The organism is Kineococcus sp. GCM10028916, assembly GCF_042674865.1.
In the GTDB taxonomy this organism is placed as follows: domain Bacteria; phylum Actinomycetota; class Actinomycetes; order Actinomycetales; family Kineococcaceae; genus Kineococcus.
Window position 1 is genome coordinate 56504 of record NZ_JBHTFM010000008.1, and the last position, 115343, is coordinate 171846.

Annotated in this window: 111 protein-coding genes and 2 pseudogenes (2 of these 113 running past the window's edge); 68 read left to right on the forward strand and 45 right to left on the reverse strand. The window is 72.8% G+C overall.

Annotated elements, in window-relative coordinates; all coding sequences use genetic code 11:
- Positions 1-1086, forward strand: the 3' portion of a protein-coding gene (locus ACFQ46_RS09605; protein ID WP_380259293.1) for a magnesium and cobalt transport protein CorA. 45 nt of this gene lie to the left of the window's left edge; the window shows 1086 of its 1131 coding nt (coding positions 46-1131); its start codon lies off the left edge, out of view; its stop codon occupies positions 1084-1086.
- Here the strand turns inward: ACFQ46_RS09605 and ACFQ46_RS09610 are convergent.
- Positions 1064-1879 carry a PrsW family intramembrane metalloprotease gene (locus ACFQ46_RS09610; protein WP_380259294.1) on the reverse strand — a complete coding sequence of 272 codons (816 nt, stop codon included), beginning with the start codon at positions 1877-1879 and terminating at the stop codon, positions 1064-1066. The genes ACFQ46_RS09605 and ACFQ46_RS09610 overlap by 23 nt on opposite strands.
- Before the next feature lie 80 nt (positions 1880-1959).
- On the opposite strand from ACFQ46_RS09610, the gene yidD reads away from it, so the two are divergent.
- The gene (yidD, locus tag ACFQ46_RS09615; RefSeq protein ID WP_380259295.1) at positions 1960-2262 is read left to right on the forward strand and encodes a membrane protein insertion efficiency factor YidD; all 303 of its coding nucleotides are present in this window, start codon (positions 1960-1962) and stop codon (positions 2260-2262) included.
- 19 nt (positions 2263-2281) lie between these two features.
- On the opposite strand, the gene purU is transcribed toward yidD, so the two are convergent.
- Positions 2282-3139: a formyltetrahydrofolate deformylase gene (gene purU / locus ACFQ46_RS09620; protein WP_328294780.1), complete on the reverse strand. Its 858-nt coding sequence runs from the start codon at positions 3137-3139 to the stop codon at positions 2282-2284.
- Between the two features lie 24 nt (positions 3140-3163).
- On the opposite strand from purU, the gene ACFQ46_RS09625 reads away from it, so the two are divergent.
- The 12 genes from ACFQ46_RS09625 (at position 3164) to ACFQ46_RS09680 (ending at position 14623) form a co-directional block, all read left to right on the forward strand.
- Positions 3164-4297: an isochorismate synthase MenF gene (locus ACFQ46_RS09625; protein WP_380259296.1), complete on the forward strand. Its 1134-nt coding sequence runs from the start codon at positions 3164-3166 to the stop codon at positions 4295-4297.
- Positions 4298-4480: 183 nt separating this feature from the next.
- Complete coding sequence (glyA, locus tag ACFQ46_RS09630; RefSeq protein ID WP_380259297.1) at positions 4481-5800, forward strand: serine hydroxymethyltransferase; 1320 nt, start codon at positions 4481-4483, stop codon at positions 5798-5800.
- Positions 5797-6684 (forward strand): bifunctional methylenetetrahydrofolate dehydrogenase/methenyltetrahydrofolate cyclohydrolase, encoded by an 888-nt coding sequence (locus ACFQ46_RS09635; protein WP_380259298.1) that lies wholly within the window; start codon positions 5797-5799, stop codon positions 6682-6684. The genes glyA and ACFQ46_RS09635 overlap by 4 nt, the downstream gene beginning before the upstream one ends.
- 97 nt (positions 6685-6781) lie before the next feature.
- The gene (locus tag ACFQ46_RS09640; RefSeq protein ID WP_380259299.1) at positions 6782-7606 is read left to right on the forward strand and encodes an exodeoxyribonuclease III; all 825 of its coding nucleotides are present in this window, start codon (positions 6782-6784) and stop codon (positions 7604-7606) included.
- A gap of 61 nt (positions 7607-7667) precedes the next feature.
- Positions 7668-8351, forward strand: a complete 684-nt coding sequence (locus ACFQ46_RS09645; protein ID WP_380259300.1) for a GntR family transcriptional regulator — start codon at positions 7668-7670, stop codon at positions 8349-8351.
- Complete coding sequence (locus ACFQ46_RS09650; RefSeq protein WP_380259301.1) at positions 8348-9865, forward strand: MmgE/PrpD family protein; 1518 nt, start codon at positions 8348-8350, stop codon at positions 9863-9865. Before ACFQ46_RS09645 ends, ACFQ46_RS09650 begins: the two co-directional genes overlap by 4 nt.
- Before the next feature lie 9 nt (positions 9866-9874).
- Positions 9875-10786, forward strand: a complete 912-nt coding sequence (gene prpB / locus ACFQ46_RS09655) for a methylisocitrate lyase (RefSeq protein ID WP_380259302.1) — start codon at positions 9875-9877, stop codon at positions 10784-10786.
- A 16-nt stretch (positions 10787-10802) separates the two neighbouring features.
- The gene (locus ACFQ46_RS09660) at positions 10803-11954 is read left to right on the forward strand and encodes a bifunctional 2-methylcitrate synthase/citrate synthase (protein ID WP_380259303.1); all 1152 of its coding nucleotides are present in this window, start codon (positions 10803-10805) and stop codon (positions 11952-11954) included.
- A gap of 106 nt (positions 11955-12060) precedes the next feature.
- Positions 12061-12306 carry a hypothetical protein gene (locus tag ACFQ46_RS09665; RefSeq protein ID WP_380259304.1) on the forward strand — a complete coding sequence of 82 codons (246 nt, stop codon included), beginning with the start codon at positions 12061-12063 and terminating at the stop codon, positions 12304-12306.
- Positions 12303-12908: a heavy metal-binding domain-containing protein gene (locus ACFQ46_RS09670; RefSeq protein WP_380259305.1), complete on the forward strand. Its 606-nt coding sequence runs from the start codon at positions 12303-12305 to the stop codon at positions 12906-12908. The genes ACFQ46_RS09665 and ACFQ46_RS09670 overlap by 4 nt, the downstream gene beginning before the upstream one ends.
- 108 nt (positions 12909-13016) lie before the next feature.
- Positions 13017-13790: a heavy metal-binding domain-containing protein gene (locus tag ACFQ46_RS09675; protein WP_380259472.1), complete on the forward strand. Its 774-nt coding sequence runs from the start codon at positions 13017-13019 to the stop codon at positions 13788-13790.
- Entirely contained in the window at positions 13787-14623 is an 837-nt protein-coding gene (locus tag ACFQ46_RS09680; protein ID WP_380259306.1) for a hypothetical protein, read from the forward strand. The genes ACFQ46_RS09675 and ACFQ46_RS09680 overlap by 4 nt, the downstream gene beginning before the upstream one ends.
- A 16-nt stretch (positions 14624-14639) precedes the next feature.
- Here the strand turns inward: ACFQ46_RS09680 and ACFQ46_RS09685 are convergent, their stop codons facing one another.
- Positions 14640-15953: a dihydrolipoyl dehydrogenase family protein gene (locus ACFQ46_RS09685; protein WP_380259307.1), complete on the reverse strand. Its 1314-nt coding sequence runs from the start codon at positions 15951-15953 to the stop codon at positions 14640-14642.
- An 82-nt stretch (positions 15954-16035) separates the two neighbouring features.
- Here ACFQ46_RS09685 and ACFQ46_RS09690 point away from each other — a divergent pair, with 82 nt between their 5' ends.
- Genes ACFQ46_RS09690 through ACFQ46_RS09705 form a run of 4 tightly spaced genes read left to right on the forward strand, consistent with a single transcriptional unit; the run spans position 16036 to position 19529 of the window.
- Positions 16036-16983, forward strand: coding sequence for an ABC transporter ATP-binding protein (locus ACFQ46_RS09690; protein WP_380259308.1), 948 nt, complete (start codon positions 16036-16038; stop codon positions 16981-16983).
- Positions 16976-17860, forward strand: a complete 885-nt coding sequence (locus tag ACFQ46_RS09695; protein WP_380259309.1) for a hypothetical protein — start codon at positions 16976-16978, stop codon at positions 17858-17860. Before ACFQ46_RS09690 ends, ACFQ46_RS09695 begins: the two co-directional genes overlap by 8 nt.
- On the forward strand, positions 17857-18795 hold the full coding sequence (locus ACFQ46_RS09700) for an ABC transporter ATP-binding protein (RefSeq protein WP_380259310.1): 939 nt from the start codon (positions 17857-17859) through the stop codon (positions 18793-18795). Before ACFQ46_RS09695 ends, ACFQ46_RS09700 begins: the two co-directional genes overlap by 4 nt.
- The gene (locus tag ACFQ46_RS09705) at positions 18792-19529 is read left to right on the forward strand and encodes an ABC transporter permease subunit (RefSeq protein WP_380259311.1); all 738 of its coding nucleotides are present in this window, start codon (positions 18792-18794) and stop codon (positions 19527-19529) included. The genes ACFQ46_RS09700 and ACFQ46_RS09705 overlap by 4 nt, the downstream gene beginning before the upstream one ends.
- A 2-nt stretch (positions 19530-19531) precedes the next feature.
- On the opposite strand, the gene ACFQ46_RS09710 is transcribed toward ACFQ46_RS09705, so the two are convergent.
- On the reverse strand, positions 19532-19996 hold the full coding sequence (locus ACFQ46_RS09710) for a hypothetical protein (RefSeq protein WP_380259312.1): 465 nt from the start codon (positions 19994-19996) through the stop codon (positions 19532-19534).
- A gap of 131 nt (positions 19997-20127) precedes the next feature.
- Between ACFQ46_RS09710 and ACFQ46_RS09715 the strand changes: the two genes are divergently transcribed.
- Together ACFQ46_RS09715 and ACFQ46_RS09720 are read left to right on the forward strand one after the other, a co-directional pair.
- Positions 20128-21309 carry a sensor histidine kinase gene (locus ACFQ46_RS09715; protein WP_380259313.1) on the forward strand — a complete coding sequence of 394 codons (1182 nt, stop codon included), beginning with the start codon at positions 20128-20130 and terminating at the stop codon, positions 21307-21309.
- 25 nt (positions 21310-21334) lie between these two features.
- Positions 21335-21982, forward strand: coding sequence for a response regulator (locus tag ACFQ46_RS09720; protein ID WP_380259314.1), 648 nt, complete (start codon positions 21335-21337; stop codon positions 21980-21982).
- A gap of 2 nt (positions 21983-21984) precedes the next feature.
- Here ACFQ46_RS09720 and ACFQ46_RS09725 read toward each other — a convergent pair whose 3' ends face one another.
- The 5 genes from ACFQ46_RS09725 to ACFQ46_RS09745 all read right to left on the reverse strand — a co-directional run bounded on the left by ACFQ46_RS09725 (position 21985) and on the right by ACFQ46_RS09745 (position 27505).
- Positions 21985-22242, reverse strand: a complete 258-nt coding sequence (locus ACFQ46_RS09725) for a hypothetical protein (RefSeq protein ID WP_380259315.1) — start codon at positions 22240-22242, stop codon at positions 21985-21987.
- A gap of 93 nt (positions 22243-22335) precedes the next feature.
- Entirely contained in the window at positions 22336-23556 is a 1221-nt protein-coding gene (gene galK, locus ACFQ46_RS09730; RefSeq protein ID WP_380259316.1) for a galactokinase, read from the reverse strand.
- On the reverse strand, positions 23553-24653 hold the full coding sequence (galT, locus tag ACFQ46_RS09735; protein WP_380259473.1) for a galactose-1-phosphate uridylyltransferase: 1101 nt from the start codon (positions 24651-24653) through the stop codon (positions 23553-23555). Before galT ends, galK begins: the two co-directional genes overlap by 4 nt.
- A gap of 29 nt (positions 24654-24682) precedes the next feature.
- Complete coding sequence (locus tag ACFQ46_RS09740) at positions 24683-25471, reverse strand: DeoR/GlpR family DNA-binding transcription regulator (protein WP_380259317.1); 789 nt, start codon at positions 25469-25471, stop codon at positions 24683-24685.
- The gene (locus ACFQ46_RS09745; RefSeq protein ID WP_380259318.1) at positions 25472-27505 is read right to left on the reverse strand and encodes a beta-galactosidase; all 2034 of its coding nucleotides are present in this window, start codon (positions 27503-27505) and stop codon (positions 25472-25474) included. It lies immediately after the preceding gene.
- A 136-nt stretch (positions 27506-27641) separates the two neighbouring features.
- On the opposite strand from ACFQ46_RS09745, the gene trpS reads away from it, so the two are divergent.
- The 9 genes from trpS to ACFQ46_RS09790 all read left to right on the forward strand — a co-directional run bounded on the left by trpS (position 27642) and on the right by ACFQ46_RS09790 (position 36608).
- Entirely contained in the window at positions 27642-28655 is a 1014-nt protein-coding gene (trpS, locus tag ACFQ46_RS09750) for a tryptophan--tRNA ligase (protein ID WP_380259474.1), read from the forward strand.
- A 38-nt stretch (positions 28656-28693) separates the two neighbouring features.
- Positions 28694-29206: a 2'-5' RNA ligase family protein gene (locus ACFQ46_RS09755; RefSeq protein ID WP_380259319.1), complete on the forward strand. Its 513-nt coding sequence runs from the start codon at positions 28694-28696 to the stop codon at positions 29204-29206.
- 140 nt (positions 29207-29346) lie between these two features.
- Positions 29347-30432 carry a YihY/virulence factor BrkB family protein gene (locus ACFQ46_RS09760; protein WP_380259320.1) on the forward strand — a complete coding sequence of 362 codons (1086 nt, stop codon included), beginning with the start codon at positions 29347-29349 and terminating at the stop codon, positions 30430-30432.
- 20 nt (positions 30433-30452) lie between these two features.
- Positions 30453-30695, forward strand: coding sequence for an SCO4848 family membrane protein (locus tag ACFQ46_RS09765; RefSeq protein WP_380259321.1), 243 nt, complete (start codon positions 30453-30455; stop codon positions 30693-30695).
- Between the two features lie 14 nt (positions 30696-30709).
- Positions 30710-31726: a LacI family DNA-binding transcriptional regulator gene (locus tag ACFQ46_RS09770; protein ID WP_380259322.1), complete on the forward strand. Its 1017-nt coding sequence runs from the start codon at positions 30710-30712 to the stop codon at positions 31724-31726.
- A gap of 147 nt (positions 31727-31873) precedes the next feature.
- Entirely contained in the window at positions 31874-33181 is a 1308-nt protein-coding gene (locus ACFQ46_RS09775; RefSeq protein ID WP_380259323.1) for an extracellular solute-binding protein, read from the forward strand.
- 63 nt (positions 33182-33244) lie between these two features.
- The gene (locus tag ACFQ46_RS09780; protein WP_380259324.1) at positions 33245-34228 is read left to right on the forward strand and encodes a carbohydrate ABC transporter permease; all 984 of its coding nucleotides are present in this window, start codon (positions 33245-33247) and stop codon (positions 34226-34228) included.
- Positions 34225-35118: a carbohydrate ABC transporter permease gene (locus ACFQ46_RS09785; RefSeq protein ID WP_380259325.1), complete on the forward strand. Its 894-nt coding sequence runs from the start codon at positions 34225-34227 to the stop codon at positions 35116-35118. Before ACFQ46_RS09780 ends, ACFQ46_RS09785 begins: the two co-directional genes overlap by 4 nt.
- A 38-nt stretch (positions 35119-35156) precedes the next feature.
- Entirely contained in the window at positions 35157-36608 is a 1452-nt protein-coding gene (locus ACFQ46_RS09790) for a GH1 family beta-glucosidase (RefSeq protein WP_380259326.1), read from the forward strand.
- A gap of 19 nt (positions 36609-36627) precedes the next feature.
- Here the strand turns inward: ACFQ46_RS09790 and ACFQ46_RS09795 are convergent, their stop codons facing one another.
- Entirely contained in the window at positions 36628-37257 is a 630-nt protein-coding gene (locus ACFQ46_RS09795) for an MBL fold metallo-hydrolase (protein ID WP_380259327.1), read from the reverse strand.
- A gap of 62 nt (positions 37258-37319) precedes the next feature.
- Here ACFQ46_RS09795 and ACFQ46_RS09800 point away from each other — a divergent pair, with 62 nt between their 5' ends.
- The 4 genes from ACFQ46_RS09800 to ACFQ46_RS09815 all read left to right on the forward strand — a co-directional run bounded on the left by ACFQ46_RS09800 (position 37320) and on the right by ACFQ46_RS09815 (position 41556).
- Positions 37320-37775: a MarR family winged helix-turn-helix transcriptional regulator gene (locus tag ACFQ46_RS09800; protein WP_380259328.1), complete on the forward strand. Its 456-nt coding sequence runs from the start codon at positions 37320-37322 to the stop codon at positions 37773-37775.
- Positions 37772-39154 carry an MFS transporter gene (locus ACFQ46_RS09805; RefSeq protein ID WP_380259329.1) on the forward strand — a complete coding sequence of 461 codons (1383 nt, stop codon included), beginning with the start codon at positions 37772-37774 and terminating at the stop codon, positions 39152-39154. Before ACFQ46_RS09800 ends, ACFQ46_RS09805 begins: the two co-directional genes overlap by 4 nt.
- Before the next feature lie 49 nt (positions 39155-39203).
- Complete coding sequence (fdhA, locus tag ACFQ46_RS09810) at positions 39204-40463, forward strand: formaldehyde dehydrogenase, glutathione-independent (RefSeq protein ID WP_380259330.1); 1260 nt, start codon at positions 39204-39206, stop codon at positions 40461-40463.
- A 97-nt stretch (positions 40464-40560) separates the two neighbouring features.
- Positions 40561-41556: a TauD/TfdA family dioxygenase gene (locus ACFQ46_RS09815; protein ID WP_380259331.1), complete on the forward strand. Its 996-nt coding sequence runs from the start codon at positions 40561-40563 to the stop codon at positions 41554-41556.
- A 75-nt stretch (positions 41557-41631) separates the two neighbouring features.
- On the opposite strand, the gene ACFQ46_RS09820 is transcribed toward ACFQ46_RS09815, so the two are convergent.
- The 7 genes and pseudogenes from ACFQ46_RS09820 to sdhC all read right to left on the reverse strand — a co-directional run bounded on the left by ACFQ46_RS09820 (position 41632) and on the right by sdhC (position 48040).
- Positions 41632-42537 carry an NADP-dependent oxidoreductase gene (locus ACFQ46_RS09820; protein ID WP_380259332.1) on the reverse strand — a complete coding sequence of 302 codons (906 nt, stop codon included), beginning with the start codon at positions 42535-42537 and terminating at the stop codon, positions 41632-41634.
- Positions 42538-42622: 85 nt separating this feature from the next.
- Complete coding sequence (locus ACFQ46_RS09825) at positions 42623-44284, reverse strand: AarF/ABC1/UbiB kinase family protein (RefSeq protein ID WP_328294815.1); 1662 nt, start codon at positions 44282-44284, stop codon at positions 42623-42625.
- Positions 44285-44412: 128 nt separating this feature from the next.
- Complete coding sequence (locus tag ACFQ46_RS09830) at positions 44413-45252, reverse strand: succinate dehydrogenase iron-sulfur subunit (RefSeq protein WP_380259333.1); 840 nt, start codon at positions 45250-45252, stop codon at positions 44413-44415.
- Positions 45252-45659 (reverse strand): annotated as a pseudogene (locus tag ACFQ46_RS09835) (succinate dehydrogenase/fumarate reductase flavoprotein subunit); the annotation flags it as partial. The pseudogene ACFQ46_RS09835 and the gene ACFQ46_RS09830, both read right to left, overlap by 1 nt.
- An 83-nt stretch (positions 45660-45742) precedes the next feature.
- Positions 45743-47084, reverse strand: a pseudogene (locus ACFQ46_RS09840) (FAD-binding protein); the annotation flags it as partial.
- Between the two features lie 18 nt (positions 47085-47102).
- Positions 47103-47609 carry a succinate dehydrogenase hydrophobic membrane anchor subunit gene (locus tag ACFQ46_RS09845; protein ID WP_380259334.1) on the reverse strand — a complete coding sequence of 169 codons (507 nt, stop codon included), beginning with the start codon at positions 47607-47609 and terminating at the stop codon, positions 47103-47105.
- Between the two features lie 11 nt (positions 47610-47620).
- Positions 47621-48040, reverse strand: coding sequence for a succinate dehydrogenase, cytochrome b556 subunit (gene sdhC / locus ACFQ46_RS09850; RefSeq protein ID WP_328294820.1), 420 nt, complete (start codon positions 48038-48040; stop codon positions 47621-47623).
- 296 nt (positions 48041-48336) lie between these two features.
- On the opposite strand from sdhC, the gene ACFQ46_RS09855 reads away from it, so the two are divergent.
- The 10 genes from ACFQ46_RS09855 (at position 48337) to ACFQ46_RS09900 (ending at position 58900) form a co-directional block, all read left to right on the forward strand.
- On the forward strand, positions 48337-49521 hold the full coding sequence (locus ACFQ46_RS09855; RefSeq protein WP_380259335.1) for a mannose-1-phosphate guanylyltransferase: 1185 nt from the start codon (positions 48337-48339) through the stop codon (positions 49519-49521).
- Between the two features lie 50 nt (positions 49522-49571).
- Positions 49572-50819, forward strand: coding sequence for an amidohydrolase (locus tag ACFQ46_RS09860; protein WP_380259336.1), 1248 nt, complete (start codon positions 49572-49574; stop codon positions 50817-50819).
- A 143-nt stretch (positions 50820-50962) separates the two neighbouring features.
- Positions 50963-52057 carry a BMP family protein gene (locus ACFQ46_RS09865; protein ID WP_380259337.1) on the forward strand — a complete coding sequence of 365 codons (1095 nt, stop codon included), beginning with the start codon at positions 50963-50965 and terminating at the stop codon, positions 52055-52057.
- 49 nt (positions 52058-52106) lie between these two features.
- Entirely contained in the window at positions 52107-53627 is a 1521-nt protein-coding gene (locus tag ACFQ46_RS09870; RefSeq protein ID WP_380259338.1) for an ABC transporter ATP-binding protein, read from the forward strand.
- Positions 53624-54841, forward strand: a complete 1218-nt coding sequence (locus tag ACFQ46_RS09875; protein WP_380259339.1) for an ABC transporter permease — start codon at positions 53624-53626, stop codon at positions 54839-54841. The genes ACFQ46_RS09870 and ACFQ46_RS09875 overlap by 4 nt, the downstream gene beginning before the upstream one ends.
- Positions 54838-56133, forward strand: a complete 1296-nt coding sequence (locus tag ACFQ46_RS09880; RefSeq protein ID WP_328294826.1) for an ABC transporter permease — start codon at positions 54838-54840, stop codon at positions 56131-56133. Before ACFQ46_RS09875 ends, ACFQ46_RS09880 begins: the two co-directional genes overlap by 4 nt.
- The gene (locus ACFQ46_RS09885) at positions 56130-56540 is read left to right on the forward strand and encodes a cytidine deaminase (protein ID WP_380259340.1); all 411 of its coding nucleotides are present in this window, start codon (positions 56130-56132) and stop codon (positions 56538-56540) included. The genes ACFQ46_RS09880 and ACFQ46_RS09885 overlap by 4 nt, the downstream gene beginning before the upstream one ends.
- Positions 56537-57823 (forward strand): thymidine phosphorylase, encoded by a 1287-nt coding sequence (locus ACFQ46_RS09890; RefSeq protein WP_380259341.1) that lies wholly within the window; start codon positions 56537-56539, stop codon positions 57821-57823. Before ACFQ46_RS09885 ends, ACFQ46_RS09890 begins: the two co-directional genes overlap by 4 nt.
- A 25-nt stretch (positions 57824-57848) precedes the next feature.
- On the forward strand, positions 57849-58157 hold the full coding sequence (locus ACFQ46_RS09895; RefSeq protein WP_380259342.1) for a hypothetical protein: 309 nt from the start codon (positions 57849-57851) through the stop codon (positions 58155-58157).
- A 56-nt stretch (positions 58158-58213) separates the two neighbouring features.
- Entirely contained in the window at positions 58214-58900 is a 687-nt protein-coding gene (locus tag ACFQ46_RS09900) for a YidC/Oxa1 family membrane protein insertase (protein ID WP_380259343.1), read from the forward strand.
- Positions 58901-58910: 10 nt separating this feature from the next.
- Here ACFQ46_RS09900 and ACFQ46_RS09905 read toward each other — a convergent pair whose 3' ends face one another.
- From ACFQ46_RS09905 to ACFQ46_RS09915, 3 genes are read right to left on the reverse strand one after another with little or no spacing between them, the layout of a single operon-like run.
- Entirely contained in the window at positions 58911-59867 is a 957-nt protein-coding gene (locus ACFQ46_RS09905) for a 3,4-dioxygenase subunit beta (protein WP_380259344.1), read from the reverse strand.
- Between the two features lie 43 nt (positions 59868-59910).
- A complete protein-coding gene (locus tag ACFQ46_RS09910; RefSeq protein WP_380259345.1) occupies positions 59911-61293 on the reverse strand; it encodes an MFS transporter in 1383 nt (460 codons plus the stop codon).
- 33 nt (positions 61294-61326) lie between these two features.
- A complete protein-coding gene (locus ACFQ46_RS09915; protein ID WP_380259346.1) occupies positions 61327-62217 on the reverse strand; it encodes a LysR family transcriptional regulator in 891 nt (296 codons plus the stop codon).
- Positions 62218-62289: 72 nt separating this feature from the next.
- Between ACFQ46_RS09915 and ACFQ46_RS09920 the strand changes: the two genes are divergently transcribed.
- Entirely contained in the window at positions 62290-63258 is a 969-nt protein-coding gene (locus ACFQ46_RS09920; protein ID WP_380259347.1) for a DMT family transporter, read from the forward strand.
- Here the strand turns inward: ACFQ46_RS09920 and ACFQ46_RS09925 are convergent.
- Positions 63173-63703: an N-acetyltransferase family protein gene (locus ACFQ46_RS09925; RefSeq protein WP_328294835.1), complete on the reverse strand. Its 531-nt coding sequence runs from the start codon at positions 63701-63703 to the stop codon at positions 63173-63175. The two genes, ACFQ46_RS09920 and ACFQ46_RS09925, sit on opposite strands and share 86 nt — an antisense overlap.
- 39 nt (positions 63704-63742) lie before the next feature.
- Here ACFQ46_RS09925 and ACFQ46_RS09930 point away from each other — a divergent pair, with 39 nt between their 5' ends.
- Together ACFQ46_RS09930 and ACFQ46_RS09935 are read left to right on the forward strand one after the other, a co-directional pair.
- On the forward strand, positions 63743-64309 hold the full coding sequence (locus ACFQ46_RS09930; RefSeq protein ID WP_380259348.1) for a helix-turn-helix domain-containing protein: 567 nt from the start codon (positions 63743-63745) through the stop codon (positions 64307-64309).
- 16 nt (positions 64310-64325) lie between these two features.
- Positions 64326-65435 carry an adenosine deaminase gene (locus ACFQ46_RS09935; protein WP_380259349.1) on the forward strand — a complete coding sequence of 370 codons (1110 nt, stop codon included), beginning with the start codon at positions 64326-64328 and terminating at the stop codon, positions 65433-65435.
- Here the strand turns inward: ACFQ46_RS09935 and ACFQ46_RS09940 are convergent.
- The 3 genes from ACFQ46_RS09940 to ACFQ46_RS09950 are packed head-to-tail and all read right to left on the reverse strand — an operon-like array spanning position 65423 to position 68152.
- Positions 65423-66070 carry a WYL domain-containing protein gene (locus ACFQ46_RS09940; RefSeq protein ID WP_380259350.1) on the reverse strand — a complete coding sequence of 216 codons (648 nt, stop codon included), beginning with the start codon at positions 66068-66070 and terminating at the stop codon, positions 65423-65425. The genes ACFQ46_RS09935 and ACFQ46_RS09940 overlap by 13 nt on opposite strands.
- Before the next feature lie 35 nt (positions 66071-66105).
- A complete protein-coding gene (rsgA, locus tag ACFQ46_RS09945; RefSeq protein WP_380259351.1) occupies positions 66106-67191 on the reverse strand; it encodes a ribosome small subunit-dependent GTPase A in 1086 nt (361 codons plus the stop codon).
- A gap of 55 nt (positions 67192-67246) precedes the next feature.
- Complete coding sequence (locus ACFQ46_RS09950; RefSeq protein WP_380259352.1) at positions 67247-68152, reverse strand: NADP-dependent oxidoreductase; 906 nt, start codon at positions 68150-68152, stop codon at positions 67247-67249.
- 88 nt (positions 68153-68240) lie between these two features.
- On the opposite strand from ACFQ46_RS09950, the gene ACFQ46_RS09955 reads away from it, so the two are divergent.
- Positions 68241-68729, forward strand: coding sequence for a MarR family winged helix-turn-helix transcriptional regulator (locus ACFQ46_RS09955; RefSeq protein WP_380259353.1), 489 nt, complete (start codon positions 68241-68243; stop codon positions 68727-68729).
- A gap of 9 nt (positions 68730-68738) precedes the next feature.
- On the opposite strand, the gene ACFQ46_RS09960 is transcribed toward ACFQ46_RS09955, so the two are convergent.
- The 3 genes from ACFQ46_RS09960 to ACFQ46_RS09970 form a co-directional block, all read right to left on the reverse strand.
- Positions 68739-69290, reverse strand: coding sequence for a CvpA family protein (locus ACFQ46_RS09960; protein ID WP_380259354.1), 552 nt, complete (start codon positions 69288-69290; stop codon positions 68739-68741).
- Between the two features lie 69 nt (positions 69291-69359).
- Positions 69360-69989, reverse strand: coding sequence for a hypothetical protein (locus tag ACFQ46_RS09965; RefSeq protein ID WP_380259355.1), 630 nt, complete (start codon positions 69987-69989; stop codon positions 69360-69362).
- On the reverse strand, positions 69982-71397 hold the full coding sequence (locus tag ACFQ46_RS09970) for an aldehyde dehydrogenase family protein (RefSeq protein ID WP_380259356.1): 1416 nt from the start codon (positions 71395-71397) through the stop codon (positions 69982-69984). The genes ACFQ46_RS09965 and ACFQ46_RS09970 overlap by 8 nt, the downstream gene beginning before the upstream one ends.
- Positions 71398-71477: 80 nt before the next feature.
- On the opposite strand from ACFQ46_RS09970, the gene ACFQ46_RS09975 reads away from it, so the two are divergent.
- Positions 71478-73031: a PHP domain-containing protein gene (locus ACFQ46_RS09975; protein WP_380259357.1), complete on the forward strand. Its 1554-nt coding sequence runs from the start codon at positions 71478-71480 to the stop codon at positions 73029-73031.
- Between the two features lies 1 nt (position 73032).
- Here ACFQ46_RS09975 and ACFQ46_RS09980 read toward each other — a convergent pair whose 3' ends face one another.
- On the reverse strand, positions 73033-73749 hold the full coding sequence (locus ACFQ46_RS09980; protein ID WP_380259358.1) for an SDR family oxidoreductase: 717 nt from the start codon (positions 73747-73749) through the stop codon (positions 73033-73035).
- Positions 73750-73842: 93 nt separating this feature from the next.
- Between ACFQ46_RS09980 and ACFQ46_RS09985 the strand changes: the two genes are divergently transcribed.
- Positions 73843-74691: a LysR family transcriptional regulator gene (locus ACFQ46_RS09985; RefSeq protein WP_380259359.1), complete on the forward strand. Its 849-nt coding sequence runs from the start codon at positions 73843-73845 to the stop codon at positions 74689-74691.
- Positions 74692-74695: 4 nt separating this feature from the next.
- Here ACFQ46_RS09985 and ACFQ46_RS09990 read toward each other — a convergent pair whose 3' ends face one another.
- Genes ACFQ46_RS09990 through ACFQ46_RS10000 form a run of 3 tightly spaced genes read right to left on the reverse strand, consistent with a single transcriptional unit; the run spans position 74696 to position 77327 of the window.
- Positions 74696-74935, reverse strand: a complete 240-nt coding sequence (locus ACFQ46_RS09990) for a helix-turn-helix domain-containing protein (protein ID WP_380259360.1) — start codon at positions 74933-74935, stop codon at positions 74696-74698.
- Positions 74932-75606, reverse strand: a complete 675-nt coding sequence (locus ACFQ46_RS09995; protein ID WP_380259361.1) for a hypothetical protein — start codon at positions 75604-75606, stop codon at positions 74932-74934. Before ACFQ46_RS09995 ends, ACFQ46_RS09990 begins: the two co-directional genes overlap by 4 nt.
- A 32-nt stretch (positions 75607-75638) precedes the next feature.
- A complete protein-coding gene (locus ACFQ46_RS10000; RefSeq protein WP_380259362.1) occupies positions 75639-77327 on the reverse strand; it encodes a phospho-sugar mutase in 1689 nt (562 codons plus the stop codon).
- 38 nt (positions 77328-77365) lie between these two features.
- Here ACFQ46_RS10000 and ACFQ46_RS10005 point away from each other — a divergent pair, with 38 nt between their 5' ends.
- From ACFQ46_RS10005 to ACFQ46_RS10020, 4 genes are read left to right on the forward strand one after another with little or no spacing between them, the layout of a single operon-like run.
- Positions 77366-78376 (forward strand): CobW family GTP-binding protein, encoded by a 1011-nt coding sequence (locus ACFQ46_RS10005; protein WP_380259363.1) that lies wholly within the window; start codon positions 77366-77368, stop codon positions 78374-78376.
- Between the two features lie 46 nt (positions 78377-78422).
- Positions 78423-78971 carry an NUDIX domain-containing protein gene (locus tag ACFQ46_RS10010; protein ID WP_380259364.1) on the forward strand — a complete coding sequence of 183 codons (549 nt, stop codon included), beginning with the start codon at positions 78423-78425 and terminating at the stop codon, positions 78969-78971.
- Positions 78972-78981: 10 nt separating this feature from the next.
- Positions 78982-79983 carry an ATP-binding cassette domain-containing protein gene (locus tag ACFQ46_RS10015; protein ID WP_380259365.1) on the forward strand — a complete coding sequence of 334 codons (1002 nt, stop codon included), beginning with the start codon at positions 78982-78984 and terminating at the stop codon, positions 79981-79983.
- A complete protein-coding gene (locus tag ACFQ46_RS10020) occupies positions 79980-80780 on the forward strand; it encodes an ABC transporter permease (RefSeq protein ID WP_380158144.1) in 801 nt (266 codons plus the stop codon). The genes ACFQ46_RS10015 and ACFQ46_RS10020 overlap by 4 nt, the downstream gene beginning before the upstream one ends.
- 3 nt (positions 80781-80783) lie before the next feature.
- Here the strand turns inward: ACFQ46_RS10020 and ACFQ46_RS10025 are convergent, their stop codons facing one another.
- From ACFQ46_RS10025 to ACFQ46_RS10035, 3 genes are all read right to left on the reverse strand, one after another.
- Entirely contained in the window at positions 80784-81779 is a 996-nt protein-coding gene (locus ACFQ46_RS10025; RefSeq protein WP_380259366.1) for an alpha/beta hydrolase, read from the reverse strand.
- A gap of 97 nt (positions 81780-81876) precedes the next feature.
- A complete protein-coding gene (locus tag ACFQ46_RS10030; protein ID WP_380259367.1) occupies positions 81877-82713 on the reverse strand; it encodes a purine-nucleoside phosphorylase in 837 nt (278 codons plus the stop codon).
- Positions 82714-82729: 16 nt separating this feature from the next.
- On the reverse strand, positions 82730-83182 hold the full coding sequence (locus ACFQ46_RS10035) for a gamma-glutamylcyclotransferase (protein ID WP_328294859.1): 453 nt from the start codon (positions 83180-83182) through the stop codon (positions 82730-82732).
- A 21-nt stretch (positions 83183-83203) separates the two neighbouring features.
- On the opposite strand from ACFQ46_RS10035, the gene ACFQ46_RS10040 reads away from it, so the two are divergent.
- Positions 83204-84652: an NAD(P)H-quinone dehydrogenase gene (locus tag ACFQ46_RS10040; protein ID WP_380259368.1), complete on the forward strand. Its 1449-nt coding sequence runs from the start codon at positions 83204-83206 to the stop codon at positions 84650-84652.
- Between the two features lie 62 nt (positions 84653-84714).
- On the opposite strand, the gene ACFQ46_RS10045 is transcribed toward ACFQ46_RS10040, so the two are convergent.
- From ACFQ46_RS10045 to ACFQ46_RS10060, 4 genes are all read right to left on the reverse strand, one after another.
- A complete protein-coding gene (locus ACFQ46_RS10045; RefSeq protein WP_380259369.1) occupies positions 84715-86622 on the reverse strand; it encodes an acetyl/propionyl/methylcrotonyl-CoA carboxylase subunit alpha in 1908 nt (635 codons plus the stop codon).
- A 61-nt stretch (positions 86623-86683) separates the two neighbouring features.
- Entirely contained in the window at positions 86684-87319 is a 636-nt protein-coding gene (locus tag ACFQ46_RS10050) for a Maf family protein (RefSeq protein ID WP_380259370.1), read from the reverse strand.
- 42 nt (positions 87320-87361) lie between these two features.
- The gene (locus tag ACFQ46_RS10055) at positions 87362-89011 is read right to left on the reverse strand and encodes a DUF885 domain-containing protein (protein ID WP_380259371.1); all 1650 of its coding nucleotides are present in this window, start codon (positions 89009-89011) and stop codon (positions 87362-87364) included.
- 21 nt (positions 89012-89032) lie between these two features.
- Positions 89033-90040: an iron-siderophore ABC transporter substrate-binding protein gene (locus ACFQ46_RS10060; RefSeq protein WP_380259372.1), complete on the reverse strand. Its 1008-nt coding sequence runs from the start codon at positions 90038-90040 to the stop codon at positions 89033-89035.
- 90 nt (positions 90041-90130) lie between these two features.
- Between ACFQ46_RS10060 and ACFQ46_RS10065 the strand changes: the two genes are divergently transcribed.
- Entirely contained in the window at positions 90131-90931 is an 801-nt protein-coding gene (locus ACFQ46_RS10065; protein WP_380259373.1) for a biotin--[acetyl-CoA-carboxylase] ligase, read from the forward strand.
- Here ACFQ46_RS10065 and ACFQ46_RS10070 read toward each other — a convergent pair.
- Both ACFQ46_RS10070 and ACFQ46_RS10075 read right to left on the reverse strand, forming a co-directional pair.
- Positions 90872-91444 carry a GtrA family protein gene (locus tag ACFQ46_RS10070; RefSeq protein WP_328294866.1) on the reverse strand — a complete coding sequence of 191 codons (573 nt, stop codon included), beginning with the start codon at positions 91442-91444 and terminating at the stop codon, positions 90872-90874. The two genes, ACFQ46_RS10065 and ACFQ46_RS10070, sit on opposite strands and share 60 nt — an antisense overlap.
- 108 nt (positions 91445-91552) lie before the next feature.
- Complete coding sequence (locus ACFQ46_RS10075) at positions 91553-91699, reverse strand: hypothetical protein (protein WP_380259374.1); 147 nt, start codon at positions 91697-91699, stop codon at positions 91553-91555.
- Positions 91700-91822: 123 nt separating this feature from the next.
- On the opposite strand from ACFQ46_RS10075, the gene ACFQ46_RS10080 reads away from it, so the two are divergent.
- From ACFQ46_RS10080 to ACFQ46_RS10090, 3 genes are read left to right on the forward strand one after another with little or no spacing between them, the layout of a single operon-like run.
- Positions 91823-93052: a 5-(carboxyamino)imidazole ribonucleotide synthase gene (locus ACFQ46_RS10080; RefSeq protein ID WP_380259375.1), complete on the forward strand. Its 1230-nt coding sequence runs from the start codon at positions 91823-91825 to the stop codon at positions 93050-93052.
- Entirely contained in the window at positions 93049-93570 is a 522-nt protein-coding gene (gene purE, locus ACFQ46_RS10085; protein ID WP_328294869.1) for a 5-(carboxyamino)imidazole ribonucleotide mutase, read from the forward strand. The genes ACFQ46_RS10080 and purE overlap by 4 nt, the downstream gene beginning before the upstream one ends.
- A gap of 58 nt (positions 93571-93628) precedes the next feature.
- The gene (locus ACFQ46_RS10090) at positions 93629-94903 is read left to right on the forward strand and encodes an alpha/beta fold hydrolase (protein ID WP_380259376.1); all 1275 of its coding nucleotides are present in this window, start codon (positions 93629-93631) and stop codon (positions 94901-94903) included.
- Here ACFQ46_RS10090 and ACFQ46_RS10095 read toward each other — a convergent pair.
- A complete protein-coding gene (locus ACFQ46_RS10095) occupies positions 94900-96390 on the reverse strand; it encodes a diguanylate cyclase domain-containing protein (RefSeq protein WP_380259377.1) in 1491 nt (496 codons plus the stop codon). The two genes, ACFQ46_RS10090 and ACFQ46_RS10095, sit on opposite strands and share 4 nt — an antisense overlap.
- A 170-nt stretch (positions 96391-96560) precedes the next feature.
- Between ACFQ46_RS10095 and ACFQ46_RS10100 the strand changes: the two genes are divergently transcribed.
- Positions 96561-98318 carry a S8 family serine peptidase gene (locus tag ACFQ46_RS10100; protein WP_380259378.1) on the forward strand — a complete coding sequence of 586 codons (1758 nt, stop codon included), beginning with the start codon at positions 96561-96563 and terminating at the stop codon, positions 98316-98318.
- 60 nt (positions 98319-98378) lie between these two features.
- On the opposite strand, the gene ACFQ46_RS10105 is transcribed toward ACFQ46_RS10100, so the two are convergent.
- Together ACFQ46_RS10105 and ACFQ46_RS10110 are read right to left on the reverse strand one after the other, a co-directional pair.
- The gene (locus ACFQ46_RS10105) at positions 98379-99590 is read right to left on the reverse strand and encodes an LCP family protein (RefSeq protein ID WP_380259379.1); all 1212 of its coding nucleotides are present in this window, start codon (positions 99588-99590) and stop codon (positions 98379-98381) included.
- Between the two features lie 173 nt (positions 99591-99763).
- On the reverse strand, positions 99764-101092 hold the full coding sequence (locus ACFQ46_RS10110) for a UDP-glucose dehydrogenase family protein (protein ID WP_380259380.1): 1329 nt from the start codon (positions 101090-101092) through the stop codon (positions 99764-99766).
- Positions 101093-101298: 206 nt separating this feature from the next.
- On the opposite strand from ACFQ46_RS10110, the gene ACFQ46_RS10115 reads away from it, so the two are divergent.
- Positions 101299-102360, forward strand: a complete 1062-nt coding sequence (locus ACFQ46_RS10115; protein ID WP_380259381.1) for a cell wall-binding repeat-containing protein — start codon at positions 101299-101301, stop codon at positions 102358-102360.
- A gap of 12 nt (positions 102361-102372) precedes the next feature.
- Here ACFQ46_RS10115 and ACFQ46_RS10120 read toward each other — a convergent pair whose 3' ends face one another.
- Entirely contained in the window at positions 102373-102771 is a 399-nt protein-coding gene (locus ACFQ46_RS10120; protein WP_380259382.1) for a DUF2304 domain-containing protein, read from the reverse strand.
- A 5-nt stretch (positions 102772-102776) separates the two neighbouring features.
- Positions 102777-103502, reverse strand: coding sequence for a glycosyltransferase family 2 protein (locus tag ACFQ46_RS10125; RefSeq protein ID WP_380158116.1), 726 nt, complete (start codon positions 103500-103502; stop codon positions 102777-102779).
- Positions 103503-103561: 59 nt separating this feature from the next.
- On the opposite strand from ACFQ46_RS10125, the gene ACFQ46_RS10130 reads away from it, so the two are divergent.
- The 8 genes from ACFQ46_RS10130 to ACFQ46_RS10165 all read left to right on the forward strand — a co-directional run.
- On the forward strand, positions 103562-105382 hold the full coding sequence (locus ACFQ46_RS10130) for an ABC transporter ATP-binding protein (protein ID WP_380259383.1): 1821 nt from the start codon (positions 103562-103564) through the stop codon (positions 105380-105382).
- Between the two features lie 11 nt (positions 105383-105393).
- Entirely contained in the window at positions 105394-106530 is a 1137-nt protein-coding gene (locus tag ACFQ46_RS10135) for a glycosyltransferase family 4 protein (RefSeq protein ID WP_380259384.1), read from the forward strand.
- Positions 106527-108569: a DUF6541 family protein gene (locus ACFQ46_RS10140; RefSeq protein WP_380259385.1), complete on the forward strand. Its 2043-nt coding sequence runs from the start codon at positions 106527-106529 to the stop codon at positions 108567-108569. Before ACFQ46_RS10135 ends, ACFQ46_RS10140 begins: the two co-directional genes overlap by 4 nt.
- Before the next feature lie 29 nt (positions 108570-108598).
- On the forward strand, positions 108599-110425 hold the full coding sequence (locus ACFQ46_RS10145; RefSeq protein WP_380259386.1) for a glycosyltransferase: 1827 nt from the start codon (positions 108599-108601) through the stop codon (positions 110423-110425).
- Entirely contained in the window at positions 110422-111609 is a 1188-nt protein-coding gene (locus ACFQ46_RS10150) for an acyltransferase family protein (RefSeq protein ID WP_380259387.1), read from the forward strand. Before ACFQ46_RS10145 ends, ACFQ46_RS10150 begins: the two co-directional genes overlap by 4 nt.
- A 115-nt stretch (positions 111610-111724) precedes the next feature.
- On the forward strand, positions 111725-112912 hold the full coding sequence (glf, locus tag ACFQ46_RS10155; RefSeq protein ID WP_380259388.1) for a UDP-galactopyranose mutase: 1188 nt from the start codon (positions 111725-111727) through the stop codon (positions 112910-112912).
- Entirely contained in the window at positions 112909-114921 is a 2013-nt protein-coding gene (locus ACFQ46_RS10160; RefSeq protein WP_380259389.1) for a glycosyltransferase, read from the forward strand. Before glf ends, ACFQ46_RS10160 begins: the two co-directional genes overlap by 4 nt.
- A gap of 2 nt (positions 114922-114923) precedes the next feature.
- Positions 114924-115343: the 5' end (the start) of an ABC transporter permease gene (locus ACFQ46_RS10165; RefSeq protein ID WP_380259390.1), read on the forward strand. Its footprint extends 477 nt past the window's final position; 420 of the gene's 897 nt are visible here — the first part of the coding sequence; the start codon lies at positions 114924-114926; its stop codon lies off the right edge, out of view.

Here is a 115343-nt window from a genome sequence, read left to right on the forward strand (position 1 = left end):
ATGGCCCCTCCCTCACGCAACCTCTCCCTCGACGGGGCGATCCCCGCCAAGGCCGAGACCCGGGGCAGCAGCCTCGTCGACAGCGGCGTCTACCTCCACGGCGAGCGGGTGGCCTCGCCGCGCGACCTCGCCGACACCCTGACCTCGTTGCGCGAGGAGGAGGGGCGCATCGCCTGGATGGGGCTCTACCGCCCCGCCGAGGAGGAGCTGAACACCCTCGCCGCGGAGTTCGACCTGCACGAACTCGCCGTCGAGGACGCCGTCCTGGCCCACCAGCGGCCCAAGCTGGAGCGCTACGGCGCGACGTTGTTCGTCGTGCTGCGCGCCGCCCGTTACCTCGACGAGCGCGAGGAGGTGGAGTTCGGTGAACTGCACCTCTTCATCGGCCGCGACTTCCTCATCACCGTGCGCCACAGCGAGTCCCCGAGCCTGTCCGACGTGCGCCGCCGCATGGAGGCCGACCCGGAACTGCTGGGCCGGGGGACGGAGGCGGTCCTCTACGCGATCCTCGACGCCGTCGTCGACGGCTACGGGCCGGTGCTGCACGGCCTGGAGAACGACATCGACGAGATCGAGACCCAGGTCTTCACGGGCGACCCGACCGTGTCCCGGCGCATCTACGAGCTGTCCCAGGAGGTCTCGGACTTCCAGCGCGCGGTCACCCCGTTGCCGGCGATCCTGGCCGGGCTCAGCGGCGGGTTCCAGAAGTACCGCGTCGACGAGGAGCTGCAGCGCTACCTGCGCGACGTGGCCGACCACGTGACCGTCGCCGTGGAGCGGCTGGAGAACTACCGCAGCCAGTTGCGCGACATCCTCACCGTCAACGCGACCCTCGTCGGACAGCGCCAGAACGAGGAGATGCGCTCGCTCACCGAGGCCAGCTACGCCCAGAGCGAGGAGGTCAAGAAGATCTCCTCGTGGGCGGCGATCCTGTTCGCGCCCAGTCTCGTCGGCGGCGTCTACGGCATGAACTTCACACACATGCCGGAGCTGAACTGGGTCCTCGGCTACCCCTTGGCGCTGCTGCTGATGCTGGCGCTCAGCGTCACCCTCTACACGATCTTCAAGCGGCGCGGCTGGCTGTGAGGCGGTCCCGCGGGGCCCGGTCGACGTGGGCCCGGTGGGTGAGGACCAGCAGCACGGTGACGCTCACCACCACGACGACGACGTGGACGGACAGGGCGCTGGAGTCGTCCCAGACGGTGTGCAGGACGACGGCCGCGAGGTAGGCCCCGACGAACTTCACGAGGGCCCGGCCCCGGTGCGCGGCCGTCGGCACGCGCCACAGCATCGCGACCGTGAGCCCGGTCCAGGCCACGTGCCCGGCGGGGGAGAGCAGGGCCCGCAGCAGCAGGGTGTCCTCGACGGCGGCGAGGTTCCCGGCCCGCAGCAGTTCCTGGAACCCGTACCCCATGGTCTCCAGCGCGGCGAAGCCCATCCCGGAGGCCACGCCCACCACGATCCCGCCGCGGGGGTCGCGCGGGCGGGTCACCAGCAGCACGAGGAGGGGGACGACGAGCTTCGCGGCCTCCTCGATGAAGCCCACCAGGAGCATCGCCCCCGCGCCGAGCTCGCGCTCCGCCCGGTACTCCAGGACCCCTGCCGCCACCGTGCCCACGATGCCGCCGGCGATCGCGGTCGCCGCGACCACTCCACCGCGGACGGGGATGCGACGGCCCCCGCTCTCGGCGAAGACGAGCACCGTCATGGGGACGGTGATCGCGCCGACGAGCAGCAGGGAGGGGAAGTAGTTCAGGTTCCGGGTGCGGACCATGACGTCGAGCAGGACGACGTAGGCCACGACCCCGCCCACGAGGACCCCGAGCCACGCCGCGCGGCGCACTCGGGAGGACGGTGGGGAGGTCGCGGTTCCGCTCACGGACCCAAGGTGCCGCAGGTCGCCGGGAACCGCCTCCCGGTGGACGTGCCGCCCGCGGCGAACCGTCCTAGCGTGGCGCCATGGAGCTGTCGAACGCCCCCCGACGACTCGTCGAGACCGCCATCGGGAGGTACCAGCGCAGCCTGTCGCCGCGCAAGGGCTACTCCTGCGCGCACCGCCTCGCCCACGGCGGCGCCTCCTGCTCGGTGGCCGTGCGCGAGCACGTGCACCGCGACGGGGTGCTGCGCGCGGTCCTGCCGAGCGCGGTCCGCTTCCTCGCCTGCTACCGCGCCGTGGCGCTGCTCGCCCCGATGGAGACCAGCGGCGTCTGCTGCATCGGCCCGATCCCCATCCCCTTCCGCTTCGGCGGCCGGGGGCGCTGACTCGGCGGGCTCCGCAGTCCTAGCGGAAGACCACGGTCCGGTTGCCGTCCATCAGCACGCGGTGCTCGGCGTGCCAGCGCACCGCGCGGGCCAGCGTCCGCGCCTCGACGTCCTGCCCCTGCCGCACCAGCTCGTTCGCGGAGTGGCGGTGGTCGACGCGCTCGATCTCCTGCTCGATGATCGGGCCCTCGTCGAGGTCGGCCGTCACGTAGTGCGCCGTCGCCCCGATGATCTTCACGCCCCGGGCGTGCGCCTGGTGGTACGGCCTGGCGCCCTTGAAGCTCGGCAGGAACGAGTGGTGGATGTTGATGGCCTTGCCGGAGAGGTTGCGGCACAGGTTGTCCGACAGGATCTGCATGTACCGGGCCAGCACGACGAGTTCCACGTCGAGCTCCTCGACCAGCTCCAGCAGCCGCGCCTCGCCCGCCTCCTTCGAGGCCGGGTCGCCCGTGGTGACCGGGACGTGCACGAACGGGATCCCGTAGAACTCCGCCAGCGGGGCCAGGTCGGTGTGGTTGGAGACGACCGCCGCGATCTCGATGGGCAGACCGCCCGAACGGTGGCGGAAGAGCAGGTCGTTGAGGCAGTGGCCCTGCTTGGAGCACATCACCAGCGTGCGCATCGGCTCGTCGGCGGCCGAGAGCTTCCAGGTCAGCCCGAACCGCGCCGCGACCACCTCGAGGTTGGCGCGCAGCGCCTCCTCACCGGCGGCGGCGTCGAAGGCCACCCGCATGTTGAACAGGCCCGTGTCGGGGTCCCCGTACTGCTGGCTCTCGGTGATGTTGGCGTCGAGGGCGACGAGGGCTCCCGTCACGGCGTGGACGATGCCGGGGCGGTCGGGGCAGGACAGGGTCAGGACCCTCGGGCGCGTGCTCACGACACGTGAGCCTAGGCTGCAGACGTGTCAGAACCCGAGGCGGCAGCTCTCGCGGTGCGCGCAGGGGCCACCGTCTTCTCCGGCGAGAAGTCCACCCTGGTCCAGAACGGACCCCGGCCGCTCGTCCCCGGCGTCAGCGGACTGGAACAGCTCCGGCGCACCGTCGCGGCCCTCGAGGGCGCTCCCGCCGGGGTCATCGTCGCCGGCGCCGTCCCCTTCGACCTGCGCACGCCCGGGGCCCTGCGCCTCGGCGTCGGGGAGACGACCCCGGGCCCGCTGCAGCTGCCGCTCACCGGTGGCCGCCGGAAGGTCACCGTCGCGCGCAGCCGTCCCCGTCCCTCACCCTCCGGCTACGCCGACGCCGTGCGGACCGCCCTGGGGCGCATCGCCAGCGGTGAGGTCGACAAGGTCGTCCTGGCCCGGACCCTCGAACTCGAAGCCCTCGACGACTGGTCGGTGCCCGAACTCGTCGCCGAGCTCGTCGCCCGCAACCCCGCCGCCACGACGCTCGCCGTCCCCCTCGACGACCCCGCCGACAGCCAGGCCCGGTGGCTCGTCGGCGCCAGTCCGGAGCTGTTGCTGCGGCGCCGGGGCCCGAGCGTGCTGCTGCGCCCGCTGGCGGGGTCGATCCCGCGCTCCCCGGAACCCGACGAGGACGTGCGTCGGGCCGACGCCCTGATGGTCTCCGACAAGGACCGCCGCGAGCACGCCTTCGTCGTCGACGCCATCGTCGAGGCGCTGACGCCGTTCTGCCGGACCATCACCACCCCCGAGCCGGAGCTCATGGCCACCCCGGCCGTGTGGCACCTCGCGACGCGGATCAGCGCGCTGCTCACCGACACCGCCACCACCTCCGTCGACCTCGTCTCGGCCCTGCACCCCACCCCCGCGGTGGGTGGGTCCCCGCGGGCGGCGGCCATGCGGGTGATCGACGAGGTCGAGGGTCTGGACCGCGGGTGCTACGCCGGGGCCGTCGGCTGGCAGGACGTGCACGGGGACGGCGAGTGGGTCGTCGCCGTGCGCTGCGCCGAGGTCAGCGGGCGTCGGCTGCGGGTCTTCGGCGGCGCCGGGATCGTGCAGGGCTCCGACCCCGACCTCGAGGTCGCGGAGACCGCCGCCAAGATGCGCACCGTCCTCGACTCCGCCATCCCGCGCTGACCCCTCTCCGGGGCCCGGGCAGGGTCCTTCCTGGGCTAACCTGAGCTCGGCCGCGACTGGCGCTGGGTGGGTCACCACCGGGGAGCGGCCACGGGCACCGTCCGAACGGGCGGGTCCCGCCGTTCACGGGGTCGTCCGCCTGGGCCTCGCGTCGCCACCAACGCCGCCGTCCGAGGAGCGAACGTGACCGACGTCCAGCCCACCAACCCGACTTCCACCTCCGGCAGTGGCTCCGGTGTCACCGACCGACCGTTGTCGGAGGTCGACCCCGAGATCGCCGCAGTGCTCGACGCCGAACTCGGCCGTCAGCGCGACACCCTCGAGATGATCGCCAGCGAGAACTTCGCCCCGCGCTCCGTCCTCGAGGCGCAGGGGTCCGTCCTCACCAACAAGTACGCCGAGGGCTACCCCGGCAAGCGCTACTACGGCGGCTGCGAGCACGTCGACGTCGCCGAGGACCTCGCGCGCGACCGCGCCAAGGCCCTCTTCGGCGCCGAGCACGCCAACGTCCAGCCGCACTCCGGCGCCACCGCCAACGCGGCCGCCATGCACGCCTTCATCCGCGGCGGCGACGGCATCCTCGGCCTCGAGCTGGCCCACGGCGGTCACCTCACGCACGGCATGAAGATCAACTTCTCGGGCCGCATGTACGACGTCTCGTCCTACGGGGTGGACCCGACGACGTTCCGCGTCGACATGGACGTCGTGCGCGCCGTCGCGTTGGAGTCGCGTCCCAAGCTCATCATCGCCGGCTGGTCGGCCTACCCCCGCCAGCTCGACTTCGCGGCCTTCCGCTCCATCGCCGACGAGGTCGGCGCCCACCTCATGGTCGACATGGCGCACTTCGCCGGGCTCGTCGCGGCCGGTCTGCATCCCAGCCCCGTCCCGTACGCCGACGTCGTCACCTCCACGGTGCACAAGACCCTCGCCGGGCCCCGCTCGGGCCTGATCCTGACCAAGCAGGAGTTCGCGAAGAAGATCGACTCCGCGGTCTTCCCGGGCCAGCAGGGTGGCCCGCTGATGCACGTCATCGCCGCGAAGGCCGTCGCCTTCAAGGTCGCGGGCTCCGAGGAGTTCGCCGAGCGTCAGCGCCGCACCCTCGAGGGCGCCAAGATCGTCGCCGAGCGCCTCACCGCGGCCGACGCGAAGGAGGCCGGCGTGTCCGTCCTCACCGGCGGCACCGACGTCCACCTCGTGCTCGTCGACCTGCGCGACTCCCAGCTCGACGGCCAGCAGGCCGAGGACCGCCTCCACGAGGTCGGCATCACCGTCAACCGCAACGCGGTGCCCTTCGACCCGCGTCCGCCGATGGTCACCTCCGGCCTGCGGATCGGCACCCCGGCGCTCGCGACCCGCGGTTTCGGGGCGGCGGAGTTCACCGAGGTGGCCGACGTCATCGCGCTCGCGCTCAAGCCGGAGTTCGACGCGGACGCCCTGCGCGCCCGGGTCGCGAAGCTGACCGCGGAGTTCCCGCTGTACCCGTCGAACAAGGGCTTCCTGTGACGGCGACGATCCTCGACGGCAAGGCCGCCGCGGCGGCGGTGAAGGCGGACCTCGCCGAACGCGTCGCCGTGCTGCGCGAGCACGGCATCGTCCCCGGCCTGGGCACGGTCCTGGTCGGCGACGACCCGGGGTCGGCCAGCTACGTCCGCGGCAAGCACCGCGACTGCGCCGAGGTCGGCATCGCCTCGATCCAGGTCCAGCTGCCGGCGACGGCGACGCAGGCCGAGATCGAGTCCGAGATCGCCCAGCTGAACGCGAACCCGGAGTGCACGGGGTTCATCGTCCAGCTGCCGCTGCCGGACGGCATCGACGCGAACCGCGTGCTCGAGATGGTCGACCCGGACAAGGACGCCGACGGGCTGCACCCGACGAACCTCGGCCGACTGGTGCTGCGGGTGCGCGAGGAGATCACCTCCCCGCTGCCGTGCACCCCGCGCGGGGTCATCGATCTGCTGCTGCGCCACGACGTCCCGCTCGACGGGGCCGAGGTCGTCGTCGTGGGTCGCGGGGTCACGGTCGGTCGCCCCATCGGGCTGCTGCTGACCCGTCGCCACCCCAACGCGACGGTCACGTTGTGCCACACCGGGACCAGGGACCTGGCGAGCCACCTGAAGCGGGCCGACGTCATCGTCGCCGCCGCCGGGGTGCCGGGTCTGGTCACGAAGGAGAACGTGAAGCCGGGTGCCGCGGTGCTCGACGTCGGCGTCTCCCGCGTGCTCGACCCCGAGACGGGCAAGAGCAGGCTGACCGGTGACATCGCCCTGGACGTCGCCGAGGTCGCGGGGTTCATGGCCCCCAACCCCGGTGGTGTCGGCCCGATGACCCGGGCGCTGCTGCTGACGAACGTGGTCGAGTCCGCCGAACGCGCCGCCGGCCTCCGCTGACCGCCACTCCTGGGAGTCTTTCCACCCTTCCCGGCCTTCGGAAGGGTGGAAAGCTCCCCAGGAGTTGGTGTCGGAGGGGGCGGGTAGGGTCCGCGGCGTGCCTCGGAAGAAGAAGTCGATCACCGTCGCGACGATCAACGTCAACGGTGTCCGCGCCGCCGTCCGGCGCGGGATGCACCCCTGGCTGGACGTGCGCGACCCCGACGTCGTGCTGCTCCAGGAGGTCCGCGCCCCCGACGAGGAACTGCGCAAGGCCCTGCCGGGCTTCGTGCACGTCGCGCACACCGAGGCGGCCGCGAAGGGGCGGGCCGGGGTGGCGATCGCGTCGAGGGCGGAGTTCTCCGCCGTGCGCATCGGGTTCGCCCACGACCCCCACTTCGAGACCTCCGGCCGCTGGATCGAGGTCGACGTCGACACCGCCGTCGGGCCGATGACCTTCGTCAGCGCCTACGTCCACTCCGGCGAGGTCGGAACCCCGCAGCAGGACGACAAGTACCGCTTCCTCGACGCCATGGACGTCCGCTTCGCCGAACTCGGCCGGATCGCGCAGGAGACCGGCCGCGAGGCCCTCGTCGCGGGTGACCTGAACGTCGGGCACACCGAACGCGACATCAAGAACTGGAAGGGCAACCGGAACAAGGCCGGGTTCCTCGAGGACGAGCGCGCCCACTTCGACCACTGGTTCGACACCCTCGGCTGGGTCGACACCCAGCGCAGCGTCGCCGGTGACGTCGACGGCCCGTACGCCTGGTGGTCCTGGCGCGGGCAGGCCTTCGACAACGACACCGGCTGGCGCATCGACTACCAGCTCGTCACCCCCGGTCTCGCAGTGCGGCTGACCTCCGTCGAGACCGACCGCGCGGCGACCTACGCCGAGCGGTTCTCCGACCACGCCCCGGTCGTCGCCACCTACGGGCCCTGACGCCTGCTTCTGCATGCACTGAGCGCTTGACGACCGTAGATCGGCGGTCCATGGTGCTCGTGTGCATGCACAGCGGCGGGGAGGGACGACGGAGCGGGTCTACGGCCGGCTCCGTCAGGACGTCCTCGACGGGGTCCTGGCGCCGGGGGCGCCGCTCGCCGAGGTGGACCAGAGCGTCCGCCTCGAGGTGTCGCGCACCCCGGTCCGCGAGGCCTTCGCCCGCCTCGTCGCCGACGGTCTCGCGCAGCCCCTGCCGGGTCGCGGTCTCGTCGTGGCCCCTCTCGACCCGGGGGCGGTCGAGCAGCTCTACGACGTGCGCGAGGCCCTGGAGGTCAAGGCCGCGCGGCTCGCGGCCCAGCGCCGGGACGCCGCGGAGTTCGCGGAGTTCGCCCGCGGGTTCGCCCGGGCGCCCGAACTGCTCGGGGCGGGCGAAGCGGGTCTCGACCGCTACTACGAGCTGACGGCCCGCTTCGACGAGGCCATCGACGCCGCCGTCGCGAACCCCTGGTTGCAGCAGGCGCTCGCCGCGGTGCGCACCCACCTGGTGCGCATCCGCCGCCTCGCCCGCCACGACCCGGCGCGGTTGTCGGCCGCGGCCGCCGAGCACCAGCTCATCGCCGAGGCGATCGCCCTCGGGGACGCCGACCTCGCCGCCCACGCCGTGCACGTCCACCTGCACCGCAGCAGGTCCCACTTCAGCTCCGCGCTCCGGCACGGATCCATCGAGGAAGAGGTCAGTGCGTGAAGCAGCACGAGGTCAGGGTCCACCGCAGCGACGAGGACTTCGCCCGCGAGGACGAACTCGCCTGGCAGTTGGCCCGGGTCGCCACCGACCCGGTCGCGGTCGAGGACGACGTGGCCGAGATGGTCGTGAACCGGGTCCTCGACAACGCGGCCGTGTCCGCGGCCTCGCTGCTGCGGGCGCCGGTCGTCGCGGCCCGGTCCCAGGCGCTGGCCCACCCGCCCTCGCGCGGGGGGCGCGGGGCGCTCGTCGTGGGGACCGGTGAGGCCGTGTCCCCGGAGTGGGCGGCCTGGGCCAACGGGGTCGCGGTCCGCGAACTCGACTTCCACGACACGTTCCTCGCCGCGGAGTACTCCCACCCCGGCGACAACGTCCCCGCCCTCGTCGCGGTGGCCCAGCACCTCGGCCTCGACGGGGCGGCCCTGCTGCGGGGGATCGTCACGGGCTACGAGGTGCAGGTGGACCTGGTGCGGGCGATCTCGTTGCACCGCCACAAGATCGACCACGTCGCGCACCTCGGGCCGTCCGTCGCGGCGGGTCTCGGCACGATGCTGGGGTTGTCCCAGGAGGTCGTCCACCAGGCGATCGGTCAGGCGCTGCACACGACGACGGCCACGCGGCAGTCCCGCAAGGGCGCGATCTCGACGTGGAAGGCCCACGCCCCGGCGTTCGCGGGCAAGGTCGCCGTCGAGGCGGTGGACCGCGCGATGCGCGGGCAGACGAGCCCGGCGCCGATCTACGAGGGCGAGGACGGGGTGATCGCCTGGCTGCTGGACGGACCGGACGCGGTCTACGAGGTGCCGCTGCCGGAACCCGGTGAGGCGAAGCGCGCGATCCTCGACACCTACACCAAGGAGCACTCCGCGGAGTACCAGGCGCAGGCGATCATCGACCTCGCCCGCCGGTTGCACCGCGAGCACCCCGAACTGGTCGACCCGGCGAACGTGGTCTCGATGGTGCTGCACACCAGCCACCACACCCACGTCGTCATCGGCTCCGGCGCGAACGACCCGCAGAAGTACGACCCGACGGCCAGCCGGGAGACGCTGGACCACTCGGTGCCCTACATCTTCACCGTCGCCCTGCAGGACGGGACCTGGCACCACGCCGACTCCTACGCCCCCGAGCGGGCCCAGCGCCCGGACACGGTCGCCCTGTGGCGCAAGGTGTCGACGACGGAGGACCCTGCGTGGACCGCCCGCTACCACTCCACCGACCCGGCGGAGAAGGCGTTCGGCGGTCGCCTCGTCGCGACGCTCACCGACGGTTCGACCGTCGTCGCCGAGATCGCCGTCGCCGACGCGCACCCGCTCGGGGCGCACCCCTTCACCTGGGAGCAGTACAGCGCGAAGTTCGCGACCCTGGCCGAGGGGGTCCTCGACCCCTCCGAGGTCGAGCGGGTCACCCGTCTCGTCACCGAACTCCCGGGCCTCGACGCCGCCGGGGTCCGGGCGCTGAACGTCACCGCCCCGGCGAGCTACCTCGCCCGGGTCCCGCTCCCCACCGGTCTGTTCTGAGGAGGCCCCGTGCTGTTCTCCACCACCACCCCCACCGCGAAACGTGCCACGTTCCGGGCGGCGCTCGCCTCGGGTGAGCTCCTCCGCCTGCCGGGGGCGTTCAACCCCCTGTCCGCCCGGCTGATCCAGCGCAAGGGTTTCGAGGGGGTGTACGTGTCCGGGGCCGTGCTCGCCGCGGATCTCGGGTTGCCCGACATCGGGCTCACGACGCTCACCGAGGTCGCGGGCAGGTCCGCGCAGATCGCCCGGGTCACCGACCTCCCCGTCCTCGTCGACGCCGACACCGGTTTCGGCGAACCCCTCAACGTCGCCCGCACCGTCCAGACCATGGAGGACGCCGGGGTCGCCGGGATGCACGTCGAGGACCAGGTGAACCCGAAGCGCTGCGGCCACCTCGAGGGCAAGGCCGTCGTCGACGAGGCGACGGCGTTGCGCCGGATCCGGGCCGCCGTCGACGCCCGGCGCGACCCCGACTTCCTCGTCGTCGCCCGCACCGACGTGCGCGGGGTCGAGGGGATGGACGCGGCCGTGCAGCGGGCGAAGCAGCTCGCGGACGCGGGGGCCGACGCGATCTTCGCCGAGGCCATGGCGGACCTCGCCGAGTTCGAGGCGATCTGCGCGGCCGTCGACGTCCCGATCCTCGCGAACATGACGGAGTTCGGCCGCAGCGACCTCTTCACCCACGAGCAGCTGCGCGACGTCGGCGTGCGGATCGTCATCCACCCGGTCTCGTTGCTGCGCCTGGCGATGGGCACGGCGGACCGGGCCCTCGACGACCTCCTCGCGATCGGTTCGCTGGCGGGACAGGTTCCCGGCATGCAGACCCGGGCCGAGCTGTACGACCTCGTCGACTACGCCGGCTACGGCGACTTCGACTCCGGCGTCTACGACTTCAGTCTCGAAGGCAACCGATCGCGATGACGCGGAGGAACCGACCATGACGACCACACCCGATCCCGATCCCACCCCGCCCGAGATCCACAAGGGGCTCGCCGGTGTCGTCGCCGACACGACCGCGATCTCCAAGGTGAACCCCGCGACGAACTCGTTGCTCTACCGGGGCTACCCCGTCCAGGAACTCGCCGAGCACTGCTCGTTCGAACAGGTCGCCTGGTTGCTGTGGCGCGGTGACCTGCCCGACCGTGAGGAACTCGCGGCCTTCACGGCCTCCGAACGCGCGGGACGGGCCCTGGACGCACGGGTCCGCCGCGTCGTCGACGAACTCCCGCTCGCCGCGCACCCCATGGACGTCCTGCGGACCGCGGTCAGCGTCCTCGGCGCCCTCGACCCGCAGGCCGGGGACTCGGCCCCCGACGTCGAGTTCGCCAAGGCGCAACGGTTGTTCGCGGCGCTGCCGGCCGTCGTCGCCCACGCCCAGCGCCGCACCCGCGGTCTGGAACCCGTCCCGCCGCGCGACGACCTGGGCTACGCGGCGAACTTCCTCTGGATGACGTTCGGCGAGGAACCCGACGCGGGCGTGGTCCGCGCCTTCGAGGTGTCCCTCGTCCTCTACGCCGAGCACTCCTTCAACGCCTCGACGTTCACGGCCCGGGTCGTGACGTCGACGTTGTCCGACCTGCACTCCGCGGTGGTCGCCGCGATCGGCGCGCTCAAGGGTCCGCTGCACGGTGGTGCGAACGAGGCCGTCTGGCAGGTGTTCGAGGAGATCGGCCTGGGCGAGGGTTCCGCCGAGCGGGCCCGGCGGTGGCTGGACGCCGCGCTGGCGCAACGCCGCAAGATCATGGGTTTTGGCCACCGGGTCTACCGGTCCGGGGACTCCCGGGTGCCCAGCATGCACGCCGCGCTGCAGGTGCTGGCGGGGGACATGGGACGCCAGGACGTCCTCGACCTCTACGACGCGCTCGAGGAGGCCATGACCTCGGCGAAGAACATCCTGCCGAACCTGGACTACCCCTCGGGACCGGCCTACCACCTCATGGGTTTCGACACCGCGCTGTTCACGCCGATCTTCGTCGCCGCGCGGGTCGTCGGCTGGACCGCGCACGTGGTGGAGCAACGGGCGGCGAACTCCCTCATCCGGCCGCTCTCCGCCTACGACGGTCCCGCCGAGCGGCACCTGCCGCTCTGACCGCGGGTTTCCTGCGCATCGGCTGGGAGTTCCGCGGAAACGCTTGCCCTCGCCGGGCGCCTGCCTAGGCTGGGTGGATGGTCCTCCGGCCCGGTACGGCGAACACGTGAGTCCTTGGGCGGGTGGCCTGCCCCCGGCGGCCCTGGCCCGCGTCACCCGGCAACGGGCCGGCGGGGCCACCGGCTCGTTCCTCTCCGCACCCGGCGCCGCGGCCGTCGCGGCGGCGGGCCTGGCCCCGGTGGGGGAGGTGTTCGGGTGCCTGGTCATGAACCTCGGCTGGAGCGGGGTTTCTGCGGTGCGTGGGCGACCACCTCCGGTCCCGGGGCCTGGGGGTGGACGAGCCCGGTCGTGACCACCGGCGACCCCGGCGGACTCCGGAACGGCTCGGGCCCCTACGTGCGCGCCGTCGACGCCGCCTGGCACGGGGCGCTGGACCGGATGCTGGCGGAGGCGCGCGCCCTCGGGGCCGACGGTGTCGTGGGGGTCCGCACCACCCGCGCCCACCTCGACGGCACCGCCGTGGAGTTCACCGCACGAGGGACAGCGGTCCGCGAACTCGACCGCACGGCCCCGGGAACGCTCTGGTGCGCCGGACTCAGCGCCGAGGACGTCGCCGCCGCGATGGGGTCGGGCTTCGCCCCCCGGGCGCTGGTGCGGGGCCTCTCGGTCGCCACGAAGCACGAGGACCCGTTGATGGTGCAGCAGCGGAGCAGCTGGAGCGGCAACGAGGTCGACGGGCTGACGGAACTGCTCACCCGCGCCCGCGCCGACGCCCGCCGCGGTCTGACGCCCGTCGGCACGGGAGCGGCCACGTGGTGGTCGACGACGTCCGCCTCGGGACCTTCGAGACCCCGTGCGGCGACGGGAAGGACCTGCACGCCGAGGCTTCCTTCACCGGAACCCTGCTCACCGAGGTGGGATCCCCCGGCGCCGGGCGGGCCCCCGCCGTCCTGACCGTCCTACCCCTGAACCGTTGAGGAGCACCCCGTGAGCACCGGATCCGACGTCCCCCCGCTGGCCGACGTCCACCTGCCCCCCGACGCGCGTGAACGCCTCGAGGGGATGCGCGGTGACCACGGCCGGGCCCTGTTCACCTCCGACCTCAGCGTCAACGAGTTCCTGCTCGTGCGCGAGGCCGGGTTCCGTCCCGTCGGGCTCGTGCTGGGTTCCAGCGTCTACCACGTCGGGCTGCAGGTCGGACGCTGGAGCAAGAACATGGAACTCGACAAGCTCACCCAGGCGATGTACCACGCACGGGAACTCGCGATGACGAGGATGGAGGCCGAGGCCGCGGAACTCGGCGCCGACGGCATCGTCGGGGTGCGCCTGGAGATCGAGTTCAAGGAGTACGGCAACGACCTCGCGGAGTTCCTGGCCATCGGCACCGCCGTCGTCGCCGACGAACCGCCGCCCAGCGGGACCTGGCGCACCGTGCACGGGCTGCCCTTCACCTCCGACCTGTCCGGACAGGACTTCTGGACCCTCGTGCAGGCCGGGTACGCCCCGCTCGGCCTGGTGATGGGTACCTGCGTCTACCACATCGCCCACCGCGGGGTCCTCGCCTCGATGAGCACCGTCGGCAGCAACGTCGAGATCGAGCAGTACACCGAAGCCCTCTACGAAGCCCGTGAGCTCGCGATGAGCCGCATGCAGGCCGAGGCCGAGGCGCTGCAGGCCGAGGGCATCGTCGGCGTCCAGCTCCTGTCGTTGCCGCACCGCTGGGGTGGGCACACCACGGAGTTCTTCGCCATCGGCACCGCGGTCCGCCCGTTGCGTGCGGACCACACCATCGCCAGACCGTCGCTGGTGCTGCCCCTCACGGACGGGCCGCGGTGAGTCCTGCGTTCGCCGCGCCCACGACCCCGGAGGACGCCGCGGAGTTCCTGGAACGCCTGGCCGTCTCCCTGTCCCGGGTGCTGGGGCCCGCAGCCGCGGGCACCCTCGTCGTGCAACGGCACCGCTCGCTGGGCGACCGGGTGGCCGGGCGAGCGGGTGCGGTGCGCTCGCTCCGGCTCACCCTGCCGTCCGCGCTGCTGAGCGTGCAGGTCGGCGGTCCGGGGTTGACGGCGACGGCGCAGCGGGTGGTGCGGGGGGTGACGATCGCGCGCCGCGACGTCCCGGTGGGGGAGTTCCTCGAACTGCTGGCCGCCGGCGTGGCCGACCTCGCGGCGAGCACGGCGGGTGGTTCCGCCGCCGCGGCCCGCGCGCTCGCCGCGCTCGGTCTGGCGCCGGCGGCCGACGCGTTGCTCGTCGACCCTGCGGACGTCACCGGCAGTCTGCGGTCCCTGCCCGCCCGGGCCCGGGGGCTGGTGCCCGACGCGGCGCTCCCGCTGGTCCAGGCTCTCGTGGACCGCCTGCTGGACACCGTGCCGCGCGTCGCGGGCGGGGGTGTCGATCCGGCCCGGCTGGCGGTGCGGAGCGCGGCGGTGGACTACCTGCCGGACACGTTGCGGGCCTTCGCGGTCCTGCCGCGGGAGTGGGCCCGCAGCCACGTCCTGCCGGGTGCGGGAACGGCCGAGCAGCTCCTGCTGGACCAGCTCGGGGTCCTGCTCGAGGCCGTCACCCGCCTGCACGACGCGGCGGTGCTCGAGGACGCCTCCGGCCTGGTGGTCAACGGGTTGTTCCTCACCGACCGCTTCGCCGGGTCCAGCCTCGACCTGCCCGACTGAGCGTCCCCGCGCCGGTTCAGCCCTGCAGTTCCTCCAGCGCCGGGAAGATCGCCTCCGACCAGGTCGGGAACGCCCGGACGTGGTGGGCGAGGAGGTCGACGGTGAGCCGGGCCCGGACGGCGAGGGAGAGTTCCGCACCCCACGAGTCGGCGTCCGGGCCGACGCAGGCCGCCCCCACGAGGACACCGTCGCGGGCGAAGAGCTCGACCCCACCGGTGACCTGGCGGGGGCGGGAGAGTTCGACGAGGGCGGAGCGTTCGACGTCGCGCAGCGGGAACCGGGCCGAACGGACCCCCTCCCCGCCCGAGGTGTCCCCGGTGCAGAACACGGTCGGGTCGGTGTAGACGGCGCGGGGGACCGCGGAGTAGTCCGCGTCGCGCCCGCGGCCGAGCACCTCGCCCACGACCGTGCGGGCCTGGTGGTTCGCGGTGTGCGTGTAGTCCGAGATGCCGGTGACGTCGCCGACGGCGAACAGACCCTCGACGACCGTCCCGGACGCGTCGACCACCCGGCACCGGGCATTCGTGCGCACGTGCCCCGAGTCGCTCAGCCACTCCTCGTCCAGGCCGAGACCCTCGGTGACCGGTGCGCGGCCGGTCGCGACCAGCAGGCGGTCGAACGGGATCAGCGCCCCGGACTCCAGCCGCAGCCGCCAGCCGTCGTGCTGCTCCACCGCGGTGGCCGGGTCGCCGCGGCGCACGTCCACCCCGTCGGCGGCGAGGGCGTCGGCGAGCACGTCACCGACCCACGCCGGTTCGCGCGAGAGCAGGTGCGGTCCGCGCTGCACGAGGGTGACCTCGCTGCCGACCCCGCGGTAGGCCTGCGCGAGTTCGCAGGCGACCGGCCCGCCGCCGAGCACCACGAGGCGCTCGGGCAGGTCCGCCGCGCTCAGCGCCTCCTCGGAGGTCCACGTCGGGGCCCCGGCGAGACCGGGGAGCGGCGGCAGCACGGCGGAACTCCCGGTCGCGACGACGACCACCCCCGCCTCGACCGCGCGGTCGTCCAGCTCGACCCGTCCCGGACCGAGCGAGCGCGCGTACCCCCGCACCACCTCGACGCCGTCGGCCTCCAGTTCCGCCGCCGCGGCGGTGTCGTCCCGTTGGGACGCGGCTTCGTCCCGCACGGCCCGGGCGGCGGTCCACGACAGGGCGGCGCGGGCCGACAGCAGCAGCGACTTCGCCGGGACGCAGGCGACGTAGGGGCAGAAACCGCCGATGAACCCCCCGTCGACCAGGACGACCCGTCGCCCCGCCTGCGCCAGTTGCTGGGCGACCATCTTCCCGCCCGACCCGGAACCGACGACGCAGACGTCCGCTTTGCTGGTGAACACCTCGTGATGGTTCCCGAAGGATTGACGCGCCGCGCGTCGAAGGAGGGACGCACGGCGTGGCTGTGAGTGCTCTGATGGGCGCGTGAGTGATCAGGGTTCACCGGGACTGGAGTGCCTCGACGTCGGCAAGCGGTTCGGCACCGTCCAGGCCCTCGACGGTCTGACGATGTCGCTGACCGCGGGGGCCACCGGGTTGCTGGGCGCCAACGGGGCCGGGAAGTCGACGCTGCTGCGCACCGCCCTCGGGCTGACGCGCCCGGACACGGGGACGGTGCGGGTGCTGGGCCTCGACGCGGTCCGCCAGCGCGACGAGGTCCGCCGCCGGGTGGGGTTCATGCCCGAGCACCCCTGCCTGCCGGCCGACATGTCCGCCCAGGACGTCTGCGTCCAGCTCGCCCGGATGCGGGGTCTGGGTCGTCGGGACGCGGTCCGCCGCACCAGCGAGGTCCTCTTCGCGGTGGGGTTGGAGGAGGAACGCCGTCGTCCGGTCGGTTCGTACTCCCTCGGCATGCAGCAGCGCACGAAACTCGCCCAGGCCCTCGTCCACGGACCCGACCTCGTCCTGCTCGACGAACCCACCTCCGGCCTCGACCCGGCCGGTCGCGAGGAGATGCTCGCCATCGTGCGCCGGTTGTCGCTCGAACTCGGCATCCGGGTCATCGCCAGCTCGCACGTCCTCGACGACATCGAACGGACCTGCGACGAGGTCGTGGTGCTGCGCTCGGGAACCCTGGCCGCGCAACGGCTCGTCGTCGTCGGGCACGACCCGTCGGGCGCGGTGGAACTGCGGGTGAGCGGTGACGTCGGCGCGTTCGCCGCGGCCCTGGAACCCCGGGTCGCGCAGCACGGGGTGCGACTGGCCCCCACCACGACAGGAGACATCGGCATGAGTTCCAGCCCGGACGCGGCCCTGGACCAGGTGCGGGACCTCGCCGCGGAACTCGGGGTGGGCGTGGAACGGCTGGTGCCCGCCTCGCGGGGTCTCGAGGACCTCGTCGTCGACGCGATGGGCGGGGGACCCCGTGGCTGAACCGCGTGCCGTCGTCGACGAGACACCACGTGCCGTCCTGCACGACATCAGGTATTCGCGGTACTCCGGAGCCCTGAAGCCCCGCAGCTCCGCGGTGGGGAGTTTCGTGGCGAGCGGGATCCGCCGTCCGCTCGGGTTGCGGCGCAGTGCGAGTGCGAAGATCTGGCCGTTCCTGCTGCTGGCCGTGGCCTACCTGCCGGCGCTGGCCGTCGTCGCCGTCCCGTTGCTCGTCCCGGCCGTCAACGTGCAGCCCACCGACCTCATCGGCTACCCGCAACTGCTGACGACGAACTCGGTCGTGCTGCTGGCCTTCGTGGCGACGTCGATCCCCTCGATGCTGACCCGCGACCGGCGCGACCGGGTGCTGTCGTTGTACTTCGCCACCGCGTTCTCGTGGTTCGAGTACGTCGTGGGGGTGTTCCTCGCCGCGCTCTTCCTCCTGGTGCTCATCGTGCTGGGACCGATGCTCGTGCTCTTCGTCGGGTCCATCGCCACCGCGGACGCCCCCGGTGCCTGGTTCACCGACCACGTCGCCGACCTGCCCCGGATCGTCGGAGCCGGTCTCCTGGTGGCGTTGTTCCACACCAGCCTGGGGCTGGCCATCGGGTCGCTCACCTCCCGTCGCGTGTTCGCCGTCGGTGGGTACCTCGCGGTGGTGCTCGTCGGTCCCGCGTTGACGGGGGTCGTGGCGACCGTGACCGGCGAGGAGTGGCCGTTCTCGTTGGACCCCTCCAGCGGCCCGATCCGGTTGGCGACCACCTTCATCGGCGGTGGGCTGGGGGACCCGGGCGTCCTGGCCTGGGTCGTCTGGTTCGTCGTCGTGGTCGGTGGGCTGTCCGTCCTCGCCGGCCGCTACGCACGGGGGAGCGACGCGTGAGCGCCATCGAGTTCGACGGGGTCAGCAAGTGGTTCGGCGACACCGTGGCCCTCTCCGACGTCACCGTGCACATCGACGCGGGCGTCACGGGGCTGCTCGGGCACAACGGGGCCGGCAAGTCGACCGCGCTGCAGGTGCTGGCCGGGGGGACCCGGCCGAGCCAGGGGACCGTGCGGGTCCTCGGCCGCGACCCGCACCGTGATCCCGAGGTCCACCGCGGGCTGGGGATCGTCGCCGACGGCGAGGCCACCTGGGCCCACGCCAGCGCCCGCACCCAGGTCGAGTTCCTCGCCCGGCAGCGCGGGGTGGGGAACCCCCGCTCCGCCACGCAGGACGTCCTGCACCGCGTCGGGTTGACCGAGGCCGCGGACCGGCGGGTCGGGGGGTTCTCCAAGGGGATGCGCCAGCGCGTGAAGCTCGCCCAGGCGCTCGTGCACGACCCGCAGGTGCTGCTGCTCGACGAACCGCTGAACGGCCTGGACCCGGCGCAGCGCCGGGCCGACGTCGACCTCCTCGCGGCGCTCGGCGCCGAGGGGCGGACGGTGCTGGTGAGTTCGCACGTCCTCTCCGAGGTCGAACGGATGGCGCACCGCGTGCTGGTCGTCGTCAACGGCCGGCTCGTCGCCGAGGGGGAACCCGCGGGGATCCGGGAACTGCTCGTCGACCGGCCGCGCACGGTCCGCCTCGAGGGGGACCGCGTGCTGGAGCTCGCGGGGATGCTGCTCGCGGCGGGTCTGGTGGAGTCGGTGCGCCGGGAGGGCGCCGGTCGCACCGGGGTCCTCGTCGAGGCGCCGCGGGCGGTGGCGCTGGCCGAGGCGGTACCGCGTCTCGCCCGGGAGTCGGGCACGACGTTGCGTCGGGTCGAAGGGGTCGGAGAGGACCTGGAGAGCGTGTTCGCGCACCTGGTGCGGGCCGCGAGGGGAGCGGGACGATGAACTTCTCGACCAGTCTCTACGGGTTCTCCCTGCGGGGGATCCTCTTCCGCGGCCGGACCGCGGGGTTCGCCTCGCTGCCGCTGGTGGTGGCGGTCGTGGCGTTCGTCGTCATCGGCATCACCAGCGTCCCGTCCCGCTACGGCGTGCAGAACACCTTCACCGGGAACCTGCTCACCGGTCTGGTGGTGCCGATCGTGGCGCTGGTGCTGGCGATCGGTGCCTTCGGCGACGAACGGGACGGGCGCACGCTCCCGCTGCTGCGGGCGATCGCCCGTCCGCGGTGGCAGATCGTCCTGGCCCGGTTCGCGGCCGCGTGGACCTCGACCGTCGTGGTCTGCCTGCCGGCGGTGATCGCCTGCGTCGTGCTGGGGATCTCGGTGAACCAGCCCGTCGGGCGCGTCCTCGGCGGGGTCCTGCTGGCGACGGTCCTGACGTCCGCCGCCTACTGCGGGGTCTTCGTGCTGCTGTCGCTGCTGACCCGGCGCGGGTTGCTCGCGGGGCTGGCCTACGTCGTGCTCTGGGAGACGTTCCTGGCCGGTCTGGCCCCCGCCCTGCGGGGGTTGTCCATCGGGTCCTACGGACGCCGGGTGGCCTCGCTGGCCATCCCCGGTGACGTGCCCCTGGGTACCGTCGCCTCCGGTGGGGTGACGGCCTCGGCGCTGGTGCTGGCGGGGATCGCCGTCGTCGCGGTGGCCCTCGCGGGCTGGCGGTTGCAGAAGATGGACGTCGGCTGACGTCAGCGCAGCGCGAGGGCGGGACGGCCGGTGCGGTGGGCCACGACGGCCGACTCGGCGAGCAGGCTGAGGCCGAGGGCGAAGAGCACCGACCGCCCGACGGTCGTCGAGGTCACCCCGAGGGCCACGGCGCCGGCGTCGACCCCCAGACGGACGACGATCAGCGCGGCCAGCAGACCGAAGCAGGCGGGGCCCCAGCTGGTGAACAGCCGGCCGCCCTGCTCGGAGAGGCGCACGACCGCTCCGCGGGCTGCGCCGAGCCCGAGGGCGAGGACGGCCGTCAGCAGCAGGAACGCGATCCCCGCTGCGTCGAGGGTGGTGCCGCGCAGGAGGAACAGCCCGACGGCGCTGAGGATCAGCGGTCGGCGCAGCGCCTCCTCGGCGACCGGGCGCGGACGGGCCCGCCGGGCGACGACCAGGACGACGACGGCGAGGGACACGAGGACGGTGAGGACCGTGGTGGGCATGTCCTCCACGGTGCTCGGCGGAGACCCGTGACGGATCGGCCCGGGAGTCGAGCCGGGGTGGAGATCCGGGTGGAGACCGGGTGGAGGACGGGCTGACGACGAGTTCCACTGCGGGGCCTAGGGTCGCGGGCATGGCTGGTCTGCGAGCGGTGTGGAGGCGCACCACCGTCCCCCTGCGGACCGTGGAACTCCTGCTCGTCCTGGCTCTGCTCGTGGCGTTCCCGAGCACGGACTGGACCTTCTCGGGCGACGTCGTCACCGCCCTGGTGCTCACCTCGCTGGCGTGGATCGCGTGGATGGTCGTCGAGCCGCTGTCGATGCGCGGCACCACCGGGCTCGCGGGTCGCCAGGCCGTGGTCGTGGCCGTCCTGCTCGCGGTCATCGCGGCCGCGGCGGGCTACGCCGCGGCGCGCACCGAGGCCGGCTGGATCTTCGCGCTGGCCGCCATCGCGGGTCTCGCCGCGGGGCGCGACACCGGGGTGGGCGGCGCGGTCGCGGCGTTCCTGGCCGGGACGGCGGGCATCCAGTTCGGGTTGCTCGCGGGCGGGGGTTTCCCGCTCTCGGCCGTGCTCGGCTACCCGGCCGGTCTGCTGTCGGCGGTCCTCGGCGGGGTGATCCGGGCCGGCCGTCGCGACCAGGAGGAGCAGACCCGGCACCTGCTGCGCACCTCCGAGCAGGCGCGCAGCGAACAGGCCCGGGCGGCGGCGCTGGCCGAGCGGGCCCGCATCGCCCGCGAGGTCCACGACGTCCTCGCGCACTCCCTGGGCGGGCTCGCGATCCAGCTGGAGGTCGCCGACGCCCTGCTCTCCGGGGACCTCGACGCGGCGACCCGGGACGCTGCGCTGCACCGGGTCCGGACCGCGCACCAGCTCGCGACGCGGGGACTGCAGGAGACCCGCGAGGCCGTGCACGCGTTGCGCGTCGACTCCCCGCCGCTGCCGGACTCGCTGGCGACCCTGGCCGCCGGGGCGCGCGAGAACGGCAGCGAGGTGACGCTGGACGTGCAGGGCCGCCCCCGACCGCTGGGGGCGGGGGAGGTGGCTCTGCTGCGGACGGCGCAGGAGGCCCTGGTCAACGCCGCGAAGCACGCGCCGGGGTCCCCGGTGGTGCTGGACCTCGACTACGGCGAGGAGGACACCACGCTGCGCATCACCGATCGCGGTGCGCTGGACCCCGACGCGCGCCGACCGGGCAGCGTCGACGGGGGTTTCGGCCTGGCCGGTCTGCGCGAGCGTCTCGAACTCACCGGCGGGTCGCTGGCCGCGGGACCGCACGAGCGCGGGTGGCGGGTCACGGCCCGGGTGCCGCAGTGAGGCGGATGGTGAGGAGGATGTTCGGGTGAGCTCCCCCCTGCGTGTGGTCGTCGCCGACGACCAGACCATCGTCCGCGACGGCCTCGTCGCCCTGCTGGACCTGATGCCGGACCTCGAGGTCGTGGCGACCGCCTCCGACGGGGCCCAGGCCGTCGAGCGGGCGCGGGAGCACGCCCCCGACGTGGTCCTGATGGACCTCGGGATGCCGAACGTCGACGGGGTCGAGGCGACCCGGCGGATCGTCGCCGCCCAGCCCGACGTGGCCGTCGTCGTGCTGACGACCTACGTCGACGACGCGTCGATCCTCCGTGCGCTGCAGGCGGGGGCGCGCGGCTACCTCACCAAGAGCGCCGGCCGCGCGGACATCGCCCGGGCCCTGCACGCGGCGGCCGCGAACCAGGTCGTGCTGGACGCCGACGTCCAGGCGCGGTTGCTCTCCGCGGCGGGGAACCCGGCCCCGAGCGCGCCGGCGGAACTACCGGACGGGCTGACCGAGCGCGAGGCCGACGTGCTGCGCCTCATCGCCAAGGGGTTGTCCAACCACGACATCGCCCGGGAACTCGTCGTGTCGGTGGCGACGGTCAAGACCCACGTGAACCACCTCTTCGCCAAGACCGGGTCGCGCGACCGCGCGCAGGCCGTCGCCTACGCGCACCGCACCGGGCTGGTCTGAGGTCAGGCCTCCGGCTGCCAGGTCCGGGTGGGGCCTGCGGCGACCTCGTGGACGAACCGCCCGGTGGCCGAGAGGTCGGGGGTCAGGACGAGGCGCCAGGCCGCCGGGTCGACCGGCGCCGAACCGGGGTCGATGCCGTTGGTCAGCAGCCAGTGCCGGGACCGGGCCTGCTCACTCCGCCACGCACGGCGGTTGAGCCACCACGACACCCACAGCACCCCGCCCGCGGCGAGTCCGCTCAGCAGCAACCAGAACAGCACCCGCACAGCTTGGCCGTCGCACCGTCGCCGTGGGTGAACGCGGTGTGAACACCGCCCCGCCCGCGGAAGGAACTCCTTCCGCGGGCCAGGGGGTCAGAGGTCGCGACCGGCGCCTTCGGAGGGGAGCGCGGTGAGGAACCGGGGGGCGCGCAGACCCTGCTCGGCGAACGCGGCGGCCACGGCCTCCGCGACGGCCTGCACGCGCCCGGCCGCGACGAGCGCGATCGCGGACCCGCCGAAACCGCCGCCGGTCATGCGGGCGCCGAGGGCGCCGTGGGCGCGGGCGACGTCGACGGTGAGGTCGAGTTCGCGGCAGGAGACCTCGTAGTCGTCGCGCAGGGAGTCGTGCGACGCGTTCAGCAGGTCACCGATCTCGCCGGCCCGCCCCTCGTGCAGGAGTTCCGCCGTGCGGCGCACCCGGTCGATCTCGGTGACGGCGTGCTTCACCCGGCGGCGCAGCACGTCACCGTCAGGTTCGGAGCCGACGCGCTCGAGCGCGGCGCCCAGCTCGGCGGGGTCGACCTCGCGCAGCGTGGGGACGCCGAGGAGTTCCGCCGCGTGCTCGACGTTGGCGCGGCGCTTGCCGTACTCACCGCCCGCGTGGGAGTGCTCGGCGCGGGTGTCGACGACGAGCAGCGCGAGCCCCGCCCCGGCGAGGTCGAGGGCGACCTGGGAGACGGTGTCGTCGCGGGTGTCGAGCAGGATCGCGCCGCCCTCGTGGCAGCGCAGCGACGCGGCCTGGTCCATCCCGCCGGTGTTCGCGCCGGCCACGACGTTCTCGGCCAGCATGCAGGCGCCGGCCAGTGCGGCCCGTCCCGCGTCGTCCAGCGGGGCCCCGATCAGGTCCCCGAGCGCCACCGCGACGGCGCACTCCAGCGCGGCCGAGGACGACAACCCCGAACCGTAGGGGACGTGGCCGTCGACCAGGGCGTCGAAACCCCCGGTCAGCAGGTCCCCGGCGAACTCCTTCTGCGCCAGCGCCCACGGGACCCCGGCGACGTAGGCCGCCCAGCCCTGCGGGGACCCGGCGCCGACCTCGGCGAGCGGGAGCTCGACGACGGTGTCCTCCTGCCGGGAACGCAGCCGGACGACGCCGTCGGTCCGCGGACGCAGCGCGACGAAGGTGCGGTGCGGCAGGGCCAGCGGCAGGCACAGACCACCGGTGTAGTCGACGTGCTCGCCGATGAGGTTCACCCGGCCCGGGGCGGACCAGACGCCCTCGGGCTCCTCGCCGAAGACGTCGCGGAACTCCTTGGCCAGGGCGGTCGCCGTGCTCGGGCGGTCGGCGGCGTCGAAGAACTCAGGGGTGCTCATCGGGAAACCTCACGGAGTCGGGCCGCCACCTTCTCGGGCGTCGTGTCGTTGATCCAGGCCGCCATCGCCGATTCGGACCCGGCGAGGAACTTCACCTTCGAGGGGCCGCGCAGCACGCTGAAGACCTGCAGGTGCAGGCGCATCTCGTCGCGCCCCTCGCTCGCGGGAGCCTGGTACCAGCCCGCGATGTAGGGCAGCGGGTGGTCGTCGGGGTAGTAGCGGTCGAGCCGACCCAGCAGGTCGAGGTACGCGGCGACCAGGTCGTCGCGTTCCTCCTCGGTCAGGGCCGGGAGGTCGGGGACGTCGCGGTGCGGTGCGAGGTGGACCTCGACGGGCCAGCGGGCCGCGGCGGGGACGTAGGCGGTGAAGTGCTCGGTCTCGAACACGACCCGCGACCCGGCGCGACGTTCGGCGTCGAGGACGTCGCGGAACAGGTTGCCGCCGGTGGCCGCGCGGTGCTCGCGGGCCCGGCGCAGCATGGTCTCCATCTTCGGCGCCAGGTAGGGGTAGCCGTAGATCTGACCGTGCGGGTGCGGCAGCGTGACGCCGATCTCCTCGCCGCGGTTCTCGAAGACGAACACCTGCTCGACGCCCTCGGTCGCGTTGAGGGCCTCGGTGCGGTCGATCCACGCCTCGAGGACCGTGCGCGCCCGGCGCGGGTCGAGGGTGCCGAACGAGCCGTGGGTGTCGGAGCTGAAGCAGACGACCTCGCAGCGTCCGGCCGCCGGACGGGTCGGCCACAGGGCCTCCCCGTCGAGGAACCCGCTCTCGCCGCCGATCCGGTTGGAGAACGACGGGAACCGGTTCTCGAAGGCGACGACGTCGTAGCTGGAGTCGGCGATCTCGGTGGGGAAACCACCGGGCACGGTGGGGGCCAACGGGTCCTGGTCCGGCGGGGGCATGAGGGTGCGGTCGTTGCGGTGGGAGGCCATCGCGATCCAGTCACCCGTCAGGGGGTCGAAACGCACCTGGGAACCGCCGCGCACGGTCTCCTCGGCGGGGGGCAGGGGCCGGTGGTCGACGGCGTCGCGCACCCGTTCCCCCGACAACCACGGTTCGGTGTCGTCGAAGTAGATGAGTTCGCGTCCGTCGGCCATCGTGGTCGACGTCTTGCGGAACGGGTGGCTCACTGGTCCTCCTCCTGGGGGATGCCGGCGATCACGAGTTCGCCGACGAGTTCTGAGATGACGGGACGGGCCGAGGGGTCCAGGGTGTCGTCGGTGACGAGGACGTCGACCGCGGAGAGCGCGGCGAACGACGTCAGACCGACGACCCCCCACTTCGAGGCGTCGGCGACGACCACCACCCGTGCGGCGCAGTCCATCAGCGCCCGGTTGGTGTCGGCCTCGGTCAGGTTCGGGGTGCTCAGGCCGGCCGCGGCGTCGAGGCCGTGCACCCCCAGGAACAGCACGTCGACGTGCAACCCGCGCAGACCCGCGCGGGCGACGGGGCCGACGAGCGCGTCGGAGGGGGTGCGGGTGCCGCCGGACAGGATGACCGTGCGGGAGTGGTCGGCCGGGTCGTGCAGCAGGTCGGCCACCCGCGGGGAGTTCGTCACGACGGTGAGGTCGGAGACGTCACGCAGTTCGCGGGCGACCTCGGCCGTCGTCGTCCCCGCCGACAGCCCCACCGAGGCGCCGTCGGGCACGAGGTCGGCGGCGGCCCGGGCGATGGCCCGCTTCGCGTCCGGCCGCAGGTTCGACTTGGCCGCGAAACCCGGTTCCTCGCTGGTCCGGCCGATCGCGGCGGCGCCGCCGTGCACGCGGGCGACGAGCCCGCGCCGCGACAGCTCCCCGATGTCGCGGCGCACCGTCATCTCCGAGACGCCGAGGCGTTCGACGAGGTCCGCCACCCGGACGCCGCCGTGGGTGCGGACGGCGTCGAGGATGAGTTCCTGGCGCTGGTGGGCGAGCACTCAGTCCTCCCGCGCGGTTTCCCGGACCACGGCGCTCTGGCCGGGTTCGAGGTGCAGGACCTCGACCTCGACCTCGCCGACGAGGTCGAAACCCCGGACGGCGACCGTCGCGTCCTCCTCGCCGTGGTTCAGCGCGAACAACCAGCTGCCGTCCGCGGAGGACCGGCGGACGACGTCGACGGGCCCGCTGGCCTCGGCGACGGGCGTGACCCCGGCCGCGGTGCAGACGGTCCGCAGCAGCCCGGCGAGGGCTTCGTCGTCGAGGGAGGTGCCCAGGTACCAGGCGTGCGCGCCCGAGGGCAGGTCGCGACGGGTCAGGGCGGGGCAACCCGCGGCGGCGCCGTCGGCGTAGCGGACCAGGACCTCGGTGTCGTCGTGCGCGCTCGCGATCTCGGCCCAGACGTCACCGACGGTGCCGTCGTCGAGTTCACCGGCGACCCCGTCGGAGAGCGGGTGGAACTCCTCGACCCGGACGCCGAGCAGGTCCCGGAACGCCCCGGGGTAGCCACCGAGGCGGACCCGGACGGAGTCGTCGACGATCCCGGAGAAGTAGGTGACCAGGACGTGGGTCCCGGACTCCGCGGCCGCGGTCACGGCGGCCGCCGTGGTGTCGTCGCACAGGTAGAGCGTGGGGACGACGAGGACCCGGTAGCCCGAGAGCACCGCGGCGAGGTCGTCGGGGTGCGCGGTCACGGGGACGACGTCGGCCCCCGTGTGGGCCGCCCGGAGCAACCCGTGGACCCGCAGGGCGAGGTCCGCGTGCCCGACCCGCTGCGAGGGCAGGGTCGGCGACTCCATGGCCCAGGCGTTCTGCCAGTCGACGAGGATCGCCACGTCGTTGGTCACGGTGGAGTCGCGCAGTTCCCCGAGCCGGCCCAGGACGGCACCGAGCTCGACGACCTCGCGGAACCGTTCGCTGTCCTCGCCCGCGTGCGGGACGAGGGCCGAGTGCCACTGCTCGGCCCCGCCCGCGGACTGGCGCCACTGGAAGAAGCAGATCCCGTCCGCACCGCGGGCGACGTGGGACAGGCTGTCCTGCAGCATCTCCCCGGCGGCCTTGGCGACGTTCACCGGCTGCCAGTTCACGGCCGAGGTCGAGTGCTCCATGAGCAGCCACGGGTTCCCCGACGCCGCGCCGCGGGTCAGGTCGGCGGCGTAGGCGAGTTCCCCGCGCGGGTCGTCGTAGGCGCCGTGGACCAGGTAGTGGTCGTTGGAGACGACGTCCTGCTCGCGCGCCCAGCGCCCGTAGTCCAGCGGGTTGAGCTGGGAACCGACCATGAAGTTGGTCGTGACGGGGACGTCCGGCGTGATCTGGCGCAGGACCTCCTTCTCGGCGAGGTGCTGGCCGAGGAGTTCGTCGGAGCAGAACCGGGCGAAGTCCAGGGCCTGGGCCGGGTTGGGGAAGGAGGAGGTGTGCGCGGGGACCTGGACCTGATCGAGGGAGGTGTAGTGCTGGCTCCAGAACGCCGTCGCCCAGGCCGCGTTCAGCGCGGCGACGTCGGCGTAGCGGGTGGCGAGCCAGCCCCGGAACGCCGTCGCGCTGACGGCGCAGTAGCACCGGGCGTTGTGGCAGCCGAGTTCGTTGCTGACGTGCCACAACCGCAGCGCCGGGTGCTCGCCGTAGCGCTCGGCCAGCGCCCGCACCAGCTTCAGCGACCGTTCGCGGTAGACCGGCGAGCTGGGGCACCAGCTCTGCCGGCTGCCGAAGGTGACGCGACGGCCGTCGGCGTCCACCGGGAGCACCTCGGGGTGCTGCTGGGTCAGCCAGGCCGGGGGAGAGGCCGTGGCGGTCGCCAGGGAGACGCCGATCCCGCCGGCGTGCAGGTCGTCGAGGACGTCGTCGAACCAGTCGAAGTCGAAGCGGTCCGGTTCGGGCTCGAGCAGGCCCCAGGAGAAGATGCCGACCGAGACGAGGTTCACCCCGGCCTCCCGCATGAGCCGCACGTCCTCGGCGCGGACCTCGGCGGGCCACTGCTCGGGGTTGTAGTCGGACCCGAACACCAGCCCGGACGGTCCCTCGCTCCATCGCTTCACCCGCCGAGGATGCCCGCCCGCTCGACCCCGGGTCAACCAGAACCGCACACAACCGCACACGAGCCTCCGTGTGGGGGACGGGGGTGGGGGGGACGGGGCGGCACCCGGCGGCTGGCAGGATGGAGTCATGTCCGTCATGGCAGGTACGCGCCCGCGACTGCTGTCGGGGATGCAGCCGACCTCAGGGTCGCTCCACCTCGGCAACTACCTCGGTGCCCTCAAGCAGTGGGTGGCCCTGCAGGAGACCCACGACGCGCTCTACTGCGTCGTCGACCTGCACGCCCTCACCGTCGGGCCGGACCCGGCCGCGCTGCGCGAGCGGACCCGCTGGACGGCCGCCCAGTACATCGCCGCGGGCGTCGACCCCGAACGCTCGGCCCTCTTCGTCCAGAGCCACGTCCCCGCCCACGCCCAGCTCGCCTGGGTGCTGTCGTGCATCACCGGTTTCGGCGAGGCCGGGCGGATGACGCAGTTCAAGGACAAGTCGGCCAAGCAGGGCTCCGACAGCACCACCGTCGGGCTGTTCACCTACCCGGTCCTCATGGCCGCGGACATCCTGCTCTACCAGGCCGCGGAGGTCCCCGTCGGTGAGGACCAGCGCCAGCACCTGGAGCTGACCCGCAACCTGGCCCAGCGCTTCAACTCCCGCTTCGGCGAGACGTTCACCGTGCCGGAACCCTTCATCCCGAAGGAGACCGCGAAGATCTTCGACCTGCAGGAACCCGGCGCGAAGATGAGCAAGTCCTCGTCCTCGCCCAACGGGATCGTCGACGTCATGGACGACCCCAAGGTCACCGCGAAGAAGATCCGCTCCGCCGTCACCGACACCGGCCGCGAGGTCCTCTTCGACCCCGTCGAGAAGGCCGGCGTCTCCAACCTGCTCTCGATCCACTCCGCCCTGTCCGGGAAGTCGATCCCCGAGCTCGAGGCCGACTTCGCCGGCCGCGGCTACGGCGACCTCAAGAAGGAGCTGGCCGAGGTCGTCACCGACGTGCTGGGCCCGGTCCGGACCCGCGCGCAGGAGCTCATGGCCGACGCCGGCGCCCTCGACGAACTGCTCGCCTCCGGCGCTGCGCGCGCGAACGAGATCGCCGAGGACACGCTGGCCACGGTCTACGACCGGGTCGGCCTGGTGGGTCGGCGCCGGTGAGCGGATCAGCACGGGACGACGCAGCGCAGCGTGGTGACGTGGCGACCATCGGGGTCTCGATCCCCGTCCCCGCACCGCACGCCGCCGAGCTGACGGCCTGGCGGGAGAAGTTCGGGGACCCCCTCGCGCACGCCATCCCGCCGCACATCACGCTGCTGCCGCCCTTCGAGCTCTCCTGCACCGACCTCGACGCCGCCCGCGACCACCTCGCGTCGACCGCCGCCACCGGCGCCCCCTTCGAGGTGCACCTGCGGGGCACCGCGACCTTCCGCCCCGTCTCGCCCGTCGTCTTCGTCCAGCTCGCCCGCGGCATCTCCGAGTGCGAACTGCTCCAGGCCGCGATCCGCACCGGCCCGCTGCGCCACGAGATCGCCTTCCCCTTCCACCCTCACGTCACCGTCGCCCACGACGTCGAGGAGTCCTCCCTCGACCGCGCCGAACTCGTGCTGCGCGACTGGGAGGCGACCTTCACCGTGAAGGGGTTCAGCCTCTACGAGCACGGCGCCGACGGCGTCTGGCGCCCGCGCGAGGACTTCACCTTCCCGCAGTAGGGCCCTTCCGCTGCGACTCGTGTTGCGCGAGCGGGTGGTGACCACCACCGTGAGGGGGTTCAGCCTCCCCGAGGACGGCGCCGGTGGCGTGCGGCCGCTGCGGGAGGACGTCACGTCCCAGCAGTGAGGGGTCCCTCCCGGTGAGCGGCGCTGTCGATCAGGCCAAGAGCGCGGTCAGCACCGTCCAGCGGTCGCTGCCGGCGCGGGTCTACAAGAAGTACGGCGACGCCCGGGGGAACGTGCTGGCGGGCGGGATCGCGTACTTCGCGTTCTTCTCCATCTTCCCGGCGCTCGCGGTCGCGCTGACGGTCATCGGGCTCGTGATGACCGGGGTGCCGGAGTTCCGGGACTTCATCACCTCGAACCTCGTGAGCGGGCTCGACAGCTACCTCCCGGGGCTCATCCACACCGGGACCGCCGAGGCCGCCGCGGCGACGCCGGGCGGGGCCAAGGGCATCTACATCGACGACTACCTCTCCGGCAGTGCCCTGACCTGGGGTCTGGTCATCTCGACCGTGACGGCCCTCTTCACCGGTCTCGGCTGGATCGACGGCATGCGCCAGGGGGTCCGGGCCATCTACGGCGAGGACTCCGGCGGAGGCAACTTCCTGATCGTGAAGTTGCGCGACCTCGGGGGCATGGTCGTCATCGGGTTCGGCGTCCTGCTCTCCGTCGTCTCCGTCGTCGGCACGAACGGCGCGGGCGGGGTGCTCCTCGACGCGTTCGGTTTCGAACCCTCGACGTGGTCGCGCTGGCTGCTTGCGATCGTGGGTTTCGTGGTCTCCCTCGCGATCGACACCCTGACCTTCCTCGCGGTGTTCCGGATCCTGCCCGGGGCGAACCTCCCCCTGCGTGACCTGGTGCAGGGCGCGGTGATCGGCGGGGTCGGGATCGGTCTGCTCAAGCAGTTCGGGACGGCCATCGCGGGACGCAGCGCTTCCGGTAACGCGTTCCTCGGGGCGGCCGCGACGTTCGTCGTGCTGCTCGTCCTCATGCAGCTGATCGCCCGGGTCGTCCTGCTCGCCGCGGCCTGGGCCGCGACCGTGGCCGAGGACAAGGGTTCCCTGCACCCGGACCTGATGGCGCAGGCGCGTCTGCAGGTCCCGCTCGGCCCGGAGGCACCGGAGGCACCGGCCGGCCACAAGGGCCGGATGCCCTTCGTCTCCGGTCTCGTCGTCGGGGCGATCGGGGCCACCGCCCTCAAGGTCGTGCGCCGGGGGCGCTGACCGGGTGGGATGATCGGGACGTGGTCCTGTCCAAGCGTTCCAGCTGGTTCCTCGTCCTCTTCGGCGTCTGGAGCTGGATCATCTGGCCCACGTTCCTCAAGAACATCTGGGCGGACCCGCGGTCCTTCGACGACGGTGCCCAGCCGTTCTTCCTCGTCCACCTGGTGCTCGTCGTGGTGAGCCTGGTGCTGGGCACGGCCATCGGTGCGCTGGGCGTCCGGGGCCTGCGAGGATCGGCCCGCCCCGTCCGCGCGGACCGCTGACCCCTGGAGGAGCCGTGCCGAGCCCGAGCGCCCCGACCCTGGACTCCGTCGCCGCGCGTGCGGGCGTCTCGCGGGCGACCGCCGGGCGGGTGCTGGCGGGCTACGCCCGGGTCAGCGACGCGGCGCGCGAGGCCGTCCTGCGCGCGGCGTCGGAGCTGTCCTACGTGCCCAACCAGGCGGCGCGGTCGCTGGTGACCCGGCGCAGCGGGTCGGTGGCCCTGGTCGTCGTCGAGCCCGTCGAGCGGTTCTTCGCCGACTCCTACTTCCCCCTCGTGCTCAGCGGGGCCCAGGCCCAGCTCGCCGAGCGCGAGGTGCAGCTCGTCCTGGTGGTGCTCTCGACCCAGCGCGAGCGCGAACGCTTCGAGCGCTACGCCCGTGGCGGCCACGTCGACGGGGCGATCCTCGTCTCGGTGCACGGGCCGGACCCGCTGCCGCAGCACCTGCGCGACGCCGGCATCCCGGTGGTGATGTCCGGGCGCCCCTACGACGAGACGTCCACCGTGCCGTTCGTCTCGGCCGACAACGTCGCCGGGGCCCGGTCGGCGACCCGCCACCTGATCGAGCGCGGCTGCCGACGGATCGTGACGGTCGCGGGCCCGATGGACATGCGGGTGGGTCAGGAACGGCTGGAGGGTTTCCGGGCGGAGCTGCGCGCCCAGCGACGCCGCTTCAGCGCCGGGCTGGCCGCGGTGGGGGACTTCACCGTGGAGGGCGGTCGCGCCGCGACGGAGGGGCTGCTCGCCCGCTGGCCCGACCTCGACGGCGTGTTCGCGGCCAACGACCTCATGGCCGCGGGTGTCCTGCAGGCGCTGGCGGCGGCGGACCGCGCGGTTCCGGGGCAGGTGCGCGTCGTCGGGTTCGACGACGCCCCCCTGGCGGCCGCGGCGACACCGCCGCTGACGACGGTCCGTCAGCCGGTGGTGGAGATGGGGCGCGAACTGGCCCGGATGCTGCTGGCCCTCGTCGACGGCGAGCCCGAGGTCGGGGACGTCATCGCCCCGACGGAACTCGTCGAACGCGCCACGTCCTGAGGCGTTGACACCGGGTACCTCCTGGGTACAACCTGTGGGGACCCCTGAGAGCGCTCTCACGGATTCCCGGCTCACCTTTGAGAGCGCTCTCACGGACCCGCGATCACCGTCGATCCGCCGACCCGGCGAGGCCCGAGGAGTTCCCCCATGTCCACTGTCCGCGCGAAGACCCTCGCCGCCCTGGCGACGACCATCACCGGTGCCCTGCTGGTCACCTCCTGCAGCACCGCCCAGTCCGGTTCCGGTGACCAGGCCGCCGCCGACGGGGGGAAGGCCGTCACCGTCAGCCTCTTCGGGACCTTCGGCTACGAGGAGGCGGGGCTCTTCGACGAGTACGAGAAGCTCAACCCCGGCGTCACGATCCAGTACGAGTCCACCCAGGGCGAGAACAACTACTGGCCCGCCCTGCAGACCAAGCTCGCCTCCGGCAACGGCGCCGCCGACGTCCAGGGCATCGAGGTCGGTCGCATCGCCGACGTCGTCGCCAACCAGGGCGACAAGTGGACCGACCTCACCTCCACCCCGGCGGGGGAGCAGATCCCCAACTACCTGGACTGGAAGTCGGCCGCGGCCACCACGAAGGACGGGAAGGTCCTCGCCCTCGGCACCGACATCGGCCCGATGGGCCTGTGCTACCGCAGCGACCTGCTGGGGCAGGCCGGCCTGCCGACCGACCCCGCGCAGCTCGCCGCCCGGATGGGCAGCTGGGACGACTACCTGGCCCTGGGTCGGGAGTTCAAGGGCAAGGCGCCCGCGGGAACCGCCTGGATGGACTCCGCGGGCGGGTTCTACAACGCGATCGTCTCCACCGAGCAGGAGATCTACTACGACGGTTCCGGGAAACTCGTCTGGGACAGCAACCCCGCGGTCAAGAAGGCCTTCGACACCGCCGCCACCGCCGCCGACGAGGACCTGACGGCGAAGCTGGAGCAGTTCGAGGACCCGGCCTGGGACAAGGGTTTCGGCGGCGGCGCGTTCGCCACCATCGCCTGCCCCGCCTGGATGGTCGGCTACATCAAGGGCAAGGCCGGCGACGCCGGTTCCGGCAAGTGGAACATCACCTCCCTGCCCGGCGGGGCCGGCGGGAACTGGGGTGGTTCCTACCTGGGCATCCCCAAGTCCGCCAAGCACCCCGAGGAGGCGGCCAAGCTCGTCAAGTGGCTGACCGACCCCGAGCAGCAGGCCAAGGTGTTCGAGGTCGGCGGGAACTTCCCGTCCAACACCGGTGCCATCGACCTCGTCGCGGACACCACCGACGACTACTTCCAGGGTGCCCCGATCGGACAGATCTTCTCCGGTGCGGCCAAGGCCGCCCCCACCCAGGTCCTCGGTGAGGAGGACGCCGTCGTGAAGTCCTCCCTCGTGCAGTCGCTGCTGTCGGTGGAGACCAACGGCGTCAGCCCGGCCGACGCCTGGAACGCCGCCTCGAAGGACCTCGCGAACCAGATCAGCTGAGACCGACCGGGGCGGCCGCCACCCGCGGCCGCCCCGGACCGCCCCGACCTCGCGAGGAGAACCGTGAGCACACCGAGCACGACCGCACCCCCGGCCCCCTCCGGGCCGGGCGCGCGCACGGCCGTCGAACCGCACCTGAGCCTGCGGTCGCGGTTGTTCCGCTTCGAGGGCGTCGCCGCCCCCTACGCCTACATCGCCCCGTTCTTCCTGCTGTTCCTCGCGTTCGGGCTGTTCCCGCTCGTCTACACGATGTGGATCAGCTTCCACTCCTACGAACTGGGTTCGCAGCCGGAGTGGACGGGCCTGGACAACTACACCTGGCTGTTCACGAACCCGAAGTTCTACAACGCGCTGCTGAAGACGATCACCATCGGGATCCTCTCCACCGTGCCGCAACTGCTGCTGGCCCTCGGGCTCGCGCACCTGCTGAACTACCGGATGCGGGGCCGGAACTTCTTCCGGGTCTCGATGATCATGCCGTACGCGACCTCGGTCGCCGCCTCCACGCTGGTGTTCGCCCAGATCTTCGGGCGCGACAACGGCCTGGCGAACTGGATCCTCTCCCTCGTCGGACTCGACGGGCTGGACTGGCGCAACGGCGACCTCAGCGCCCAGATCGCCATCGCCGTCATCGTCACCTGGCGCTGGACGGGGTACAACGCCCTGATCTACCTGGCCGGGATGCAGTCCATCTCCGCCGACCTCTACGAGGCCGCGGCCCTGGACGGGGCCAACCGGTGGCAGCAGTTCCTGCACGTCACCCTGCCCGGGCTGCGCCCCACGATCCTGTTCACCGTGGTGGTCTCCACGATCGGGGCCACCCAGTTGTTCGGCGAGCCACTGCTGTTCGGCGGGGTCGACGGGGGAGCCCTGAACCAGTACCAGACGCTGGGGTTGTTCATGTACCAGCAGGGCTGGGGGTTCGGCGCCCTGGGCCGGGCCGCCACCGTGGCCTGGGTGACCTTCGTCCTCATCATCGTCCTCGTCCTGATCAACACCGCGCTGGCCCGGTGGCGCGACCGTGACCCCGAAGGAGCCCGGCGATGAGCGCGACCACCGTCCGCGAGGCCGCCCTCGCCGCACCGCAACCCTCCCCGGGACGGGCCCGGCGCTACCGCGCGCCCGACGCCGCGGGTCCGCTGACCTACGTGCTGCTGGGCGTGACCGCGCTGATCTTCATCGTGCCCTTCTACTACATGATCGTCGCGGCCAGCCGGCCGATGGCGGAGATGAACCAGTCGCCGCCGCCGTTCCTGCCCGGTCCGGACCTCTGGCAGAACATCACCACCGCCGTGCAGCAGCAGGCGATCGGCCTGTCGATCGTGAACTCCCTGCTCGTCTCCGGGGTCACCACGATCGGGACGCTGCTGTTCTGCACCCTCGCCGGTTTCGCCTTCGCGAAGCTCCGGTTCCGCGGCAGGAACGCGCTGTTCGCGATCACCATCGGCACCCTGATGATCCCGCCGTCGCTGGGCGTCGTGCCGCTGTACAAGATCATGTCGGACTGGGGTCTGGCCGGTCGTCTGGAATCGGTGATCCTGCCCTCGCTGGTCACCGCCTTCGGGGTGTTCTTCATGCGCCAGTACCTCGTCCAGACCATGCCGGACGAACTCCTCGAGGCCGCCCGGGTCGACGGCGCCTCCACGACCCGGACGTTCGTCGCCATCGTGCTGCCCATCGCCCGCCCGGGCATGGCCGTGCTGGGGATGCTGACGTTCATGACGTCCTGGAACGACTTCTTCTGGCCCGTCATCGCCCTGAACTCCACGATGCCCACCGTCCAGGTCGCGCTGAACAACCTCGGCAGCGGCTACGTCCCCGACACCTCGATCATCATGGCGGGGACGCTCGTCGGCACCCTGCCGGTCATCGTGGTGTTCCTGCTGCTCGGTCGTCAGATCGTCGGCGGGATCATCGCCGGAGCCGTCAAGGGCTGACCGCCCCTCCATCCCCGCCCACCTCCAGGAAGGCCCCCGTGACCACCACCGAGGAACGCCCCACCACCGCCGGCACCGAACGGGGTTTCCCCCCCGGGTTCGTCTGGGGCACCGCCACCGCGTCCTACCAGGTCGAGGGGGCCGTCGCTGAGGACGGCCGGACGCCGTCGATCTGGGACACCTTCAGCCACACCCCCGGCCGGGTGGCCGGCGGGGACACCGGGGACGTCGCCGACGACCACTACCACCGCTTCCGCGAGGACATCGCGATCATGAAGCAGCTCGGGATGGCCTCCTACCGCTTCTCCGTGGCCTGGCCGCGCATCACCCCGCAGGTGGACGCCGAGGGACTCGGCCCCGTCAACGAGGCCGGGCTCGCGTTCTACTCGACCCTGGTCGACGAACTCCTCGCCGCGGGGATCGAACCCGCCGTCACCCTGTACCACTGGGACCTGCCGCAGGCGCTGGAGGACGCCGGCGGCTGGACCTCGCGCCGGACCGCCGAACGCTTCGCGGAGTACGCCGAGGTCGTCGCGGGGGCGCTGGGGGACCGGGTGCGGACCTTCATCACCCTCAACGAACCCTGGTGCTCGGCCTACCTCGGCTACGCCTCCGGCGTGCACGCCCCGGGACGCACCGAACCCGCCGCCGCGCTGGCCGCGGTGCACCACCTGAACCTCGCCCACGGCCTCGGGGCCGCCGCGGTGCGCCGGGCCGCCCCCGGGGCGCGTGTCGCCCTCACCCTGAACCTGGCCTGGGTCCGGACCGAGGGCTCGCGCCGGGCCGACGCCGACGCCGTGCGCCGCGTCGACGGCCTGCAGAACCGGGTGTTCCTGGACCCCGTGCTGCGGGGCCGCTACCCGGCCGACGTGCTGCTCGACACCGCGTCGGTCACCGACTGGTCCTTCGTGCGCGAGGGCGACCTCGCGCTCATCCACCAGCCGCTGGACGTGCTGGGCGTCAACTACTACAGCCCGACCGTCGTGCAGGCCTGGGACGGGAGCTCGCCCCGGGCCGAGAACGACGGGCACGGCGCCAGCACGCACAGCCCGTGGGTGGCCGCCGGGGACGTCGAGTTCCCCGAGCTGCCCGGGGAGAAGACGGCCATGGGCTGGAGCGTCGACCCGCGCGGCCTGACGGAACTGCTGCTGCGCCTGCACCGCGAGCACCCGGGTCTGGAACTGCTGGTCACCGAGAACGGGGCCGCCTACGACGACGAGGTCGTGGACGGGCGGGTCCACGACGTCGAGCGCACCCGCTACCTGCGCGACCACCTCGCGGCCGTGCTCGACGCCGTGGCGGCGGGTGCCCCCGTCACCGGTTACTACCTGTGGTCCTTCCTGGACAACTTCGAGTGGGGCTACGGGTTCTCGAAGCGGTTCGGCGTCGTCCACGTCGACTACGCGACGCAGGTGCGCACGGTCAAGGACAGCGCCCGCTGGTACGCCGCGGTCGTGCGCCGCAACGCGGTGCCGACCGCGGCCGGCTGAGCCGGGACCCCGCGGGACCTCAGAGGGTGACGGTGGTTCCCAGCGGGACGGTCTCCAGGGGCAGCCCGCCCAGGTCACCGATGAACTGGGCGGTGCTGTGCTGACCGGTCTCGGACAGCATGAGGTCGTGGATCTGGATGGCGCGCTGCGGCTTCACGGCCCGCAGGTAGTCGACGCCCTCGCCGACCTTCGACCACGGGCCGCTGGTGGGGAGCAGCAGCGTCTTCACCGGGACGTTCGGCACCTCGTAGGCGTCGCCGGGGTGGAAGACGTCGCCGTCGACGAGGAAGGCGACGTTCTCCATGACCGGCACGTCCGCGTGGATGACGGCGTGCTGCCCGCCGAACACGGTGACCTCGAAACCCGCCGCCGTGAAGGTGTCGCCGGCGGAGACGACCCGGACGCGGTCGTCGCCGACGAACTCGCGCACGCTGGCCGGGCCGAACACGGGCAGCTCGGGACGGGCGGCGAGCGCCGTCTTCAGGGCGTCCGCGTCGACGTGGTCGGGGTGGTCGTGGGTGTAGAGCACCGCGTCGGCGGCCGCGAGGAGTTCCGGGGTGTTCGGGGTGTAGGCACCCGGGTCGATGAGCAGCGCGGAGCCGTCCTTGCCGAGGACGACCGTGGCGTGGGTGTGCTTGGTGAGCTCCATGCCCGAAACCTACAGCACAACCTGTTCAGGTTGTACTGAAGACCTGAGGTAGCCTCGAGGCCATGAACCCCGACGTGGAGGACCTCGCCCACGACCTCCGGCTCGTCACCGGGGCCCTCATCCGCTCCGTCGAGGGCGGGAACACGTTGCCGCCCATCACCGGTGCCGTCCTCGGTCTGCTCGCCCGGCAGGGAGCGATGACGTCCTCCGACCTCGCGGCCCGGCGTCGGGTCCGGCCGCAGACGATGGCCGTCACGGTCAAGGAACTCCTCGAGGCGGGGTACCTGACGACGACCCCGCACCCCGTCGACGGCCGCAAGATCCTCCTCGACCTCACCGGGCAGGGGCGGGCGGCGGTCCTCGCCGACCGCGACGGCCGGGTGCGCCGGATCGCCGACGGGCTGGCGGCCGGGCTGCCCCCCGCCGACCTGGAGGCGCTGGCCCGTGCCGTCCCCGTGCTCGCCCGCCTCGTCGAGGACCTCGGCGGAACCCTCGACGAACCGCTGGTCGGCGCGTGAGGGCGAGCACGACCCCGCCGTTCGGCGCCCGGTTCGTCGTCCCGCTGCTCATCGGTCCCGTCCTCAACCCCGTCAACACCACCATGGTCTCGGTGGCGCTGGTCCCCATCTCCGCCGCGCTCGGGGTCGGCTCCAGCACCGTCGTCTGGCTCGTCGCCGGTCTCTACCTCGCGAGCTCCATCGCCCAGCCGACCATGGGCACGCTGGCCGACCGGTTCGGGCCACGCCGCACCTACCTGTTCGGCCTCGCGGTCGTCGTGGTCGCGGGAGTCGTGCCGCTGGTGTCGGCGACGTTCGCGGGGGTCCTCGTCTCCCGCGTCCTCATCGGGATCGGGACCTCGGCCGCCTACCCGAGCGCCATGACGATGATCCGCGACCAGTCCGCCCGCGCCGGGGTCGCGACCCCGCCGGCCCTGCTCTCGGCGGTGTCGATCGCGGCGCTCGCGACCACGGCCGTCGGTCCCGTCCTCGGGGGCTTCCTCGTCGGTTCCTTCGGCTGGCCGGCCATCTTCGTCGTCAACGTGCCGCTCGCGGGCCTCGCGCTGGTGCTGTCCTGGCTCTGGTTGCCGGGCGACGACACCCGCCCGGCCTCCCGGCTCCTCGCCGATCCCGGTCGCCTCGACGTCGTGGGCATGGCGGGTTTCGCCGTCACCACCACGGCGGTGCTGGTGTTCCTGCTCGACCTGGCCTCGGGGTACTGGTGGCTGCTGGCGGGTTCCGTCCTCGTGGGCGCGCTGACGGTCCGCTGGGAACTCCGTCGCACGGCGCCGTTCATCGACCTGCGGATGCTGCGCCGCAACGGCGCTCTCACCCGCACCTACCTGCGGATGATGCTGCTGTACTTCGGCTTCTACTCGATGACCTACGGGTACAGCCAGTGGCTGCAGGACGTGGCGGGTTTCTCCAGCGAACGTGCGGGGCTGCTCCAGCTGCCCTCCGCGGTGCTGGCGGGGCTGGCCTCGGTGCTGGTCGCCCGGAGCACCCGGTTGCGGGCGCCGCTCGTCGCGGCCGGCGTGCTCCCGACGCTGGGGGGAGCGCTCCTCGTGCTGACCGACGCGGGCTCGCCCGTGGGTTTCCTCCTCGTCGTCGCGGGCTGCTTCGGGATCGCGCAGGGACTGGCCTCGGTATCCAACCAGGCGGCGATGTACCGGCAGGCGCCGCCGGAGACGACGGGTGCCGCGTCCGGGCTGTCCCGCACGTTCGTCTACCTGGCGGCCATCGGCTCCTCCGCCCTCGTCGGTCTCGTGTTCGGGCAGCGGCCCACCGACGCCGGCCTGCACCTCATGGGCGGGGTCGTCGCGCTGTCCTGCCTCGGGGCCCTGGCGCTGGCGGTGGGGGACCGGACCCTTGCGCGGCGCACCCCTGCCGGGGTTGGGTGAGGGCAGCGCGTCGACACCGATGTCGGCGCCGGTGAGAAGGGCTCAGTCCGTGACCACGACCGACAGTTCTGCTGGTACCAGCGCACCTGCTCCGACCGGCAACCGTGCCGTGGCCTACCTCGGCCCCGGCCGGGTCGAGGTGCAGACCATCGACTACCCGACCTTCGAGCTGAAGGACGGCCCCGGGGTCAACCCCGCCAACGTCGGGCGCAAGGTCGACCACGGCGTCATCCTGAAGCTCGTCGCGACCAACATCTGCGGCTCCGACCAGCACATGGTCCGCGGGCGCACCACCGCCCCGCCGAACCTCGTCCTCGGCCACGAGATCACCGGCGAGATCGTCGAGAAGGGCCGCGACGTCGAGTTCCTCGAGGTCGGCGACCTGGTGTCCGTCCCGTTCAACATCGCCTGCGGTCGCTGCCGCAACTGCAAGGAACGCAAGACGGGCATCTGCCTCAACGTGAACCCGGACCGCCCGGGATCGGCCTACGGCTACGTCGACATGGGCGGCTGGGTCGGCGGGCAGGCCGACTACGTCCTGGTGCCCTACGCGGACTTCAACTGCCTGAAGTTCCCCGACAAGGACCAGGCGATGGAGAAGATCCTCGACCTGACCATGCTCTCCGACATCTTCCCGACCGGTTTCCACGGCGCGGTCAGCGCCGGGGTGGGGGTCGGGTCGACGGTCTACGTCGCGGGTGCCGGTCCGGTGGGCCTCGCGGCCGCCGTCGGCGCGCAGCTGCTGGGCGCGGCCGTCGTCATCGTCGCCGACCTCAACCCCGAACGGCTGGAACGGGCCCGCAGCTTCGGCTGCGAGACCGTCGACGTCTCGAAGGGGGACCCGCGGGACCAGATCGAACAGATCCTCGGCGTCCCCGAGGTCGACTCCGGCATCGACGCCGTCGGTTTCGAGGCGCGCGGCCACGGCGCCGGTTCGGGCACCGAGGCGCCCGCGACGGTGCTCAACTCGCTCATGGAGGTCACCGCGGCGGGCGGGTCGCTCGGCATCCCGGGGCTCTACGTCACGGGTGACCCGGGCGGGGTCGACGAGGCGGCCAAGAAGGGGTCGCTGTCGCTGGACCTCGGCACCGGCTGGGCGAAGTCGCTGGCCTTCACCACGGGGCAGTGCCCGGTGATGAAGTACCACCGGGGGTTGATGATGGCGATCCTGCACGACAAGGTGCAGATCGCGAAGGCCGTCGGTGCGACGGCGATCTCGTTGGACGAGGCGCCCGACGCCTACGCGAAGTTCGACGCGGGTGCGCCGCAGAAGTTCGTCATCGACCCGCACGGCATGATCAAGCGCTGACAATCTGTCCAGTGCTACGCAGGTGAACTAGGCAGACTGCCCGTCATCGGCGCGCTACGGTGTGACCACGTAGTGCGCCGATGATGGGAGCTCCACCGTGTCCTCGTTGTTCCTCGACTCCTCGGCCACCGTGCCGACCTTCCTCGAGCTGCCGGCGGCGCAGCGGGCGGCGATGGCCGCGCTGGGGTCGCGCCTGAGCGCCGACCCCGTGACCGAGCCCGAGGCCTTCGGCCGCCAGGCCCGCCTGCTGGCCCGGGAACTGCCCCAGGAGGTCGCCGAGACGCTGTGGGCCTTCGAGGAGCGCGGCTCCGACTCTGGGGTCCTCGTCCTGCGCGGCCTCGAGGTCGGCGACCTGCCGGCCACCCCCGCCGACAACACCGGCGGTGTCGGCGGTCGGACGCTGCTCGCCAAGCAGCAGGCGATCGTCAGCCACGCCCTGGGGCACATGGTCGGCTACGCCGCCGAAGGCCACGGGCACCTGCTGCAGGACATGGTCCCCAACGCCAGGCTCGCCGCGACGCAGCAGTCGCAGGGCTCCCGGGTGGAGCTCGAGGCGCACACCGAGCAGTGCTTCTCCGGCCTGCGTCCCGACTACGTCGTCCTCGGCTGCCTGCGCGGGGACGCCGACGCCGCGACCTACGCGTTCCGCGCCCTCGACCTGCTCGAGCACGTCGACCCGACCGACGTCATGGAACTCTTCCGTCCGCTCTGGACGACGCTGGTCGACGAGTCGTTCGCCGACTTCCTCGACACCCGCGAGGTCCGCGGCCCGTTCTCGATCCTCACCGGTGACGTCGACGACCCGACGATGCTCGTGGACCAGGACCTCATGCACGGCATCACCAAGCGCGCGCAGGCGCTGCTCGAACGGGTCCTGGAGATCTACGTCGCGCACCGGCACGCCGTCGTCCTGCAGCCCGGTGACGTGCTGATGCTCGACAACCTGCGCGCGATGCACGGTCGCTCGCCGTTCACCCCCCGCTTCGACGGGACCGACCGCTTCATCAGCCGGGGTTTCGTCGTCCGCGACCTGCGTCGCTCGCGCTTCGCCCGCCCCGGCGGCCACCGCGTCGTGCAGGCCAGCTTCTCCTGACGACTCCTGGGAGATTTTCCACTCTTCCGGAGGCCGCGAAGGGTGGAAAGTCTCCCAGGAGTTGGGAGGGGGAGGTCAGGGGAGGAGGACGATCTTGCCGCGGGTGTGCCGGTGTTCCAGCTCGGTGAACGCGGCGCCCACCTCCTCCAGGGGGTAGCTCGCGGCGATCTCCACCTCGAGCTTCCCGGTGGCGACGAGTTCGGCGATCTCGCCGAGGATGCCCGTCGTCGTGGCGCCCTCGCTGCCCTCGGCCTTGACGCCGAGTTCCGCGGCCAGGGCGAAGGAGATGATCGTCTCGATGCGGTGCTTCGGGATCCCCAGGTCGACGGCGAGCTGGACGTAGTCGGGACCGAAGAGGTCGATGAAGGCGTCGGGGACGTCCTCCTCCAGACGCTCGGCCAGACCCTCCCCGTACTCCACGGGTTCGGCGCCGTGGGTGCGCAACCAGTCGGCGTTGGCCGGGCCCGCGATCCCCAGGACCTTCGCGCCGCGGCGGGTGAGGAGCTGCACGACGAGCGATCCGACCCCGCCGGCCGCCGCGGAGACCGCCACCGTCTCACCCGGCTGCGGGTCCACGGCGCGCACCGCGGCGAAGGCCGTCACCCCGGCCACGTAGAGGGAACCCGCGACCTCCCAGCTCAGCCCGGCGGGTTTGGGGATCAGCTGGTCACCGGGCACGAGGACGTGGCTCGCCTGGCTGGAACGGGCCCAGGACCAGCCCATGACCTCCTCGCCGAGCGACCAGGTCGCGTCCGGGCCCACGGCGCTGACGACGCCGGCGAGGTCACTGCCCTGGCCGGACGGGAACGTCGCCGGGAAGAGGTCCTTCGTCGCCCCGCTGCGGATCGCGGTCTCGCCCGGGTTGATCCCAGCGGCCCGGACCTCGACGACCACCTCGCCGGGGCCGGGTTGCGGGGTCGGGAGTTCCTCGACCTGCAGGACCTCGGGTCCGCCGTAGCGGTGGAAGCGCACTGCGCGCACGGTCAACTCCTTCGTGGTCGGTGCGGAGCGGGGCTCCGCGAGGGTGCGACGGGGGTCCCCGGTCCGGGACCGGGGACGGGACGGCTCAGCGTCGTCGGGAGCGGTGACCCCTCGCGGTCCAGCCGAGGTACCCCGTCAGCGCGCCCAGGGCCGCCACCCCCACGGCGACGACCTTCGTCTCGTGGGGTTTGAAGCGTTCGGGGTCGGTGGAGCCGACGGTCGCCAGCGCCCCGATCCCGGCGGAGACGACGAGGCCGGCGACGACGCGGTTGCCGATGCGTTCGAGCCTCGCCACCAGGGGGTCCAGCTCGTCGGTGCGCAACGAGACCGAGATCCCGTCCCGGTCCAGGACGTCGAGCAGCCGGCCGAGCTGCCCGGGCAGTTCCACCCCGAGCTGGGCGACGTCCAGACCGGCCTGGCGCACCCGCTTCGCCATCGCCAGCGGGTCGAAGTGGCGGGCCACGAGCCTGCGCGCGTAGGGGTTGAGGACCCGCCCGAGCTGGAAGTCGGGGTCCAGGCTCGACCCCAGCCCCTCGGTCATCACGATCATCTTCACGACGAGGGCGAGGTTGCGCGGCAACGCCAGGTGGTGGCGACGGAGGATCTCCAGCACGTCGCGCACGATGTCGCTGACGGAGATGCGCCCCAGCGGCAGACCCTCGTAGGTCCGCAGCAGGTGCGCGCAGTCGGCGGTCAGCCGGACGCGGTCGACGCGGTGCTCGGTGACGCCGATCGTCGCGAAGGCCGCCGCGATGCGCGAGGGGTCGCGCCGGGAGAACGCCGCCAGCAACATCGCCAGCTGTTCCCGGGAGCGTTCGTCGACCTCGCCGACCATCCCGTAGTCGAGCAGCCCGATGCGTCCGGAGGGTTCGATGAGGAAGTTCCCCGGGTGCGGGTCGGCGTGGAAGAACCCGTGCTCGAAGACCATGTCGGCGAGCAGGCGCGTCGCGCGGGCGGCGAGTTCCGTCCGGTCGATGCCGTGCTCGGCGAGCGCGGCGTCGTCGTTGATCTTGACCCCGTGCAGGCGTTCGAGGGTGAGGACCCGCGACGTCGTCGTGTCCCAGTAGACCGCCGGGACCCGGATGTCGGGATCGCCCTCGAAGTTGCGGGCGAACCGTTCCGCGTTGTGGCCCTCGGCGAGGTAGTCGAGTTCGGCGCGCAGGGTGTCGGCGAAGTCCGTCGCCAGTCCGACGACGTCGTAGTCGGCCGCCACCGTCCACCGCCGCGAGGCCTGCACGGCGAGGGTGCGCAGGATCTCGAGGTCGCCCTCGACCTCCTCGACCACCCCGGGCCGACGGACCTTCACCACGACCTGCGTCCCGTCCTCCAGGACCGCGGTGTGGGCCTGCCCGATCGAGGCGCTGGCGAGCGGTTCGCGGCTGAAGTTCACGAACAGCTCCTCGGGCGGCGCCCCGAGTTCCTCCTCCACGGCGTCGCGGACCGTCTCGTAGGGGACCGGGGTGGCGCTGTCCTGCAGCTTCTCCAGCTCGTGTTGGAAGCCGGGGGAGAGCAGGTCGGGACGGGTGGAGAGGATCTGGCCGATCTTCACCGCGGTCGGTCCCAGTTCCTCCATGACGAGGCGGACGTGCGCGGCCCGGGTGTGCCGCTCGCGCTCCTGGGCGCGGCCCCCGAAGAGGTCCCAGTCGGTGCGCACCCACCGCTCGAGGCCGAGCGCGTCGATGAAGTACCCCAGACCGTGCCGGGACAGGATCCGGCTGATCTGCAGGTATCGGTCCTGGTGCCGCATTCGGTCTCTCCCCCGGGGTGGCCCTGCGCGGCACTCTACGTGGCGTCGATCGGGGGCCGACGAGGAGCTGCGCGCACCGACGACGAAGGGCCCGTCCGCAGCGGCGGACGGGCCCTTCGTCGTGCAGGTCAGAGCTTGCGCGAGATGAGCGCCTGCTTGACCTCGGCGATGGCCTTGGTGACCTGGATGCCCCGGGGGCAGGCCTCGGAGCAGTTGAAGGTGGTGCGGCAGCGCCACACCCCCTCCTTGTCGTTGAGGATCTCCAGACGCAGGTCCGAGGCGGAGTCGCGGCTGTCGAAGATGAAGCGGTGCGCGTTGACGATCGCGGCGGGCCCGAAGTACTGGCCGTCGTTCCAGAACACCGGGCAGCTCGACGTGCACGCGGCGCAGAGGATGCACTTGGTGGTGTCGTCGAAGCGTTCGCGGTCGGCCTGGGACTGGATGCGTTCCCGGGTCGGCTCGGCCCCGTTGGTGATGAGGAACGGCATGACCTCGCGGTAGGCCGCGAAGAACGGCTCCATGTCGACGATGAGGTCCTTCTCCACCGGCAGGCCCTTGATCGGCTCGATCAGGATGGGCTTGTCGATGTTCAGGTCCTTCAGCAACGTCTTGCACGCCAGCCGGTTGCGGCCGTTGATGCGCATGGCGTCGGAGCCGCAGACCCCGTGGGCGCAGGAGCGGCGGAAGGACAACCGGCCGTCCTGCTCCCACTTGACCTTGTGCAGGGCGTCGAGCACGCGGTCGGTGCCGTGCATCGTCAGGTCGTAGGACTCCCAGTGCGGTTCCGCGTCGAGGTCCGGGTCGTAGCGGCGGATCTTGACCGTCACGGAGAACGAGGGGACCTCGCCCGCCCCGCCCTGCCCCTCGACGGGCGACCGGCGGTCGCCACCGCTGCGTGCGGTCTCGGCGGACTTCGCCGGACCCGCTTCGCCGTTGGTCTCGGCGGGGCTGGTCTCGAAGGTCGACATCAGTACTTGCGCTCCATCGGCTGGTAGCGGGTCTGGACCACGGGCTTGAAGTCCAGTCGCGTCGAGTAGGAACCGTCGGCGGCGTACTCGCGGTAGACCATGGTGTGCCGCATGTAGTTCACGTCGTCGCGGTTGGGGTAGTCCTCACGGAAGTGACCGCCGCGGGACTCCTTGCGCTCCAGCGCCCCGAGGCACATGGCCTCGGCGAGGTCGAGCAGGAACCCGAGCTCGAGGCCCTCGAGCAGGTCGAGGTTGAACCGCTTGCCCTTGTCCTGCACCGAGGCGCGCGAGTAGCGCTCCTTCAGGCGGTCGATGTCGGTGAGGGCCTGCTTCAGCGTCGCCTCGGTGCGGAACACCTGGGCGTTGGCGTCCATCGTGTCCTGCAGCTCACGACGGATGTCCGAGACGCGTTCGCCCTGGGCGCGGTCGCGCATCTCCGACATCCAGTTGATGACCGGGAGTTCCGAACCGGCGGGGACGGCGATCCACTCGGCCTTCGTCGCGTACTCGGCCGCGGCGATGCCCGCGCGCTTGCCGAACACGTTGATGTCCAGCAGCGAGTTCGTGCCGAGACGGTTCGAGCCGTGCACCGAGACGCACGCGACCTCGCCGGCCGCGTAGAGGCCCGGGACGACGCGGGTGTTGTCCTGCAGCACCTCGGTGTCGACGTTGGTCGGCACCCCGCCCATGGCGTAGTGCGCCGTGGGGTAGACCGGAACGGGTTCGGTGTAGGGCTCGACCCCGAGGTAGGTGCGGGCGAACTCGGTGATGTCGGGCAGCTTCGCGTCGATGTGCGCGGGTTCGAGGTGGGTCAGGTCGAGGTAGACGTAGTCCTTGTTCGGACCGGCCCCGCGGCCCTCGCGCACCTCGTTGGCCATCGCGCGGGCGACGATGTCGCGGGGCGCGAGGTCCTTGATGGTGGGGGCGTAGCGCTCCATGAACCGCTCGCCGTCGGCGTTGCGGAGGATCCCGCCCTCACCGCGGGCCGCCTCGGAGAGCAGGATCCCGAGACCGGCGAGGCCGGTCGGGTGGAACTGGAAGAACTCCATGTCCTCCAGCGGCAGACCGCTGCGGTAGGCGATGCCCATCCCGTCACCCGTCAGGGTGTGCGCGTTCGAGGTCGTCTTGTAGACCTTGCCCGCGCCGCCGGTCGCGAGGACGACTGACTTCGCCTGGAACACGTGGATCTCGCCGGTGGAGAGCTCGTAGGCCACGACGCCGGCGATGCGCTTGTCGCCCGGGACGCCGATGGTCGGCGGGGTCTGCAACCCGCGCTGTTCGGCCGCGCCCTCGATCTCGCTGCCGGTCTTCGCCTCGTCGGCGTCGACGAGCAGCAGGTCGAGGACGTAGAACTCGTTGAAGAACTCGACCTCGTGCTTCACGCACTGCTGGTACAACGTCTGCAGGATCATGTGACCGGTGCGGTCGGCGGCGAAGCAGCTGCGACGCACGGGGGACTTGCCGTGGTCGCGGGTGTGCCCGCCGAAGCGGCGCTGGTCGATCTTGCCCTCGGGCGTGCGGTTGAAGGGCAGGCCCATCTTCTCGAGGTCGAGGACCGCGTCGATGGCCTCCTTGCACATCACCTCGGCCGCGTCCTGGTCGACGAGGTAGTCACCGCCCTTGACGGTGTCGAAGGTGTGCCACTCCCAGTTGTCCTCCTCGACGTTGGCCAGCGCGGCGCACATGCCGCCCTGGGCCGCACCGGTGTGCGAGCGCGTCGGGTAGAGCTTGGTGAGCACGGCGGTGCGGGCCCGCTGCCCGGACTCGAGGGCCGCGCGCATCCCGGCGCCGCCGGCGCCGACGATGACCACGTCGAACTGGTGCGTCTGCATCTCTGCTCCTCGTTCGGGTCAGGTGTTCGGGCTGGTGACGGTGGGGACGTTGTCGATGGCCGGTCGGCAGACGTCGAGCGTCGAGCTCGGGTCGGCGCAGGGGTCGAACGTGAAGATGACGAGGGTCCCGACGACGATGACGATGACCGTCGCGAGGTAGAGCGCCATCTTGAGCCAGAAGCGCGTCGCGTCCCGCTCGGCGTAGTCGTTGATGACGGTCCGGACCCCGTTGGTCCCGTGCAGCTGCGCGAGCCACAGCATCAGCAGGTCCCAGACCTGCCAGAAGGGGCTCGACCACTTGCCGGCGACGAAACCCCAGTCGATCTGGTGGATCCCGTTGCCGGTCATGAGGTTGACGAACAGGTGGCCGAACACCAGGACGATGAGGACGACGCCCGACATCCGCATGAACAGCCAGCCGTACAGCTCCCAGTTGGTCCGGGTCGCCTTGTTGCGCTTGTACGGGGAACGGGGGGTTTCCAGGGCGGGGGCGTAGCTGCCACCCGGGGTCTGCTCTGCGCTCACGGTTCGATCCCTCAGTGCGAGAAGACGTTGATCAGGTGGCGGGGCAGGAACCCGGCCATCAGCAGGACCCAGACCACGACGACGCCCCAGAACAGCTTCCGCTGGTGCTTGGTGCCGCCGGACCAGAAGTCCACGAGGATGATGCGGATCCCGTTGAGCGCGTGGAAGACGACCGCGCCGACGAGACCGGCCTCGCCGAGGCCCATCACGGGGTTCTTGTACTGCCCGATCACGCCGTTGTAGACCTCGGGGGAGACCCGCACGGTCGCGGTGTCGAGCACGTGCACGAAGAGGAAGAAGAAGATGAGGACACCGGAGATCCGGTGCATCACCCACGACCACATGCCTTCGCGGCCGCGGTAGAGGGTCCCTGCGGGTTTCCTGCTCCCCGTGGGCGTGCCCTGTCCGGGTGGGGTGAGGCTCGTGGCCACCAGCGTCCTCCTCGAGTGCTCCTCGACGCCGGATCACCCGGGCTTCGGCGCTCGGGCGGCGGCGTCCTGCCACCCACTGTAGGCGCGCCGCCCCGCAGCGACTGCTCGGCGGAGCACTCGCGGAGCTTTTGTGACGAAGGACTCACAGCATCGTGAGGCGCAGGTCACGGAGGAAAGCCTGACCTTAGCGGTGCGGTGGGCGTCCCGTCGACCTCCTGCGCCCTGTCGGGGGACGACCTCACCCGTTCGCCGCTCTCCGGCGTGGACGGACGGAGCGCACCGGTAGGTTCCCGACCATGACTGACGGGGGACAGGGCACAGCAGGCACCAACTGGTCGGCGTCGTGGTCGGAGGACGACCTCGAGGACGGCCAGATCGACCTCTCCGACTTCCACGCCGTCGTCCCGGCGGGTGGGGCGGGCACGCGGTTGTGGCCCCTCTCGCGCAGTGACCGGCCGAAGTTCCTCCTCGACCTGACCGGTCGCGGGCGCACGCTGCTGCAGTCGACCTGGGACCGGTTGCTGCCGCTCACCGACGCCTCGCGCACCCTCGTCGTCACCGGCCGCTCCCACGCCGACGCCGTCGCCGAGCAGCTGCCCGACCTGCCGGCCGAGAACATCCTGCGCGAACCGATGCAGCGCGACTCCGCCGCCGCCATCGGTCTCGCCGCGGCCGTCCTCGTCCGCCGGAACCCCGACGCCGTCCTCGGCTCGTTCGCCGCCGACCACAACATCTCCGGTCGCGACGACTTCGAGAGCTCCGTCGAGGAGGCCGTGGTCACCGCCCGGCGCGGGTTCGTCGTCACCATCGGGATCGCGCCCTCGCACCCGGCCACCGGCTTCGGCTACATCCGCCTCGGCAAGCGACTGCGCCTGCAGGGCGCACCCAACGCGCGCCGCGTCGTGCAGTTCAAGGAGAAGCCGGACGCACGCACCGCCGCGGCCTACCTCTCCACCGGGGACTACCGCTGGAACGGCGGGATGTTCGTGACCCGCGCCGACGTCCTGCTGGAGCTCCTCGCCACGCACACCCCCGCCCTGCACTCCGGGCTGATGCGCATCGCCGACGCGTGGGACACCCCGCAGCGCGACGCCGTCCTCGAGGAGCAGTGGGCGGCCCTGCCCTCCATCGCCATCGACAACGCCGTGGCCGAGCCGGCCGCCGAGGCGGGCCGCGTCGCCGTCGTGCCCGCCACCTTCGGCTGGGACGACGTCGGCGACTTCTCCTCCCTCGCCGAACTGCTGCCGGCCGACGTCGACATGCCGAAGGTCCTGGGCGACCCCGACCTCGTCATCACCGAGGGCGTCGCGGGCGGTCTCGTCGTGCCCGCCAACGGCCGCGTCGTGGCGCTGCTCGGCGTCGACGACCTCGTCGTCGTCGACACCCCGGACGCGTTGCTCGTGACCACCCGCGCCCGGGCGCAGGAGGTCAAGAAGCTCGTGGCCCGGGCCAAGCACCTCGGCCTCGACCACATCGTCTGAGCGGGGCTGGGGTACGCGGGGTCGGGGGGCGGCGGGTAGCGTCGACCGACGTGACCAGCGACACCGAAGCCACGAGTGACGCGGGTTCCGCGACCCGGCGGACCGAGGGGCTCGCGGTGCGCATCGCCGACCTCGTGCTCGCCCACGAACCCACGGCGCGGGCGGTGCGACGCGAGATCCACGCCCACCCCGAGCTGGCCCACCAGGAACACCGCACGACCGCCCGCCTCGCCGAGGTCCTCACGGCCGCCGGCGCCGCCGTCCGGCTGCTGCCCGGGACGGGGCTGATCGCCGACATCGGCCCGAGCGGCCCGATGCTCGCCGTGCGGGCCGACCTGGACGCCCTGCCCGTCCCCGAGGCCACCGGTCTGCCCTACGCCTCCACCGTGCCCGGCGTGGCCCACGCCTGCGGGCACGACGTGCACACCGCGTCGGTGCTCGGCGCCGGACTGGTCCTCGCCGACCTCGCCCGGACGGGTGATCTGCGGCACGGGGTGCGCCTCGTCTTCCAGCCCGCCGAGGAGGTCATGCCCGGCGGCGCCCTCGGGGTCATCGGGACCGGTGTGCTGGAGGGCGTCTCGGCCATCTACAGCCTGCACTGCGACCCCACGCTGGACGCCGGCACCGTCGGTCTCAAGGCCGGGCCCATCACCTCCGCCAGCGACCACGTCACCGTCCGCCTGCACGGCACGGGCGGGCACACCTCCCGCCCCCACCTCGCGGGTGACCTCGTCTTCGCCCTCGGTCAGGTCGTCACGCAGCTCCCCGCCGTCATCGCCCGCCGCGTCGACCCCCGCGCCGGCGTGAACCTCACCTGGGGAGCCGTGCACGCCGGCGACGTCGCCAACGCCGTCCCCTCCGCGGGCTACGCCGCAGGGACGTTGCGCTGCATGGAGACCGAGGCCTGGCAGCACGCCGGGGAACTCGTCGAGTCCGTCGTCGCCGACCTCGTCCGCCCCTACTCGGTGCGCGCCGAGGTCGAACTCGTCCGAGGCGTCCCGCCCGTCGACAACGAGGTGCACTCCACGGCCGCCCTCGACGAGGCCGCCCGGATCCTGCTCGGAACCGACGCCGTCCTGCCCACCCGGCAGTCGCTGGGCGGCGAGGACTTCGCCTGGTACCTGCACCACGTCCCCGGCGCGATGGTGCGCCTCGGGACGCGCACCCCCGGCGGCACGACGTTCGACCTGCACCGCGGGGACTACGCGCCCGACGAGGCGGCGCTCGCCGTCGGGATCGGCGTGCTGGCGACCACCGCGGCCTCGGAGCGGGCGCTGCCCGCCGGTCTGTCGGGTTGAAAGGTCTCGATCTGGACAACCTGCGTGCTCGCGCGCACGGGGAGGGGGATTTCGGCCACTACGATGGCCGCGCGTTCGCCGGTCCTGCTCCGGGCGTCCGCCTCACCCCCGTGAGTCACACCCCGACCTGGAGGACTACCCCCATGAAGACGTTGCACCGCCTCGCGCCGGTGGCCGCCCTGGGCGCAGCCGCCCTGATGCTGGCCTCCTGCGGCAGCCGGCCGGACGCCGCGACGGGATCGGGTGACGCGAGCAGCGCCGGCGGCGCCAAGTTCAAGGCCTGCATGGTGCTCGACACCGGTGGCGTGGACGACCGCTCGTTCAACCAGTCCTCCTACGACGGCTTCAAGGCCGCCAACAAGGCGAACCCGGACATCGAGATCGGCTACGTCGCCTCCAACAGCGACGCCGACTACGTCCCGAACCTGACCACCGAGGTCGGCAACAAGTGCGACTCGATCGTCGCCGTCGGCGGTCTCATGTCGGACGCCGTCAAGGAGGTCGCGGAGCAGAACCCCGACCAGAAGTTCGCCGAGATCGACTCCGCGCCCGTCGCCGACAACGTCTACGGGTTCGAGTACAACACCGCCGAGGGCGGGTTCCTCGGTGGTTACCTCGCCGCCGGCATGACCAAGACGGGCACCGTCGGCACCTGGGGCGGCCTGAACATCCCGCCGGTCACCATCTACATGGACGGCTTCTGGGAAGGCGTGCAGTACTACAACCAGCAGAAGGGGAAGTCCGTCAAGGTCATCGGCTGGGACGAGAAGAACCCCTCCGCCGGTACCTTCTCGAACTCCTTCGTCGACCAGGCCGCGGGCCGGTCCATCACCGAGACGATGGCCGCCCAGGGCGCCGACATCGTCATGCCCGTCGCCGGCCAGTCCGGTCTGGGTGCGGGGGCGGCCGCCGAGGCCGCGGGCGGCTCGCTGAACCTCATCTGGGTCGACACCGACGGCTGCGTCAGCGCCGAGCAGTACTGCAAGTACTTCATCTCCTCGGTGACGAAGAACCTCACCGACGCGGTGAACGACTACGTCACGAAGTCGGCCTCCGGGTCCGTCCCGACCGGTGCCTACGTCGGGAACCTGAAGAACGACGGCACGGGCCTGGCGCCGTTCAACCAGTGGGACGCGCAGGTCCCGGCGGACCTGAAGTCCGAGCTGGACACGGTCAAGAAGGGCATCATCGACGGCAGCATCGAGATCACCTCGCCGAACGCCATCAAGGCCGGCTGACAGCGAGTTCCAACACGAGTCGACGGCTGACGAGGGGAACGACCCGCAGGTGCAACTGGAACTCAAGGGCATCACGAAGCGCTTCGGGCCCCTCGTCGCCAACGACTCGATCGACCTCGTCGTCCGCGAGGGCGAGATCCACGCCCTGCTGGGCGAGAACGGGGCCGGCAAGAGCACGTTGATGAACGTGCTCTACGGCCTCTACACCCCGGACGAGGGCCAGATCCTCGTCGACGGCGAACCCGTGGAGTTCACCTCCCCGGGCGACGCCATGGCCGCCGGGATCGGCATGGTGCACCAGCACTTCATGCTCGTCCCGACGTTCACGGCCACCGAGAACATCGTCCTCGGTGCGGAGCTCACCACCGGCGGGGGTTTCCTGGACCGGCGCCGGGCCCGCGAGCGCGTCGAGGAGACCTCGCAGCGGTTCGGGTTGGCGATCCCCGCCGACACCCTCGTCGCCGACCTCGCCGTCGGCGTCCAGCAACGCGTCGAGATCGTCAAGGCCCTGCTGCGCGACGCGAAGGTCCTCGTCCTCGACGAACCCACCGCCGTGCTCACCCCGGCCGAGACCGACGACCTCATGCGCGTCATGCGCGAGCTCGCCGACGCCGGGACGTCGATCGTCTTCATCACCCACAAGCTGCGCGAGGTCAAGGCCGTCGCCGACCGCATCACCGTCATCCGCCGCGGCAAGGTCGTCGGGGAGGCGTCGCCCAGCGCGTCGCCGGAGGAGCTCGCCGCGCTGATGGTGGGCCGCGAGGTGCGCCTGCGGGTGGAGAAGGCCACGGCCGAACCCGGGGAGAGCGTCCTGACGATGTCCTCGGTGCGGGTCGTCGACCCGTCCGGGACGGTCCTGCTGGACGGCATCGACCTCGACGTGCGCGCGGGGGAGGTCCTCGCGATCGCCGGTGTCGACGGGAACGGGCAGACCGAACTGACCCGCAGCATCGTCGGCCTGCAGCGCATCGAGTCCGGGTCGCTGCGCATCGCCGGGGTCGACACCACCGGACGCGACATCGCCGACGTCCTGGCCCTCGGGGTCGGCTACGTCCCCGAGGACCGCCTGCACGACGGTCTCGTCGGGTCGTTCAGCATCGCCGAGAACCTCGTCCTCGACCTCGTCGACTCACCCGCCTTCGCCAGCGGGCCCTCCGTCGACCGGGACGCGGTGCGGCGCAACGCGGACGACCGGATCAGCGAGTTCGACATCCGGACCCCCTCGCCGCAGGCCGCGGCCTCGACGCTGTCGGGCGGGAACCAGCAGAAGGTGGTCCTGGCCCGGGAGATGTCGCGCGAGCTGAAGCTGCTCGTCGTCGCGCAGCCGACCCGCGGGGTCGACGTCGGGAGCCAGGAGTTCGTGCACCAGCGGATCGTGGCCGAACGCGACCGCGGTGCGGCCGTCGTGCTGGTCTCGACCGAACTCGACGAGGTGCGGGCGCTGGCCGACCGCATCGTCGTGCTCTACCGCGGCCGGATCGCGGGCGAGGTCGGCCCCGAGGCCACGCAGGAGGAACTGGGTCTGCTGATGGCCGGCGCCCACATCGAACCCGCCGGAGGGCAGTCGTGACGTTGGAGAAGGAAACCGTCCGGGACGGCGGTCCGGTACGGCGACGGCGCCCGTACTGGGGTGGCAGCTGGCTGGTGACGGTGTTCGCCGTCGTCGGTGCCCTGCTCGTCGGGGCGGTGCTGATCGCCATCGGCGACGAAGCGACCCGGGCCAGCGCGGGGTACTTCTTCAGCTACCCCTGGGACCTGTTCTCCAACGTCTGGTACTCCGTCCGCGACGCCTACGTCGCGCTGCTGCAGGGCGCCGTCTACAACCCGAGCTTCTCCGGGATCGCGGCGTTGCGGCCGCTCTCCGAGACGCTCGTCAACGCCACCCCGCTGATCCTGGCCGGACTCGCCGTCGCGCTGTCCTTCCGGGTCGGGTTGTTCAACATCGGCGCCCAGGGCCAGATCATCCTCGGTGCGGTCCTCGCCGCCTGGTTGGGCTTCACCCTGGACCTGCCGGTGGTTCTGCACCTGGTCGTCGCGCTGGTGGGCGGGATCGTCGGGGGACTGGTCTGGGGTGGGGTCGTCGGTCTGCTCAAGGCCCGGACCGGCGCCCACGAGGTCATCACGACGATCATGCTGAACTACGTCGCCATCAACCTGCTGAACTACCTGCTCAGCGTCCACGGCTTCCAGCGCCCGCCCTACGGGCAGGCCATCTCCGAGCAGGTCGCCGCGAACGCGGAACTGCCGCCGCTGCTGGGTTCCTCGCTGCGGGTGAACCTGGGCCTGGTCCTCGCGGTCCTCGCGTCCGTCTTCGTGTGGTGGCTCTTCGAGCGGTCCCGGCTCGGGTTCCGCCTGCGCGCGGTGGGGGCCAACCCCAACGCGGCCCGCACGGCCGGGATGCCCGTGGGTCGGTTGCAGATCGTGTCCATGGCGCTGGCCGGTGGCCTCGCGGGCCTCGCCGGCGCGACGCAGGTCCTCGGCGTCACGGGGAGCGTGACCAGCAGCGTCGCCGGGAACATCGGCTTCGACGCCATCACCGTCGCGCTGCTGGGACGCAACAACCCCTACGGCGTCATCGCGGCCGGCGTCCTGTTCGGCGGTCTGCGGGCCGGGTCGGTGCAGATGCAGTCCTCGACCGGCGTCCCCGTCGACCTCGTCGGCGTGCTGCAGGCCCTCGTCGTGCTCTTCATCGCCGCGCCGGCGCTGGTCCGGGCGGTGTTCCGCCTGAAGTCCGGCGGTGGCGCCGGGGTCGGTTCGGAACTGGCCGGAGGGTGGACCCGGTGAGCGTCGAGATCCCCGCGCCCGTCGTCGAACTGGCGCGCGTCGAACCCCCCGTCAGCCTGCGCCGACGGGTCCTCACCGGAGCCCTGCTCGTGCTCGTCGGGCTGGTGACGGTCCTCGGCTGGGGGGTCGGTTCCGGTGCGGCCGACGCGACCTTCCGCTTCGGTGGCGGCTCGGCCGTCGAACTCCCCGACCTCACCGTCCCCGGGACGCTGACGCCGGTCGTCCTGGGCGTCGTCGTCGTCCTGCTCGGGCTGTACCAGCTCGCGCGGGGTTTCCGGGCGCGGCGCAGTCCCGTCGTCATCGCCGTCACGTTGCTGTGCTTCGTGCTCGCGTTCCTCTGCTGGGTCATGTCCGGGGCGTCCTCGCAGTCGATGGACGTCGTCAAGCTGCTCCAGCAGACGGTCTTCCTCGCCACCCCGCTCATCCTCGGCGCCCTCGCCGGGGTGCTCGGCGAGCGCAGCGGTGTCGTGAACGTGGCCATCGAGGGGCAGATGCTGACCGGCGCCTTCGCCGGTGCCCTCGTCGGTTCGATGGCCGGCAACCTCGGTGCCGGGGTCGTCGGTGCGGTGCTGGCCGGGGCCGTCGTCGGGTGGCTGCTGGCGGTCTTCGCCATCCGCTACCGGGTGAACCAGGTGATCCTCGGGGTCGTGCTGAACGCGGCCGCCCTCGGTTTCACGGGGTGGGCGTACAAGGCGCTCATGCAGACCGACGCGCAGCGCTTCAACTCCCCGGGGGTGCTCTCGCCGGTCCGGATCCCCGGCCTGGCCGAGATCCCCGTGCTCGGGCCGCTGCTGTTCCAGGCCAACGTCCTCGTCTACGCGATGTACGTCGTCATCGTCGCGCTGCAGGTCGTCCTGTTCCGCACCCGCTGGGGGCTGCGCACCCGGGCCGTGGGTGAGCACCCCAAGGCGGCCGCCACGGTCGGCATCCCGGTGCTGCGGGTCCGCTACGTCAACGTCGTGGTGGCGGGGGGCATCGCCGGTCTCGCCGGGGCCTACCTCTCCATCGGGACGATCGGGCCGTTCACCGAGAACATGTCGGCCGGCAAGGGGTTCATCGCCCTGGCCGCCGTCATCTTCGGCCGGTGGAGCCCCAAGGGGGCCGTCGGTGCGTCGTTGCTGTTCGGGTTCTTCGCCGCCCTGCAGACCCTCGTCGGGATCATCACCGCGCCGGGGACCGTGCCCTCGAGCTTCCTCTCGATGCTGCCCTACCTCGCCACGATCCTGGCCGTCGCCGGTTTCGTCGGCCGTGTCCGCCCGCCCGCCGCCTCCGGGGAGCCGTACCCGTCGTGAACCCTGACTTCGACGTCCTGCGCGCCGCCGCGCGCGAAGCCCTCGCGCACTCCTACTCGCCGTACTCGAACTTCCCCGTCGGCGCGGCCGCCCTCGTCGACGACGGGCGGATCGTGTCCGGGGCCAACGTCGAGAACGCCTCCTACGGCGTCACGTTGTGCGCCGAGTGCACGCTGGTCGGGCAGTTGCAGATGACGGGGGGCGGCACGCTCGTCGCCTTCGCCTGCGTCGACGGTGCGGGCAACGTCCTCATGCCGTGCGGACGGTGCCGGCAGCTGCTCTACGAGTTCGGCGGACCGGACCTCCTCGTCGACTCCCCGCGCGGGGTGGTCCCGATGACCCAGGTGCTGCCCGACGCGTTCGGCCCGCACGACCTGACCGACCCCGCCCGGAAGGCCCAGCCGTGAGCCAGCAGCAGTTCGCCGCCGTCGACGTCATCCGCACCAAGCGCGACAAGGGCGTGCTCTCCGACGCGCAGATCGACTGGGTCGTCGACGCCTACACCCACGGGGTGGTCGCGGAGGAGCAGATGTCCGCGCTGGCGATGGCGATCCTGCTCAACGGGATGAACCGCGCCGAGGTCTCGCGCTGGACGAACGCGATGATCGACTCGGGCAGCCGGCTCGACTTCACCGACCTGCCCCGACCCAGCGTCGACAAGCACTCCACGGGCGGGGTCGGCGACAAGGTCACGTTGCCGTTGGCGCCGCTCGTCGCGGCCTGCGGCGCGGCCGTCCCGCAGTTGTCCGGTCGTGGGCTCGGCCACACCGGCGGGACCCTGGACAAGCTCGAGGCGATCCCCGGCTGGCGGGCCTCGCTCACCCTGGCCGAGATCCGTGACCAGCTCGTCGACGTCGGCGCCGTGATCTGCGCGGCGACGGGCGACCTGGCCCCGGCGGACAAGAAGCTCTACGCCCTGCGCGACGTCACCAGCACCGTCGAGGCGATCCCGCTCATCGCCAGCTCCATCATGAGCAAGAAGATCGCCGAGGGGACCAGCGCCCTCGTCCTGGACGTGAAGACCGGCTCCGGCGCCTTCATGAAGGAACTCGGGCAGTCGCTCGAACTGGCCCGCACGATGGTCGAGCTCGGCACCGACGCCGGGGTGCGGACGGTCGCCGTGGTCACCGACATGTCGACGGTCCTCGGCCGCACGGCGGGCAACGCGCTGGAGGTCCGGGAGTCCCTCGAAGTGCTCGCCGGGGGAGGACCGGCCGACCTCGTCGAGCTCACCCTGGTGCTGGCGCGCGAGATGCTCGCCGCCGTCGGGCTCGACGCGGTGGACCCCGCGGACGCCCTCGCCGACGGCCGCGCGATGGACGCCTGGCGGCGGATGATCGCGGCCCAGGGCGGCGACCCGGACGCGCCCCTCCCGGTCGCCGCGCACACCCAGGACGTGCTGGCGCCGGCCGACGGTTTCCTCGACGTCGACGCGCTGGCCGTCGGGGTCGCCGCCTGGCGGTTGGGCGCGGGACGCTCGCGCCGGGAGGAGGCCGTGCAGGCCGGCGCCGGTGTGGAGCTGCACGCCGTGCGGGGGGACCGGGTGCGCACCGGTCAGCGCCTCATGACCCTGCACACCGACACCCCGGACCGCTTCGACTGGGCCACGCAGGCCCTCGACGGGGGTTTCACGGTCTCGGTCGCCGAACCCGCGACGGTTCCGCTGGTCCACGAACGCATCACCGCCTGACCCTGCCGTGGGTAGGGTGGCGAGCGTGGGTGGGCAGCAGGAGCTGACGGCGCGGTTCTCGACCGCGCTGCTCGTGCTGCCCCTGCTGCTCTCGGCCCTGCTCCTCGCGGGCGGGTCCGAGCAGTTGCTGCTGGGGACCGCGGTCGCGGTCGCCTCGAGCGTCGTGGTCGGCCTCCTCGCCCTGCGGGGGGTCGTGGCGGAACTGCTGGCCGCCGTGGCCCCGTCGCCGCCGGTAGCCCGTTTCGAACCCGCGGACACGTTGCCGCAGAACGCACCGGCCGCGGTGGGGAACCCGCAGCCCCGGGCACCCGGAGTCCTCGCGCTCCCGTGCTGAGCTGACGCGCGCACGGGAGTCGACGCCTCCCGTTCCCGCGACCTCCGGAGTTCCCCGTGCTCGAAACCCTGCACTCGATCCTGCGTCCCGTCGCGGACGCCGTCACCTTCGTCCTCCTCCACCTGCACGACCTCGGCGCCCCCTGGCCGCTGGCGATCGTGGGACTCGTCGTCCTGGCCCGGACCCTGCTGCTGCCGTTGTTCCTCGCCCAGCAACGTTCGGTCGTCCGCGCCGCCGCGCTGAGACCGCAGGTCCTCGCCGTCCAGCAGCGCCACCGCAGCGACCCGGCCGGCCGGCGGGCGATGCAGGAGGAGGTCGCGGCCCTGCACCGCGACGCCGGGGTGAACCCCCTCGGCGGCTGCCTGCCCGGGCTGCTGCAGTCGCCCGTGTTCCTCGCGCTGACCCTGACCCTGCAGTCCGGCGCCACCCTGGCCGCCTTCGGTGCGGCGACCCTCGCGGGCGCGCCGCTGTCCGGGGTCCTCACCCACGGCGGTGATCCGGCGACGGTCCTCGTCGCCGGCTTCCTCCTCCTCGCGATCGCCGCGCTGCAGGTGGTCACGCTGCGCGCAGGCACGTCCGGGGTGGCCACCCCGACCGCCCTGCTCGTGGTCCTGCCCGTCGTCGTGGTGGTCTCGGCCGCGCACTTCCCGATCGGTGTCCTCGTCTACTGGGCGGCGTCGGGAGCCTGGTCGGCGGGGCAGCAGCTGCTCGCCCGGGCCCTGCTGCGGCGGACCCCCGCCTGACGCGGGGGGCTCAGGCGGTGCCGGAGGGCGGGGTCCCGCCACCGGACCCGTCGGGGTGACCGGAGGTGTCCGACCCGTTGCCGGCCATCGTCCCCGCCGTGGGCTCGGTCGTGGTGTCGACGCCGACGGTCAGCGCGATGGCGTACCCGCTGGTGACGTCCCCGCTGACGGTCGGCGTCTGGGTCGCGGCGCTGTCGTCGCCGAAGACGTTGTCGGTGGCCAGGCTCACCTGGGCGAGGTTGCTCACCGACTGCTCGTAGCCGGTGGTGGCGTAGACCGCCTCGTTGGCCCCGGTGGGCATCGCGACCTGGGAGGTGGCGATGCAGTTCGCCACGTCCGTGATGTCGTCGACGCTCGGGTAGACCTCGAAGTGGACGTGCGGCCAGCGCCCGGAGTAGCAGGCCGGGTAGACGCTGGTGAAGGTCACGTTCCCGTCGGCGTCGGCGACCTGGACCCCGCGCAGGTAGTTCTCGTCGGTGAGGGAGTCGGCGTAGAGGGAGTACTCGCCGTCGCGGTCGCAGTGCCAGACGTAGACCGCCACCCCCTCGAACGGGACGTTCCCGCCGGCCAGGTCGACGACGCTGAGGGTCAGGGTCATCGGCACCCCCTCGGCGGTGGTCGTGCTCGACCCGAAGCTGGACCGGATGTCGCTGCGCACTACCCCGCTCTGCTCGAGGACGTCCGGGCCGTTCGAGCCGTCGCCCGGGTAAGGGCCGGCGGTCTCGTCGGGGATCTCGGTGAGCGTGCCGGAGGCGGCGCTCGAGGAGCTCGTGGTGGTGTCGGCCGCGGCGGTGTCGTCGCTCCCGCAGGCGGCGAGGGTGAGCCCGGTGGCCCCGAGGCCCAGCAGCCCCAGCGCGCGACGACGGCCGATCATCGTCGTGATGTCGAAGGCGAGGCCCTGGTCGTCGACGTCCTCGTCGGGGCGGGGGAGCGGACGACCCTCGTAGCTGGGGAGGTTGTTCTTCATGCCTCCACCGTCGGGGAGCCACCGAGGAGGATCCGGTGCTGCGTCAGTGCGCTTCCTGTGAACCGTGCACCCGGCGGGCGACGAGCAGGGCCACGACGGCGAAGACGACGCACACGGGCAGGGTCCCGGCGAACCCCGCCCACGCCGAGACGGCGCCCAGGGCGGCGAAGACCAGTCCGGTCAAGGCCATCGCCGTGCCGCCGCCGGCGGCGTCGGAGATCGTCAGCGCCGCCGACCCCGCACCCTCCTGCCCGGCGGGCGACTGCTCCAGCACGAGGACGGTGGTGCGGGGGAAACCCAGCCCCATCCCGGCCCCGGCGCAGGCCCAGCCCAGGGCGGAGGCCAGGGCGGCGACGACGTCCCCGGGGGTGAGCGCGGCTACGACGGCCTGGACGACGACGCCGACGAGCAGCAGGACGGTGCCGATCCGGACGGCGCGCGCGTGCGGGAGCCGCGGCCCGAGGCGGCCCTGGACGGCCGAGGCCGAGGCCCAGGCGATCGCGGCGGCGGTCAGCGTCGCCCCCGCGAGCCAGAGCGGGAGCCCGAACCTCTCGTGCAGCATCAGCGGCAGGTAGACCTCGGTGCTGAAGAACGTCGCGGCCAGCAGACCGCGCAGCAGCACCGTCGCGGGGAGTCCCCGGTGGGCCGTGAGGGTTCCCGGCGGCAGCAGCGGGCGGACCGCGACGACCAGCACGCCGAGGGCGACCGCGGCGACCAGCCACCGCCAGGGACCGGTGGCCCCCGCGGAACTCACCGCCACGACAGCCACCGCCACCCCGGTGGCGGCAACGAAACGACTGCGCGGCAACGGCTCCCGGGACCCTTCCGCGGCCGGGACCCGCAGCAGGGCGGGCAGCACCGCGGAGGCGGCGATCAGCACGAGGACGAGGACGCCGGAGAACACCCACGGCCAGCCGAACGTCTGCGCCACCAGCGCGGCCAGGAACGGGCCGACGAGGGAGGGCAGCACCCACGCCGAGGCGAACGCCCCGAACACCGCCGGCCGCAACGCCGGGGGGAACACCAGGGCGACCGTCACGTACAGGGTCACGCTGATCCCGCCCGACCCGAGCCCCTGCAGGAACCGGGCCGCGACGAAGAACTCCATGGTCGGCGCCAGGGAGGCGGCCAGCAGCCCGGCGGCGAACACCGTGATCGCCGCCAGCAGCGGCTTCCCCGGGCCACGCCGGTCGGCCCAGCCCCCGGCGGCGACCATCCCCAGGACGCTCGCCGCGAGCGTCGCGGCGAACGCCGTCGCGTACTCGCCGCGACCGCCCAGGTCGGCGCTGACGACGGGCATCACGGTGGTCACCGCGAGGCTCTCGAAGGCGGACAGGAACACCAGTGCCGTCGTCCCGAGGGTGGTGATCAGGTAGGTGCGGGAGAAGATCCCGGCGGTCGGGGTGGCGGTGGTGCTCGTGGTCACGTCGTCACGTTAGGTGCTCCAGCGCACTGGAGCTCAAGCGCTCCGGGCGGCCAGTCCGCGCAGGGCGTCGAGCACGGTCCCGACCCCGCGACGGGCCAGGGCCTCCGGGCGCAGCAGCGCGTCGATGCGCCGGTTGAGCGTGAGGTCGGCCAGGGGACGCAGGACCACCCCGGGTTCGGCCCGCGAGGTCAGGGCCGGCAGCAGGGCCAGCGCGTCGCCCGAGGCCACGACGGCGGCCGACACGAAGAACTCGTTGATGCGGTGGACGACGTCGAGGGGTCGGCGGGCCGCCGCGGCGACGACGTCGAGCGCGCCGGCCAGCGGGAATCCCTCGTGGACCGAGATCCACCGTTCGTCCGCGACGTCGGCGACGGTGAGCCGCTCGCGCCCGGCGAGCGGGTGGTCCGCCGCGAGCGCGACGTGCAGCGGTTCGGTGAGCAGCGGCACCACGCGCAGCCGCCGGGTCGGCCACGGCGGACCGGCCTCGGGGCGGTGGGCGATCACGACGTCGTAGTCGGCGACGAGGCCTGGGAAGTCCTGCTGGGCGACGTCCTCATCGGTGCAGCGCAGGGGCGGGGCGCCGTTCAGCTCCCGCAGCAACGGGCCGAACCAGGCCAGGCCCACGGAGTTGAACGCACAGACGGCGACCGGGGTGTCGAGGGACTCCAGGTGGGCCTCGACGGCGCGGTTCGCCCGGTCCAGGGCCGCGGCGACGTCCACCGCGGCCGCCGCGAGCGCCTCGCCCGCGGGGGTCAGGGCCAGTCGACGTCCGCGCTTCTCGGTCAGGGGTGTCGGGCAGGTGCGTTGCAGCGCCGTCAGGTGCTGCGAGACCGCCGAGGGGGTGACGTGCAGCGCGCGAGCCACCGCCACCAGGCTGCCCCGCTCGAAGAGCTCGCGCAGGATCGTCAGCTGACGCACGTCCATGAAGCGATGCTAAATCCTGGCGTGAGCAACTGGTGTCTGGACTGAACGGTTGCGACCACCGACCATCGAGACGTGACACGTGATCGCCGGGTCGACCTGCTCCTGCTGGGGGTGGCCGTCGTCTGGGGCTCCAGCTACCTCGCCGCCAAGGTCCTCCTCGACGTCGTCGGGGTCCTGCCCCTGCTCGCGCTGCGCTACGCCGGCGCCGCGGTGGCGCTCGCCGCCGTCGTCGCCGTGACCCGCGCGCGGGTGGGGCGCGAGGAGCTGCGCTGCGGCGTCCTCCTCGGCCTCTCGCAGGCGGCGATCCTCGCCCTCGAGACCTACGGCGTCGCCGGGACGAGCGCGACCAACGCCGGTCTGCTGATCTCGCTGACGATCCTGCTCACCCCGGGGTTCGAGGGGATCGTGCGCCGTTCCTGGCTGCCGCCGGCGTTCTTCGCCGCGGCCCTGGTGGCCGTCGTGGGGGTCGCCCTGCTCGTCAGCGCCTCCGGGGGTCGTCTGGTGTTCCGGGTCCCCAACCACGGCGACCTGCTGGTCCTCGCGGCGGCCGTCGTCCGGGCCGGGCACGTGACGGCCATCGGTCGGGTCACCCGCACCCGCGACCTGGACCTGCGGGGGCTGACCTTCGTCCAGACCGCGCTCGGGGCGGCGCTGTTCACGGTGTTGGACCCGGGCGGGGTGTCCCGCGCGGTGGCGCACGCCTCGCCCGGGCAGTGGGCGGGGATCGCCTACCTCGCCCTGGGCTGCAGCGTGTTCGCCTTCCTGGCCCAGAGCTGGGCCGTGCACCGCACGTCGGCGGCGCGGGCGAGCCTGCTGCTCGGCACCGAGCCCCTGTTCGCCGTGCTCGTGGGGGTCCTGCTCGGGGGGGAACTGCTCGGCCCGCTCGGCGCGCTCGGGGCGGTGCTCATCCTCGCCGGGACGGCCTGGGGTCAGCGCGTGGAACGCCTCGCCCGGGTCAGGACAGCGGTTCCGGAACCCCCGCCGGGCCCGCACCCAGTGGTCGCTGCAGACGGACCACGTCCCACCAGCGGTCGAGCTTGAACCCGATGCCCCGGAACGTGCCCACCTCCTCGAAGCCCAGCGCCCGGTGCAGGCCGAGGCTCGCCTCGTTGGGCAGCGTCACGCCGGCCACGAGCATCCGGAAACCCCGGGCCCGCAGCGTCGCGAACAGCTCGCCGTAGAGCGCCCGGCCGGCGCCGCTGCGGCGCAGACCGGGCGCGAGGTAGACGCTCACCTCGCACGACCAGTCGTAGGCGGCCCGGGCGGCGTAGGGGGAGGCGTAGGCGTAGCCGGTCACCACCCCCGCGTCCTCGAGGACCAGCCACGCGTGGCGCTCCCGGTAGCTCTCGATCCGGTGCGCCACCTCGGCCGCGTCGGGGGGTTCCCGCTCGAAGGTGATCGCGGTGTCGCGGACGTAGGGCGCGTAGACGGCGGCGCAGGCCGCCGCGTCGGCGACGCTCGCAGGGCGGATCACGCGCTCAGGCATGTGACGATCGTACGCACATCAATGACTATGGTGTCCAGCATGGCTGACCCCTCGACGTCCCTCGCGGACTCCCTGGCCCGGACGGTCAGCTCGGTCCGAAGCGCCCGCGGGCTCTCGGTCGCGGCGCTCGCGGACGCGTCCGGGGTCTCCCGCGCGATGATCGCGAAGGTGGAACGCGGTGCGGCACAACCGACCGCGGTCCTGCTGGGGCGACTGGCGGGGGCGCTGGGGCTGACGCTGTCGCAACTGGTCGCCCGCGCGGAGGGGGAGGAGCGCCAGGTCGCGCGCCGTGCGGAGCAACCGGTCTGGACGGACCCGGCCACCGGCTACGTCCGGCGCGCGGTCACCCCCGGTACGGGCGGACCGCTGGAACTCATCGAGGTGGACCTGCCGGCAGGGGCGCGGATCGGGTTCCCGGCCGCCACCTACGCCGGCACCCACCACCAGGTCTGGGTCCTCGCCGGCCGGTTGCGGTTCGAGGAGGGTCCTCAGGTCCACGACCTCGGCCCCGGGGACTGCCTGCGGCTCGGGCCGGCACAGGACTGCGCCTACGTCAACGACTCCGACGACGCGTGCCGCTACCTGGTCTGCCTGGTCCGCGCGTGACTGGCACGATCGGGGGGTGAGCACTCCCGAGAGCACCACCCCCCCGACCATCGAGCGCCTCCGCGCCCTGCCGAAGGTGTCGCTGCACGACCACCTCGACGGCGGTCTGCGGCCCGCGACCATCGTCGAGATCGCCGCCGCGAACGGGCACCGGCTGCCGACCACCGACCCCGAGGAGCTCGGCGCCTGGTTCCGCGACGCCGCGGACTCCGGGACGCTGGTCCGCTACCTCGAGACCTTCGACCACACCGTCGCCGTCATGCAGGACGCCGAGTCGCTGGCCCGGGTCGCGACCGAGGCCGTCCTCGACCTCGCCGCCGACGGCATCGTCTACGGCGAGCTGCGCTACGCCCCCGAGCAGCACCTGCAGGGTGGCCTCAGCCTCGACGAGGTCGTCGTCGCCGTCGAGGAGGGCATGCGCCGCGGTGAGCAGCTCGCCGCCGAGGCGGGCACGCCGATCCGGGTCGGCACCCTCGTCACCGCCATGCGGCACGCCGACCGCGGCCTCGAGATCGCCGAACTCGCGCTGCGCCACCGCGACGCCGGTGTCGTCGGTTTCGACATCGCCGGGGCGGAGATCGGGTTCCCGCCCTCGAACCACCTCGCGGCCTTCGACCGGCTGCACGCCGAGAACTTCCCCGTCACCATCCACGCCGGTGAGGCGTTCGGCCTGCCGAGCATCGCCGACGCGGTCCACCCCTGCGGCGCCGAACGCATCGGGCACGGGGTCCGGATCATCGAGGACGTCGAACTCGGGGAGGGACGCGACCGGTTCGGCCTGCCCGTGGCGAAGCTCGGCCGCCTCGCGACCTGGGTCCGCGACCGCGGGATCGTCCTGGAACTCTGCCCGTCCTCCAACGTGCAGACGGGGGCCGCGACCAGCGTCGCGGACCACCCCGTCACCGTGCTCAAGGACCTCGGGTTCTCGATCAGCGTGAACACCGACAACCGGCTGATGTCCGGGACGTCCCTGTCGAAGGAGTTCTCCCTGCTCGTCGACGAGGCCGGCTGGGACCTCGCCGACGTGGAACGCGCCACGATCACGGCGCTGTCCGCCTCCTTCCTGCCCTTCCCGGAACGTCTCGCGATCGCGAGCGACGTGATCCGCCCCGCCTACTCGGCCTGAACTCCCGGGTCGCCGTAGCGTTCGAGCACGTCGCGGGCCGTCCGCACGAGGTCCGCGACGAGTTCGGCGGGTTCCAGCACGTGCACCGTCGTCCCGAGTCCCAGCAGGACCGCCCGGGCGGCCGGCAGGGCCCGGAAGGTCGCGGTGATCTCGACCTCCTCGCCGTGGGCGCCGACCCGGGGTTCGTCGAGCAGCTGGGCGTCGGCGATGCGCAGCAGCAGGCCGGCGTCCCCGGCGGCGACCCGCATCCGGACCACCGTTCCCGAGGTGTCGGGTCGCTCGACCTCGGCGCGCAGCCGCGCCCAGACCGCCGCGAGTTCCGGCAGGTCGTCGGCGACGGTGTCGTCGAGGAGCTCGACGTCGAGGACCCGGTCCACCCGGAACAACCGTTCCCCGTCCGCCCCCTTTCCCACCAGGTACCAGACCACACCCTTGGCGACCAGGCCGAGGGGATCGAGGGTCCAGGAGTTCGCGACCCACGCCGGCGACCTGGCCGTCGCGATCGGGCGCGCCGACCTGCTCGACGAGGAACCGGCGGAGACGGCCCCGGCGGACTCGATGCGCCCCGTGCCCCGCGACCGGACGGGTTTCCCGTTCGGGGACCCGTCGAGGTTCCCGCCGACGCCCCGGCCCACGTCCGTCTCGCCGCCTGGCTCGGTCGGGGCTGAGGTCAGGAGTGGTGGCGGTCGCGGGTGGCCTTGACGAGCTTCTTCCACTCCTTGCGGCGTTCCGCGGCGAGGCGGTGGTCGGTCCGGGAGGCGAACCACGCCTGCTCCCGCTCCAGCCTGCGGTAGCTGTCGAGCCGCCGCTGCTCGAACACCCCCGCGTCGATCGCCGACAGCACCGCGCAGCCGGGTTCGTTCGTGTGCGAGCAGTCGGAGAACCGGCAGTCGACCGCGACCTCGTCGAGGTCGGCGAACGTCCGTTCCAGCCCGTCGCCGAGTTCCGCGACGCCGAGGGTGCGCAACCCGGGGGTGTCGACGAGGACGAGACCCCCGGGCAGCGGGACGAGTTCCCGGGTCACCGTCGTGTGCCGTCCCTTGCCGTCCACGGACCGGACGGCCCCCACCGCGAACCGTTCCTCACCGAGCAGGGCGTTGGCCAGGGTCGACTTCCCCGCGCCGGAGGACCCGAGGAGGACGACGGTTCCCCGGAGGTGGTCGCGCAGGGCCTCGACGCTGGCCGGGTCGGTGGAACTCACCGCGACGACGTCGGCGCCCACGGCGTCGCCGCGGACGGTGGCGAGGGTCTCCTCGAGCTCGTCCCGGGCCAGGAGGTCGGACTTGGTGAGGGCGACGACGGGGCGTGCCCCGGAGTTCCACGCGAGGGCGAGGAAACGTTCCACCCGGCCGAGGGAGAGGCGGGAGTCGGCGCCGATGGCGACCACGACGGTGTCGACGTTCGCGGCGAGCTGGTGGTCGACCGACCGTCCGGTGACCGAAGCGCGGGCGAGCACGGTGCGCCGCGGGAGGACGCCCAGCACCCGGGGGCCCTCCGGGGCGTCCAGCACCAACCCCACCCAGTCGCCGGTCGTCGGGGCCGGGACCAGGTGCCCCGGGGGAGTTTCCACCCGTTGCGGGCCGAGCGGGGTCTCGACGTCGCAGGCGCCGCGGTGCACGCGGACGACACGGGCGGGCAGCAGGTGCTGCCCGTCGTGGGTGGTCGCCGCGCGGAAGGAGTTCCACCGGTCGTCCCAGTCCTCGTCCCAGCCGAGGCGGGCGAGGGGGTCGCCGGGGTGTTCGTCGGGTTCGGGCACGCGAGCAGGCTAGGTTCCGCGGCCCGGGGGCGGCGACGGGTTTTCGGAGGGTTCCTCAGAGGGTGACGACGGCGCGACCGCGCAACCTCCCGGCCTCGCCGTCGGCGTGCACGGCGGCCAGTTCGGCCAGCGGGCGACGGGTGGAGACGTCGACGGAGAGTTCCCCGGCGTCGACGGCCCGCACGAGTTCGGCCAGCTGGGCGGTGTCGTTGCGGACGTAGAGGATCCGCCAGTGCACGTCGCGGGCCTCGTCGTCGGTGAGAGGCAGCGGGGGAGCGCTGACGGCCCGCCCGCCGTCGCGGACGAGGTCGGTCAGCCGGCTGAGTTCCGCGGGGTCGCCGGAGACGTTGTTGAACACCAGGTCGACGGGACCGGTGAGGCCGTCGGCGAGGGATGTGGTCGTGTAGTCGATCACCTCGTCCGCACCGGCGGCGAGCACGGCGGCCCGGCTGCGGGGGCTCGCGGTGGCGATCACGTGGGCCCCGGCCCGCTTCGCGAGCTGGACCGCGAACCCGCCGACCCCGCCGCCGGCCCCGTTGACCAGCACCCGCTGCCCGGCCTGCAGGCCGCCGTGGTCGAACAGGCCCTGGAACGCGGTGAGCCCGGCGACGGGCAGGGCGGCGGCGTCGGTCAGCGGGATCGAGCGCGGCGCCGGGACCAGCAGGTCCTCGGGGACGGCCGCGAACTCCGCCGCGCCGCCGCCGACGGGGACGCCGAGGAAGGCGATGACGTCCTGGCCGGTGTCCTCGACGGTGCCGGCGAGGTCGAGCCCCGGGGTGTACGGCAGGTCCACGGGGATCAGCTCGGTCATGTACCCGGCCCGGATCGCGCCGTCGACGGCGTTGAACGTGGTGGCGGCGACCCGGACGAGGACCTCGCCGTCGGCGGGGACGGGGCGGTCGACCTCCTCGACCCGCAGGGTGTCGGCGGTTCCGTACCGGGTGATGCGAACGGCGCGCATGGTCTCTCCTCCATCAACGAGTGCTCCGAATTCGAAGCACCTGTCGAGCGTACGACTGCTTCGAATTCGACGCAAGTACCCTGAGGGGGTGGACCGCGGACTGAGCGAGCAGCAACTGGCGACGTACCTCGCCCTGACCGAGGTCGGGAACCTGCTCGAGCAGGCCGTCACGTCCCAGCTCCGCGTCGACGGGGACCTCAGCCCCGTCCAGTTCCAGATCCTCGCGACCCTCGGCACCAGCCCGTCGACGGATCACCGCATGACCGACCTCGCCGACCGGATCGTCTACAGCCGCAGCGGGTTCACCTACCAGGCCGGGCAGCTCGAGAAGCGCGGTCTCATCGAGCGGAAACCCTCGCCCCACGACGAGCGCAGCACCGTCGTCACCCTCACCGCCGCCGGGCGCGACGTGCTCGCGACGGTCATGCCCGGCCACGTCGACGTCGTGCGCGGCCTCCTCTTCGAGGACGTCCCGCAACGCGACCTCGACGCCCTCCAGCGCGTCCTCGGCCCCGTCCGCGACCGGCTGCGGCAGGCTCCGCCCCGTTCGGCGCGGTCCCGTCGCGGACGGGGGTGACCGCTGCGGTCAGCGGGGACCCGGTCCGCCCAGCGTGGCGCCGACCGCGGTGACGACGGGGTCGAGCACGTGTCGGCCCACCTGCTCGAGCGACTGGCGCAGACCGTCACCGGGTGACCCGGGACCGCCGGTCCACGGCGTCCCGTGACCGGGCACCAGCGGGAGGAGCGGGAGGAGCGGGAGGAGCACGGCGCAGAGCACGACGGCCAGCCCGCCACGCACCACGGCCCCGGCCACCCGGTCCAGGACCCGCAGGTGCACCGCGCCCAGGACCCGCGCCACTCCGGCACCGACGGCGGCACCCAGCGAGGCTCCGACGACGGCCAGCACGAGCACCACGCCCACCGCGATGACCACGGCGTCCCCACCGGTCTGCGGCCAGTTCGCCTGGACCCGGGCGGCCACCTCGACGCCGGTGACGGCGCCGACCGCCACGCCGAGCAGGGCGAGGACCGGGCGGGAGGCGCCCCGGCGCCACCCCGACCGGGCGGCGAGCACGACGAGGACCACGGCGAGGAGCGCGGCGAGGAGGGGTACGAGGCGTTCGGGGGTGGTGTCCACGCGCCGACGGTAGGCACGGGAGGTCGCCGCCGTCGCCCTTCCGCCGGGAACTTCAGGGTCCGCTCAGGGTCACACCGGAACGGTGGCCCCCGAGAAGAGGGCCGCGACGAGGTCCAGGTCGGCCAGGTCGGCCAGCGCCGCCGGGGACAGCGGCGGGAGGACCCGGGTCCCGGCCTCGGCGCAGGCCAGGCGCAGGTCCGCGTCGTAGTCGGCGGCGGCCGCCCGGGCGTCCAGCAGCGTCACCGTCGTCGCCAGCCGGCGCACCGTGTCGGGGTCCCGGGCGACGACGGTCACCGCGCCCGCGGGGAACTCCGCCGCGACCACGTCGACCAGCGCCCCGACGGCCGCCGACTCGTGCGCGACGACGCAGCGCGCACCCGCCGCCAGGGCCGAGCAGATCGCGCGGGCGGCGCCGAGGAACTCCTCCGGCGCCAGGATCGCCACCGGCGGTGGCCGGCGGTCGATGGCGACGGGCAGCAGCAGGTCGAGCTTGTCGGCCCACCCGGCCCAGCGCACGATCGTGTCCACGCAGCCGTCGACCTGGGCGACCGCCTCGGAGATCCCGCACCGGTGCGCCCGCCGGACCCGCTCGACGAACGTGGTCCGCCCGGCCTCGACCTCGGCCGCGGCGGCCAGCAGGGCGCGCCCGCGACGAGCGGCGCTGTGGGAGGGGTCAGGGCTGAACGGCGCTTCACCCACGGCAGGCCCGGAGGAGGTCCAGCGCGTCCCGCCGCGGATCCGGCGGGGCCGGGACGTCGGTGCCCAGGGAGCCGCCCCACACGGTGACGGAGCCGGCCCCTTCGAGGTGGGGCAGCACGTCGGCGGGCGAGCGGATGGTCCGCACCCCCAGGACGGGCCCCGGCGGTGGCCACGCGCTGTGCCGGCCGAGCGTGACGACCCCCGGCGGCGTCCACCAGCCGGCCTCGGGCAGCCCGGACGGCAGGGCGCTGTCCAGGGCCTCGTGACCGGCGCGGGCGAGGTGCGGGCTCGGGACGGGGCCGACCGCCGTCGCCCGGTCCAGCGGGTGCCCGGTGCGCAGTCGTGCGACGACGGGTGCTACCCGGGCCACCAGCGCGTCGGCCACGGTGCGGGCCACGACCACCCGCGACCCGCCGGACCGTTCGTGGGCGCCGCCGACGGACGCGGCGACGAGCGCGGCCGTCACCTCCTCCAGGTCCGCCTCCGGCAGGACGACGTCGACGTGCGGCGCGTCGAGCCGTTGCAGCAGAGGCGTTCCGGCGTGGGCGAGGGCGATGCCCACGCTGCGCAGGTCGTCGAGGGAGCCGTCGGCGCGGACCGCCACGAGGTCCTCGTGCGCCCACAACCGGGCGTCGGTGGCCTGGTCCGCCCCGGGCGCGACCCGGACCAGACCGTGCGGGACACCCGCCTCCTCCACGAGCCGGACGAGCTGCCGGGCGCTCGCCGCCGCGGCCGGCCGTGCCCGCAGGACGACACCGCAGCCGGTCGCCAGCCCCGCCACGATCGCGGTCAGGGCGTCGGCGGTGCTGGTCCGCCAGGTCGTCAGCACCCCGACGACACCCCCGCCGGGACGGTGGGCGGCGCCGACGGCCTCCAGCTTGTCCGCCCAGCCGGCGGCGGAGAAGGCGGCGGCGTGCGCGGCCGGGGCGTCGAGGGTGTACCCGGCCGCGACGGGACGCCCCGTGGTGAGGGCCGCGGTCACGGCGAGCGCGCGGACGTGGTCGGCGAGGACGTCGGCGATGGCGAAGAGGAAGCGCGCCCGGTCCTCCGCCGACAACCAGGCCCAGTCGCTGCGGCTGGTCGCGGCCGTGTCGGAGACGATGCGCTGCACCAGGTCCGGTGGGGTGTCCTCGACCGAGAGCAGGCGTTCCCCGGTGGTCGGGGCGAGCACCTCGAGCAGGGGACCGGTGCCGGAACCCCCGACGGGGCCGTCGGCGACGACGAGGTCGGGGACGACGTCGGGCAGGTCGGTCGACGGCTCGCCGGAGCGCGGGGTGGAGGGTCCGGTGGGGGACCCCGTGGTCATCCGCAGGCCCGTCGGGAACGCCGCTCCGGCGGTGGACACCCGCAACGGGGACTCCCGTGGGGCACCCAGTCCCACGACAGCATCCGGTAGCGAAGTGCTCACGATCAGTGAGTCTACTGAGGTTCCTGTGCCGGGAGAGGGTCGTTCGAGCACTCCGTCCCCCGACTGGCAGGCTGGGGCCCGTGCTCTCCGACGAACCGCACTCCCACGCGCCGTCCCCGCTACCGCCCGATCCGGTCAGTTCCGACGGCGACGACCGGGACTTCGCCTGGTACGCCGGGGACCACCACATCCACACCACCTTCTCCCGCGACGCCATGTACTCCGTGGACGACCAGGTCCGCCGGGCGCACGAGTGCGGGCTGGACTGGATGGTCATCACCGACCACGGCGGCCCCGACCACGCCAAGCAGTCGGTCGCGCTGCAGACCCCGCTGATCGCGCAGGCCCGCCGCCGCCACCCCGTCCTGGTCTTCCAGGGCATGGAGTGGAACATCCCGGGCGCCGAGCACGCGACGTTCATCGCCCCCGAGCACGTGGACACCCCCGACCTGCTGCAGCGCTTCGAACGCGCCTTCGACGGCGACGTCCTCGGAGCGCGGCAGAACCCCGGCGGCCCACGGCTGATCGAGGACTCCGTCCACCCCGGCCCGGAGGCGGAACAGGTCGGTCTCGACGCCCTCGCCTGGCTCGTCGAGGAACTGCGGACGGGGACCGTCGGCGAGGCCCTCGTGCTCTCGAACCACCCCATGCGGACCGGTCGGGTCACCCCGTCGAAGGTGCGCGGCTGGCGCGACGCGGCGCCCGGGGTGTTCATCGGCTGGGAGGGGGCGCCCGGTCACCAGGCCGCGGCGCTGCCCGCCCCGCTGGGCCGCGGGCGGGGCCGCGGTCAGTACGACGAACGTCCCGGGAAGTGGTCCTTCCCCGGCTACGACCTCGACCAGTACCGCACGTGGGGCGGGTTCGACGCCGCGACCGCCCGGATGGGCGGGTTGTGGGACTCGCTGCTGGCCGAGGGACTGCCGTGGTGGATCACCGCGAACTCCGACAACCACTTCGACATCGGCGACACCGTCCGGGTCGGGAACCTGTCGCTGGAGCACTACCGCGCACACGGTTCCCGTGGGGAACCCGTCGAGACCGGGGTCGTGCAGCACGGCTACGTCGACTTCGCGCCGGGTTTCTACTCCCGGACCTGCGTGGGTTCCGCGTCCCGGGACTACCGGTCGGTGATGGGCGCGCTGCGGTCCGGGCGGGTCTTCGTCGTGCACGGCGGGTTGGTGAAGGCCGTCGAGGGACGGGTCCGGACGGGCGCCGGCCCGGGGGTGACGTTCGGGGCGCGGACGACCGTCGACCGCGGCGGCGACGTCGAGGTCGAACTCGTCGTCGACCCCGCGACGCAGGCCAACGGCAGCGGCGCGGTCCCGCGCTCGGCCCGCTGGGACGTCATCGTGGGAACCGTCACCGGCCGGGTGGCCGACGTCGACCGGGACCTGTTCGAGGCCCCCGGGACCCGGGTGGTCGAGAGTTTCGAGGTCCCGGCCTCCGCGACCGGCCGCCAGGTGTTCCGCACCGTCCTGCGCGGGGTCGCGGACCCGTTGTACGTCCGCTTCCGCGGCAGCGACGGTCGCCACCAGGCCGCCGACGGGCACCCGCTGGTCGACCGGATCGGGGACTCCGACCCGTGGGACGACCTGTGGTGCTACACGAACCCGGTGTTCGTCGACGTGCGCTGACTCACCAGGGGACCTCGCTCTCGTCGTCGAAGAACCCACCGCTCGGGCCGCCGTCGGGCAGGGTCGCGAGCCGGACCGGGGTGGCGGCCCCCTCGGCGGGGCTGCGGCCGTGGAAACCCGTGAAGTCGGTCGCGACCAGCCCCGGGCAGGCGGCGTTGATCAGGATCCCGGTGCCCTCCAGCTGCCGGGCGTACTGCACGGTGATCGCGTTCAGGAAGCTCTTCGACGGCGCGTAGGCGGCCATCACCGGTCCGGTCCGGCGCGTCAGCGAACCCATGCTGCTGGAGGTGTTCACGATCCGGGCGGACGGGGCCCGGCGCAGCAGGGGCAGCAGGGCGTTCGTCACCCGGACGGTGCCGTAGACGTTCACGTCGACCACGGCCCGGACGGCGTCGAGGTCGAGCGTCGTCGGGTCCTGGGTCCAGTCGGGGGCGTACGGACCGGAGATCCCGGAGTTGTTCACGAGGACGTCGAGGCGGCCCTCCTGCCGTTGCAGGAGGTCCGCCGCCGCGGCGACGCTCGCGTCGTCGGTGACGTCCAGGGGAACGCCGAACGCGTCCACGCCGTCGGCCCGGAGCTTCGCCACGGCCGTCTCGAGGCGTTCCGGGTCCCGGGCCCCGACGCCCACCCGAAAGCCGAGGGCGCCCAGCCCGGCCGCGATCTCGTAGCCGATGCCCTTGTTCGCGCCGGTGACCAGCGCGGTCTTCTTCTCGCTCATGTGCTCGATGGTCGGTCGGGGTTCCCGTGCCGGTCCAACACCGATCGGGTGGTCCGTCATACCTTCCGGGTATCACGGTCGTAGGCTGTCGGGGTGGACACGCTGGAGACCCGGGAGTTGCGGTACTTCGTCGCCGTGGCGGAGGACCTGCACTTCAGCCGGGCCGCGCAACGCCTCGGCATCGCGCAACCGCCGCTCTCCCGGGCCATCCAGCAGCTCGAACGCCGACTCGGGGTCCTCCTGCTGGAACGCGACCGGCAGGGGGTCAACCTGACCGACGCCGGGTCGGTGCTGCTGGTCGAGGGCCGCGCGACGCTGGAGGCCGCGAGCGCCGCGGCCCGCCGGACGCGGCGGGCGGTCGCGCAGCGGGGGACGCTCGTCCTCACGGTCAAGGCCGCCGGTTCGCACGAACTGCTGCGGAAGGTCCTCGACGCCTACGCGGCCGAACCGGGCGCCGTCGCCGTCGAGGTCCTGCCGAGCGGGTTGTGCGACCAGGCGCAGATGCTGCGCGACGGCCGCGCCGACGTGGCGTTGCTGCACACCCCGTTCAACTCCCTCGCGGGTTTCGACAGCGAGCAGCTCTCGACCGAGGGGCAGGTCGCGATCCTCCCCGCCACGCACCCCCTCGCGTCGCGGAGTTCGGTCACGGTGGCCGAGGTCTCCGACCTCCCCGGCCTGCCGATGGCCCGCTGGCCGCAGCGCGACGGTTCGTTCCTCCCCGGTCCGGGGCCGGCGATCAGCGACGTGTCCCAGCTCGCCCAGCTGATCGCCCTCGGCCGGACCGTCGCGGTGTTCCCGGAGTCGGCGCGGTCGTGGTTGTGGGCCGAGCACCGGGCGGTTCCCGTCGTGGACGCGCCGGTGGTCGGGACCCACATCGCGTGGCCCGCGCACAGTTCCTCCCTCGCGGTGGCGGCTCTGGTGCGGTCCGCGCTCGGGCGCTGACTCCTCACGGGGTCCGGACGCTGAAGACGTCGCCGGGCTGGCAGCGCAGGACGTCGCAGATCGCGGTGAGGGTGGAGAACCGGACCGCGCGGGCCCGGTCGTTCTTGAGGACCGAGAGGTTCACCACGGTCACCCCGACCCGCGCGGCGAGTTCGGCGAGCGTCATCCCGCGCTCGGCGAGGAGGCGGTCGAGGTGGCAGACGACGCGGTGGTTCTGCTCCTCGCTGTGCTGCGCCTCGCTCACACCAGGCCGGCCACGTCGTCCTGCAGGGAACGGCCCTGGCGCAGGGCCCCGGCCAGCAGCAGCAGGAGCGCCACGAACAGGAGGGAGGAGTGGAGTGGCCAGCCCCACGACGGGCCGAAGTCGGCGTTGGCCCTGAGGCGGTGCAGTGCGAGGTCGAGGGCCAACGGCGGCAGCAGCGGGACGACGTGGGTCGAGACCAGGAGGGCGAGGGCCATCCGGCGCAACCACCGGGGGTTCTTGCTGTGGAAGGGGTTCCCGTCGGCGAACGCGCGCAGCAGGAACGCACCCCACAGCGCGCCGAAGCCCACGCAGACCGTGAGCAGGTCCTCCCGAGCGGTGACCAGGCCGCGCTCGACGCGGGTGAGCTGGACGGTGGCGGTCCACCCCGTCCCGGTGGAGGTGGCGTCGACCGTCATCCCGGTGCGGACCGTGGTGGGGTTGATCAGGGCACCGTCGGCGGCCGTTGCCGAGTCCGACCGCTCCACCCGGATCGGGAAGGACTCCTGCCCCGGCCCGCTGCCGAACGCGCTGAGCACCCCCAGCAGGCCGAACACCACGCACAGCAGGCCGATCCGCTGGGCGAAGAACGCGAAGAGCCGGATCACGTGCGGTCGCAGGTGCACCCCGAAGCGCTGCGCCACCCGTGGGGCCATCGACAGTCGATACGTCACGCCGTGAGCGTGGCACATCGATGATCGATGTGTCAGGCGATCGCGACGACCGCCCGCACGTCCGCCGTCACCGCGGACAGGCGCTCGCGGGCGGCAGTGCGGACCACGGTGAGTTCCCCGGCGTCCCCGTCCGTCACGGCAGCCACGACCTCGCAGTACCCCTTGAGCTTCGGCTCGGTCCCGCTCGGGCGCACCACGACCCGGGTGCCGTCGGCGGTGCGGAAGCGCAGCCCGTCCGTGGGTGGCAGTCCGTCCAGGCCGTCCGCGAGGTCTTCGACGCTGGTCACCGGCGAACCGCCGAGGCTCGTGGGCGGCGCGGCGCGCAGCCTCGCCATGGTGGCCGGGATGAGGGAGAGGTCCTCGACGCGGATCGTCACCGGAGCGGTCAGGTGGACCCCGTCGGCGCGGTCGAGGTCGGCCAGGACGTCGTGCAGGGTCCGGCCCGCCGCGAGCTCGCGGCGGACGATCCCGGCGACGAGCAGCGAGGCGGAGATCCCGTCCTTGTCCCGGACGACCTCCGGGGCGACGCAGTAGCCGATCGCCTCCTCGTAGCCGAAAGTGAGGTCCGGGACGCGGGCGATCCACTTGAACCCCGTGAGGGCGGACGCGAAGCGCGCGCCGTGGCGTTCCGCGACGGCGGCCAGGGCCTGTGAACTCACGACCGAGCAGGCCAGGACCGCGCCGGGGACGGCGAGTTCGTCCCCCAGCACCCGGCCGAGGTCGTCGCCGCTCAGCGTCGTGAACCCCTCGGGTCCGGGGACGGCCACGCAGCAGCGGTCGGCGTCGGGGTCCACCGCCAGCACGACGTCCGCGCCCAGCCGCTGCGCCAGGGCGACCGCGCGGTCGAGCGCGCCGGCCTCCTCGGGGTTGGGGAAGGGCACGGTCGGGAACTCTGGATCGGGGTCGGCCTGCTCCGGGACCACGTGGACGTCGCGGAAGCCGTTGCGCCGCAGAGCCTCCAGCAGCACCGGTCCACCGACGCCGTGCATCGGGGTGACGACGACCTTCGGGTCCCGCCCCGTCGCCGGCCGCACCGCGTCGGTGATCGCGGCGAGGTAGTCCTCGACGACCTCCTCGCCGAGCACCGTCCACCCCTGCGTGGCCAGGGGGAGGTCGCGCAACGGTCCGACGGCGGCGATGCAGGCGGCGATCTCGGCGTCGGCCGGCGGCACGATCTGCACCCCCCGACCCTCCTCGGGGGCGGCCCGACCGCCGAGGTAGACCTTGTAGCCGTTGTCCCGGGCGGGGTTGTGGCTCGCCGTGACCATGACGCCGGCGTCGGCGTCGACGCGGCGCACCGCGAAGGCCAGCAGCGGCGTCGGCAGCGGCCGGGGCAGCAGCAGGACCTCGCAGCCGGCCGCGGTGAGGACGGCGGCGGAGTCGTCGGCGAACTCGCGCGAGCCGTGGCGGGCGTCGAGCCCGATCACGACGCGGGGGCGCTCGAAGCGCTGGGTCAACCAGGCCCCGAGGCCCGCGGCCGCCCGCTGCACCACGGCCCGGTTCATCCGGTGCTCCCCGGCGGCGACGACCCCGCGCAGTCCGGCGGTCCCGAACTCCAGGGGCCCGCTGAACCGGTCCGCGAGTTCCTGCCCGGCCCCGGCGTCCCCGGCCGTCGCCGCGCTCAGCAACGTCTCCAGGGCGGCGCGGTCGCGGGGTTCGGGATCGTCCTCGATCCAGGTCCGGACGCGGTCGTGCAGGGTCTGCGACGGGTCGGCGTTCACCCCCTCACCCTACGAGGACCCCGTGCGACGATGGCCGGGTGAGCACTCCCGTGGTCGTCCTCGCCGGGTTCCTCGGAGCGGGCAAGACCACGGTCCTCAACCAGTTGCTGCGCTCGGCCACCGACGTCCGGCTCGGGGTCGTCGTCAACGACTTCGGCGCCGTCGGCATCGACGCCCTCCTCGTGGCCGGCTGGGCCGACAGCACGGTGTCGCTGGAGAACGGCTGCCTGTGCTGCTCCACCGACGACGGGACCATCGACGAGCTGCTGACCCGGCTGACGACCGCGCGTCGGGGGGCGGAGTTGGACGCCGTCGTCATCGAGGCGAGCGGGGTCGCGGAACCCGCCGCGATGGTCCGCCAGGTGCTGAGCAGTTCCGTGCCCGGGGTGAGCTACGGCGGGCTCGTCGTCGTGGTCGACGCCGTGGAGTTCGAGGCCACCCGGCTGCGGCACCCCGAACTCGACGACCACGTCGCGATGGCGGACGTCGTGCTGCTCACCAAGACCGACCTGGTGTCCCCGGAGGCGGCGGCGCGGGTCGCCGAGGTGTGCCGGGGGCTCAACGCCTGGGCCCCCGTCGTCCCCGCCGCGCGCGGCCGGATGGACGCCCGGTTGCTCTTCGAGCAGCGCCCCCGGGAACAGCGGCAGCTGACCCTCGGGGAACTCGTCGGGGAGCACGAGCACACCGACCACCTGCACACGATGTACGACACCCTGGAGTTCCGCAGCACCGCCCCGCTGGACCCGCGCCGGTTCGTGGAGTTCCTCGCCGCTCGCCCCTCCGGGGTCTTCCGGATGAAGGGTTTCCTGCGGTTCGCCGTCGAGGGTTTCCCGCAGCGCTACCTGCTGCACACCGTCGGGGCGGCGGTGCGGTTCGAACGGGGCGGCTGGCCGAGGGGCTCGGACCGGGCGAGCGAACTCGTGCTCATCGGTGCGGGGTTGGACGCCGATGCCCTGCTGGCCGAGTTGCAGGCGTGCGTGCACGACGGGCCGCCGCTCGACGACGAGATGGCGATGATGGGTGTCCTGCGGGACACCGAGGGGGTGTAGCGGAGGCCCCGGGGTCGTGTCGGAGGCCGGTGGGAGGGTCGCCGCCGTGGTCGACGATCTCCGTGGCAGGTTCAGCGTGCCGCTCGCCGTGCAGGCCCTGGTGCTCGACGGAGCCCGGGTGCTTCTCGCGCGGCGGCGCGGTTCGGGGTACCACGACGGCGAGCTCGGGCTGCCCGCCGGCCACGTCGACGGCGGTGAACCGCTGCGGGCCGCGCTGGTCCGCGAGGTGGCCGAGGAGGTCTGCCTGCGGGTCGACCCCGCGGACGCCCGGCTGGTCCTCACCGCGCACCTGGCCCCGGAACGCCCGGGGGACCGGGAGTACCTGCACACGTTCTTCGCGGTCCGCCGCTGGTCGGGGGAGCCGAGGATCGGCGAACCGGACACGTGCGACGAGCTGCGCTGGGCCGACGTCGACGACCTGCCCGACGACACCGTGGACCACGTCGCGGCGGCGATCGCGGCGTGGCGGGCGGGGGAGACGTTGCTGGAACGGGGGTGGTCGGGCGATGAGTTCTCGCCGCGGCCCGGGTCTCCACGTCGGACGGATCGGAATGGTGAGGGAAAGGACGGGCGTGGTGTCGGTGGTCTCTCCTAGGGTCGAGGACATGTCGGTGAGCGGTCCAGCAGCAGTCACGGGGTCAGCGGTCAGCGCCCGCGGCCTGGTCAAGCGGTACGGGGACGTCACGGCACTGGCGGGGGTGGACCTCGACGTGCCCGAGGGCACGGTCCTCGCGCTGCTGGGGCCGAACGGCGCCGGCAAGACGACGACGGTGCGCGTCCTCACGACGCTGCTCGTCCCCGACGAGGGGAGCGCCACCGTGGCCGGGGTGGACGTCCTGCGCGACCCGCGCGAGGTCCGCCGCCGCATCGGGCTGTCCGGGCAGTACGCGGCGGTCGACGAGAACCTGACCGGGTTCGAGAACCTGGACATGGTGGGCCGACTCTACCACCTGGGCCGCAAGCGGTCCCGCGAACGGGCGCACGAACTCCTCGACCAGTTCCGGCTGAGCGACGCGGCGAACCGGGTGGCCAAGACCTACTCCGGTGGGATGCGTCGTCGCCTCGACCTCGCCGGGGCGCTCGTCGCGCAACCCCCGGTGCTCTTCCTCGACGAGCCGACGACAGGTCTGGACCCGCGCTCGCGCAACGACATGTGGGAGCTGCTGACCCAGATGGTCCAGGGCGGGACGACCCTGCTGCTGACCACGCAGTACCTGGAGGAGGCCGAACGCCTCGCCGACGACATCGTGGTCATCGACCACGGCCGCGTCATCGCCCGCGGCACGGCGGACGAGCTCAAGACGCAGGTCGGCGGTCAGCGGGTCGAGGTCGTCGTCGCGGTCGACGCCGAGGTCGAGACCGCGGTGGAGATCCTGCGGCCGGTCGCGGTGGGGGAGATCCAGGTCGAGCGCCGCGCCCGCCGGGTGACCGTCCCGGTCAGCGGGGGCACCCCCGCTCTCGTGGACGCGCTGCGACGGCTCGAGGAGGTGGGGATCGTCCCGCTCGACGCCGGGCTGCGCCGGCCGACCCTGGACGACGTCTTCCTCACCCTCACCGGCAAACCCGCCGAGGAACTCGCCGACGAGCACGAGGAGCAGAACGCATGAGCTCGCTGGGCATGGCGCTCGCCGACGGGTCCGTCGTCGCCAAGCGCAACCTCATCAAGATCAAGCGGATCCCCGACCTGCTGGTCGGGACCCTCATCTCCCCGATCATGTTCATCCTGCTGTTCGGGTACGTCTTCGGTGGGGCGATCGAGGTCCCGGGCATCAACTACCGGGAGTTCCTCGTCCCCGGCATCTTCGCCCAGACGGTCATCTTCGGGGCCACCATCACCGGCGCCGGGTTGGCCGACGACATGCAGAAGGGGATCATCGAACGGTTCCGCTCACTGCCCATGGCCCAGTCGGCCGTGCTGGTGGGGCGGACGTCCTCCGACGTGGTGACCAACGTGATCGTCACCGTCATCATGTCCCTGACGGGATTGATCATCGGCTGGCGGATCCGGACGTCGTTCCTGGACGCCGTGGTCGGGTACGCGCTGCTCCTGCTGTTCGCCTACGCGATCTCGTGGTGCATGGCCATGCTCGGGTTGCTGATCCGCACCCCCGAGGCGTTCAACAACCTGACGTTCATCACGATCTTCCCGGTCACCTTCCTCACCAACGGCTTCGTGCCCATCGAGAGCTACCCCCCGGTCCTGCGCCACATCGCCGAGTGGAACCCGGTGTCGACGTTGGTGCAGTCGGCGCGTGAGCGGTTCGGCAACGTGGGGCCCGGCGCGGAACCCTCGTCGTGGGCACTGCAGCACGCGGAGCTCTACACCCTGGCCTGGATCGTCGTCATCCTCGTCGTGTTCGTCCCGCTGGCGACGCGCCAGTACAAGCGGGCCGCCGCGCGCTGACGCTCAGGACGGCGTGGGTCCGCTCAGGTGCCGGCTGAAGAACGCGAAGACCTGGGGCATCACGGCCTTGAACGACGTGGTCAGGTGCTGACCGCCCTGCTGCAGGGAGACCTCGGCGGTGGCGGGCGGGCGGAGGAGCTGCGCGAACCGCTGGGCCCGGGTGACGTCGTCCGGGCTGGCGGTCCCGGCCAGCAGCAGCACCGGGAAACCCGCCCTGCCCTGCGCGGCGAGGGCGGTGGGGTAGAGCGCCCGGACGGCGGGGTCCTTGCGCTGGGGCAGGTTCGTCTCCATGTCGAAGTACCCGGCGATGCTGACGACGGCCCCGTACTCCTCCGGGTGGCGCAACGCGATGGCCGCGGCGCAGTAGGCCCCCGACGACGCGCCCGCCGTGCCCCACCCGCGACCCGGGGCCGTGACGCGGAAGTCGTCGCGCACCATGGTCGGGACGTCGGTGTCGAGGAACGTCCCGACGGCGGGCTCACCCGGCAGGTCGGTGCACTCGGTGTCGAGGTCCTTCGAGACCTGCATCTCCGGCATGACGAGGACGAACGGCAGGACGGAACCGTTCGCCGACCCCGCCCGGACGACGTCCAGCGCCGAGTACGAGCGGTCGGTCCAGTTGTTGTAGGAGGCGCCATCACCCCCCGGGTAGAGGAACAGCACCGGGAAGTCGGAGTGGGCGTAGCGGGGGTCGTCGTACTGCGGTGGGGTCCACACCCACACCGTCATCGTCACCCCGGACCTCGCGCCCTCCAGGACGGTCTGGCGGACCTGGCCGTCGCCGAAGTCCTTGCCGGTGAACCGCTGCGCGTCGGCCACGTGGGGGTTCGCCGGGGCACTCGCCGCAGGAGCGGTGGGGGAGGCCGACGGCGAGCCCGCCGGGTCCGGACGACCGGTCCCACCGCCGCCGCCGCACCCCGCCACCAGCAGGAGGGCCGCCAGCGCGGAGGCCGAACCGAGGCGGCGGGCGCGGACGAGGACGGGGCAGGACGGGAGCACCCCCTGATCCTCCCGACTCCCGCCGGCGCGAGGGGTGCCCGCGCGGGTCTGCACCCGAGGTCCACGGAACCCACGCGGTCCCCGCGCCGGGAGGGGGTCAGAGCAGCGGCACGACCCCGGCCAGCAGGGCGGCGCAGCGACCGGCGGCGTCCCGCCCGGCCTGCAGCACCTCCTCGTGCGAGAGCGGCTGGTCGGAGACCCCCGCGGCGAGGTTGGTGACCAGGGAGAGGCCCAGGACCTCCATCCCCACGTGCCGGGCCGCGATGGCCTCCAGCGCCGTGGACATGCCGACCAGTTGCGCCCCGAGGACCCCCGCCATCCGCACCTCCGCGGGCGTCTCGTACTGCGGCCCGCGGAACTGGGCGTAGACACCCTCGGCGAGGTCCGGGTCGACCGTGCGCGCGACCCCGCGCAGCCGGGCGGAGTAGAGGTCCGTCATGTCGACGAACGTCGGGCCCTCCAGCGGCGAGGCGCCGGTGAAGTTCAGGTGGTCCGAGATCAGGACCGGCGAACCGGCCGGGATCGCCGGGTCGAGCCCCCCGCAACCGTTGGTGAGCACGATCGTGCGGCAGCCCGCAGCCGCGGCGACCCGGACACCGTGGGCGACGGCGCGCACCCCGTGACCCTCGTAGAAGTGCGACCGGGGCAGGACCAGGGCCCGCAGCGGGGTCCCCCCGGGGCGGGCGACCGACACCGAGCGGACCGTCCCCGCGTGGCCGACCACGGCCGGCGGCAGGAACCCGGGGAGGTCGGTGGCGGGCAACGTCGCCACGACCTCACCCAGCTGGTCCGCCGCGGCCGACCAGCCCGATCCGAGGATCAGGGCCACGTCGTGGCGTCCGACCCCGCTGAGCTCGGCCAGGGTCGCGGCCGTCTCCTCCGCGAGGGCGAAGGGGTCGTGCTCAGCGGCGTCAGGGGCGGCGATCGAGGTCACGCGCCCCACCCTAGGGTCAGGCGTCGTTGGACCGGCAGGGGCGCGCACGCAGGCTGAGGACGTAGTCGTGCGGGGCACCGCCGGCCTCCGCGGCGTCGGCGAGGCGCCCGAGGTAGCGCGCCGTCGGCAGCCCGCCCTCGTAGTCGTCGATCGCGTAGGTCCAGGCGACGACGTCCCCGTCGAGGGTCTTGACCCGGACGCGGATCTTGCGGAAGAGACCCAGGTCCATCCCCTCCTTGGCGTCGAGACGGGCCTCGTCGGCGTCGGTCACGTCGTAGAGGGCGACGTAGACCTGGTCCCCGGGGGCTTCGACGACCGTCGCGAGCGGTCCCTCCCAGCTGCGGTCGTCGCCGCCGAAGGTCAGACGCCAGTCCAGCAGCCACCCCGTGGAACGCAGGGGGGAGTGCGGAGCCTTCTGCATCATGGCTTCGGGATCGAGGTTGGTCGCGTACGCGGCGTAGGCGGGCACGGAGTGAAAGGGTAGGGGACCATGGCGTCCGTGAGTCCCACCAGCGCGTCCCCGATCAACCAGGCGACCCGCGTCGCGATCCTCGGCGGCGGTCCCGGCGGCTACGAGGCGGCCCTCGTCGCGGCCCAGCTGGGGGCCGACGTCACCGTCGTCGAACGCGACGGCCTCGGTGGTTCCACCGTCCTCACCGACGTCGTGCCCTCCAAGACGCTCATCGCCACGGCCGAGCTGATGGCCAGCGTCGCGGGCGCCGCCGAGCTCGGGGTCCGCTTCCCCGGCGGCAGCACCCCCGACTCCGAACCCGCCGGCGCGGTGACCGTCGACCTCGCCCGCGTGCACGCCCGCGTCAAGGCGCTGGCCTCCGCGCAGTCAGCGGACGTGCGGGCCCGGCTGGAGAAGGAGGGCGTCACGCTGCTCTCCGGCGCCGGTGCCCTCGACGGGCCGAACGCGGTGGTCGTGAGAGACGGCGAGGACGCGGGCGCGCGGGTCGAGGCCGACGTCGTGCTCGTCTCCGTCGGCGCCCGGCCGCGGACGCTGCCCGACGCCGAACCCGACGGGGAACGGATCCTCACCTGGAAGCAGGTCTACGACCTCACCGAACTCCCCGAGCACCTGATCGTCGTCGGCTCCGGGGTCACCGGCGCCGAGTTCGCGAACGCCTACGACGCCCTCGGGGCGCACGTCACCCTCATCTCCTCCCGCGACCGGGTGCTGCCGGGGGAGGACGCCGACGCCGCCGAGGTCCTCGAGAGCGTGTTCCGCCGCCGCGGCATGGACGTCATGTCGCGCTCGCGGGCCGCGAAGGTGGAACGTCACGGCGACTCCGTGACCGTGACCCTCGCCGACGGCCGCACCGTCGAGGGGTCGCACTGCATCGTCGCGGTCGGGGCGATCCCGAACACCGCCGGGCTCGGGCTGGAGGAGGCCGGGGTCTGGACCAGCGAGTCGGGTCACATCGACGTCGACAAGGTGTCGCGCACCTCGGCCCGCGGCGTCTACGCCGCCGGCGACTGCACCGGGGTGTTCCCGCTCGCCTCGGTCGCGGCCATGCAGGGCCGCATCGCGATGTGGCACGCGCTCGGCGACACCGTCGCCCCGCTGAAGCTCCGCTCGGTCGCCTCCACGGTGTTCACCTCGCCGGAGATCGCGACGGTCGGCTGGACCCAGGCGCAGATCGACTCCGGGGAGGCGCAGGGCGAGATCGTGAAGCTCCCGCTCGCCACCAACGCCCGCGCCAAGATGCTCGGGATCCACGACGGGTTCGTGAAGCTGTTCTGCCGCACCGGGTCCGGCACCGTCATCGGCGGGGTCGTCGTCGCGCCGCGGGCCAGCGAACTGATCTTCCCGGTGACCCTCGCCGTCGAGAAGCGGCTCAACGTCGACGACGTCGCGCACGCCTTCACGATCTACCCCTCGCTCACGGGATCGCTCGCCGAGGCCGCGCGGCAGCTGCACGTGATGGGGGAGTAGCGGACGCACCCCACCGCGGAACTCCCCGGCGCTGCGGGCGGAGTTCCGCGGTGGGAGTCAGCTCACGCGTCGAGGATCTCGCAGAGCACGGTGCCGGTGGTCGTCGTGTCGCCCTGGGCGGCGGTCAGACCGGTGATCGTCCCGGCCCTGTGGGCCAGCAACGGCTGTTCCATCTTCATGGCCTCGAGGACCGCGACGAGCTGGCCCTCGGCGACGACGTCACCCTCGGCGACCTCGATCTTGACGATGGTCCCCTGCATGGGGGTGACCAGCGCGTTCGGGTTCTGCGTCGAACCGCCGACGGCCTTGGTCTTGCCCTTGCCGCCGCGGTGCGTCGCGGAACGGTAGGCGCGGGCCACGGCCGCACCCGTCGCGACGCCGGCCCGGGAGATCTCCTGACCGGCGCGGGAGAGCTGCGCGTTGAACTGCTCGACGGGGAAGGACACCTCGAGGCGCTTCCCGGCAACCTCGACGACGATCGTCTCGCGGTGCTGCGCACCGTCCCCACCGGCCTCCAGCGCACCGGCGCCCGGCAGGGTCGAGGCGTCGAAGTCGGTCTCGATCCAGCGGGTGTGGATCGTGAAGTCCTCGCTCTTCGTGGCCGCGAAGGCGGGGTCGGCCACGACCGCGCGGTGGAACGGGATGACCGTCGGGACCCCTTCGACGGCGAACTCGCCCAGGGCGCGGGCCGCCCGGGCCAGGGCCTGCTCGCGGGTCGCGCCGGTCACGATGAGCTTCGCCAGCAGGGAGTCGAAGTCCTGGGAGATCTCGACGCCGCCGTTGACGGCCACGGCGCGGGGGTCGATCCCGGTGTCGACGCGGACCCCGGGACCGGAGGGGATGGAGAACCGCGTGAGCTTCCCCGGACGGGGCAGGAAGTTCGCCGTCGGGTCCTCGCCGTTGATGCGGAACTCGATCGAGTGGCCACGGGTGGCGACCTCGGAGTAGCCCAGGTGCTCGCCGCGGGCGATGCGGAACTGCTCGACCACGAGGTCGAGACCGCTGATCTCCTCGGTGACGGGGTGTTCCACCTGCAGGCGGGTGTTGACCTCGAGGAAGGCCAGCGTCCCGTCGGCCGCGACGAGGAACTCGACGGTCCCCGCCCCGACGTAGCCGGCCTCGCGCACGATCGCCAGCGACGCACGGCGGAGCTCGGCGTCCTGCTCGGTGCTGAGGAACGGCGCGGGCGCCTCCTCGACGAGCTTCTGGTGGCGGCGCTGCAGCGAGCAGTCGCGCGTGGACACCACGACCGCACCGCCGTGGGCGTCGGCCAGGACCTGGGTCTCGACGTGGCGGGGACGGTCGAGGTAGCGCTCGACGAAGCACTCGCCCCGGCCGAAGGCGGCCTCGGCCTCGCGGACGGCGGAGGCGAACAGCTCGGCGATCTTGTCGCGGTCGCGGGCGACCTTGAGGCCGCGGCCGCCACCGCCGAAGGCGGCCTTGATCGCGATCGGCAGACCGTGCTCGTCGGCGAAGGCGATGACTTCCTCGGGTCCGTTCACCGGGTCCGGGGTGCCGGCGACCAGCGGGGCCCCGGCGCGGGCGGCCAGGTGACGGGCCGAGACCTTGTCGCCGAGGGCCTCGATGGCGCTGGGCGGCGGGCCGATCCAGGTGAGCCCGGCGTCCATGACCTGCTGGGCGAACCCGGCGTTCTCGGAGAGGAACCCGTAACCCGGGTGGACGGCGTCGGCGCCGGAACGCACCGCGACCTCGACGAGCTTGGCCCCGTCGAGGTAGGTCTCCTTGGCGCTGGTCCCGCTCAGGGAGTACGCCTCGTCGGCCATCCGGACGTGCAGCGCGTCGCGGTCCCCCTCGGAGTACACGGCGACCGACTGCAGACCCGCGTCGCGGGCGGCGCGCACCACGCGCACCGCGATCTCGCCCCGGTTGGCGACGAGGACCTTGGTGACCGGACCCGTCACCCGTACCGCAGTCGTCGACGACTCGGTGGACGGTTCGGGGGAGGTCATGCGGCGTCTCCGGAGATCGAGGGGGTGGGGAGGTGCGGGGGTGGCGGGACGAGGGCTGAGACTACCCGCGCGGCGCCCACAAGTCGGTCCACCGGACGCCCGCTTCGCGCGCGAGGTCCCGCAGCAGCGGCAGCGACACCCCCACGACGGCGTGCGGGTCGCCCTCGACCCCGCGGACGAACGCCCCACCGAGGCCGTCGAGGGTGAAGGCACCCGCGACGAGCAGCGGTTCGCCCGTCGCGACGTAGGCCTCGATCTCGGCGTCGGAGACGTCGGCGAAGTGCACCGTCACGCTGGCGACGCCGCCGATGGTCGCGCCGGAGCCACCCGCGTCGGAGTCCCGGGTGTCGATCAGCCAGTGACCCGTGTGCAGCACCCCGCTGCGACCCCGCATGGCCTGCCAGCGGGCCGTCGCGTCGGCGGCGTCGCTCGGTTTGCCGAGGACCTGACCGTCGAAGGCGAGGACGGAGTCGCAGCCCAGGACCAGCGCGTCCTCGGCGACGTCGTCGTGCCCGGCCACGTCCTCGGCCTTCGCCTTGGCCAGGACCAGGCAGACGTCCTCGGCGTCGGTGACGCCGTAGTGCGCGACCACCGCGGGTTCGTCGACCCCCGACACGATGACCTGCGGGTCGACCCCGGCGGAGCGGAGGGTGGCCAGCCGGGCGGGCGAGGCGGAGGCGAGGAGCAGCGACGTCACGCCGTCATGGTTCCACGCCCTACACCCCGGACCGGCCCCCGCTCAGGCGGGGAGCAGGGCGGAGCGCAGGACGTCGAGGCCGACCGAGCCGACGTCGAGGGCCTGGTGGTGGAAGGTGCGCAGGTCGAAGGAGTCGCCGTCGCGGGCGGCGACGTCGTCGCGCAGGGCCGTCCAGAGGCGCTCGCCGACCTTGTAGCTCGGGGCCTGACCGGGCCAGCCGAGGTAGCGGTCGAGCTCGAAGCGCAGGACGTCGGCGTGGTTGCCGGACACCGCCTGCAGGAACGCCCACGCCTTCTCGTAGGTCCACTCGCCGCCGCCGACCTCGGCGGGCGCGGGCAGGCCGCAGTGGATCCCGATGTCGAGCACCACGCGGCCCGCGCGCAGCAACTGCCCGTCGAGCATCCCGAGGACCTCGCCCGGGGAGCGCAGGAACCCCAGGTCCTGCATCAGCCGTTCGGCGTAGAGGGCCCAGCCCTCGCCGTGCCCGGAGATCCAGCAGGCCTGCCGGCGCCAGCGGTTCAGGACCGCGGAGTTCACGGCCGTCTGGCCGACCTGCAGGTGGTGGCCGGGAACGCCCTCGTGGTGCACGGTCGTCGCCTCGCGCCACGTCGAGAACGTCGTCTGGCCCGTCGGGACGGCCCACCACATCCGGCCCGGGCGGGTGAAGTCCTCGCTGGGGCCGGTGTAGTAGATCCCGCCGCTCGTCGTCGGCGCGATCCGGCACTCGAGGCGGAGGATCTCGGCCGGGATGTCGAAGTGCCTGCCCTGCACGGCGTCGATGGTCTCGTCGGAGCGGTCCTGCATCCACGCGCGGAAGTTCGCGGCCCCCTCCACCACCAGGGCGGGGTCGGCGTCGAGCGCGGCCGCGGCGGCCGCGACGTCGCGGGAACCGGTGATGCGCCGGGCCACGTCGGCCATCTCCGAGCGCAACCGGGCGACCTCCTCCAGGCCCCACGCGTAGGTCTCGTCGAGGTCGATGGTGGCGCCGACGTGGTAGCGCGACCACAACCCGTACCGCTCGCGGCCGATCGCGTCGACGCCCGGGGCCTGGGGCAGGAGTTCTTCGCGCAGGACGTCGGCCAGCCCCGCGTAGGCCCGCGCGGCCGACTCCCCGGCCCGCTCGACCGCGGCGCCGTGGCCCGCGGGGAACGTCGCGAAGAACCCGTCCGGGGCGGCGTAGGACCCGGCCTCGGCGATGCACGCCCGCACCTGGCGGACCGCGGCGACCCGTCCGGTCGCCGCGGCCGCGCGCAGGCTCTCGACGTAGCCGGTGATCGCGTCGGGGACGGCGGCCAGGCGCTCACCGACGACCTGCCAGTCGGCGTCGGACTCCGTCGGCAGCAGGTCGAAGACCATCCGCAGGTCCTGGACGGGGGAGGCGATGACGTTGAGGTCGCCGAGGGTCTCGCCCGCGTCGTGCAGGGCGACCTCGAGCCCGAGCCGGTCGTTCATCGCGGCCACCGTGACGCGGTCGACCTCGTCCGCGACCGGGGTGGCGGCCAGCTCGGCGAGCGTCGCGCGGTTCAGCGCCGCGAGCTGCTCCAGACCGGCCGGGGAACGGTCACCGAGACCGGGGGCGGGATCGGGCACCCCGAGCGTGAGGGCGAACGTCGGCTGCAGGCGCAGCACCGTCTCGAGGTGCCCCTCGGCGACCGCGTCGACGGCGGTGGCGGGTCGTTCAGCTCTCTGCACGCCGCGAGACTAGCCGCGTGATCACTCCCGCGCGTTCGCGGCGGCCGCGTCCAGCAACGGCAGCAGGCGTTCCAGCTGCCACGGGATGTTCAGCACCGTCGCCGACGTCGCGCTGACCAGGGACTGGTCCTCCAGCCAGGCGACGGCGTCGGCGGCGACGGCCGGCATCGTCGCGTAGACCGGGTCCGCGCGGAGCTCCTCGCGGGTCATGCCGTAGCCGATGACGAGGTCGGAGTCGACGTCGCGCACGCGTTCCTTGGCGACCTCGGCGTAGAACGTCTGCTCCTGCTCGGCCAGCGCCAGCACGCCCGGGGAGTCGACCAGGCCCAGCTCGTGCAGCATGTCGACGCGCGGGTCGCCCGGGAGGTAGACGTAGAGGGTGCCCGGGTCGGCCGAGACGTAGGTGATCGTCCTGCCCTGCAGCGCAGGGTGTGCGGCGGCGCTGTTCGCGAGGTCGTCCTCGGTGTCCGCGACCAGGGTCGCCGCCTCCGCCGTCCTGCCGACGGCCCGGCCGATGAGGGTGGCCTGGTCCTGCCAGGTCGTCAGCCACGGCTGGTCGGGGTAGGCCACGGTGGGAGCGATCCTGCTGAGGGTGGCCCAGTCCTCGGCGGTGATGCCGGAGTACACCGCGAGGACCAGGTCGGGGGCCAGGGCGGTGATCTGCTCGAAGGGGACCTCGCCCGAGGTGGGGTTGGGCAGGAACTCGGTCTGCGCGGCGTCGAAGTGGCCCTCCCACCAGGGGTAGGTGCCGTCCTCGAGTCCGCCGTAGGTGACCTCGGGGACACCCACCGGTTGCAGGCCCAGCGCCCACAGCGCGTCCTGCGAGCCCCAGCCGAGGCAGACGATCCGGGTCGGGGTCGCCTCGATCGTGGTCGAGCCGAGGGCGTGCTCGATCGTCACCGGGAAGGCGGAGCTGCCGGCGGCCGCCGGGGTGCTGCCCGGGTCCTGGGTCGATTCCGCACTGCCGCAGGCGGTCACGAGGGCGGCGAGGGGAGCGGTGGCGAGCAGGGTTCGGCGACTGGGGCGCACGGGGACTCCAGGAGGACAGCGGTGGTCAGGTCAGGCTCACCTAAACACACAACCCTCCGTTCCGGGAAGTCCGGTGCGTAGCGTGGGGGCGTGGACACGCCGTGGACCGACCTGGACCGACCTCCGCTGCGGGCGCTGCCGCTGCGGCGAGCCCTGGTGGGGGACGGGCTCTGGAGCCGTCTCGACCTCGTCGCCACCACCGGCTCCACCAACGCCGACCTGCTCGCCGACGCCGACGCGCCCGACGGGGCCGTCCTGGTCGCCGACCACCAGGCCGCCGGGCGCGGGCGCCTGGGCCGGGTGTGGTCGGCACCCCCGCGTGCCGGCCTGGCCATCTCGGTTCTGCTGCGCCCGCGACGTTCCGTCGCGGACTGGTCGCTGCTGCCGCTCGTCACGGGCCTCGCCGTCGTCGACGCGATGGGGGCCCTCGGGGTGAGCGCCCGGCTGAAGTGGCCCAACGACGTCCTCGTCGAGGGTCCCGACCGGCCGGGGAAGGTCTGCGGGATCCTCGCCGAGGTCCGGGAGGAGCGCGTCGTGCTCGGGGCCGGGATCAACGTCTCGCTGCGCACCGACGAACTGCCCGTCGACACCGCGACGTCGCTGGTGCTGGCCGGGGCGCGCAGCCACGACCGCGACACCGTCCTGCGGCGCTACCTGCGGGCGCTGCGCACCCGCGTCGACGCGTGGGCCGCGGGGGAGTCGCCGCTGGCCGACTACCGCGCGCTCAGCGCGACCATCGGCCAGGACGTGCGGGCGCACCTGCCCGACGGGTCGGCGCTGGAGGCCCTCGCCGTCGACGTCGACGACGACGGACGGCTGGTCGTGGAGGGGTCAGACGGCGCCCGGACGAGCCTCTCGGCGGCTGACGTCGTCCACCTGCGCCGACGCTGACCCCGCGTGCTGCTGCGGGTGGGCCTCCCAGCCCTCCTCGCCGAGCTCCTCGACGAAGACGAAGCGGCGGTAGGCCCACCAGCGGAACAACGTCCCCAGCGCGACCCCGACGATCTTGGCGGACACGTTGGAGGCGACCGGACCGCGCAGGTCGAGGACGTAGTACGTGAAGGCCAGGCAGACCAGGGAGATGAGCAGACCGACGCCGTTCATCACGAAGAACAGCACCAGCTCCCGCGGGGCCGAGGCCCGGCGGCGGTGCCGGAACGTCCAGTACCGGTTGCCCAGCCAGGCGACCAGGATGCTCAGGACGGTCGAGATGACGTTGGCCGTCAGCGGTTTCGCGTGCAGGACGCCGACGCCGTCGGCACCCGCGTAGCGGAGGAGGTTGAACACCCCGAAGTCGGTGACGAAGGCGACCCCGCCGACGATGCCGAACTTCGCGGCCTCGCGCGCCAGCACCTCGTAGGTGTCGCGCAGACGGCGCACCAACCCCTGGTCGTTCCTGCTCACGCTGCTGTTCCCGCCCTCTCGCTCGTCCGTGCCACCCGTCCCGGGCCGTTGCCCGTGCACCGGTGCGGCCACGCAGTCTGACGGGTCAGGCTGGGAACCGGCTCCAGGTCAGCGTTCGGAGCGGGCCCGCGTGTCGGATGGGGTCGACCTCGGCTCGAGGTGGTCCTCCATCTTCATGGCTCCGACGATCCCGATGACGACGAACGTCACGCAGGCGATCACGGTGAACAACTGGACTTCCCCCTCCGTGGGCACGCTCCGCAGGACAGCGGAACGGTGCGACCAGGGTGACTCACCCCACGAGAGGTGGCATCCCAGAGGTCCATCGGCACCCGTCGGGTACGGCTGAGCGGGTCCGGTGGCCTACCCTCGGCGAACGTGTCGACCCTCGGTTCGCGACCCGACCCCGCCCCCTACGCCCGACCCGGTGGGTTCCCCGTCGTCGGCGTCGTCGGCGGGGGCCAGCTGGCCCGGATGATGCAGCCCCCCGCCATCGCCCTCGGGCTGCGGCTGCGGGTGCTGGCCGAAGGCCCCGACGTCAGCGCGGCGCAGGTCATCACCCCCGCCCCGATCGGTGCGGCCGACGACCTCGAGGCGCTCGTCGCGTTCGCCTCCGAGTGCGACGCCGTCACCTTCGACCACGAGCACGTCCCCACCGCGGGACTGCGCGCGATGGCCGAGGTGACCTCCGTGCAGCCCGGGGCCGACGCCCTCGTGCACGCCCAGGACAAGATCGTCATGCGCGAGAAGCTCACCGAGCTCGGGGTCCCGTGCCCCCGCTGGGCCCGCGTCGGCGACCGCGCGCAGGTCGAGGAGTTCGCCGCGCGGACCGGTTGGCCGGTCGTGCTGAAGACCCCGCGGGGCGGCTACGACGGCAAGGGCGTCCTCGTCCTCGACTCCCCGGAGGACCCCGCCTGGACCACGGCCGACGGCTGGTTCGCGGACTGGGCCGAGCGTGGTCCGCTGCTGGCCGAGGAACACGTCCCCTTCACCCGCGAGCTCGCGGCCCTCGTCGTGCGCAGCCCGTCCGGGCAGGCCGCGGCCTGGCCCGTCGTCGAGACCGTCCAGCGCGACGGCGTCTGCCACGAGGTCACCGCCCCGGCCCCCGACCTCGACGACGAGCTCGCCGCCCGGCTCACGGGGATCGCGCTGAGCATCGCGGGCGGCCTCGGCGTCACCGGGGTGCTGGCCGTCGAGGTGTTCGAGGTCGTGCGCGACGGGCGGCCCACCGTCCTCGTCAACGAACTCGCGATGCGCCCGCACAACTCGGGCCACTGGACCATCGACGGGTCGCAGACGAGCCAGTTCGAGAACCACCTGCGGGCCGTGCTCGACCTCCCGCTGGGGTCCACCGCGGCCCGCGACCCGTGGACGGTCATGGTGAACGTGCTGGGACCGCAGGAGATCGAGTCCCGCCACGAGGACCTGTACCGCTCCTACCTGCACGTCATGGCCCACGACCCGGGCGTCAAGGTGCACCTGTACGGCAAGGAACAACGGGCCGGTCGCAAGCTCGGCCACGTCACCGTCCACGGTGACGACCTCGACACCGTCCGCGCGCGTGCCCGGCACGCGGCGGCCTTCATCGCTGGGGAGATCGACGAATGAGCGCAGTGCGTGTGGGACTCGTCATGGGTTCCGACTCCGACTGGCCCGTGATGGAGGAGGCCGCCAAGGCCCTCGACGAGTTCGCCGTCGGCTACGAGGCCGACGTCGTCTCCGCGCACCGGATGCCGCAGGACATGATCGCCTGGGGTTCCGCCGCCGCCGAGCGCGGCCTGCAGGTCGTCATCGCCGGGGCCGGTGGGGCCGCCCACCTGCCCGGCATGCTCGCCAGCGTCACGCCGCTGCCCGTCATCGGCGTCCCCGTCCCGTTGCGTCACCTCGACGGCATGGACTCGCTGCTCTCCATCGTCCAGATGCCGGCCGGGGTTCCCGTCGCGACGGTGTCCATCGGCGGCGCCCGCAACGCGGGTCTGCTGGCCGTGCGGATCCTCGCGGCGACCGACACCGACCTGCGCGCCCGGATGGTGCAGTTCCAGGACGCGTTGCGCCAGAGCGCCTACGACAAGGGTTCGGCGCTGCGCGCACGGACCCGCCGGGGTGGAGTGGGTTTCGGCGGCTGACCGCCGCTCCACTCGACGCGTCGACGGGGTCGCGCCGCCCTGTGGGTACGGTCGGGCGGTGAGTCTGCACACCGAGTCCCACCGCGTCGACGGTCACGACGTCCACGAGCACGTCCTCACCGTCCCCCTGGACCACCGGGGTTCCGACCTCGGGAGCATCGAGGTGTTCGCCCGCGAGTACGTCCGCGACGGGCAGCGCGACGCCCCGCGGCTGGTGTTCTTCCAGGGCGGACCGGGAAACCCCGCGAACCGGCCCGAGGTGGTCGGTGGCTGGCTGGAGCGGGCGCTCGAGGAGTTCCGCGTGGTGCTGCTGGACCAGCGCGGCACGGGCCGGTCCACGCCGCTGGACCGCCAGAGCCTCGCCGAGGTGGGTTCCCCCGCCGACCAGGCCCGCTACCTGAGGCACTTCCGCGCCGACTCCATCGTGGCCGACGCCGAACTGCTGCGCCTCGCGCTCGGCGACGACACCTGGGCCGCGCTGGGCCAGAGCTACGGCGGGTTCTGCCTCACGACCTACCTCTCGCAGGCCCCGCAGGGTCTGCGAGAGGTGTTCATCACCGCCGGCCTCCCGGGGATCGCCACGACCGCCGACGACGTGTACCGCGCGACGTACGCGCAGACGGCCGTGCGCAACGCCGAGTTCTTCGCCCGCTACCCCCGCGACCTGGGTGTGGCGCAGGCGGTCGCCGACCACCTCGAGCAGCAGGAGGAACTCCTGCCGAGCGGGGAGCGGTTCAGCGCCCGGCGGTTCGCGACCATCGGCATCGCCCTGGGTCAGGTGTCCGGTTTCGACGCCCTGCACTTCGCGCTGGAGGACCCGTTCACCACGGTGGGTGGGCAGCGGCGGCTGCGGGAGCGGTTCCTGCTGGCCATGGGGAACCGGTTGTCGTTCGCGGCGCACCCGCTCTACGCCGTGGTCCACGAGAGCATCTACGCCCAGGGGGCGGCGACGAACTGGGCGGCGCAGCGGGTGCGGGCGGAGTTCCCGGAGTTCGACCTCTCCGGAGGTTTCGCGTTCACCGGTGAGCACGTCTACCCCTGGCAGTTCGAGGAGGACCCCGCGCTGGTCCCGTTGCGCGGGGCCGCCGACCTGCTGGCCGCGGACGCCGATCTCCCGCCGCTCTACGACGCCGACGTGCTGGCCGGGAACACCGTCCCCGTCGCGGCCGCGGTCTACGTCGAGGACATGTTCGTGCCCTACGCGTTCTCCCGGGCGACCGCCGCGGCGATCCGGGGTGCTCGCACGTTCGTGACCAACGAGTACCAGCACGACGGTCTGCGTATGGACGGGCGGCGGCTGCTGGACGTGCTGTTCGGTCTCGCCCGCCGCTAGGACGCCGGGGCGAAGGTGTGGAGGCGGTTCTTGCCGCCCACCTTCGCGGTGTACATGGCGTGGTCGGCGTTGCGCAGCAGCCGGTGCGCGTCGACGTCCGGCCCGGCCAGCGCCAGCCCGACGCTGATCCCCACCTGCACGGTGCGGCCGTCGAGGGCGATCGGTTCGCTGACCCGGTCCACCACCCGGTGCGCGACGGCGGTCGCGACCTCGAGGACGTCGCCCTCGGGGATCCGCAGCAGGACGACGAACTCGTCGCCGCCCAGGCGGGCGCAGAGGTCACCCGGACGCAGCGTGCGGCGCAGGCGGTCCGCGACCCGGCACAGGAGTTCGTCCCCCGCCGCGTGGCCGAGTTCGTCGTTGACGGGTTTGAACCCGTCGAGGTCGCAGAACAGCACGGCCGTGCCGTCCGCGCCGGCGCGCAGCTCCTGTTCCAGGGCCAGGGTGAACGTCGAGCGGTTCGCGAGACCCGTGAGCCCGTCGGTGCGGGCGGCCCGGACGAGGTCGTCGTGCTGCTCCCGACCGCGCAGCGCCAGGACCGCCTGCTGCGAGACCGCCCGGACGGCGGTGGACACCTCGCCGGAGGAGGTGCGCGAGGACTCGCCGACGACGATCCACCGCGTCGGTCGTCCGCGCGGGGCGGGCAGGGCGAGGCTGATCCAGCGGTCGGCGTGGCCGACCTGCTGCAACCGCTGCAGCAGCGGACCGCTCACGGGAGCGGGTTCGTCGGTGCCGGCGAGGGCGTCGCGGTCCCACGGCGTGGAGGCGGGTAGTTGCAGACCCGTGGTGGCGTAGACCGCGGTCCGCCCCGCGCCGTCCTCGACGCCGAGGGCGTGGCTGCCCGGCGTGGCGGAGCAGACGGCTTCCGTCGCGACCCAGGCCAGACGCACGATCTCGTCCCGGGTGCTCGCGGTCAGCAGGCCGGCGCTGAGACCGGCCAGCGCCGCCTGGCGTCCGGTCGCCTGCTCCCGGGCGAAGAGGCTCCCGGCCAGGTGGCGGGCCACCGCGCTGATGAGCAGCGTCAGCGGCAGCGGGCCGAGCAGACCGCCGACCACGACGGACCCGGAGTGGCCGGGCAGCAGCGGCCAGGTGACCAACGAGGTCAGCAGGGCACCGGCGACGAGGACCGCGTGGACCACCCCGCACCGCCACGAACCGTAGACGGCGCGTTGCCACATGGCGGTGAAGGCGAACCCGAAGGCGAGCTGCGGGGAGCTCGCGCAGGCCGCGAACGCGGCCGACGCCGCGGCCTCGAGCAGGTCGGTGGACCAGTGGGCCCCGGCCGCGCGGTACCGGCGCAGCCAGACCGCGCAGAGGGCGGCGCTCGCCAGCGCGAGACCCACCAGGGTGCTCCCGCGTTCGCCCACCACGGCACCCGGCAACGTGAGGGCCAGCGAGACCAGGGCCGAGCCGCAGAAGAGCCAGCGGGTCCGGGCGATCAGTCCTTCGGGCCGCCGCAACGCCCGGCGCAGCACAGGACGGGTCACGCGGAAGTCATCGACGTCCCGCCGGTGGTCCTTGACCGCCCAGCGGATCCCGCGGGACCGAGACCGTCACTCTGGCCCCTCGTGTCTCAGGTTGCTCACACTCAACCCTTGTCTGTGAGCACTCTGAGCACCAAACTCGGCCTCGTTCGTCCACCGAATCTGGAGGCCCCGTGCGCAAGATCGTCCTGTCGGCCGCGATGAGCACCGCGCTCCTCGCGACGACGCTCGCGGTGACGCAGTCGTCATCGTCGGCTCAGTCCGCCACCCCCGCCACCACCCGCACGACGAAGACCACCACCACCGCGGCCCAGTACGTCGTCCTCTACGACGCCGGCGTCAGCGACGCCCTGGCCCGCACCTCGATCGCCGCGGCCGGGGGCACCGTGCTCTCCAGCAACGCCGAGGTCGGCTACGCGCTGGTCTCCAGCGACGCCGCCGACTTCGTCGAGAAGGCCGGTTCCGCCCTCGGCCTGGTCGGAGCCGCGAAGAACCGCAGCATCGGTGAGGCGCCCGCCGACACCGTCGCCGACGCCGCCTCCGTCGTGGAGAAGCTCACCGCGTCCGAGCGCGCGCAGGTGCAGGCGGACGTGGACCTCAAGTCCCTCGCCACCCGCAAGCCCAAGGACGAACCGCTGGCCCCGCTGCAGTGGGACATGGCCGCCATCGGCGCCACCAGCGACGGCTCGTACGCGACCCAGCCCGGCACGAAGAAGGTCACCGTCGGGATCATCGACACCGGCGTCGACGGCACCCACCCCGACATCGCGCCGAACTTCGACGCCGCGGACAGCCGCAACTTCGTCACCGACATGCCCGACATCGACGGTCCCTGCGAGGTCGCGAACTGCGTCGACCCCGTCGACGTCGACGACGACGGTCACGGCACCCACGTCGCCAGCACCATCGGCGCCCCGATCAACGGCCTCGGCATGGCCGGTGTCGCCCCGAAGGTCAACCTCGTGAACATCCGCGCGGGCCAGGACTCCGGGTACTTCTTCCTCCAGCCCACCCTCGACGCGCTCACCTACGCCGGCGACGCCGGCGTCGACGTCGTCAACATGAGCTTCTACGTCGACCCGTGGCTCTACAACTGCCAGGCGAACCCGGCCGACTCGCCCGCCGAGCAGCAGCAGCAGCGCGTCGTCGTCGCCGCCGTCCAGCGCGCGATCGACTACGCCCGCAGCAAGGGTGTCCTGCCGGTGTCCGCGTCCGGCAACGAGGCGACCGACCTCGGCGCCCCCGGCGTCGACTCCACCAGCCCCGACTACCCGGTCGACGCCGACGGCAACCCGACCCAGGCCCGCGACCGCACGATCGACAACGCCACCTGCCTCAACGTGCCCGCCGAGAACGACGGCGTCGTCACCGTGAACTCGACCGGCCCGTCCGGCCGGAAGGCGTACTACTCCAACTTCGGCACCGAGCAGTCCGACGTCTCCGCCCCCGGTGGCGACGCCTACGACACCCCCGACCAGCGGGTCAGCCCCGACGGGGAGATCCTCGCGGCCTACCCGGAGGCGCTCGCCCTCGCCAGCGGTGACGTCGACGAGAACGGCGAACCCACCAGCCCGTTCGTGGTCCGCGAGGTCACGAAGGACGGCCGCAACGCCTACTACCAGTACCTGCAGGGCACCTCGATGGCGTCCCCGCACGCAGCCGGTGTCGCGGCCCTCATCGTCAGCCAGTACGGCAAGCCCGACAAGGCCCACCCCGGAACCCTGACGCTGGACCCGGACCTCACCCAGGCGATCCTGCTCGGGACGGCCACGGACACCCCGTGCCCGGTGCCGGCGGAGTTCACCTACCGCCGCGTCTCGGCGACCGCGGGGGAGAGCACGACCACCGCGACCTGCGCCGGACCGGCCGACGACAACGGCTTCTACGGCGAGGGGATCGTGAACGCCCAGACCGCGGTCTCCGCGTTCTGAGCCAGACCCACCGAACCGGACCCCGTCGACCGCACCCGCGGTCGGCGGGGTCTTCGGGTCTCAGGCCGCCAGCGACTTCAGGGCCGTGGTGTCGTCCTTCTTGAGGTCCTCGAACATCTCCAGCGCCTCGTCGGTGTTCCACTTCACGGCCAGGCCGTGCGAGGTCCGCAGGTTCGGGTCGGAGACGGGGACCGTCATCGAGATCCCCGAGGCGCTCGACGCGCCGCGCATGCCCTGCAGGAACTTCACCAGGTCCCCGATCCCGGCGTCCTCGTCCAGCGTCACCGCGGAACCGCCGGAGGAGGCCAGCGGGAAGGCCTTGAACGGGTTCAGCAGCGTCGTCGGGCTGGCCGCCTTCGAGATGATCGCCGCGAGGAGTTCGCGCTGACGCACGGCGCGACCGAGGTCGCCCTGGACGTCGGAGTAGCGGTACCGGGCGTAGCCCAGCGCGGTCCTGCCGTCCATCTGCTGGCAGCCGGCCTGGATGTCCAACCCGGCCCGCACGTCGTCGACGGCCTGCGTCGGGCACATCTGCACCCCGCCGACGGCGTTGACGATCTGGGCGAACCCGCCGAAACCCGTCTCGACGTAGTGGTCGATGCGCAGCCCGGAGACGTTCTCGATCGTCTGCATCAGCAGGGGAGCACCCCCGATCGAGAACGCCGCGTTGATCTTGTTGCTGTCGTGGCCCGGGATCGGCACGTAGGAGTCGCGCGGGATGCTGATGAGCGCTGCGGGCCCGCCGCCGTCGGGGACGTGCAGCAGCATGATCGTGTCGGTGCGCTGACCGGAGATGTCCGTACCGCCCGCGGAGTACTCCGCGATCTCCTCCGGGGACAGGCCGTCGCGGGAGTCGCTGCCGACGATGAGGTAGGTCGTCCCCGGGGTCGCCGCCGGCCGTGCCCCCGTGGAGGCCGCGGCCACCTGGTTCACCGCGGACCAGCCGCGCCACGTCAGCGCCAGCGGGTAGGCGACCGCGAGGACGACGAGGACGGCCACGATCCCGAGGACCCGGCGGCGGCGGCGGACGTTGCGGCGAGGCCGGGACCGGGGGTCTCGGGGTTCTCGCGGTTCCCGGAGTTCACGCGGTTCGCGCGCGGTCTGCGGGGCCGGCGCGGCGGGTTCGTGGAGGTCGAGGAGGCGCTGCTCGCGCCCGGGGGTCTGCGCCGCCGGCCTCGGGGGGGCGGGACGTCGCGACGGGCGGCCGTAGGTCGTGGAGTGCCACTGCTCGCCGCGGTCGGCGGTGTCGTCGTTCGGCGGCTCGGCGGGCATTGCTCCACCGTACGGCGCTCGGTGCGCCGGACCCGGGACCCGCGACACGCCCGCACGCGGGCCTCACGCTTCGCTCACATCCGGGCCCCCGACGCGAAGAACCCTCCCCACCCCGCGAGCGCCCGGAACGGGGGCTGCGCCGGGCGGGAAGGGTTCTTCCCACGGGTGGTGCGTCAGGCGCGCGGGCGGCCCAGCGCGCGGTACGTCCAGCCGGCGTTGCGCCAGCGCGACGGGTCGAGGGCGTTGCGGCCGTCGAGGATGCGCTTCTCCTTGACCAGCCCGGCGATGGTGGCCGGTTCCAGGTCGCGGTACTCCTTCCACTCCGTCAGGAGCAGGACGACGTCGGCGCCGCGGACGGCCTCCTCGACGGTGTCGGCGTAGGAGATGTCCGGGACGGCCTTGCGGGCGTTGTCCAGGGCCGCGGGGTCGGTCAGGACGACGTCGCCGCCCTGGAGGCGGATCTGCGCGGCCACGTTGAGGGCGGGGCTGTCGCGGATGTCGTCGGAGAGCGGCTTGAACGCCGCACCGAGGACGGCGACGCGCTTGCCGATGAGCGAGCCCTCGCAGACCTCGCGGGCCAGGTCCACCATGCGGATCCGGCGGCGCATGTTGATGGAGTCGACCTCGCGCAGGAACGTCAGCGTCTGGTCGGCGCCGAGCTCGCCGGCGCGGGCCATGAAGGCGCGGATGTCCTTGGGCAGGCAGCCACCGCCGAAACCGAGGCCGGCGTTGAGGAACTTGCGCCCGATCCGGTCGTCGTGCCCGATGGCGTCGGCGAGCTGGGTGACGTCCGCGTTGACCTTCTCGCAGAGCTCGGCCATCGCGTTGATGAAGGAGATCTTGGTGGCGAGGAAGGAGTTGGCGGCGACCTTGACCAGCTCGGCGGTCTGGTAGTCGGTGACGATCAACGGGGTGCCCCGCTTCAGCGGCGTGGCGTAGACCTCGTCGAGGAGGGCCTTGGCGGCCTTGCCCTCGGTCGTGGTCTGGCCGCCGGAGACGCCGTAGACGAGGCGGTCGGGGGTCAGGGTGTCCTCGACGGCGTGACCCTCGCGCAGGAACTCGGGGTTCCAGGCCAGGCCGGCGCCCGGGGCCTTGTCGAGGACCTTGGCGGCCAGGCGGGTCGCCGTGCCGACGGGGACGGTGGACTTGCCGATGACGAGTTCGCCGGCGGCGACGTAGGGGAGGAGTCCGTCGACCGCGGCGTCGACGTACTTCATGTCCGCCGCGAACTCGCCCTTCTTCTGGGGTGTGCCCACGCACACGAAGTGCACGGCCGACCCGGCCGCCTCGGCCATGTCGGTGGTGAACTTCAGTCGGCCGGTGGCCATGGTGCGCTCGAGCAGTTCGGGCAGGCCCGGCTCGAAGAACGGCGCACGAGCGGCCTGGAGGGCCGCGATCTTCTCAGGGTCCACGTCGATCCCGATGACGTCGTGTCCCAGCTCCGCCATGCACGCCGCATGGACGGCTCCGAGGTATCCGCACCCGATGACAGTCATCCGCATGGAGCGCACAGTAGCGATACGTGAGCGAGGAGAGAACTCTTGACTCCATCCGGGGCGGTGTGCGTGCCCGCTCCGCGGGGCTCAGGAGGCGGGTTCGTGCAGGAGTGGTGAGGGAGGTCACGGCGGCGCGTGACACTCTGTGCCTCAAGATTCGGCCGTCAGGGGTCGAAGCCTGGAGCCACGGCACGTCCCACCGGAAGGTCACCATGCGCTTGCGTCCTCGCACCCTCGGCCTCGCGGCCGCCCTCGCGGTCAGCTCGGCCCTCGTGGCGGGTGCCGCTCCCGCGACGGCTTCCCCGGGAGTCGACCTGAAGGCGGCGGCGACCAGCCGCGTCTACGGGGCCGACCGCATCGGCACCGCCGTCGCCGCCTCGAAGTCCTTCACCGGACAGGGGGCGTCCGCGGTCGTCCTGACCCGCTCCGACACCTTCGCCGACGCCCTCGCGGGTGCGCCGCTGGCCTCGGACAAGGGCGGCCCGCTGCTCATGACGCCCCGCACCAGCCTCGACCCCGGCGTCGCCGCGGCGATCAAGGACGAGCTCCAGCCCGGTGGCACCGTCTACCTCCTCGGTGACGCCAACGCCCTCTCCGCCGACGTCGAGAACTCCGTCAAGGCCCTCGGCTTCCCGACCGTCCGCCTCTTCGGTTCCGACCGCTTCGGCACCGCCGTCGCGATCGCCAAGCAGCTGCCGTCGGCCACGAGCGTCTCGGTCGTCACCGGCTGGAACTTCCCCGACGGCCTCGCCGCCGGTGCCCTCATGGGGGTCGTCGACACCGACTCCGGTCACAGCATCGGCGCCGTCCTGCTCTCCGACGGCAACAACCTCGGCGCGAGCACCCAGGGCTACCTGGACTCCCGCCGGTTCAGCACCAAGATCGCCGTCGGCGGGACCGCCGTCACCGCCGTCACCAAGTACCAGACCGGCTGGTCGCAGCTCGCCGGCAACGACCGCTACGAGACGGCGTCGCTGGTCGCCAAGCAGTTCACCTCCACCGCCTACTTCCAGGACGCCACCGAGATCATCGGTGTCGCCACCGGTGAGAACTGGCCCGACGCCCTCGCGGGCTCGGCGCTGCTCGCCTACGGCGGTGGCCCCATGCTGCTGACCGCGAAGGGCTCGCTGCCCGCCAGCACCCGGTCCGCGATCGACGCGCTCAAGGCCGACGCGGCCACCGAGGGCACGTCCATCCAGAAGGTGCTCGTCTTCGGTGACGAGAACTCGGTGTCGGCCGGCGCCTACGACGCGATCGTCTCCGCCGTCGGCTGAGGCGACGACCCGTCAGGCAGGCCCGTCGCGCTCGTCGCGGCGGGCCTGTTCGCGTGCCGGTCCCTGTCGCCGGGCCTGTTCCGGGGTCACGGCCTCGTCGAGGGCCAGGCGACGGGCGAGCTGGGTGATGGTCTCCTCCAGGTGGCGCGAGCGCCGGTAGGAGGAGACGACGAACCCGAGGAACGCGATCACCAGCCCGTAGAGCAGCAGGTCCGCACCCCGGCCCACGCCGACGGCGTTCGCGACGTCCGTGACGGCCCCCGGGACGAGGATGCTGGCGACGGCCAGCGCGACCAGCGCCCCGAGCAGCAACCGGCGGATCGCCTGGTGGCGGGCTCCGGCGGTGGAGCGGACGAGGACCACGCCGACGACGAGCACGACGACGATGAGCAGGACCTGGATGGCGAGCACGCGGTCTACCCCAGCAGCGTTTCGACGAGGATGTTGATGCTGTTCAGCAGCGACTGACCCTTGGAACGGGAGTAGTCGGTGTAGAGCACGTGGACGGGGTGCTCGGCCCAGCGCAGGTCGCTGCGCCCGACCTGGTGGACGATCTCGCTGGCGTGGGCCATCCGGTTGTGCCGGATGCGCAACGTCGCGGCGCCCGTGCGCGAGAGCACCCGCAACCCGTTGTGCGCGTCGGTCAGGCGCATCCCCGTCGTGCGGTTCGTGTAGACGACCGCGGCGCGCAACACCAAGCGCCGCAACGGGTCCAGCTCGGTGCGCCGGTCCAGGAAGCGCGACCCGAAGACGACGTCGAGGTGCTCGCGCTCCAGGCGGGCGACCATCGCCGCGGCGTCCTCGACGCGGTGCTGGCCGTCGGCGTCGAAGGTGACGACCGAGCGCGTCGACGGATCGCGCAGCGCGTAGGCGATGCCCGTCTGCAGGGCCGCGCCCTGGCCCAGGTTCACCGCGTGCCGCACGACCACGGCGCCCGCGTCCTGCGCCGCGGCGGCGGAGTCGTCGGTGCTGCCGTCGTCGACGCAGACCACGTGGTCGAACCGCTCGCGCAGCCCGCGCACGACGTCGCCGACGACGCTGGCCTCGCAGAACAGCGGGATGACCACCCACGTGCCGGGGAACCCGGGCGTGCACGGATCGACCGGGGAGTCGGTCGCGGGGACGTTCGATGAGGTGTTCACGGCCCGTCCATCATGGCTGCTCGCCGCCACCGATCGGCGCATCGGCGAGGATGGCGCGCGTGAAGTCCCTGCTGTCGACCGTCCGCGCCCTGCTCGCCCTCCTCCCGGCGGGGAGTTCGCGGTTCGTGACGGCCTACTGCACCGCCCAGGCCCTGCTCTCCGTCTTCGACGTCGCCGCGCTCGGTCTGCTGGCCGTCCTGCTGCCCGCCGCGGTCAGCGGGAACGGGCAGCTGGCGATCGCGGTCCCCTTCCTCGGCTCGGCCATCACCACGACCCAGCTCATCGTGCTGATCTGCGTCGCGAGCCTGCTGCTGGTGCTGAAGTCGCTGACCCAGCTCGCCCTGGTGCGCTGGGGGGTGATCCGCTTCGCCGAGCACGAGGTCGACGTCGCCGACCGGCTCGTGCGCTCCTACCTGTCGGCGTCGTGGGCCTACCGGCTGCGGGCCAGTTCGGCGCGCGCGGTCCGCACGGTCGACGAGTCGCTGAACCAGTCCTTCAACGGGTTCCTCATGCCGTTCTCCAGCCTCGTCGCCGAGGTCGCCTCGCTGTTCGCGGTGGGGATCGTCGTCCTCGTCGCGGCCTGGCAGACGGCGATCGTCGCCGCCGTCTACTTCGGACTCGTCGCCGTCCTGCTCTACTCCGTCATCGCCAAGCGGGCCGCCGCGGCGGGCCGCACCGCCACGGCCGCCAGCGTCGACACGATCCGCCTCGTGCAGGAGTCGTTCGCGACGACGAAGGAGATCACCCTGCGTGGTCGCGGCGACCAGCTCGCCGGCGTCGCCCGCGAGGTCCGCACGGGCAGCGCCCGGGCGCGCGGGATGGCGTTCTTCTACTCCGTCGGGCCGCGCTTCGTCCTGGAGGCGGCCCTGCTGGGCGGGTTCCTCGTCGTCGGTGGGATCGCGGTGCTCACCCAGGGCGTGACCGAGGCGGTGTCGGCGATCGGTCTCTTCGCCGTCGCCGGGTTCCGCGTCGTGCCGTGCCTGACCCGGCTGCAGTCGGTCTTCGCGACGATGCACGCCCACGAGCCGAACGCCCAGGAGGTCCTGGAGGCGCTGCGCGAGACCGGCGCCTCCCACGGCGAGGCGCGCTTCGCCCCGGTCGACCCGCGCGGACTGCCGGACGGCGCCGTGGCCATCGACCTCCTCGACGTCACCTTCACCTACCCCGGCAGCGACCGTCCGGCCCTGGACGGGGTGTCGATCACGGTGCCCGCGGGGTCCCGCGTCGCCGTCGTCGGCCGCTCCGGCTCGGGGAAGTCAACCCTCGTCGACCTCGTGCTGGGGCTGCTCACCCCCTCCTCGGGGCAGCTCCTCGTCGGCGGCAAGCCGTTCGAGGAGGTCGCCGCGGCGTGGCGTGCCCGGGTCGGCTACGTGCCGCAGGAGGTCGCGCTGCTCGACGCCGACGTGGCCCGCAACGTCGCGCTGTCCTGGCGCGACGAGGACGTCGACGTCGCTCGGGTCGAGCAGGTCCTCGCGGCCGCGCAGCTCAGCGACGTCGTCGCCGGCCTGCCCCAGGGCGTGCACACGCCGGTGGGGGAGCGCGGGTTGCGGCTCTCCGGCGGGCAGCGGCAGCGGCTGGGGATCGCGCGGGCCCTCTACGCCGACCCGAAGGTCCTCGTCCTCGACGAGGCGACGTCGGCGCTGGACGCCTCGACGGAGGCCGCGGTGACCGCGACCGTCGCCGCGCTGCGTTCGGAGGTGACGGTCCTGGTGGTCGCGCACCGGCTCGCGACGGTGCGCGACTGCGACGCGGTGGTGCTGCTGGAGGAGGGGCGCGTCGTCGACGTGGGGACGTTCGACGAGGTCGTCGCGCGGGTCCCCGACTTCGCGCGCCAGGCCCAGCTCTCGGGCCTGGCGAGTGATCACGAGATCGCTGGGTAGGGTCACCGATCGTGTCGTCCCTGGTCCGCATCGCGACGCGGACCTACCCGCCGGACGTGGGTGCCGCGCCGTTCCGGCTGCGCGCCCTCGCCCGCGCCCTGGTCGAGACCGGGTGCGACGTCGAGGTCGTCACGACCACCGCGACCGCGCCGGAGACCCGTGACCCCGGGGTCGCCACCTCGCGCTTCCCCGTCCTGCGCGACCGTGACGGTGCCGTGCGCGGGTACCTGCAGTACCTCTCCTTCGACGTCCCGCTCACCGCGCGGCTGCTCACCGGTCGCCGTCCCGACGTCGTCGTCCACGAACCGCCGCCCACCACCGGCGTCGTCACCCGGATCACCTCGACGCTGCGCCGGACCCCGTACGTCTCCTACCTCCCCGACGTCTGGTCCCAGGGCGCCGTCGCCGCCGGCGCGCCCAGGCCCGTGCTCCGGGCCGTCGAGCTCGCCGAGCAGGCCGCCCTGCGCGGGGCCGCGCGCGTCCTCGCCGTCACCGAGGGGATGGCGCAGCAGGTGATCCGCGGCGGGGTCGACCCCGACACGGTCCGCGTCGTCGGCAACGGCGTCGACGTCGACGTGTTCCGCCCCCAGGAGAGCGTCGCGGGGCCGGGGCTGCGGGTCGTCTACAGCGGCACGATGTCGGAGTGGCAGGGGGCCGAGGTCCTGCTCCGCGGGTTCGTGCGGTTCCTCGGGTCGAACCCCGACGCCCGGCTGACCATGGTCGGCGGGGGAGTCGACGTCCCGAAGCTGCGGGCGCTGGCCGCCGACCTCGCCCCGCACGCCGTGGACCTGCCCGGCACCGTCGCCCCGGAACGCGCGGCCGAGCTCCTGGCCCACGCCGACGTCGCGCTCGCCTCGCTGGTCCCGGACACCGGCTACGACCTCATGTCGCCCACCAAGATCTTCGCCGCCACCGCCTGCGGGACCCCCGTCCTCTTCGCCGGGGTCGGGGGCGGTGCCGACCTCGTGCGCGAGCACGCCCTGGGGTGGGTGGTCGAGCACTCCGCGACCGCCGTCGCCGACGCCCTGCACGAGGTCACGACCCCGACCCCGCCGACCCGGGAACGCCTGCGGGAGTGGGCCCTGGAGCACGGGTCGCTGGCCTCCGCCGCGCGACGGGCCGCCGCTGCGGTCCTCGAACTCCTGTGAACCCCCCGATCCCCGTCATCACCGGCGGCAGTCCGGCCTCCGACGCCCTCACGATCGCGCTCGGCGTCCTCTGGGTCCTCCTTCCGGGCGGTCTCGTGCTGGTGGCCGGCGGGGTCCGGAAGGTCCCCGTGCTGCTGGGGGCCGCGCCGGCCACCTCCGTCGGGATCTCCACCCTCGCCGCGACGGTCAGCGGGCTGAGCGGCACGCGGTTCTCCTGGTGGCTCGTGCTCGCGGCCACCGCCGGTCTCGTCGCCGTGCTCGCCCTCGTCCGCGGCCGGGCCGGCGCCTTCGAGACCGAACGGGTCCCGCGCGGGCCCGCGCTCGCCGCCGCCGCGCTGCTGCTCGCCGCGACCGCCACCGCCCTCGAGCTGTTCCGCCGCGGGATGGGGGCGCTGGCGACACCGTCGCAGGAACACGACACCCTCACCCACGCCCTCGTCACCGCCCGGATCCTGCGCACCGGTGACGCGGCCCCCTGGCGCGGGCAGGTCCTCGACGTCGTCACCGGGACACCCGCGCAGTACTACCCGAACGGTCTGCACCAGTGGGCCGCGCTCGTCGCCCAGAGCGGGGACGTCAGCGCCGTCGCCGGCTTCAACGCGACCAGCGTCGTCGTCCTCGCCGTCGTCCAGCCCCTCGGCCTCCTCGCCCTCGCGGCGCGGACCCTGCCGAAGGAGTGGCTGCCCGCCGGCGGGGTCGCCGCGATCGCGTCGGTGCTGGCCTACCAACCGCTGCAGGCCATGCACCACGACTCGGGCGCCCTGCCCAACGCCGCCGCGATCGCCTTCGCCCCCGGGGTGGTCGCGCTGCTGCTGCCCCCACCGCAGACCCCCGGCCGGGGCGTCGTCGGGATCCTCCCCGCGATCGCCCTCGCCTGCGCCGGAGCCGTCACCGTCCACCCCAGCGCCGCTCTCACCATCGGCGGCGGGTTCCTCGGTGCCTACGTCTTCGGCCTGGTCCTCCGCGCGGAAACACCACTCTCCGCCCCTCACAGGGCACGTTCGAGGGCGGAAAGTGTTGTTTCCGCGGGGAAGTGGCTCGCGGGGCTCGCCGGGGCGGGGGTCCTGGTCGCCGCGCTCGTCGGGACCGCCCTCGCCCAGGCGGCGGCCGCAGGCGGCGGGTCCAGCTCGCGCTTCGCCCGCGACATCCCGGCGCAGTCGCTGCCCGACGCGCTGCACCGCGTGTTCACGCTGCCCTTCCAGGGCGGCCTCGACCTCGCCGCCACCCGCGAGCAGTGGTGGCTGGCGGTCCCCGTCCTGCTCGGCGTCGCGCTCGCCGGGCGCCGGGCCGGGGCCATCGCCCTGACCTGGGTCGTCTGGTCCGCGCTCGCGCTCGCCTACCTGCTCGACCTGCACGCCCCGGGTCTCGACCTGGTCTGGGACACCGCGTGGAACTCCTACTTCCGGGTCGTCGCGCACGGCAGTCCCTGGGCGTGGCTGCTCGTCGGGGTCGGTGTCCTGCGGCTCTCGACGCTGCTCGCCCGCCGGTGGGCCCCCGTGCTGGCCACCGTGCTGGCCACCGTCCTGGGCGCCGTGCTGCTCACCGCCAACGTGCTCGACGTGTTCTCGATCGAGGTGCAGGCCCTGCGCGAGCGCTACGCCGAGCCCACCTACCAGCGCATCGACGCCGACGACCAGGCCGCTGGCCGCTACCTGGCCGCGCACGTGCAGCCCGGCCAGCGCGTCATGAACTCCGGCAACGACGGGTCGACCTACGACTACGTCCTCGACGGCGTCCCGATCCTCGCCACGACGGCCGTGCCCACGACCCCGCTACCCGACCTGCGGACGCTGACGGCCCGCTTCCACGACCTGCCCACCGACCCCGAGGTCCAGGCGCTGGTCGCGAAGTACGACATCGGCTGGGTCGTCGTGGACTCCGTGGCCCCCGGCCTGCCGCTGAAACCGGCCGACGCCGTGTTCTTCGGCCAACCCGGCTACGACGTCCCGCCCGGGCTCACCGGCCTCGACGGGGTCGAGGGACTGCGCAAGGTCTTCACCAGCGGGACGGTGAGCGTGTGGCAGGTGACCCTGCCGTGACACCGCGAGCGACCTGGCACCCTGTCCCGGTGCCCCGGGAACGTGTCATCGCCGTCGTCGTCGCCTGGGACCGCCGCGACCTGCTGCTCGCCGGGCTCGACGCGCTCGCCGCCCAGACCCGCCGCCCCGACCTCGTCGTGGTGGTCGACAACGCCTCCTCCGACGGCTCCCCGCAGGCCGTCCGGGAGTGGAGCACCGGCACCGACCTGCCCCTCGACCTGGTCGTCCTGCCCCGCAACACCGGCGGCGCCGGCGGGTTCGCGGCCGGTCTGGCCCGCGCGGTGCACCGCCACGACGCCGACGCCGTCTGGCTGATGGACGACGACACCGTCCCGACCCCGACGGCGCTCGCGGAATCGCTGGCCGCCCTGCGGCGCACCGGGTCCGCCGTCGTGGCGAGCCGGGTCGTGTGGACCGACGGCCGCGACCACCCGATGAACACCCCCCGCGAGCGCCCCGGGGTCAGCGCGCAGGAGCGGGCGGCGGCCCGGGCCGCGGGCTGCCTGCCGATCCGTTCGGCCAGCTTCGTCGCGCTGCTGCTCGACGCGCGGGCCGTGCGCGAGGACGGACTGCCCGAGGCCGCCTTCTTCCTCTGGAACGACGACTTCGAGTACACGACCCGGCTGCTGCGCCACCGGCGTGGGGTCGCCTGCGCGGCCAGCGTCGTCGAGCACCGCACCAAGGTGTTCGGCTCCACCGACGCCGACCCGGGCGAGCGGTTCGTGCTGGAGGTCCGCAACAAGCTGTGGACCTTCACCCGCTCCCGACCCCTCGACGCCCGCGACACCGTCCTCTACGGCGGGGCGACGCTGCGCCGCTGGGGCCGGACCATCGCCCGCTCGCAGCGCCGCGACGTCCTGCTCAGGGGCCTGACCAGCGGGCTGCGCCAGGGGGTCCGCCGCCCCGCTCCCACGGCCACCGTCCTCGCCGGCCTCGGCGAGGTCTCCGACGACGTCCGCGCCGTGGAGTCCGCCGCCGGCCGTGCCCCCCTCCTGGAGACGGCTGGACGCCGGCTCCAGGACCTGAGGTTCTCGGTGCTGCTGCCGGTGTGGGCACGCGACGAGGTCGCGCAGCTGCAGCGCGCGGTCGCGAGCGTGACGAGCGACCAGGAACTGCGGCCCGACGAGGTCCTCATCGTCCGCGACGGCCCCGTCCCCGACGACCTGCAGGAGGCCCTCGACGCCCTGCAGGGTGTCCGGGTCCTGGAACTGCCCGAGAACGTGGGTCTCGCCCGGGCCCTGGAGGAGGGTCTGCGGCACTGCACCTTCGACGTCGTCGCCCGGATGGACGCCGACGACGTGAGCCTGCCGCACCGCTTCGCCCGCCAGCTGCCGCTGATCGCCGCGGGTGCCGACCTCGTGGGGGCGGGTCTGCTGGAGATCGGCGCCGACGAGGACGACGTCGTCGGCCGCCGCGTCCCGCCGACCGGCGCGGCCGCGATCGCCCGCTACGCCCGCTTCCACGATCCCTTCAACCACCCGACGGTGGTCTACCGCCGCTCCGCGGTCGCCGCGGCGGGGGGTTACCGGGACCTGGACCTCATGGAGGACTACTGGCTGTTCGCGCGGATGATCGGCGCGGGTGCCCGCGTCGAGAACCTCGCCGAACCGCTCGTGAAGTACCGCGTGGGTGCGTCCCCGGACGCCGGCTCCTACGCCCGCCGCGGTGGTCTGCGCCTCTTCCGCTCCGAGCTCACCCTGCAGGGGCACCTGCTGCGGGAGGGGTTCACGAGTCCCGTCCAGGCCGCCCGCAACGTCGTCGTGCGCGGCGGCTACCGCTTCGTCCCGACCCGGATCCGCACGCTCGCCTACCGGGCGCTCATCGCGACGTCCCACCAGCAAGGAGGTGACCGGTGACCGCCGTCACCGACACGCAGCCCCCCGCCGACACCACGGCGACCAAGCGCCTCCCCGAGGTCCGCTCGATCACCGGGCTGCGGATCGTCGCGGCCGTCTGGGTGCTGCTCTTCCACTGGAAGTTCACCCCGCTGCCGGACTGGGAGCGGGTGCGGGCCTTCCTCGTGCCGGTCACCGACTCCGGGCACCTGGGCGTCGACCTCTTCTACGTGATCTCCGGCTTCGTCATCACGCTGACCTACGTCGAGAAGATGGGCCGGCGACCGGACCTGCGCGGCTGGTGGCGGTTCTGGTGGGCCCGGATCTGCCGGGTCTGGCCCGCCTACGCCGTCGTCGTCGTCCTGTTCGGGATCTGGCTGCTCTGGCGGCGCAGCATCGACCCGACGTTCTACGCCTACCAGGGCGTCCAGCCCGACCTCGGGCCGTGGAGCTGGATCCAGCAGCTGCTGCTCGTCCAGCTCTGGCACCGTCCCGACTTCGACGGGGCCAGCTTCGTCGGCGCGACCTGGTCGGTCTCGGCCGAGATGGCCGCCTACGTGGCCTTCCCGGTGCTCGCGCTGGTGCTGTACCGCCTGAAGCGGCTGCCCTGGTGGGTGCTCGTCGCCGGCGCCGTCGCGCTGATGGCCCCGGCCGCCCTGCGCAGCTACCAGACCGGGGTCATCTACTGGGACTACAGCTGGCTGGAGCGCATCTTCACCTGCTTCGGCGCGGGGGCGCTGGTCTGCCTCGCGGTGCGCAAGCTGCAGGCGGGTCCCCGCTCCGGCGAGCTCGCGGCCCGCTGGGCCCCGCGGGTCGCCTGGATCCTGGTGATCGAGTGCGTGCTCGTCGTCGGCTGGGCCGTGGGCCGGCCCTACGACCGCTTCGCCGTCGTCGCGGTCCTCTTCCCGCTGCTCGTCGGGGCGCTGGCCCTCACCGACGCCGGCCCCTCGGCCTTCCTGTCCCGGCCCGCGATCGTGCTCGGCGGGCGGATCTCCTACAGCGTCTACCTGGTGCACGTGCCGGTGTACGAGATCTTCTGGACCTTCCAGAAGGAGGTCCCGCAGATCGCGCCGGGCGGGCCCTGGACGAGCTTCGTGGTGCCGAACCTGCCCATCGTCGCCATCGGGCTCGGGTGGGTCCTGTGGAGGTTCGTCGAGGAACCCGCCCGCCGCCGCCTGCGCGCGGTGGGCCGTGCGCGCCGTTGAAGTGGGTGGGGGTCCGGGACGGCTACGCTGACGCCACCATGCCCGAGCACAGTGACGCCCCTGCACATGCCACGCAGAAGACGCCAGAGACGGAGCGACCGAGGGTGAGCCAACCGTGAACATCGACCTCGTCGTCGTCGGATCGGGCTTCTTCGGGCTGACGGTCGCCCGTCAGTGCGCGGAGGACCTGGGCCTGAAGGTCCTCGTCATCGACCGCCGGCACCACATCGGCGGCAACGCCTACTCCGAGGCCGAACCGGAGACGGGCATCGAGGTGCACCGCTACGGCGCGCACCTGTTCCACACCTCCAACGAGCGGGTGTGGGAGCACGTCAACCGGTTCACGAAGTTCACGCCCTACGTGCACCGCGTCTTCTCGACGTACCAGGGCGGCGTCTACTCGATGCCGGTCAACCTGCACACGATCAACCAGTACTTCGGCAAGGCGCTCTCGCCGGCCGAGGCGAAGGCGCTCGTCGCCGAGCAGGCGGGCGAGATCGACACCGCCGCCGCCGACAACTTCGAGGACAAGGCGATCTCGCTGATCGGCCGTCCGTTGTACGAGGCGTTCTTCAAGGGCTACACCGCCAAGCAGTGGCAGACCGACCCGCGCAACCTGCCCGGGGCCACGGTCACCCGCCTGCCGGTGCGTTACGGCTACGACAACCGCTACTTCAACGACACCCACGAGGGCCTGCCCGTCGACGGGTACACGAAGTGGCTGGAGCGCCTCGCGGACCACCCCAACATCGAGGTGCGGCTGAACACCGACTTCTTCGACGCGGACCAGGAGGTCCGCAAGGGCAACGTCGCCGGGAACGTGCCGATCATCTACACCGGTCCCGTCGACACCTACTTCGACAACGCCGAGGGCGAACTGTCCTGGCGCACCCTCGACTTCGAGCAGGAGGTCCTGAACGTCGGGGACTTCCAGGGGGCGCCGGTCATGAACTACGCCGACGAGGACGTGCCCTACACCCGGATCCACGAGTTCCGGCACTTCCACCCCGAGCGGGACTACCCCAAGGACAAGACCGTCATCATGCGGGAGTTCTCCCGCTTCGCGGTCGAGGGTGACGAGCCCTACTACCCGGTGAACACCCCCGAGGACCGGCAGAAGCTGCTGGCCTACCGCGACCTCGCGTCGCGGGAGAAGGGCGTGCTCTTCGGGGGCCGGCTCGGCACCTACAAGTACCTCGACATGCACATGGCCATCGGGGCGGCCCTGTCGATGGTGGACAACAAGCTGACCCCGCACTTCAAGGACGGCGTGGCCCTCGTGGCCGGTGGGGTGGACGCATGAGCACTGTCACTTCTGGTTCGGAACTGCACCTCGCAGCCACCGGCGTGGGCCTGGCGCCCGACGACGGTGCGTGGCGCGAGGTCCACCGCATCGTCTTCCCGTCCCGCGCGGACATCGACGTGCTGCCGCTCTACGTCGACTTCTCCCAGTCGGAGGGTTTCGCCTCCGCGGAGTCCGACGGCATGGAGTTCGTCAGCACGGGCAGCGGTGACTCCGACACCGAGGCCGCCGGTGACCGCCGCAGCCTCACCGTCCCCGCCGGCAAGCGGTACTCGCTGGGTTCCTACTTCAACGCCTTCCCGGCCTCCTACTGGCGCAAGTGGACCCGGGCCGAGAAGATCCGGTTCGCGGGCACGTTCGTCGGTTTCGGCACGGTGACGCTGTTCAAGTCCAACGCCCGCGGCTCGCGTCAGCGCGTCACGTCCTGGCGCGTGGACGGCGAGGCGCAGCTGCGCGAGGAACTCAGCCTCGCCCCCTTCGCCGACGGCGGCTGGTACTGGATCGACGTCGCCGGCGGTTCCGACGACCTGACGCTGGTCGAGGCCGCGTGGAGCGCCCCCGTCGCCGATCACGTCGCCGGCAAGGCCTCCATCGGGGTCACGACGTTCAACCGGCCCGACTACTGCGTGAAGACCCTCAACGCGCTGGCCTCCGACGCCTCCGTGCTCGAGGTCCTCGAAGAGATCGTCATCGTCGACCAGGGCACCCAGAAGGTGCGCGACGAGGACGGGTTCGACGAGGTCGCGGCCCTGCTGGGCTCGAAGCTGCGCATCATCGAACAGGCGAACCTCGGTGGGTCCGGTGGGTTCGCCCGCGGGATGTTCGAGGCCGTCCGCTCGGAGAAGGCCAGGTACGTCCTCCTCCTCGACGACGACGTGAACATCGAACCCGAGGGCATCGTGCGCGCCGTGCAGTTCGGCGACGCGTGCCGCAAGCCCACCCTCGTCGGTGGGCACATGTTCGACATGTACGACCGTTCGGTGCTGCACACCCTCGGTGAGTCGGTGAACCTCTACCGCTTCTTCTGGGGCCCCGCCCGCGGGCTGTACCACGGCCACAACCTGGCGGCCTCGAACCTGCGCCAGACCCCGTGGATGCACCGCCGCGTCGACACCGACTACAACGGCTGGTGGATGTGCCTCATCCCCGTCGAGGTCGTCAAGGACATCGGCCTCTCGCTGCCCGCGTTCATCAAGTGGGACGACGCCGAGTACGGCCTGCGCGCCATGGAGCACGGCTACTCGACGGTGTCGCTGCCCGGCGCCTGCGTGTGGCACGTGTCGTGGAACGACAAGGACGACACGATCGACTGGCAGGCCTACTACCACGAGCGCAACCGCTTCCTGGTGGCCCTGCTGTACTCGCCGTACGAGCGCGGTGGCCGGTTGTTCCGCGAGAGCAGCTACACCGACGTCAAGCACCTCATCTCGATGCAGTACTACGCGCAGGCCCTGCGCAACCGGGCGCTGAGCGACCTGCTGAAGGGCCCGAAGCACCTGCACGAACTGCTCGGCGCGACGCTGCCGGCCGTCCGGGCGCTGCGCTCGGAGTACCCCGACGCGCAGGTCGCCGCCGAACCCGACGCCTACCCGACCCCCAAGCGCGGCAAGCCCGCGCGCAAGGGCAAGGAACCGCAGGCGCCGAAGAAGGCGACGCTGCTGCCGTGGGCCGCGCAGGCCGCACTGCGTCAGCTGCGACCCCCGAAGCCGGAGTCCGCGCAGCGTCCCGACGCGACCCTCGCCGCCAGCGAGGGCAAGTGGTGGGAACTGTCCCTCTACGACAGCGCCGTGGTCTCGATGGCCGACGGCAAGGGGGCGGTCTGGTACCGCCGCGACGCCAAGAAGTTCCGGTCGCTGCTCACCGAGTCGGCCGACCTGCACCGTCGGATGCTGACGTCCTGGCCGCAGCTGCGGGCCGCGTACAAGGCCTCGCTGCCGGAGATCACCTCGATGCAGGCCTGGGCGGACACCTTCGGCGTCGACCTCGACGCCCCCCGCGAGGAGAGCTGAGCGTGCCGACGGCCACGACCGTCACGGCGACGTCGCCGCTGGTAGCCCCGGGCCACGGCTCGGGGCTCCTGGACGTCGTCCGGTACCGGTACCTGCTGAAGCTGCTGGTCCGCAAGGAGATGCGGGTCCGCTACCGCGGCTCCGTCATGGGCCTGCTGTGGTCCTACGTGAAGCCGGGCGTGCAGTTCGCCGTCTTCTACTTCGCGATGGGGGAGTTCCTCAAGCTCAACGAGAGCGTCCCCAACTTCGCGGTCTACCTGTTCTCCGGCATCGTGGTGATCAACTTCTACACCGAGGCGTTCGGCAACGCGACGCGCTCGGTGGTGGGCAACGCCCCGCTGATCAAGAAGATCTTCCTGCCCCGGGAACTGTTCTCGGTGTCCTCGGCGTGGGTCGCGGCGATCCACTTCCTGCCCCAGCTG

Bases quoted from the DNA above. Each gene is read 5' to 3' on its own strand.
- yidD (WP_380259295.1), top strand. From the start codon at position 1,960: ATGGAGCTGTCGAACGCCCCCCGACGACTCGTCGAGACCGCCATCGGG.
- ACFQ46_RS09660 (WP_380259303.1), top strand. From the start codon at position 10,803: ATGACGACCACACCCGATCCCGATCCCACCCCGCCCGAGATCCACAAG.
- ACFQ46_RS09675 (WP_380259472.1), top strand. From the start codon at position 13,017: ATGCGCGGTGACCACGGCCGGGCCCTGTTCACCTCCGACCTCAGCGTC.
- ACFQ46_RS09705 (WP_380259311.1), top strand. From the start codon at position 18,792: ATGAACTTCTCGACCAGTCTCTACGGGTTCTCCCTGCGGGGGATCCTC.
- ACFQ46_RS09710 (WP_380259312.1), bottom strand. From the start codon at position 19,996: ATGCCCACCACGGTCCTCACCGTCCTCGTGTCCCTCGCCGTCGTCGTC.
- ACFQ46_RS09715 (WP_380259313.1), top strand. From the start codon at position 20,128: ATGGCTGGTCTGCGAGCGGTGTGGAGGCGCACCACCGTCCCCCTGCGG.
- galK (WP_380259316.1), bottom strand. From the start codon at position 23,556: ATGAGCACCCCTGAGTTCTTCGACGCCGCCGACCGCCCGAGCACGGCG.
- galT (WP_380259473.1), bottom strand. From the start codon at position 24,653: ATGGCCGACGGACGCGAACTCATCTACTTCGACGACACCGAACCGTGG.
- trpS (WP_380259474.1), top strand. From the start codon at position 27,642: ATGGCAGGTACGCGCCCGCGACTGCTGTCGGGGATGCAGCCGACCTCA.
- ACFQ46_RS09775 (WP_380259323.1), top strand. From the start codon at position 31,874: ATGTCCACTGTCCGCGCGAAGACCCTCGCCGCCCTGGCGACGACCATC.
- ACFQ46_RS09785 (WP_380259325.1), top strand. From the start codon at position 34,225: ATGAGCGCGACCACCGTCCGCGAGGCCGCCCTCGCCGCACCGCAACCC.
- ACFQ46_RS09795 (WP_380259327.1), bottom strand. From the start codon at position 37,257: ATGGAGCTCACCAAGCACACCCACGCCACGGTCGTCCTCGGCAAGGAC.
- ACFQ46_RS09800 (WP_380259328.1), top strand. From the start codon at position 37,320: ATGAACCCCGACGTGGAGGACCTCGCCCACGACCTCCGGCTCGTCACC.
- ACFQ46_RS09825 (WP_328294815.1), bottom strand. From the start codon at position 44,284: ATGCGGCACCAGGACCGATACCTGCAGATCAGCCGGATCCTGTCCCGG.
- ACFQ46_RS09830 (WP_380259333.1), bottom strand. From the start codon at position 45,252: ATGTCGACCTTCGAGACCAGCCCCGCCGAGACCAACGGCGAAGCGGGT.
- ACFQ46_RS09855 (WP_380259335.1), top strand. From the start codon at position 48,337: ATGACTGACGGGGGACAGGGCACAGCAGGCACCAACTGGTCGGCGTCG.
- ACFQ46_RS09865 (WP_380259337.1), top strand. From the start codon at position 50,963: ATGAAGACGTTGCACCGCCTCGCGCCGGTGGCCGCCCTGGGCGCAGCC.
- ACFQ46_RS09905 (WP_380259344.1), bottom strand. From the start codon at position 59,867: ATGAAGAACAACCTCCCCAGCTACGAGGGTCGTCCGCTCCCCCGCCCC.
- ACFQ46_RS09915 (WP_380259346.1), bottom strand. From the start codon at position 62,217: ATGGACGTGCGTCAGCTGACGATCCTGCGCGAGCTCTTCGAGCGGGGC.
- ACFQ46_RS09925 (WP_328294835.1), bottom strand. From the start codon at position 63,703: ATGCCTGAGCGCGTGATCCGCCCTGCGAGCGTCGCCGACGCGGCGGCC.
- ACFQ46_RS09930 (WP_380259348.1), top strand. From the start codon at position 63,743: ATGGCTGACCCCTCGACGTCCCTCGCGGACTCCCTGGCCCGGACGGTC.
- ACFQ46_RS09950 (WP_380259352.1), bottom strand. From the start codon at position 68,152: ATGCGCGCCGTTCGCATCACCCGGTACGGAACCGCCGACACCCTGCGG.
- ACFQ46_RS09980 (WP_380259358.1), bottom strand. From the start codon at position 73,749: ATGAGCGAGAAGAAGACCGCGCTGGTCACCGGCGCGAACAAGGGCATC.
- ACFQ46_RS10015 (WP_380259365.1), top strand. From the start codon at position 78,982: ATGTCGGTGAGCGGTCCAGCAGCAGTCACGGGGTCAGCGGTCAGCGCC.
- ACFQ46_RS10020 (WP_380158144.1), top strand. From the start codon at position 79,980: ATGAGCTCGCTGGGCATGGCGCTCGCCGACGGGTCCGTCGTCGCCAAG.
- ACFQ46_RS10040 (WP_380259368.1), top strand. From the start codon at position 83,204: ATGGCGTCCGTGAGTCCCACCAGCGCGTCCCCGATCAACCAGGCGACC.
- ACFQ46_RS10045 (WP_380259369.1), bottom strand. From the start codon at position 86,622: ATGACCTCCCCCGAACCGTCCACCGAGTCGTCGACGACTGCGGTACGG.
- purE (WP_328294869.1), top strand. From the start codon at position 93,049: ATGAGCGCAGTGCGTGTGGGACTCGTCATGGGTTCCGACTCCGACTGG.
- ACFQ46_RS10105 (WP_380259379.1), bottom strand. From the start codon at position 99,590: ATGCCCGCCGAGCCGCCGAACGACGACACCGCCGACCGCGGCGAGCAG.
- ACFQ46_RS10110 (WP_380259380.1), bottom strand. From the start codon at position 101,092: ATGCGGATGACTGTCATCGGGTGCGGATACCTCGGAGCCGTCCATGCG.
- ACFQ46_RS10115 (WP_380259381.1), top strand. From the start codon at position 101,299: ATGCGCTTGCGTCCTCGCACCCTCGGCCTCGCGGCCGCCCTCGCGGTC.
- ACFQ46_RS10160 (WP_380259389.1), top strand. From the start codon at position 112,909: ATGAGCACTGTCACTTCTGGTTCGGAACTGCACCTCGCAGCCACCGGC.